The 111827-nt window shown below is 43.6% G+C and carries 134 protein-coding genes, 2 pseudogenes and 1 other annotated feature (2 of these 137 only partly in view); of the genes and pseudogenes, 71 read left to right on the forward strand and 65 right to left on the reverse strand.

Annotated features, from left to right (window positions below; all coding sequences use genetic code 11):
* The 3 genes in view from VJ374_RS07020 to VJ374_RS07030 are tightly spaced (each overlapping or abutting the next) and all read left to right on the forward strand, a layout consistent with a single transcriptional unit that may run on beyond the window.
* Positions 1 to 547 carry the final stretch of a sn-glycerol-1-phosphate dehydrogenase gene (locus tag VJ374_RS07020; RefSeq protein WP_308101405.1) on the forward strand. The gene continues 623 nt to the left of window position 1, outside the view, so only the last 547 of its 1170 coding nucleotides appear in the window; its start codon lies off the left edge, out of view; its stop codon occupies positions 545 to 547.
* Positions 544 to 1491, forward strand: a complete 948-nt coding sequence (locus VJ374_RS07025; protein WP_329470790.1) for a glycoside hydrolase family 43 protein — start codon at positions 544 to 546, stop codon at positions 1489 to 1491. Before VJ374_RS07020 ends, VJ374_RS07025 begins: the two co-directional genes overlap by 4 nt.
* Entirely contained in the window at positions 1488 to 2432 is a 945-nt protein-coding gene (locus tag VJ374_RS07030) for a glycoside hydrolase family 43 protein (RefSeq protein WP_214769672.1), read from the forward strand. The genes VJ374_RS07025 and VJ374_RS07030 overlap by 4 nt, the downstream gene beginning before the upstream one ends.
* A gap of 152 nt (positions 2433 to 2584) precedes the next feature.
* Here VJ374_RS07030 and VJ374_RS07035 read toward each other — a convergent pair.
* A pseudogene (locus VJ374_RS07035) lies at positions 2585 to 2719 on the reverse strand (hypothetical protein); the annotation flags it as partial.
* Between the two features lie 87 nt (positions 2720 to 2806).
* Here VJ374_RS07035 and VJ374_RS07040 point away from each other — a divergent pair.
* From VJ374_RS07040 to VJ374_RS07085, 10 genes and pseudogenes are all read left to right on the forward strand, one after another.
* Positions 2807 to 2992 (forward strand): hypothetical protein, encoded by a 186-nt coding sequence (locus VJ374_RS07040; protein ID WP_313586880.1) that lies wholly within the window; start codon positions 2807 to 2809, stop codon positions 2990 to 2992.
* A 791-nt stretch (positions 2993 to 3783) separates the two neighbouring features.
* Positions 3784 to 5454: a DUF6044 family protein gene (locus VJ374_RS07045; protein WP_329470793.1), complete on the forward strand. Its 1671-nt coding sequence runs from the start codon at positions 3784 to 3786 to the stop codon at positions 5452 to 5454.
* A 24-nt stretch (positions 5455 to 5478) separates the two neighbouring features.
* Positions 5479 to 6435, forward strand: coding sequence for a glycosyltransferase family 2 protein (locus VJ374_RS07050; RefSeq protein WP_231496861.1), 957 nt, complete (start codon positions 5479 to 5481; stop codon positions 6433 to 6435).
* Positions 6435 to 6809 carry a GtrA family protein gene (locus tag VJ374_RS07055; RefSeq protein ID WP_047396116.1) on the forward strand — a complete coding sequence of 125 codons (375 nt, stop codon included), beginning with the start codon at positions 6435 to 6437 and terminating at the stop codon, positions 6807 to 6809. Before VJ374_RS07050 ends, VJ374_RS07055 begins: the two co-directional genes overlap by 1 nt.
* Positions 6810 to 7589: 780 nt before the next feature.
* Positions 7590 to 8825 carry an MDR family MFS transporter gene (locus VJ374_RS07060; protein WP_329470795.1) on the forward strand — a complete coding sequence of 412 codons (1236 nt, stop codon included), beginning with the start codon at positions 7590 to 7592 and terminating at the stop codon, positions 8823 to 8825.
* 396 nt (positions 8826 to 9221) lie between these two features.
* The gene (locus tag VJ374_RS07065) at positions 9222 to 10385 is read left to right on the forward strand and encodes a sensor histidine kinase (protein ID WP_329470796.1); all 1164 of its coding nucleotides are present in this window, start codon (positions 9222 to 9224) and stop codon (positions 10383 to 10385) included.
* Between the two features lie 18 nt (positions 10386 to 10403).
* The gene (locus tag VJ374_RS07070) at positions 10404 to 11060 is read left to right on the forward strand and encodes a response regulator transcription factor (protein WP_329470797.1); all 657 of its coding nucleotides are present in this window, start codon (positions 10404 to 10406) and stop codon (positions 11058 to 11060) included.
* Positions 11061 to 11170: 110 nt separating this feature from the next.
* On the forward strand, positions 11171 to 13369 hold the full coding sequence (locus VJ374_RS07075) for an MMPL family transporter (protein ID WP_329470798.1): 2199 nt from the start codon (positions 11171 to 11173) through the stop codon (positions 13367 to 13369).
* A gap of 163 nt (positions 13370 to 13532) precedes the next feature.
* On the forward strand, positions 13533 to 13946 hold the full coding sequence (locus VJ374_RS07080; RefSeq protein ID WP_329470799.1) for a hypothetical protein: 414 nt from the start codon (positions 13533 to 13535) through the stop codon (positions 13944 to 13946).
* 59 nt (positions 13947 to 14005) lie between these two features.
* Positions 14006 to 14563 (forward strand): annotated as a pseudogene (locus VJ374_RS07085) (sugar O-acetyltransferase).
* Between the two features lie 214 nt (positions 14564 to 14777).
* On the opposite strand, the gene VJ374_RS07090 reads toward VJ374_RS07085, so the two are convergent.
* The 5 genes from VJ374_RS07090 to VJ374_RS07110 all read right to left on the reverse strand — a co-directional run bounded on the left by VJ374_RS07090 (position 14778) and on the right by VJ374_RS07110 (position 18517).
* A complete protein-coding gene (locus VJ374_RS07090; protein WP_329470800.1) occupies positions 14778 to 15155 on the reverse strand; it encodes a VOC family protein in 378 nt (125 codons plus the stop codon).
* 18 nt (positions 15156 to 15173) lie between these two features.
* Entirely contained in the window at positions 15174 to 16337 is a 1164-nt protein-coding gene (locus VJ374_RS07095; RefSeq protein WP_329470801.1) for an MFS transporter, read from the reverse strand.
* Complete coding sequence (locus tag VJ374_RS07100) at positions 16334 to 17317, reverse strand: ROK family protein (protein ID WP_329470802.1); 984 nt, start codon at positions 17315 to 17317, stop codon at positions 16334 to 16336. The genes VJ374_RS07095 and VJ374_RS07100 overlap by 4 nt, the downstream gene beginning before the upstream one ends.
* Before the next feature lie 183 nt (positions 17318 to 17500).
* Entirely contained in the window at positions 17501 to 17671 is a 171-nt protein-coding gene (locus VJ374_RS07105; RefSeq protein WP_329470804.1) for a hypothetical protein, read from the reverse strand.
* A 6-nt stretch (positions 17672 to 17677) separates the two neighbouring features.
* A complete protein-coding gene (locus VJ374_RS07110) occupies positions 17678 to 18517 on the reverse strand; it encodes a helix-turn-helix transcriptional regulator (RefSeq protein WP_329470805.1) in 840 nt (279 codons plus the stop codon).
* A gap of 118 nt (positions 18518 to 18635) precedes the next feature.
* On the opposite strand from VJ374_RS07110, the gene fabF reads away from it, so the two are divergent.
* The gene (fabF, locus tag VJ374_RS07115) at positions 18636 to 19874 is read left to right on the forward strand and encodes a beta-ketoacyl-ACP synthase II (RefSeq protein ID WP_329470807.1); all 1239 of its coding nucleotides are present in this window, start codon (positions 18636 to 18638) and stop codon (positions 19872 to 19874) included.
* 416 nt (positions 19875 to 20290) lie between these two features.
* Here the strand turns inward: fabF and VJ374_RS07120 are convergent, their stop codons facing one another.
* The 4 genes from VJ374_RS07120 to VJ374_RS07135 all read right to left on the reverse strand — a co-directional run bounded on the left by VJ374_RS07120 (position 20291) and on the right by VJ374_RS07135 (position 22860).
* Positions 20291 to 20560: a type II toxin-antitoxin system RelE family toxin gene (locus VJ374_RS07120; RefSeq protein WP_035408288.1), complete on the reverse strand. Its 270-nt coding sequence runs from the start codon at positions 20558 to 20560 to the stop codon at positions 20291 to 20293.
* Complete coding sequence (gene relB / locus VJ374_RS07125) at positions 20557 to 20781, reverse strand: type II toxin-antitoxin system RelB family antitoxin (RefSeq protein WP_026829710.1); 225 nt, start codon at positions 20779 to 20781, stop codon at positions 20557 to 20559. The genes VJ374_RS07120 and relB overlap by 4 nt, the downstream gene beginning before the upstream one ends.
* A gap of 467 nt (positions 20782 to 21248) precedes the next feature.
* On the reverse strand, positions 21249 to 21722 hold the full coding sequence (locus VJ374_RS07130) for a DUF2268 domain-containing putative Zn-dependent protease (protein ID WP_329470813.1): 474 nt from the start codon (positions 21720 to 21722) through the stop codon (positions 21249 to 21251).
* Positions 21723 to 21984: 262 nt separating this feature from the next.
* On the reverse strand, positions 21985 to 22860 hold the full coding sequence (locus VJ374_RS07135) for a LysR family transcriptional regulator (RefSeq protein ID WP_329470815.1): 876 nt from the start codon (positions 22858 to 22860) through the stop codon (positions 21985 to 21987).
* Positions 22861 to 23008: 148 nt separating this feature from the next.
* On the opposite strand from VJ374_RS07135, the gene VJ374_RS07140 reads away from it, so the two are divergent.
* From VJ374_RS07140 to sstT, 9 genes are all read left to right on the forward strand, one after another.
* On the forward strand, positions 23009 to 24142 hold the full coding sequence (locus tag VJ374_RS07140; RefSeq protein WP_290773693.1) for an NADH-dependent flavin oxidoreductase: 1134 nt from the start codon (positions 23009 to 23011) through the stop codon (positions 24140 to 24142).
* Positions 24143 to 24173: 31 nt separating this feature from the next.
* Positions 24174 to 25088, forward strand: coding sequence for a DMT family transporter (locus VJ374_RS07145; RefSeq protein WP_308101415.1), 915 nt, complete (start codon positions 24174 to 24176; stop codon positions 25086 to 25088).
* Positions 25089 to 25469: 381 nt separating this feature from the next.
* Positions 25470 to 25727, forward strand: coding sequence for a hypothetical protein (locus tag VJ374_RS07150; protein WP_290773696.1), 258 nt, complete (start codon positions 25470 to 25472; stop codon positions 25725 to 25727).
* Positions 25728 to 25770: 43 nt separating this feature from the next.
* Entirely contained in the window at positions 25771 to 26415 is a 645-nt protein-coding gene (locus VJ374_RS07155) for a hypothetical protein (RefSeq protein WP_329470819.1), read from the forward strand.
* Positions 26387 to 27067 (forward strand): hypothetical protein, encoded by a 681-nt coding sequence (locus VJ374_RS07160; protein ID WP_290773700.1) that lies wholly within the window; start codon positions 26387 to 26389, stop codon positions 27065 to 27067. Before VJ374_RS07155 ends, VJ374_RS07160 begins: the two co-directional genes overlap by 29 nt.
* Before the next feature lie 106 nt (positions 27068 to 27173).
* Positions 27174 to 27482 carry a hypothetical protein gene (locus VJ374_RS07165; RefSeq protein WP_290773702.1) on the forward strand — a complete coding sequence of 103 codons (309 nt, stop codon included), beginning with the start codon at positions 27174 to 27176 and terminating at the stop codon, positions 27480 to 27482.
* 162 nt (positions 27483 to 27644) lie between these two features.
* Positions 27645 to 27881, forward strand: coding sequence for a hypothetical protein (locus VJ374_RS07170; protein ID WP_329470820.1), 237 nt, complete (start codon positions 27645 to 27647; stop codon positions 27879 to 27881).
* Between the two features lie 217 nt (positions 27882 to 28098).
* Positions 28099 to 29346: an MFS transporter gene (locus VJ374_RS07175; protein ID WP_329470822.1), complete on the forward strand. Its 1248-nt coding sequence runs from the start codon at positions 28099 to 28101 to the stop codon at positions 29344 to 29346.
* 295 nt (positions 29347 to 29641) lie between these two features.
* Positions 29642 to 30913 (forward strand): serine/threonine transporter SstT, encoded by a 1272-nt coding sequence (sstT, locus tag VJ374_RS07180; protein ID WP_035408270.1) that lies wholly within the window; start codon positions 29642 to 29644, stop codon positions 30911 to 30913.
* A 113-nt stretch (positions 30914 to 31026) separates the two neighbouring features.
* Here the strand turns inward: sstT and VJ374_RS07185 are convergent, their stop codons facing one another.
* Together VJ374_RS07185 and VJ374_RS07190 are read right to left on the reverse strand one after the other, a co-directional pair.
* Complete coding sequence (locus VJ374_RS07185) at positions 31027 to 31413, reverse strand: hypothetical protein (protein WP_290749925.1); 387 nt, start codon at positions 31411 to 31413, stop codon at positions 31027 to 31029.
* Positions 31414 to 31783: 370 nt separating this feature from the next.
* Positions 31784 to 32035, reverse strand: coding sequence for a hypothetical protein (locus VJ374_RS07190; protein ID WP_329470824.1), 252 nt, complete (start codon positions 32033 to 32035; stop codon positions 31784 to 31786).
* 77 nt (positions 32036 to 32112) lie between these two features.
* Between VJ374_RS07190 and VJ374_RS07195 the strand changes: the two genes are divergently transcribed.
* The 7 genes from VJ374_RS07195 (at position 32113) to VJ374_RS07225 (ending at position 38619) form a co-directional block, all read left to right on the forward strand.
* Positions 32113 to 33387 carry an alkaline ceramidase gene (locus VJ374_RS07195; RefSeq protein WP_290749927.1) on the forward strand — a complete coding sequence of 425 codons (1275 nt, stop codon included), beginning with the start codon at positions 32113 to 32115 and terminating at the stop codon, positions 33385 to 33387.
* A 627-nt stretch (positions 33388 to 34014) separates the two neighbouring features.
* On the forward strand, positions 34015 to 34494 hold the full coding sequence (locus VJ374_RS07200) for a DUF4825 domain-containing protein (protein WP_329470825.1): 480 nt from the start codon (positions 34015 to 34017) through the stop codon (positions 34492 to 34494).
* A 143-nt stretch (positions 34495 to 34637) separates the two neighbouring features.
* Positions 34638 to 34985, forward strand: coding sequence for a PadR family transcriptional regulator (locus VJ374_RS07205; protein WP_290749936.1), 348 nt, complete (start codon positions 34638 to 34640; stop codon positions 34983 to 34985).
* Entirely contained in the window at positions 34978 to 35694 is a 717-nt protein-coding gene (locus VJ374_RS07210; RefSeq protein WP_329470826.1) for a hypothetical protein, read from the forward strand. The genes VJ374_RS07205 and VJ374_RS07210 overlap by 8 nt, the downstream gene beginning before the upstream one ends.
* A gap of 10 nt (positions 35695 to 35704) precedes the next feature.
* A complete protein-coding gene (locus tag VJ374_RS07215) occupies positions 35705 to 36490 on the forward strand; it encodes an ABC transporter permease (protein ID WP_329470829.1) in 786 nt (261 codons plus the stop codon).
* Entirely contained in the window at positions 36490 to 37968 is a 1479-nt protein-coding gene (locus VJ374_RS07220; protein WP_329470830.1) for a hypothetical protein, read from the forward strand. The genes VJ374_RS07215 and VJ374_RS07220 overlap by 1 nt, the downstream gene beginning before the upstream one ends.
* Positions 37969 to 37986: 18 nt before the next feature.
* Complete coding sequence (locus VJ374_RS07225; RefSeq protein WP_375092144.1) at positions 37987 to 38619, forward strand: ATP-binding cassette domain-containing protein; 633 nt, start codon at positions 37987 to 37989, stop codon at positions 38617 to 38619.
* Positions 38620 to 38670: 51 nt separating this feature from the next.
* Here the strand turns inward: VJ374_RS07225 and VJ374_RS07230 are convergent, their stop codons facing one another.
* Both VJ374_RS07230 and VJ374_RS07235 read right to left on the reverse strand, forming a co-directional pair.
* Entirely contained in the window at positions 38671 to 39576 is a 906-nt protein-coding gene (locus tag VJ374_RS07230) for a TerC family protein (RefSeq protein WP_056061010.1), read from the reverse strand.
* A 256-nt stretch (positions 39577 to 39832) separates the two neighbouring features.
* Positions 39833 to 41035, reverse strand: a complete 1203-nt coding sequence (locus VJ374_RS07235) for an MFS transporter (RefSeq protein WP_035408260.1) — start codon at positions 41033 to 41035, stop codon at positions 39833 to 39835.
* A 310-nt stretch (positions 41036 to 41345) separates the two neighbouring features.
* On the opposite strand from VJ374_RS07235, the gene VJ374_RS07240 reads away from it, so the two are divergent.
* The 6 genes from VJ374_RS07240 to VJ374_RS07265 all read left to right on the forward strand — a co-directional run bounded on the left by VJ374_RS07240 (position 41346) and on the right by VJ374_RS07265 (position 45032).
* The gene (locus VJ374_RS07240; RefSeq protein WP_035408258.1) at positions 41346 to 41675 is read left to right on the forward strand and encodes a winged helix-turn-helix transcriptional regulator; all 330 of its coding nucleotides are present in this window, start codon (positions 41346 to 41348) and stop codon (positions 41673 to 41675) included.
* Between the two features lie 385 nt (positions 41676 to 42060).
* The gene (locus VJ374_RS07245) at positions 42061 to 42279 is read left to right on the forward strand and encodes a hypothetical protein (RefSeq protein WP_035408256.1); all 219 of its coding nucleotides are present in this window, start codon (positions 42061 to 42063) and stop codon (positions 42277 to 42279) included.
* Between the two features lie 55 nt (positions 42280 to 42334).
* Entirely contained in the window at positions 42335 to 43063 is a 729-nt protein-coding gene (locus tag VJ374_RS07250) for an ATP-binding cassette domain-containing protein (protein ID WP_056061018.1), read from the forward strand.
* 58 nt (positions 43064 to 43121) lie between these two features.
* The gene (locus VJ374_RS07255; protein WP_235513999.1) at positions 43122 to 44384 is read left to right on the forward strand and encodes a hypothetical protein; all 1263 of its coding nucleotides are present in this window, start codon (positions 43122 to 43124) and stop codon (positions 44382 to 44384) included.
* Positions 44381 to 44656: a hypothetical protein gene (locus VJ374_RS07260; RefSeq protein ID WP_035408250.1), complete on the forward strand. Its 276-nt coding sequence runs from the start codon at positions 44381 to 44383 to the stop codon at positions 44654 to 44656. Before VJ374_RS07255 ends, VJ374_RS07260 begins: the two co-directional genes overlap by 4 nt.
* Complete coding sequence (locus VJ374_RS07265) at positions 44646 to 45032, forward strand: DUF3267 domain-containing protein (RefSeq protein ID WP_290773723.1); 387 nt, start codon at positions 44646 to 44648, stop codon at positions 45030 to 45032. Before VJ374_RS07260 ends, VJ374_RS07265 begins: the two co-directional genes overlap by 11 nt.
* 101 nt (positions 45033 to 45133) lie before the next feature.
* Here VJ374_RS07265 and VJ374_RS07270 read toward each other — a convergent pair whose 3' ends face one another.
* The gene (locus VJ374_RS07270) at positions 45134 to 45823 is read right to left on the reverse strand and encodes a hypothetical protein (protein WP_329470835.1); all 690 of its coding nucleotides are present in this window, start codon (positions 45821 to 45823) and stop codon (positions 45134 to 45136) included.
* Between the two features lie 246 nt (positions 45824 to 46069).
* Positions 46070 to 46369, reverse strand: coding sequence for a hypothetical protein (locus tag VJ374_RS07275; protein WP_329470836.1), 300 nt, complete (start codon positions 46367 to 46369; stop codon positions 46070 to 46072).
* Between the two features lie 291 nt (positions 46370 to 46660).
* On the opposite strand from VJ374_RS07275, the gene VJ374_RS07280 reads away from it, so the two are divergent.
* Positions 46661 to 46993, forward strand: a complete 333-nt coding sequence (locus VJ374_RS07280; RefSeq protein WP_290773729.1) for a zinc-binding dehydrogenase — start codon at positions 46661 to 46663, stop codon at positions 46991 to 46993.
* Positions 46994 to 47349: 356 nt separating this feature from the next.
* On the opposite strand, the gene VJ374_RS07285 is transcribed toward VJ374_RS07280, so the two are convergent.
* Entirely contained in the window at positions 47350 to 48252 is a 903-nt protein-coding gene (locus VJ374_RS07285) for an NAD(P)/FAD-dependent oxidoreductase (protein WP_329470838.1), read from the reverse strand.
* Between the two features lie 76 nt (positions 48253 to 48328).
* The gene (locus VJ374_RS07290; RefSeq protein WP_329470840.1) at positions 48329 to 48736 is read right to left on the reverse strand and encodes an RrF2 family transcriptional regulator; all 408 of its coding nucleotides are present in this window, start codon (positions 48734 to 48736) and stop codon (positions 48329 to 48331) included.
* A gap of 195 nt (positions 48737 to 48931) precedes the next feature.
* On the opposite strand from VJ374_RS07290, the gene VJ374_RS07295 reads away from it, so the two are divergent.
* A complete protein-coding gene (locus VJ374_RS07295; protein WP_329470841.1) occupies positions 48932 to 49681 on the forward strand; it encodes a hypothetical protein in 750 nt (249 codons plus the stop codon).
* Between the two features lie 381 nt (positions 49682 to 50062).
* Here the strand turns inward: VJ374_RS07295 and VJ374_RS07300 are convergent, their stop codons facing one another.
* The 17 genes from VJ374_RS07300 to VJ374_RS07380 form a co-directional block, all read right to left on the reverse strand.
* Positions 50063 to 50374 carry a hypothetical protein gene (locus tag VJ374_RS07300; protein WP_329470842.1) on the reverse strand — a complete coding sequence of 104 codons (312 nt, stop codon included), beginning with the start codon at positions 50372 to 50374 and terminating at the stop codon, positions 50063 to 50065.
* A gap of 500 nt (positions 50375 to 50874) precedes the next feature.
* A complete protein-coding gene (locus VJ374_RS07305) occupies positions 50875 to 51228 on the reverse strand; it encodes a hypothetical protein (RefSeq protein ID WP_035408232.1) in 354 nt (117 codons plus the stop codon).
* 162 nt (positions 51229 to 51390) lie between these two features.
* Entirely contained in the window at positions 51391 to 51843 is a 453-nt protein-coding gene (locus VJ374_RS07310) for a GNAT family N-acetyltransferase (RefSeq protein ID WP_035408230.1), read from the reverse strand.
* A 210-nt stretch (positions 51844 to 52053) separates the two neighbouring features.
* Positions 52054 to 53229: a hypothetical protein gene (locus tag VJ374_RS07315; protein WP_329470845.1), complete on the reverse strand. Its 1176-nt coding sequence runs from the start codon at positions 53227 to 53229 to the stop codon at positions 52054 to 52056.
* A gap of 37 nt (positions 53230 to 53266) precedes the next feature.
* Positions 53267 to 53605 (reverse strand): hypothetical protein, encoded by a 339-nt coding sequence (locus VJ374_RS07320; protein WP_308101438.1) that lies wholly within the window; start codon positions 53603 to 53605, stop codon positions 53267 to 53269.
* Positions 53606 to 53623: 18 nt separating this feature from the next.
* Entirely contained in the window at positions 53624 to 53905 is a 282-nt protein-coding gene (locus VJ374_RS07325) for a hypothetical protein (RefSeq protein ID WP_308101439.1), read from the reverse strand.
* A 33-nt stretch (positions 53906 to 53938) separates the two neighbouring features.
* Positions 53939 to 54364, reverse strand: coding sequence for a hypothetical protein (locus tag VJ374_RS07330; protein ID WP_308101440.1), 426 nt, complete (start codon positions 54362 to 54364; stop codon positions 53939 to 53941).
* Between the two features lie 234 nt (positions 54365 to 54598).
* The gene (locus VJ374_RS07335; protein WP_050677785.1) at positions 54599 to 55453 is read right to left on the reverse strand and encodes an NmrA family NAD(P)-binding protein; all 855 of its coding nucleotides are present in this window, start codon (positions 55451 to 55453) and stop codon (positions 54599 to 54601) included.
* A gap of 53 nt (positions 55454 to 55506) precedes the next feature.
* Positions 55507 to 55926, reverse strand: coding sequence for an RrF2 family transcriptional regulator (locus VJ374_RS07340; RefSeq protein WP_290750013.1), 420 nt, complete (start codon positions 55924 to 55926; stop codon positions 55507 to 55509).
* 36 nt (positions 55927 to 55962) lie between these two features.
* Positions 55963 to 56256: a hypothetical protein gene (locus VJ374_RS07345; RefSeq protein ID WP_308101442.1), complete on the reverse strand. Its 294-nt coding sequence runs from the start codon at positions 56254 to 56256 to the stop codon at positions 55963 to 55965.
* Complete coding sequence (locus VJ374_RS07350) at positions 56243 to 57121, reverse strand: NmrA family NAD(P)-binding protein (RefSeq protein WP_308101443.1); 879 nt, start codon at positions 57119 to 57121, stop codon at positions 56243 to 56245. The genes VJ374_RS07345 and VJ374_RS07350 overlap by 14 nt, the downstream gene beginning before the upstream one ends.
* Before the next feature lie 233 nt (positions 57122 to 57354).
* Positions 57355 to 57759 (reverse strand): hypothetical protein, encoded by a 405-nt coding sequence (locus VJ374_RS07355; RefSeq protein ID WP_308101444.1) that lies wholly within the window; start codon positions 57757 to 57759, stop codon positions 57355 to 57357.
* 137 nt (positions 57760 to 57896) lie between these two features.
* A complete protein-coding gene (locus VJ374_RS07360) occupies positions 57897 to 58367 on the reverse strand; it encodes a DUF7878 domain-containing protein (RefSeq protein ID WP_308101445.1) in 471 nt (156 codons plus the stop codon).
* Between the two features lie 28 nt (positions 58368 to 58395).
* Positions 58396 to 59289 (reverse strand): DMT family transporter, encoded by an 894-nt coding sequence (locus VJ374_RS07365; protein ID WP_329470851.1) that lies wholly within the window; start codon positions 59287 to 59289, stop codon positions 58396 to 58398.
* 163 nt (positions 59290 to 59452) lie between these two features.
* Positions 59453 to 63181 (reverse strand): ABC transporter permease, encoded by a 3729-nt coding sequence (locus tag VJ374_RS07370; protein WP_329470853.1) that lies wholly within the window; start codon positions 63179 to 63181, stop codon positions 59453 to 59455.
* 194 nt (positions 63182 to 63375) lie between these two features.
* Positions 63376 to 63897: a GNAT family N-acetyltransferase gene (locus tag VJ374_RS07375; protein ID WP_329470855.1), complete on the reverse strand. Its 522-nt coding sequence runs from the start codon at positions 63895 to 63897 to the stop codon at positions 63376 to 63378.
* Between the two features lie 15 nt (positions 63898 to 63912).
* Positions 63913 to 65139, reverse strand: coding sequence for an MFS transporter (locus tag VJ374_RS07380; protein ID WP_329470857.1), 1227 nt, complete (start codon positions 65137 to 65139; stop codon positions 63913 to 63915).
* Positions 65140 to 65204: 65 nt separating this feature from the next.
* Positions 65205 to 65461: a binding site (T-box leader), on the reverse strand.
* Between the two features lie 202 nt (positions 65462 to 65663).
* Between VJ374_RS07380 and VJ374_RS07385 the strand changes: the two genes are divergently transcribed.
* A complete protein-coding gene (locus VJ374_RS07385) occupies positions 65664 to 66143 on the forward strand; it encodes a hypothetical protein (RefSeq protein ID WP_329470859.1) in 480 nt (159 codons plus the stop codon).
* Between the two features lie 46 nt (positions 66144 to 66189).
* Here the strand turns inward: VJ374_RS07385 and VJ374_RS07390 are convergent, their stop codons facing one another.
* Positions 66190 to 66627 carry a hypothetical protein gene (locus VJ374_RS07390; RefSeq protein WP_329470861.1) on the reverse strand — a complete coding sequence of 146 codons (438 nt, stop codon included), beginning with the start codon at positions 66625 to 66627 and terminating at the stop codon, positions 66190 to 66192.
* Between the two features lie 192 nt (positions 66628 to 66819).
* On the opposite strand from VJ374_RS07390, the gene VJ374_RS07395 reads away from it, so the two are divergent.
* A complete protein-coding gene (locus tag VJ374_RS07395; RefSeq protein WP_329470862.1) occupies positions 66820 to 67851 on the forward strand; it encodes a zinc-binding dehydrogenase in 1032 nt (343 codons plus the stop codon).
* Between the two features lie 66 nt (positions 67852 to 67917).
* Here VJ374_RS07395 and VJ374_RS07400 read toward each other — a convergent pair whose 3' ends face one another.
* Positions 67918 to 68412 (reverse strand): hypothetical protein, encoded by a 495-nt coding sequence (locus VJ374_RS07400; RefSeq protein ID WP_329470863.1) that lies wholly within the window; start codon positions 68410 to 68412, stop codon positions 67918 to 67920.
* A gap of 447 nt (positions 68413 to 68859) precedes the next feature.
* Here VJ374_RS07400 and VJ374_RS07405 point away from each other — a divergent pair, with 447 nt between their 5' ends.
* The 4 genes from VJ374_RS07405 to VJ374_RS07420 all read left to right on the forward strand — a co-directional run bounded on the left by VJ374_RS07405 (position 68860) and on the right by VJ374_RS07420 (position 74794).
* Positions 68860 to 69192, forward strand: a complete 333-nt coding sequence (locus tag VJ374_RS07405; protein ID WP_329470865.1) for a potassium channel family protein — start codon at positions 68860 to 68862, stop codon at positions 69190 to 69192.
* Positions 69189 to 70421 (forward strand): chloride channel protein, encoded by a 1233-nt coding sequence (locus tag VJ374_RS07410; protein ID WP_329470867.1) that lies wholly within the window; start codon positions 69189 to 69191, stop codon positions 70419 to 70421. The genes VJ374_RS07405 and VJ374_RS07410 overlap by 4 nt, the downstream gene beginning before the upstream one ends.
* 89 nt (positions 70422 to 70510) lie before the next feature.
* A complete protein-coding gene (locus tag VJ374_RS07415) occupies positions 70511 to 71368 on the forward strand; it encodes a LysR family transcriptional regulator (RefSeq protein ID WP_329470868.1) in 858 nt (285 codons plus the stop codon).
* Positions 71369 to 71569: 201 nt separating this feature from the next.
* Entirely contained in the window at positions 71570 to 74794 is a 3225-nt protein-coding gene (locus tag VJ374_RS07420; RefSeq protein ID WP_329470869.1) for an ABC transporter permease, read from the forward strand.
* Positions 74795 to 74859: 65 nt separating this feature from the next.
* On the opposite strand, the gene VJ374_RS07425 is transcribed toward VJ374_RS07420, so the two are convergent.
* From VJ374_RS07425 to VJ374_RS07440, 4 genes are all read right to left on the reverse strand, one after another.
* Positions 74860 to 75141, reverse strand: a complete 282-nt coding sequence (locus VJ374_RS07425) for a putative quinol monooxygenase (protein ID WP_329470871.1) — start codon at positions 75139 to 75141, stop codon at positions 74860 to 74862.
* Between the two features lie 54 nt (positions 75142 to 75195).
* A complete protein-coding gene (locus tag VJ374_RS07430) occupies positions 75196 to 75858 on the reverse strand; it encodes a type 1 glutamine amidotransferase domain-containing protein (RefSeq protein ID WP_329470873.1) in 663 nt (220 codons plus the stop codon).
* Positions 75859 to 76021: 163 nt separating this feature from the next.
* On the reverse strand, positions 76022 to 76408 hold the full coding sequence (locus VJ374_RS07435; RefSeq protein WP_329470875.1) for a hypothetical protein: 387 nt from the start codon (positions 76406 to 76408) through the stop codon (positions 76022 to 76024).
* A 42-nt stretch (positions 76409 to 76450) separates the two neighbouring features.
* Positions 76451 to 77311 carry an alpha/beta fold hydrolase gene (locus VJ374_RS07440; protein WP_329470878.1) on the reverse strand — a complete coding sequence of 287 codons (861 nt, stop codon included), beginning with the start codon at positions 77309 to 77311 and terminating at the stop codon, positions 76451 to 76453.
* Between the two features lie 241 nt (positions 77312 to 77552).
* Between VJ374_RS07440 and VJ374_RS07445 the strand changes: the two genes are divergently transcribed.
* Positions 77553 to 78236, forward strand: coding sequence for an ABC transporter permease (locus tag VJ374_RS07445; RefSeq protein ID WP_329470880.1), 684 nt, complete (start codon positions 77553 to 77555; stop codon positions 78234 to 78236).
* Between the two features lies 1 nt (position 78237).
* Positions 78238 to 79128 carry an ABC transporter ATP-binding protein gene (locus VJ374_RS07450; RefSeq protein WP_329470882.1) on the forward strand — a complete coding sequence of 297 codons (891 nt, stop codon included), beginning with the start codon at positions 78238 to 78240 and terminating at the stop codon, positions 79126 to 79128.
* Here the strand turns inward: VJ374_RS07450 and VJ374_RS07455 are convergent.
* The 3 genes from VJ374_RS07455 to VJ374_RS07465 all read right to left on the reverse strand — a co-directional run bounded on the left by VJ374_RS07455 (position 79117) and on the right by VJ374_RS07465 (position 81415).
* Positions 79117 to 79728, reverse strand: coding sequence for a YdeI/OmpD-associated family protein (locus tag VJ374_RS07455; protein ID WP_329470883.1), 612 nt, complete (start codon positions 79726 to 79728; stop codon positions 79117 to 79119). The genes VJ374_RS07450 and VJ374_RS07455 overlap by 12 nt on opposite strands.
* A 62-nt stretch (positions 79729 to 79790) precedes the next feature.
* A complete protein-coding gene (locus VJ374_RS07460) occupies positions 79791 to 80876 on the reverse strand; it encodes a GGDEF domain-containing protein (protein ID WP_329470884.1) in 1086 nt (361 codons plus the stop codon).
* 155 nt (positions 80877 to 81031) lie between these two features.
* Entirely contained in the window at positions 81032 to 81415 is a 384-nt protein-coding gene (locus VJ374_RS07465) for a hypothetical protein (RefSeq protein WP_035408203.1), read from the reverse strand.
* Positions 81416 to 81763: 348 nt separating this feature from the next.
* Between VJ374_RS07465 and VJ374_RS07470 the strand changes: the two genes are divergently transcribed.
* Positions 81764 to 82267, forward strand: a complete 504-nt coding sequence (locus VJ374_RS07470) for a hypothetical protein (RefSeq protein ID WP_329470886.1) — start codon at positions 81764 to 81766, stop codon at positions 82265 to 82267.
* Between the two features lie 107 nt (positions 82268 to 82374).
* Here the strand turns inward: VJ374_RS07470 and VJ374_RS07475 are convergent, their stop codons facing one another.
* The 4 genes from VJ374_RS07475 to VJ374_RS07490 form a co-directional block, all read right to left on the reverse strand.
* Positions 82375 to 82797, reverse strand: coding sequence for a MarR family winged helix-turn-helix transcriptional regulator (locus tag VJ374_RS07475; RefSeq protein WP_035408199.1), 423 nt, complete (start codon positions 82795 to 82797; stop codon positions 82375 to 82377).
* A gap of 19 nt (positions 82798 to 82816) precedes the next feature.
* On the reverse strand, positions 82817 to 83236 hold the full coding sequence (locus VJ374_RS07480; RefSeq protein WP_308101462.1) for a MarR family winged helix-turn-helix transcriptional regulator: 420 nt from the start codon (positions 83234 to 83236) through the stop codon (positions 82817 to 82819).
* A gap of 141 nt (positions 83237 to 83377) precedes the next feature.
* On the reverse strand, positions 83378 to 83917 hold the full coding sequence (locus VJ374_RS07485; protein WP_308101463.1) for a hypothetical protein: 540 nt from the start codon (positions 83915 to 83917) through the stop codon (positions 83378 to 83380).
* A 352-nt stretch (positions 83918 to 84269) separates the two neighbouring features.
* Positions 84270 to 84761 carry a YndM family protein gene (locus VJ374_RS07490; RefSeq protein WP_329470889.1) on the reverse strand — a complete coding sequence of 164 codons (492 nt, stop codon included), beginning with the start codon at positions 84759 to 84761 and terminating at the stop codon, positions 84270 to 84272.
* Positions 84762 to 85232: 471 nt separating this feature from the next.
* Between VJ374_RS07490 and arr the strand changes: the two genes are divergently transcribed.
* The 3 genes from arr (at position 85233) to VJ374_RS07505 (ending at position 86451) form a co-directional block, all read left to right on the forward strand.
* Complete coding sequence (arr, locus tag VJ374_RS07495; RefSeq protein WP_329470891.1) at positions 85233 to 85634, forward strand: NAD(+)--rifampin ADP-ribosyltransferase; 402 nt, start codon at positions 85233 to 85235, stop codon at positions 85632 to 85634.
* 18 nt (positions 85635 to 85652) lie between these two features.
* Positions 85653 to 86168 (forward strand): hypothetical protein, encoded by a 516-nt coding sequence (locus VJ374_RS07500; RefSeq protein WP_329470893.1) that lies wholly within the window; start codon positions 85653 to 85655, stop codon positions 86166 to 86168.
* Between the two features lie 106 nt (positions 86169 to 86274).
* Complete coding sequence (locus VJ374_RS07505; protein WP_155960154.1) at positions 86275 to 86451, forward strand: hypothetical protein; 177 nt, start codon at positions 86275 to 86277, stop codon at positions 86449 to 86451.
* A gap of 11 nt (positions 86452 to 86462) precedes the next feature.
* Here VJ374_RS07505 and VJ374_RS07510 read toward each other — a convergent pair whose 3' ends face one another.
* On the reverse strand, positions 86463 to 86900 hold the full coding sequence (locus tag VJ374_RS07510) for an Rrf2 family transcriptional regulator (RefSeq protein WP_329470895.1): 438 nt from the start codon (positions 86898 to 86900) through the stop codon (positions 86463 to 86465).
* A gap of 164 nt (positions 86901 to 87064) precedes the next feature.
* Here VJ374_RS07510 and VJ374_RS07515 point away from each other — a divergent pair, with 164 nt between their 5' ends.
* Both VJ374_RS07515 and VJ374_RS07520 read left to right on the forward strand, forming a co-directional pair.
* Positions 87065 to 87700 carry an NAD(P)-dependent oxidoreductase gene (locus VJ374_RS07515; RefSeq protein WP_308101468.1) on the forward strand — a complete coding sequence of 212 codons (636 nt, stop codon included), beginning with the start codon at positions 87065 to 87067 and terminating at the stop codon, positions 87698 to 87700.
* A 128-nt stretch (positions 87701 to 87828) separates the two neighbouring features.
* Positions 87829 to 88011: a hypothetical protein gene (locus tag VJ374_RS07520; protein WP_035408191.1), complete on the forward strand. Its 183-nt coding sequence runs from the start codon at positions 87829 to 87831 to the stop codon at positions 88009 to 88011.
* A gap of 57 nt (positions 88012 to 88068) precedes the next feature.
* Here VJ374_RS07520 and VJ374_RS07525 read toward each other — a convergent pair whose 3' ends face one another.
* From VJ374_RS07525 to VJ374_RS07540, 4 genes are all read right to left on the reverse strand, one after another.
* Entirely contained in the window at positions 88069 to 88350 is a 282-nt protein-coding gene (locus VJ374_RS07525; protein WP_056061134.1) for a hypothetical protein, read from the reverse strand.
* A 91-nt stretch (positions 88351 to 88441) separates the two neighbouring features.
* Complete coding sequence (locus VJ374_RS07530) at positions 88442 to 88810, reverse strand: hypothetical protein (protein ID WP_308101469.1); 369 nt, start codon at positions 88808 to 88810, stop codon at positions 88442 to 88444.
* Complete coding sequence (locus VJ374_RS07535) at positions 88803 to 89606, reverse strand: hypothetical protein (RefSeq protein WP_308101470.1); 804 nt, start codon at positions 89604 to 89606, stop codon at positions 88803 to 88805. Before VJ374_RS07535 ends, VJ374_RS07530 begins: the two co-directional genes overlap by 8 nt.
* A 25-nt stretch (positions 89607 to 89631) precedes the next feature.
* Positions 89632 to 90174, reverse strand: a complete 543-nt coding sequence (locus VJ374_RS07540; protein ID WP_290787055.1) for a GNAT family N-acetyltransferase — start codon at positions 90172 to 90174, stop codon at positions 89632 to 89634.
* 214 nt (positions 90175 to 90388) lie between these two features.
* Here VJ374_RS07540 and VJ374_RS07545 point away from each other — a divergent pair, with 214 nt between their 5' ends.
* Genes VJ374_RS07545 through VJ374_RS07555 form a run of 3 tightly spaced genes read left to right on the forward strand, consistent with a single transcriptional unit; the run spans position 90389 to position 92903 of the window.
* Positions 90389 to 91018 (forward strand): DedA family protein, encoded by a 630-nt coding sequence (locus VJ374_RS07545; RefSeq protein WP_035408181.1) that lies wholly within the window; start codon positions 90389 to 90391, stop codon positions 91016 to 91018.
* A 54-nt stretch (positions 91019 to 91072) separates the two neighbouring features.
* Positions 91073 to 92200 (forward strand): MGDG synthase family glycosyltransferase, encoded by a 1128-nt coding sequence (locus VJ374_RS07550; RefSeq protein WP_308101471.1) that lies wholly within the window; start codon positions 91073 to 91075, stop codon positions 92198 to 92200.
* 16 nt (positions 92201 to 92216) lie between these two features.
* The gene (locus VJ374_RS07555; RefSeq protein WP_308101472.1) at positions 92217 to 92903 is read left to right on the forward strand and encodes a polysaccharide deacetylase family protein; all 687 of its coding nucleotides are present in this window, start codon (positions 92217 to 92219) and stop codon (positions 92901 to 92903) included.
* A 45-nt stretch (positions 92904 to 92948) separates the two neighbouring features.
* On the opposite strand, the gene VJ374_RS07560 is transcribed toward VJ374_RS07555, so the two are convergent.
* From VJ374_RS07560 to VJ374_RS07570, 3 genes are all read right to left on the reverse strand, one after another.
* Entirely contained in the window at positions 92949 to 93194 is a 246-nt protein-coding gene (locus VJ374_RS07560; RefSeq protein WP_214729928.1) for a hypothetical protein, read from the reverse strand.
* Between the two features lie 172 nt (positions 93195 to 93366).
* Positions 93367 to 93603, reverse strand: coding sequence for a YkvA family protein (locus VJ374_RS15995; protein ID WP_442899603.1), 237 nt, complete (start codon positions 93601 to 93603; stop codon positions 93367 to 93369).
* Between the two features lie 17 nt (positions 93604 to 93620).
* Positions 93621 to 94730 (reverse strand): GGDEF domain-containing protein, encoded by a 1110-nt coding sequence (locus VJ374_RS07570; RefSeq protein ID WP_329470903.1) that lies wholly within the window; start codon positions 94728 to 94730, stop codon positions 93621 to 93623.
* Positions 94731 to 94884: 154 nt separating this feature from the next.
* Between VJ374_RS07570 and VJ374_RS07575 the strand changes: the two genes are divergently transcribed.
* On the forward strand, positions 94885 to 95418 hold the full coding sequence (locus VJ374_RS07575) for a DUF402 domain-containing protein (protein ID WP_056061160.1): 534 nt from the start codon (positions 94885 to 94887) through the stop codon (positions 95416 to 95418).
* Positions 95419 to 95749: 331 nt separating this feature from the next.
* On the opposite strand, the gene VJ374_RS07580 is transcribed toward VJ374_RS07575, so the two are convergent.
* A complete protein-coding gene (locus tag VJ374_RS07580) occupies positions 95750 to 96214 on the reverse strand; it encodes a hypothetical protein (RefSeq protein ID WP_290787046.1) in 465 nt (154 codons plus the stop codon).
* A gap of 213 nt (positions 96215 to 96427) precedes the next feature.
* On the opposite strand from VJ374_RS07580, the gene VJ374_RS07585 reads away from it, so the two are divergent.
* Positions 96428 to 96913, forward strand: a complete 486-nt coding sequence (locus VJ374_RS07585) for an NUDIX hydrolase (protein ID WP_056061164.1) — start codon at positions 96428 to 96430, stop codon at positions 96911 to 96913.
* Positions 96914 to 96953: 40 nt separating this feature from the next.
* Here VJ374_RS07585 and VJ374_RS07590 read toward each other — a convergent pair whose 3' ends face one another.
* Positions 96954 to 97445: a DinB family protein gene (locus tag VJ374_RS07590; RefSeq protein ID WP_308101474.1), complete on the reverse strand. Its 492-nt coding sequence runs from the start codon at positions 97443 to 97445 to the stop codon at positions 96954 to 96956.
* A gap of 91 nt (positions 97446 to 97536) precedes the next feature.
* Here VJ374_RS07590 and VJ374_RS07595 point away from each other — a divergent pair, with 91 nt between their 5' ends.
* The 4 genes from VJ374_RS07595 to VJ374_RS07610 all read left to right on the forward strand — a co-directional run bounded on the left by VJ374_RS07595 (position 97537) and on the right by VJ374_RS07610 (position 100440).
* Positions 97537 to 98292: a helix-turn-helix domain-containing protein gene (locus VJ374_RS07595; protein WP_329470906.1), complete on the forward strand. Its 756-nt coding sequence runs from the start codon at positions 97537 to 97539 to the stop codon at positions 98290 to 98292.
* Positions 98292 to 98927, forward strand: a complete 636-nt coding sequence (locus VJ374_RS07600) for a M15 family metallopeptidase (RefSeq protein ID WP_329470907.1) — start codon at positions 98292 to 98294, stop codon at positions 98925 to 98927. Before VJ374_RS07595 ends, VJ374_RS07600 begins: the two co-directional genes overlap by 1 nt.
* Positions 98924 to 99169, forward strand: a complete 246-nt coding sequence (locus VJ374_RS07605) for a phage holin (protein WP_290750129.1) — start codon at positions 98924 to 98926, stop codon at positions 99167 to 99169. The genes VJ374_RS07600 and VJ374_RS07605 overlap by 4 nt, the downstream gene beginning before the upstream one ends.
* Positions 99170 to 99303: 134 nt before the next feature.
* Complete coding sequence (locus VJ374_RS07610) at positions 99304 to 100440, forward strand: GGDEF domain-containing protein (RefSeq protein WP_290774554.1); 1137 nt, start codon at positions 99304 to 99306, stop codon at positions 100438 to 100440.
* 55 nt (positions 100441 to 100495) lie between these two features.
* On the opposite strand, the gene VJ374_RS07615 is transcribed toward VJ374_RS07610, so the two are convergent.
* Together VJ374_RS07615 and VJ374_RS07620 are read right to left on the reverse strand one after the other, a co-directional pair.
* Positions 100496 to 100789: a hypothetical protein gene (locus VJ374_RS07615; RefSeq protein ID WP_035408158.1), complete on the reverse strand. Its 294-nt coding sequence runs from the start codon at positions 100787 to 100789 to the stop codon at positions 100496 to 100498.
* Positions 100790 to 100993: 204 nt separating this feature from the next.
* Positions 100994 to 101677 carry a hypothetical protein gene (locus tag VJ374_RS07620; RefSeq protein WP_035408156.1) on the reverse strand — a complete coding sequence of 228 codons (684 nt, stop codon included), beginning with the start codon at positions 101675 to 101677 and terminating at the stop codon, positions 100994 to 100996.
* Between the two features lie 124 nt (positions 101678 to 101801).
* Between VJ374_RS07620 and VJ374_RS07625 the strand changes: the two genes are divergently transcribed.
* On the forward strand, positions 101802 to 102875 hold the full coding sequence (locus tag VJ374_RS07625; protein WP_035408153.1) for a threonine aldolase family protein: 1074 nt from the start codon (positions 101802 to 101804) through the stop codon (positions 102873 to 102875).
* Here VJ374_RS07625 and VJ374_RS07630 read toward each other — a convergent pair.
* Positions 102845 to 103252 carry a MerR family transcriptional regulator gene (locus tag VJ374_RS07630; protein ID WP_329470909.1) on the reverse strand — a complete coding sequence of 136 codons (408 nt, stop codon included), beginning with the start codon at positions 103250 to 103252 and terminating at the stop codon, positions 102845 to 102847. The two genes, VJ374_RS07625 and VJ374_RS07630, sit on opposite strands and share 31 nt — an antisense overlap.
* An 82-nt stretch (positions 103253 to 103334) precedes the next feature.
* Between VJ374_RS07630 and VJ374_RS07635 the strand changes: the two genes are divergently transcribed.
* The 3 genes from VJ374_RS07635 to VJ374_RS07645 all read left to right on the forward strand — a co-directional run bounded on the left by VJ374_RS07635 (position 103335) and on the right by VJ374_RS07645 (position 105439).
* Positions 103335 to 104084, forward strand: a complete 750-nt coding sequence (locus tag VJ374_RS07635; protein WP_035408149.1) for an SDR family NAD(P)-dependent oxidoreductase — start codon at positions 103335 to 103337, stop codon at positions 104082 to 104084.
* Positions 104085 to 104598: 514 nt separating this feature from the next.
* Positions 104599 to 104940, forward strand: a complete 342-nt coding sequence (locus VJ374_RS07640; protein WP_035408148.1) for a DUF3139 domain-containing protein — start codon at positions 104599 to 104601, stop codon at positions 104938 to 104940.
* Positions 104941 to 105190: 250 nt separating this feature from the next.
* The gene (locus VJ374_RS07645; RefSeq protein WP_308101482.1) at positions 105191 to 105439 is read left to right on the forward strand and encodes a hypothetical protein; all 249 of its coding nucleotides are present in this window, start codon (positions 105191 to 105193) and stop codon (positions 105437 to 105439) included.
* A 66-nt stretch (positions 105440 to 105505) separates the two neighbouring features.
* Here VJ374_RS07645 and VJ374_RS07650 read toward each other — a convergent pair whose 3' ends face one another.
* Complete coding sequence (locus VJ374_RS07650; RefSeq protein ID WP_308101483.1) at positions 105506 to 105832, reverse strand: hypothetical protein; 327 nt, start codon at positions 105830 to 105832, stop codon at positions 105506 to 105508.
* Positions 105833 to 105903: 71 nt separating this feature from the next.
* A complete protein-coding gene (locus tag VJ374_RS07655) occupies positions 105904 to 106413 on the reverse strand; it encodes a hypothetical protein (protein WP_308101484.1) in 510 nt (169 codons plus the stop codon).
* Positions 106414 to 106550: 137 nt separating this feature from the next.
* Between VJ374_RS07655 and VJ374_RS07660 the strand changes: the two genes are divergently transcribed.
* On the forward strand, positions 106551 to 106955 hold the full coding sequence (locus tag VJ374_RS07660; RefSeq protein WP_329470913.1) for a class I SAM-dependent methyltransferase: 405 nt from the start codon (positions 106551 to 106553) through the stop codon (positions 106953 to 106955).
* A gap of 76 nt (positions 106956 to 107031) precedes the next feature.
* A complete protein-coding gene (locus VJ374_RS07665; protein WP_329470915.1) occupies positions 107032 to 107967 on the forward strand; it encodes a cation diffusion facilitator family transporter in 936 nt (311 codons plus the stop codon).
* A 47-nt stretch (positions 107968 to 108014) separates the two neighbouring features.
* On the opposite strand, the gene VJ374_RS07670 is transcribed toward VJ374_RS07665, so the two are convergent.
* Positions 108015 to 108332: a hypothetical protein gene (locus VJ374_RS07670; RefSeq protein WP_023468204.1), complete on the reverse strand. Its 318-nt coding sequence runs from the start codon at positions 108330 to 108332 to the stop codon at positions 108015 to 108017.
* A 175-nt stretch (positions 108333 to 108507) separates the two neighbouring features.
* Between VJ374_RS07670 and VJ374_RS07675 the strand changes: the two genes are divergently transcribed.
* From VJ374_RS07675 to VJ374_RS07690, 4 genes are all read left to right on the forward strand, one after another.
* On the forward strand, positions 108508 to 109707 hold the full coding sequence (locus VJ374_RS07675; protein WP_329470918.1) for an MFS transporter: 1200 nt from the start codon (positions 108508 to 108510) through the stop codon (positions 109705 to 109707).
* Positions 109708 to 109993: 286 nt separating this feature from the next.
* Entirely contained in the window at positions 109994 to 110164 is a 171-nt protein-coding gene (locus VJ374_RS07680) for a hypothetical protein (RefSeq protein ID WP_329470919.1), read from the forward strand.
* A gap of 75 nt (positions 110165 to 110239) precedes the next feature.
* Positions 110240 to 110632, forward strand: coding sequence for a hypothetical protein (locus VJ374_RS07685; RefSeq protein WP_329470922.1), 393 nt, complete (start codon positions 110240 to 110242; stop codon positions 110630 to 110632).
* Between the two features lie 23 nt (positions 110633 to 110655).
* A complete protein-coding gene (locus VJ374_RS07690) occupies positions 110656 to 111396 on the forward strand; it encodes a sugar nucleotide-binding protein (protein WP_035408136.1) in 741 nt (246 codons plus the stop codon).
* 49 nt (positions 111397 to 111445) lie between these two features.
* Here the strand turns inward: VJ374_RS07690 and VJ374_RS07695 are convergent, their stop codons facing one another.
* Positions 111446 to 111827: the end of a globin domain-containing protein gene (locus tag VJ374_RS07695; RefSeq protein WP_329470924.1), read on the reverse strand. Its footprint extends 758 nt past the window's final position; 382 of the gene's 1140 nt are visible here — the last part of the coding sequence; the start codon falls outside the window, past its right edge; the stop codon is at positions 111446 to 111448.

Consider the following 111827-nt stretch of genomic DNA (forward strand, 5'->3'; position numbering starts at 1 on the left):
ACAAGAACCCTTTTGTCCTGTAGTTGCTCGATTGACCGAAATTGCTTTATCCGATTGTGTAAAAGCTCTACCAGATATCTATGCAGAAAAAGCGGAAGGTTTGGATCAACTGATGGATTCATTGATCTTATCAGGAATTGCGATGTTGATTTTTGGGCATTCACATCCTGCATCTGGTGGAGAACACCACCTCTCTCATTATTGGGAGATGGATTTCTTAACGCATGACCGTCCAGCCGTCTTACACGGTACAAAAGTAGCGATTGCGACGATGGAACTTATCGATACTTATAGAGCGATGATCCAAGAACAACCTGATGTACCAAAGGAGCTAGGTGATTGGGTCACTCAAATGCCAACAAGGCAGAAGTTGGAGTCCATTTTTAATTCGTTACAAGCACCTCTTCAGCCAGAGGAAATCGGTATTTCGTCTCTTCTCCTAGCGAGTAGCAAGAGAGAAGCATATCGTCTTCGAGAGAGACACACGCTGTTAAAACAGATGAGCTTACAGACGAGCCACTTTGAAACAGAGGAGCGTTCATTATGACAGAGACAATCGTAAATCCAATCGTAGAACAACGCGCGGATCCATGGATCATGCGGCATACAGATGGCTATTACTACTTTACGGCGTCCTTACCTGACTTTAGCGGTATTCCGCTGCGTCGTGCTCAGACAATCGGGGAGTTGACTAAAGCAGAAGAGAAAGTCGTATGGCAGAAGCGCTCGACCGGAATCATGAGCGCTAACATTTGGGCACCAGAATTACATCACATTCAAGGGAAATGGTACCTTTATTTCGCGTCGGCACGTGAAGATGCTATTTTTGATCATCGCATGTACGTTCTCGAAAATAGTTCAGCCAATCCGCTGGAAGGTCAATGGACGGAAAAAGGACAAATCAAGACATGGCAAGAATCATTCGCCCTCGATGCGACAACGTTCGAGCATGAAAACCGGTTATATTACATCTGGGCTCAGAAAGATCCAAAAATTGAAGGGAACTCGAATCTCTATATTTCTGAAATGGAGAATCCTTGGACATTGACAGGACCGCAAACGATGATTGCGACACCGGAATATGCTTGGGAAAAAGTCGGCTTTCTTGTAAACGAAGGACCTGCTGTCTTAAAGCGAAATGGCTATATATATGTCACGTTTTCAGCAAGCGCGACGGATCATAATTATTGTGTAGGTTTTCTTCGTATCAATGAAAAAGAGGATGTGTTAGATGCTACTCATTGGGAAAAATACCCGCAACCCGTTCTTACGACGAATGAGTCAATCCGTGAATACGGACCAGGTCATAACAGTTTCACGACACTCGCAGATGGGACCGATATGATTGTTTATCATGCACGGAACTATAGAGAAATCGAAGGGGATCCATTATGGGATCCGAATCGTCATACGTATGTACGACCATTTTCTTGGCAGGGAGATGTGCCTGTTTTTGAAAACAGGATGGTCAACGAGGAGGTCACACGATGAACCAGACAGAGGATCGAAATCTTGTTTTAGAGCAACGGGCAGATCCATGGATGTATCTGCATTCTGACGGTTATTATTATTTTACAGCGTCTGTTCCTGAATACGATCGAATCGAATTGCGTCGTGCTAGATCTCTCCATGAACTAAGGGATGCAGAAGCGGTGACAGCATGGATTAAACCAGAAACTGGCCCTATGAGTGATCTAATTTGGGCACCCGAATTACATCGTATTCATGGGAAATGGTATCTTTATTTTGCGGCTGCGAAGTCACGCGAGATTGTAAACGGACTCTTTGATCATCGGATGTTCGTTTTAGAGAATAGTTCGGATAATCCTCTAGAAGGCGAATGGTTAGAACGCGGACAAATAAAAACGCAGTGGGATTCATTTGCTCTTGACGCGACCGTCTTCGAACATCAAGACGTTCATTACTTAGTGTGGGCACAAAAAGATCCTTCCATTGAAGGAAACTCGAACTTATATATTGCAACTTTAAAGAATCCATGGACCATTCAAAAGCCACAAGTCATGTTGACAAAGCCAGAGCTTGATTGGGAGACAAAGGGTTTTCTGGTGAACGAAGGACCGGCAGTCCTGAAGCGTCATGGACAAATCTTCATTACGTATTCTGCTAGTGCAACGGATGAGAATTATTGCATGGGTATGTTGAGTGCCTCAGAAGACGCAGACCTATTGAATCCGGATGCTTGGGAAAAATCATCGTCACCCGTATTTGCGACGAATGAAGAGGTTGGTCAATATGGACCAGGGCACAATAGCTTTACAGTAGATGAACAGGGACAAGATGTCATTGTGTATCATGCACGGACCTACACTGAAATCGAGGGTGATCCTCTGTACGATCCGAATCGCCATACACGGGCACAGATCTTTACGTGGGGCATGGATAAAAAACCAAACTTTGATAAGCCAATCTGATTGCGAACAGAATCAACTTTTTTTATAAGAAAACGTAATTAATCTTGTACAGTTGATAATTTTTTGTTTAATAAACTTGAGGTCACAAAAAGCATCTCTTATGTAGATTTACTCTACAGAAGGGATGCTTTATCGCAAAAAGACGTTACTCTTCAATCTGGATTTTCACCTTCGTTTTCAGCGACATGCATAGAGGGATTCTTGACATCAGAGGCGACAATGGAAAATCCTTTTTCTTGCTCAGCAGCTCGTGCTGGTTCGATCGCTACATTCAAGACAGGTAGATTGGTTTGTTCAGAATATCATGAATGATAAAATAAGATTGAATTAGATGTAAATTACTTTATAGACAATATTTATTGGGGGTACTTTAAATGGAAAATAAAACTTGCTCATCATGCGGAAGTACTAATTTTCAAGAGGCAACAGATTATATTCCACTAAAGCCATCTAAAGGGTCATTTCATAGTGCTCAAAAAGTATTTTCGTTTTGTATGGATTGCGGTATCGTAGATGCTATTCGTATTGAGAACACAGAAATCTTTCAAAATAAAGAGTAAATATTCAATCTACAAAAAGAGCGTCCGATATGGATGCTTTTTTATAGAGAAAAAATGTAGTCGATCATGAAAAATAATTAGTTTTGTAAATAAGGAGTAATGTAGTGCCTATCTTTTTCTTAAATGGCACTGTAAATGCATATCTAACCAATGCAACCAGTCAGATGCACTTAACCAGCCAAGTTCATCATAATAAATCTTTTTTGAAGCATCTATAGTTTGAATATGCATTTTAACGCACTCCATTTGAGTAATTAATTATTTTGTGCTTTTTAGGAGAATAGCGTAATCCAGGTTACTTTCTAGTTCGATCTTAAAATCATTTTTAAATTTACACGTACCTATGGAACTTCGTCATATAAAAAACAAAGTCTCCAAATCTTGTTCTCCTTTTCGAAGGCTGATGAAGTAAATTTAAGAACCCAAAAGCATCGTATCTTTTCTTAACAGAAATGGTACGATGCTTCTTTGTAGTTCCTCGATAGAATTAAAAAAATCTATAGTTAGTCATTCATAAAAGGGAAAAGTAGAAAAAGAAGAAGAGGTCTGGTCAAGATTGATTAATTCTTCTAATCTCCATTTAACTAATTTATTAATTGAATTAACTTTAATTCTGAAAAGTAAATTTAATAAATGTCACCTATCCTATTGTGATATAAGGTATCATTGGAAATAGTTTCTTAGGGAGTATATACCATAAAGAAAGTTATAAGAGGAAAAGAACAGGCAATTGATTTCTTGAAACTACTAACAAAAGAATTAAATCTTAAAGTAGATGAAGGAGAGGTATGATGAGAGAAAAAACTCGCATATTAATAGGGCTGCTACTAGCTTGCCTCTATATTTTACCGATGGTCTTACTGGGGGAACATGCACATGTCCGTATTCATGATAATCTAGACTCAAACATCACGTGGTATAAAACATTGGTCGATACCAATAGTATTTACGCAAGCCTTCATGCGACTGTTCCTGACTTATTAAGTGGGGTCGTCTCGAGAAATGCTTTCGTCAGTGAGTTTACAGGTATCGTGTGGCTATATCAATGGTTCCCACCATTTACGGCATACGTGATCAGTCAAACGTTGGTCCGAATCTTTGCTTTCTTAGGAATGTACTTGTTACTACGTGATTATGCGAAAGGGGTTATTCCTAAATCATATGCGCTGTGGGTAGCAGTTCTATTTTCTTGGACACCATTCTGGCCATCGGGCATGCTCAGCACGCTTGGGATGCCACTCTTATTGTGGGCTTATTGGAATATCTGGCATGGACGGAAAATAAAATCGAGTGCATTCGTATTGTTAGTGGTTCCGTTCTATTCGAGCTTCGTGCTAGGAATCGTTTTCTTTTTAGCAACGCTTGCCATTTACCATATGGTGAAGGAGATACGCGCACGTAGTTTTCATAGCCGTTTTTGGATCGCCTATGGCCTTCAGGTCCTTTTATACTTATTAATTGAATATCGACTGGTCTTCTCGATGCTGTGGGAAGAAGAGCCTACGAGTCGAAATGACTTCGAAACAGGGAATAACGGATTTTGGGCAAGTATTCGTTTATTTTTTAAGAATTTGGTGTTTGGTCATACACATGATCGCGCAGTACAATCGCCCATCATCCTCCTAACACTTCTGATTGTTGGATTTCTAGTATTTCGTCAAAAAGATCATGCAGCAAGACGAATTCGAACTTTGATGTGGTTTCTATTTGGACTATCGCTGTGGTATGCGTTTTGGTTTTATGAGGGGTGGAATCCGTTAAAGCAACATGTCTCTCTCATTAGAACTTTCAATTTCTCACGATTCCACTTCCTTCAACCGATGTTGTGGTATGCATTGTTTTACTTGATGCTCGACTGGCTATGGCGAACTGCCAAACGAAAATGGGTGACTTGTTTGCTCGTAGCCCAAACCCTTGTCTTGCTTGCATGGAATCCCGAGTTCCTCTATCGTCATCATCCATCCTATGAAGCGTTTTATGCGACTTCTCAGTTTTCTGACATTAAACGCTTTATCAACCAACCAACGAAAGACTATCAGGTCGCTTCTCTCGGATTGCACCCTGCGATCGCACAATACAATGGTATGCAAACCGTGGATGGTTATGTGAACTTTTATCCATTACGCTATAAAGCATCTTTCCGAAAGGTGATTGCTGGAGAATTGGATAAAAGTAAGCTATTACAACGTTATTTTGATACGTGGGGAAATCGAGTCTATGTGTTTTCATCTGAACTCGGTAAGGAATACGAGTACACAAAGGAGCATCAAGTACCGGTTCGACATTTATCTATCAATACAGCACAGTTGAAGCAAATCGGTGCGACATATCTTTTGTCTGCTGTACCAATCAAAAATGCTGCAGCCATTGGATTGCAGTACGAAAAAACGTTTGAAGATCAACATTCTGCTTGGAAGATTAGGTTATACCGTATCCAAGCTACTACAGAGAATACGAAGTAAGTTCATTTAAGGAGGAGTAATGGTATGACGATGACGACAATCCCTACGCTAGGCGTAATTATTCCGTGTTATAACGAGACGGAAGTATTACGCTTGACGGTCCATACGATGCACCGTTTCTTAACAGAGTGGCGAGAACGACACCTCATTTCTGAGGACTCCTTTGTCTTGTTCGTAGATGATGGAAGTCAGGATGATACCTGGTCCCAAATTGAAGATGTACACGCACAAGATGGTCGGTTTAGAGGATTAAAATTAGCACATAACGTAGGACATCAAAATGCTTTGTTCGCAGGTCTTGTCGAAGGACACACCGATGCGGATTGTGTTGTGTCAATGGATGCGGACCTTCAGGATGACGTAAAAGTGATTGAACAGTTTTTAAGTGAATTTGCGAAAGGGAATGATATCGTCTATGGGGTAAGAGAAGATCGTCAGACCGATAGCTGGTTTAAACGGTCGACTGCTCAAGGCTTTTATCGCTTCATCGACTGGTTGGGAGTAGAGACTATCTTCAATCATGCAGACTATCGTCTCATGAGCAAACGAGCTGTCGAAACACTTTGTGCACATCCGGAACGCAATCTCTTTTTGCGGGGGATGGTACCTTCGCTTGGTTTTCAAACAGCAGAAGTGACCTATACACGTCAATCACGTCCAGCAGGCGAATCAAAATATCCATTACGAAAGATGATGGCACTCGCATGGGATGGGGTGACCTCGTTTAGTGTTCGTCCGATTAAGTTGTTATTTTTAGTCTCACTATTCATGCTCATCGTCTCGATCGGTTTTGTCGGATATGCTCTTTATCGTAGATATGAAGGAGAAGCGATGGATGGGTGGACGTCTTTAATGATGTCGATCTGGTTCATCGGCGGACTTCAATTACTAGGTATTGGACTGATAGGAGAATACATCGGTAAAATCTATCAGGAAGTCAAACGACGTCCTCGTTATGTCGTCGAGAAAAAACGAGAATGATGACCTTTCTTCGTTTCTTATTAGTAGGAGTTCTTAATACGCTGGTTGGTCTGACGCTGACACTGATTTGTTTTCATGTCTTGCATACTGGTTATTGGGGAGCGACGGCGATCGGGAATGCATGTGGTGTTTGGGTCAGCTATATGCTAAATCGTCGCTTCACCTTTCGTCAAGAGGCTGGAGGATGGCCCTATTGGATACGTTTTTTGATCGTCGTTTCGATTAGTTATCTCATCGCTTATCGTCTTAGTTTATGGGGAGTGCATTACGTATTGCCAAATCTACAAGAGACTGGAGCGATTCTGATCGGGATGATTATCTATACGGGGTTAAATTATCTAGGTCAGTCTTATTGGGTATTTCGCAAATCATGATGATAAAACAAGCTATCTATAGAGGTAGCTTGTTTTTTTTATCCTCTCAATTGCACTTGCAAAAGCACAGTAGCAAATCAAAAGACTGACAAATGAATTTTCAAATTATAGAAATCAACCACTCAGATTAGAGTGAGGAAAGTCATTTACAATTTGATAAGATGACGCATTCAACGTATGCATCACATAGTTATATGGGTGGATATGCTATTTCTCATGTAATCGACCATGCCTATTCCTTATTCATCGACTCCCTTCAGTCCACCACATTAAATGATCGTTGATGAACGAATCCCAAAAGAAGAATGAAAGTAAAGTATCCGTGAAATCTAATTTACAGACTTAAATTTATTACAAACGACATCAATAAATCGCAATTTCTTCTTGTAGTAAATAATTCTGTTAAAAATAAGAAATTTTTATTTTTTAGTTGGTCCGTTATTACTCCTTCTCGATAAAGTAAAAGTCTATGAACTTAAACGATAAGAAGCAGTTCCTGTCATGTAGAGACAGGAACTGCTTCTTATCAAACCATTATATCGTCGGTAATTCTAAAATTCTTAAGAGATAGAAAAAAGTAAGACAGAAAGATATGTCACTTCGTTTCAAAACAAACATACGTTCGTTTTACGTGACAATTTAAATAAAAGTGTCCTTACTTAATTTTCATAATATTAGTATAATCCATATCAAAATATAAGTCTATATCTTGATAACTATCTTCTCTATAGTAAAGCTACGAAAAGAAGACGCTATTCGTTAACTATGAGAGGAGTTATTATGAACAAAACTACATGGAATCCTAATGTGAAAGTCAGACTGATAGGAGAAGGTCTTTTCAATCTGCTATTTTGGATGTACTTTCCTTTTCTAACGGTCTATTTTGGTAAAGGACTAGGGTTACAGACTGCTGGATTAATAATGGCACTGCCCCCCTTAATAAGTATTGTCGGAAGTTTAACCGGAGGAAGCTTTGCGGATACGTTAGGGAGACGTCCTGTGATGCTGATCGGAACATTTTTGCAAATGACCATGTTTATTCTATTTGCTGTCTCTTCTTCTCCTTGGATTAATTATGTTGCCTTTATCGGAATTAATATAGGCGCAGCATTTTATCGTCCTGCTAGTTCAGCGATGATAGCGGACACAGTTCCAAAAGATGAATTGCGACAAGTGTATGCGACATTTATGACCGTGAACAATATTGGTGCCGTTTTAGGACCAATCATTGGAGCAGTCTTCTTTTTTCAACATCGTCAACTGTTATTGTGGACCTGTGCAATAGTTCTCTTTCTTTACTTCATAACGATCTATTTTATTGTTAGTGAAACCTTACCTGTCCGATCCAAGCAAAAAGATGTAACGACCCCACTTAAATATGCGTTTCAGTCTAAGTGGTCTGGCTATCGACTTATTCTCAAAGATCGTATTTTTCTGCTATACGTAATTGCGGGAACCTGTTCACTCTTCCCAGTGATGCAACTCGATCTCTACTTACCAGTTTACGTGATAGAGAATGTGCCTAAACAACCTCTCGTACCGCACTTGCTGGATTCTTTTCAGCTCACGAGCCAATCCATTTTTGGCTATCTGGTAGGCTTTAATGGTCTTTTGTTTGTCATCTTGATCCTTCCCGTAACGAATCGACTTAAAAATTGGTCAGAAAGACGTCTCTTCGTCGTTTCGACCTTACTTGCAGGAGGAGGTACATTTTTAGTCGGATGGAATAACAACATCTGGTTTTTGTTTGGTTGTACGCTCATCTTCACGTTAGGTGAGATCATGCGTACACCAGTCACGCAGAGTTTCATCGGTCATTATGCTCCAGAGGAGGCAAGAGGTCAGTATCTAGCTGCTGATAGTCTTCAAAACACACTTGGTAAGACGCTAGCACCTCTCGCTATCTACGCATCAGGATGGATCGCCCCGCTTGGTATCTTCACTATCATTCTCCTTTTTGCTATCATTGGAGCTTGTTTATATCTGCAATTATTTAGACTGTATTCTCCCACTTGACAATCAGGTTGATAATACAAAGTGTACGATTACAAATAAAATATTAATTTAGGCTTTAGAATGATTTCACAAAAATAATAATTACTATAGATAATTAATATCAGATAAATGCTATCTAAAATATCTTAAATCAGCATGAACGAGATGATTTCGATTTCAACATTTCGCGACAATGAGTAAGAAATCGTCCCCGAGAGTTGATTAACTCATGACCAGAAATGCTGATTTTTTACTGTTGCCTTGGTTATGTATTCCGCTAACAATAAAGGAATAGTTGGAATTAGTAAAATAGGATAAGCTAGCAAAAGGACGGATCAGTTATTTTAGAGCTCGATAGAAATTTGTTCTTAATATCAAACAAGGAAGGATTTGAAAATGAGTAATCGTTCCAACACTATGAATAAAACAGATGATCTTTTAACCATTTCTCGAGTTCCCATAATATTTTGGATTCTTCTTGTTTATGTAGTAGCTTTACTTCTACAGTTTGTTAATCAAATTAAATTCTTAGAAAGTCTATTTTTTACATCTATTTTTTCACTACATGCGTTTATGCATTGGTTCTCGTACAAATTTAAAGAAAAGGCTGTCTGGTATTATCTAGCGTTGCAGGGATTCTTGGTTTTTACAGCTGCTATTATACTTCCTAAAGGTGCACCTGTCGTATTAATCGGATTGCTAACGCTTTTGATAGCGCAGAGTATTGTAAAACTGCAGAGTATTTTCAAAGTTTTTCTCACCTTTATTCTTTACTATGGTGTTTATTGCTTATTTATTGTGCGTGTTTATGGATTAAGTGAACTACCATTGTTCATTTTGATTTTGTTTTTCATACTCGTCATTGTTATTTTTTATTCCGTCATATATTCCAGAGAAGTAAAGACACGTATACGGATGGAGTATTATTTAAAGGAATTAGAGCTAGCTTATGAAAGAGTGGAAGAGTTAACGTTATTAAATGAAAGGCAACGGATGGCACGTGATCTTCACGATACTTTAGCCCAAGGCGTTGCAGGTTTAGTGATGCAAATGGAAGCACTGGATGCCTATTTAATTAAAAATGACATTGAAAAATCACGACACATCGTTCAGATGTCGATGCAACAGGCGCGGAATACGTTGAAAGAAGCAAGGCAATCTATTGATAGTTTACGATCTTACTCTCAAGAAAATAAAGATTTCTCTCAAGCAGTACTGAAGATGATAGATGAATTTAAAAATTTCTCCACTCTTGAGGTAAGCGAACAAGTTGAAGATAAAATCTATATTCCTAGCATAGTCTCTACACACTGTTTGTTTATTTTGAGTGAATGTCTAACTAATATAGTGAAGCATGCTAACGCGCAAACGGTATTTGTCACACTAATGATTACCGATAATAGACTGATTTTAAAAATAAAAGATGATGGCATAGGATTTAATGTCGAAAGGAAGAGTCAACTTATAAAAAACTATGGTATTTTGGGTTTACAGGAACGAGTACGTTTATTGAATGGAGACCTTGAAATAAAGAGTACCATCGCTCTTGGGACAGAAGTCATTATTCGAATTCCGATTTAAAGTGAAGAAGGTGTATGAATGAAGAACAAAGTCATGATCGTCGACGACCACTTTGTAGTACGAGAAGGATTAAAGCTCATTTTAGAAAGTGATGATTCTTTTCAGATCATCGGAGAAGCTGAAAATGGAAAAGTCGCTCTTGAATTGTTAACAGGAATTCAACCGGATGTCATTCTGATGGATTTAAATATGCCGATACGAAGCGGCTTGGAAACAATTAAAGCATTGAACGATCAAAATAATTCGATTCCGATTATCATACTGACAACCTATAACGAAGACGAATTAATGGTTGAAGGAATCGGATTAGGGGCTAAAGGATATTTGCTTAAAGATGCAAGTCGAGATCATTTATTTAGAACAATAAATGCGGCCATTCGAGGAGAGACTCTTCTTCAGCCTGAAATAATGAATAGGTTACTTGCTTTTAATAAAAAGAGTGTGGCAAAAACGAGTCAACCGAACAAAGCAATGCTCACACCAAAGGAGCTTATAATTTTGCATGCATTGGCTAGAGGTACTAAAACCAAAAATATCGCTTCAGACATGAACATTGCAGAAAGGACAGTAAAAGCCCATTTAACTACTATCTATAATAAATTAGGGGTAAATAGTAGAACTGAAGCCGTTGTCATTGCCCTGACCGAAGGATATATAGAATTTGGAATAGAATAACTTGCCCTTTCGTACATTCGTTTGCTACCCGAATGTACGATTTTTTTATGAGCTATTCCTGATAACCTAAAGTCTATGAAAAGATTTTATTTGGTGGAGGGACATATTGAATGGCAAAAAAGTTATACAGATTAGGATATTGGGCAGCAGAGCATAGAAAAAAAGTGTTTGGAGGAACACTCTGTCTGTTGGTACTGACTATTGTACTCACATTGAGTTTCGGAATTTCTTTCAAGGAAGAAATGACAATCCCTGGTACGAAGTCAGAACAAGCAGGGAAACTATTAGCAAAAGAATTTCCACCTGTTTCTTCAGGCGGTCAAATTCAAATAGTCATGAAAGCACCTCGTAATGAACGCTTAGATGATCAGCGAAATAGTCATATAATCGAGAAAATGGTAAAAGAAATTCAGAAGGATTCAGAAGTTGTTACTGTGGCACTTCCAATTGAACTGGGCAATTTGAATAAAGAGAAAACAATTGGTTATGCAACAGTGACATATAAACAACCTTCAAACAAAGTAACAGAAGCATCCAAAGAAAAAGTATTGAAAAGCATCAAAATAACTAAAGCAAAAGGGATTCAAACTGAATTAGCTGGAGACGTTGCCTTTTCAGAACTTGAAATCGGTGGGATTACAGAAGCTCTTGGTGTCGCAGTAGCATATATGATTTTAGCTTTGACATTCACTTCATTTCTTGCAGCGGGAATGCCTATTTTAAGTGCTGTCGTTGGGCTCGGTATTGGTATTCTATTGATATTAGCCGGAACCAATTTCTTAGACATTCCTTCTTTCGCTCTTTCCCTAGCTGCTATGTTAGGATTAGCCGTCGGAATCGATTATGCCCTATTCATCATTTCTCGCTATCGACAACAAATAGCGGGTGGAGATACAGTCAAAGAGGCTGTGGCAATTGCTACGGGAACTGCTGGAAGTGCAGTAGTTTTCGCAGGTGCTACTGTAATCATTGCTCTTTTAGGCTTATCTACGACAGGAATCCCGTTTTTAACTATGATGGGTATTTCAGCATCACTATGTGTATTCGTAGCTATTCTTATTGCGATCATACTTGTTCCTGCAATTTTAGGCGCATTAGGTCATAAAATGGATCCAACAAGACAGAATACGTTGTTACGCAGTATTAGTCGCTTCTCGAATAAAAAAGAAAGTGGCTATGAAAAATGGGGGAAGTTTATTCTGAAACGTCCTTTGTTCATTAGTATGCTTGCAGTAAGTTTACTATTGATCATCTCTATCCCATTTTTCCATATGCAATTGGGCTTGCCTAACAATGGAACAAAATCGGAAGAGACAACGGAAAGAAGGGCCTATGATTTATTAGCTGAAGCATATGGACCCGGGTACCATGCCCCGTTAATACTCGTTGCCGAGAAAAACCAATCGGATATTGATGTAAATAAAGCGCTATCTACACTTACGAAGAAACTAAAGCATGTAAATGGAGTCGAAAATGTAAGTCCGGCAGTCCCGAACAAAACTTCAAATGTATTCATGTTGTCGGTGACACCTTCAACAGGTCCAGATGATCCTAAAACGAGTTATTTGGTTAAGGCGTTAAGAGGAGACATAAAAAAAATCGCCAATCAAAATGGATTAAACTTAATGCTCACCGGAAGTACAGCCGTGAATATCGATATTTCTGACAAACTACAAAACGCACTACCGATTTTTGCAATGTTAATTGTTGGTTTTGCATTTATTTTGTTAATGTTAGTCTTCCGTTCGATTTTAGTTCCGCTTAAAGCAGTATTAGGGTTTTTATTATCACTTGGTGCGACGTTAGGTTTTGTGGTATTCGTCATACAGGATGGTCATTTTATTGATTTGTTTGGCTTTCCTACAGCTAGTCCTGTATTGAGTTTCTTACCAGTCATCGTAATTGGTATTCTTTTTGGACTTGCTATGGACTATGAAGTTTTCTTGGTTTCTCGAATGCGAGAAGAATTCACACGTACTGCCAATGCAAAACAAGCTATTTTAACGGGCATAAAAGAGAGTGGTGGTGTAGTGACAGCTGCAGGACTCATTATGATGGCCGTGTTTGTAGGCTTTATGATGGCACCTGATCCTATCATCAAGTCCATGGGTTTTGCCTTAACGTTTGGCGTCCTTTTTGATGCCTTTATTATCCGGATGACGCTTGTTCCGGCAATCATGTTTCTGTTAGGAGACAAGGCGTGGTATCTACCTAAATGGCTAGATCGTATCTTGCCAAACATAGATATTGAAGGTCATACGATTTCTGATAAAGGAAAAATGAGACAAAAACAAGTAGTGAATAAGTAATTGAAGAGTAAACAGTAAGAATCCGCATTTACAAAACAGTGATGCGGATTTTTCTATCTCTCGAAAACCCATTAAAACGGATTGTACACCGCTTTATTTAAATCAAAGTATAAAGTTAGAAACTTCAGATGAGCATGTATTTCCTGAAAACCATAAGCGGCTGATGATTTTACACGATAAAACAGAAGCGGAGTTGTATCTAGACGTTAACAATGAAGATAAAATTTATTTTCTAGACAAAATCGAAGATGGAAATAAGAAGCTAAAATATTTAGAAAAAGTTTATTATGATGTCAGAACATCCGAAAGATTGGGCTTAAAGCTAGAGGTCGGTCTCCTTTCAGAAAATCTTATTCAAAAAGTAGAAGAAACAATCAGCTACACAGACGTATATATATATTTTGAAACAATAAGTGATCCAGAGGCGACACAGCTTAACCAACTTCATGACCCATCAGCCTTATGTATTGACACTGTGTATTATTCAAAGGATGGTCAACTATTTGGGTTTTCAAGAAAAATATACCCGCGCGGTGATGACTGTTTTTTAATACAAACCAATAAAAGAAATACCTAAATCATCCTGTGATCGTATATGGCGATTTATTACCAATAGCAAAATGGGGGTTAATAAGGATGATCACTGAAAAAGAAAAAATGCTTGCTGGTGACTTATATGTACCGAATGATCCGGAACTTTTAAAAGATCGTAGTACTGCTAGAATGAGAACGTATGCATACAATCGAACAACAGATGTTGAGAAAGACCGAAGAACTCAATTGTTAAAGGAGTTATTCGGAAGTACAGGTGAAAATGTATATATGGAACCTAATATTCGGGTTGATTATGGATACAATATTCATGTAGGGAACAATTTTTTTGCGAACTTTGATTGCACAATCTTAGATGTTTGTGAAGTTCATTTTGGATCAGATTGCATGCTAGGACCTGGAGTACAGATTTATACAGCAACTCATCCAATGGATCCTACTGAGAGAAACTCAGGAAAAGAATATGCAAAGCCCATCCACGTTGGAAGCAGTGTTTAGGTCGGAGGAAGCGTTATAATAAATCCAGGCATAACGATTGGAGACAATGCGATCATAGCATCCGGATCCGTCGTGACCAAAGATGTACCTCCAAATGTCATAGTGGGGGGAAATCCTGCAAAGACCATTAAGAAACTTGTTTGATATGCGAAGGTTTATGTCTCCTCAAATCATGAATGCAGCTGACATTATGTGATGCATGATCTTGTGTTGATATGTACATACATTCTAATTCAATGTTTTGAGTCTAATAAAAAACAGGTAGGGCAATAAATTTGCTCCTGCCTGTTTTTACGTTTTTACGTAGACAATCAAGTAGTGTGATGAACGTTACTATGCTTTGAGAAAATGCCTTTTGTCATAGTGTCAATTCGATTACGTTTCCTTCCGGATCCGCGACCGTACTCTCATAATAACCGTCTCCCGTCGTCCGCGGACCATCGAGATGTGTTACACCTGCATCCCGTAACCGAGCCGTCCAGTCATCGACCGCTTGTTTACTGCCGAGCGAAAAGGCGAAGTGGGCGTAACCAAGGGCGTTCGATGTCCGTTCCGTGATGTCTGTCCGTTGCATCAACTCAAGACGCGCTCCACTTGAGAACGTCAAGAAGTACGAACTGAAACCTTTAACGGCATTTTCATAACGATTATTTGATTTAGCATCAAAATGCGCTTCATAAAATTGGCGCATTCCTTCAAGGTCTGCCACCCATAGTGCGATATGTTCAATCTTCATTAATTATCTTCCTTTCTTTTATGACGCTTTCGCTAATCGTTTTCTGATTAACATGCGGTTCAAGCCTTCCGTTGCGATCAACATCAAGAAAATGAGACTGATCGTGAACCAATGGAACAACGACAAGGAGTAAGAGGTTGCAAGCCAACCGAACAGTGGTGGCATGAACGTACTACCGGTATAGGCGAATGCCATCTGCATGCCCATTAACCGTTGCGCCGCAGCTTCTCCGAATCGAACCGGTGTCTCATGGAGCATTGCCGGATAAATCGGAGCGAGACCGAGCCCGACGAGTACGAAACCGAGTGGCATCCAAGCAGCAGGTGCAAGAATGAAGCAGATTGCACCGATCAAGGCCGTCCATTGACCGACGCGAATCAAGCGACGGTTCGACCAGCGGAGGGATAGAAAACCACTAATGAAGCGACCTGCCGTGATGCTACCGTAGTAGACGGAAACCCAAGTTGCAGCAGACGTCACCGAAAACGACCGGACTTGGACGAGGTAACTACTTCCCCAAAGACCGACGACAGCTTCGACACCACTATAAAAGCAAAATGCAGCGAGCGCAGCCATCAGTCCACGAGGTTTTCCAGACGACATACTAGCAGTTTGGACTTGTTCGGAAACGTGTTTTGGAGCCCGTTTCCAGAGCGGCAAACTAATGATCAAGATAATCATCAATACGAGTTGCAGTGCTCCAACGATGAGATATCCAGTGCGCCATCCGGAATCAAGCAACACGCCAGCCATGATGAGTGGACCAGCTGTCGCGCCGATGCCCCAGAAGCAATGGAGCCAGTTCATATGATGGGCTTGATAATGCGTTGCAACAAAATGATTGAGTGCCGCGTCGACGACACCGCCACCGAGTCCAAGCGGAATCGCAAGAACAAAGAGCCAAATCAGCGAAGGGGCAATGAAAAAGCCGAGCAATGCAAGTGCTGTCAGACCAGCAGAAACTGCCGTAATTGGTCCCGTCGAATATCGCGCGATCAATCGACCGCTAAACAGACTAGAAACGATTGTTCCGGCAGCAATCGTCATGAAGAGCCAACCTGCCATATCGAGCGGGGCGTCGAGGTCGAGCCGCATCACCGGCCAGGCCGTACCGAGCAAGGCGTCCGGAAGTCCGAGACTGATGAAAGCCAGATAAATCAGAGGTAACAGTAAACGAGTCATCGGGTAAGTCCTCCTAACGGAATCTCTTTAATGAAGGATTGGACGCCGAGTTGGACCAGACCATCCAAATAATCGGTTTCCCAGTCACTTTGGCGCAACTGTGGTAATTTGTCGAGTGGAAATCGTTTGGCGCATCGATCTGTCACATGTGTCAACACATCATCGGTGACATCAGATGCTGCAAACAAGATGACGTCCGGGTTTAAGGTGATGGTAAATGAAAGGATGATCCGACTCAATGCTTCATACCAGTCGTCAGAGTATGATGAAGTCGTCGCGAGAACTTGGCCGACATTTCGAGTTTCGTCAAACGGGATGAACGAGATTTCCCCAGCAAAGTGATGCGCTCCGCGGACGACGCTGCCGGATACGGCGACACCAGCTCCAGGTCCGTTCGTTCCGAGATAAACGTAGACAGTCGTTTCGTTTTCCTGAGTTGGAGCGATGACAGCCGCGTTCATGTCATTCTCGACGACGACCGGTCGAGCGAACCGTTCAGTCAGTTCTTGTTGCAACGGGCGACCGTCAAGCGTCGGATAATCCGGAGCGAACAGGATGGATCCTGAGGCATCAATGGCACCTGCGACACCAATTATTAGTGTCTGAATACGTGGATAGTCCTTCAGTAAAATGGTTAATGTTCTCAATAAGATCGACATATGGTTCGATGAATTAATTAATATGCGATCAGTCGCGATCAGGTTACCACCTACATCATGAATCCGGTATTGCAGATACGTACGTTCGATGAATAAAGCGAGCCCATGAAAGCGATCCGTACGATACCGGTAACGTTTTGCAGGACGTCCCCCACGGATCAACTCGAGCGGCGTTTCTTCGATTTCCTGAGCGGCGAGTAACAGATCGATTTGTTTACTCGTTGTTGGAAAACTGACGTCTAATACTTGTCGAATGGCAGGGATCGTGTCGAGATGCGCCATCAGAAAAGCATGACGAGTCCGTGAAATAAGTTCAGACAAAATAATGCCCCCTATACAAGTAACTTATTAAAATAATTTAATAAGTATTGGTTTTAGTATAGCAGATCTTAAGAAGACAATGATAAAAAAATTGTGAAAAATTATACTCTGAACTAGAAGGGGGATGATGAAAAAGTTCTTTCGTGTGTTTTTATATTTAAATGGGAATAATCGCAAAGCCAATTAGATGATTTGACTGTCTAAATGCGACAATTCAATAAAATGTCCGCACCTATACCGATTCAATTTATCAATCAGTAAGTCATACGATGATGACTGATTTGAGTAGAACAATCCTGACAATGAAAGCGTCTCGTCGATTGTTTTCAAGTTTTCACCAGTTTTTGAATTCATTCAAATTCACTGAGCTGAAATCAATCGTTTCAGTTTTTCTTCTGTACCTGACTCCTCGACAGGTGTATAGATGCTACATCGCAAGTCGTCTACGCCCTGCACTTGAAGGGAGGTCAGGTCGAATAGCATCTTGCCGACTTTTCCATGACGGAATTCAATCAGGATTTCCGGAGCCTTACTGACCTGACTTTCCATCCATAGCGATTTGAATTCAGGATACGTATTACTCATCTCCTGTATGAAGGACGTATACCATTCATCACCAGAGTATTGACCGTAGTATGCACGGAAAATGGACAAGAACCCTTTGGCGAAGTGTTCCCAGTTCCCGGCAAGTACTTTAAATTCTTTCTGTGAGAACAAGAGGCGAATGAGGTTACGTTGTGATTCTGGAATGGTCGCAAAATCTACAAACACATGGGCCGCTGCAGGATTCCAGCCGACGATATGGCAGTAACGATCCGTAATGATCGTCGGACACGTCGTCAAGGCAGAGAGAATTTTTTCGAGTGACGGACTAATAGTCATAGGGGAAGCTTGAATTTTCATACTGACGACCTGCGTCCCTAATGCTAAATCGTTCAAATATTCGTGTTCATCCCTGTTCAGACATAACGCCTGGGCGATACAGTCTAAGACGCTTCTAGATACCTTAATATCTCTTCCTTGTTCTAACCAGGTGTACCATGTCGTACTGACTCCTGCTAATTGAGCAACTTCCTCTCTTCTCAAGCCAGGCGTTCTCCTTCTTGATCCAGGCGGTAGCCCCACTGATTCCGGTTTGAGCTGTGCTCTTTTCGTCTTCAAAAAATAGGATAGAGCTTCTAATCGATTCGAGTCGTCCATATACGTTCCTCCTGATTTCTCTCCATCCAAGTATCAATTATAATAGGATAAATGAACACTTGTAATAGGATACATGACACGTATGATTATCTCATACTATTACAAGGAGTGAAGAAAAATGGAGCGCGTAGTGATTACAGGAATGGGTGTCGTCTCACCAATCGGAAACGATGTGGAGTCCTTTTGGAATAATATGATTGCTGGAAATTCAGGCATCACGGAAATCGATACGTTTGATACGACTGATTTCAAAGTAAAGATTGCAGGGAGTGTAAAAAACTTTGATGCGGAAAAGGCGATTGGTAAAAAAGCCTCTCGTAACCTGGATCGCTTCGTCCAGTTCGCATTAGCGGCTGCTGATCAAGCCTGGAACGATTCTAAGCTAGGAGAATCTGATCTGGATCGGGAAAGACTTGCTGTATATGTGGGTTCAGGTGTAGGAGGGATTGAAACGTTAATTGACGGTGTTCATGCTTTATACCAAAAAGGTCCGAGAAGGGTCAGTCCAAGTCTCGTACCTTCCATGATGTCTAACGCAGCAGCCGCTCAAATTAGCATCAAGTGGCAAGCGATGGGACCTTCCATGTCACCTGTATCCGCTTGTGCAATCGGAAACACGGCTATTGGTGAAGCATATCGACTCATTCGAATGGGAGAGGCTGATGCTGCATTCGCTGGTGGAACAGAAGCGGGTATCACTGAATTGTCTATAGCAAGCTTCGGTAATGCGACGGCATTGTCTACAAGAAACGAATCACCCGCTAAAGCGAGTCGTCCTTTTGACGGGACACGTGATGGTTTCGTGATGTCGGAAGGAGCAGGCATCTTGATCCTAGAATCGTTATCGCACGCAAAGCAACGAGGTGCGTCCATCTATGCGGAAGTCGTCGGATACGGAGCAAGTTCCGATGCCTATCATATAGTAGCGACTCATCCAGAAGGTCAGGGAGCATACCTCGCTATGAAGCGGGCCGTTCAACAGGCAGGGATTGAGACGAATGACATCGATGTGATCAGTGCCCATGCGACGAGTACGATCGTCGGCGATCAGTCCGAGACACGTGCGATTAAAAAATTGTTTGCAGAACATGCGAACACACTCCCGGTGACGGCGAACAAATCAATGCTAGGTCACATGCTCGGTGCTGCCGGTGGAGCGGAAGCGATCGCGCTTGCGAAATGTTTACAGGAAGGAATCATTCCACCGACGATTAATCTTGAAGTCGATGATCCAACGTGTGACCTGGATTATGTAGCAGGAGGGGCTCGTTCGCTGGAGATGCAGTACGGACTATCCAATTCTTTCGGATTCGGTGGTCATAACGCCGCCATCGTCTTGAAAAAATATATGGATTAAGCATCAGAGTTTGGGTTCGGACAAGAGGACTCAATGAGTAAGTACTCGCTGAAAATGGATTGTATACATTTCGACGTCGAAATGTATACAATCTTTTTTGTGTATCCAATTCTTATTAAATGTTAGTGATTCGGAAACCTTCACTATTGCTGTGTCGTCATTCATCCAACGATTCATGACACGTTCTATCTATTTTACATAAAACGCGAATCATCAGTTCTAGTCAGAGTTTGCCTTAACTAGGACATCATGATCTTTATTTTAGTAATCCACCCTCTGAAGGGAGTTTTGAATCCACACCTAAAAAAATAACTGTATATGTTGTCATTCTAATTCTAGCTTTTTCATCATATCGTCAAAAGAGAAGGCTTTTGATTGATTATCATGTACTTCCTAAGATATGAGTTTTGGATGCTTTATTTATAGATATCCCGACGATGTCCAATCTCAAGAATCAATATCACGACTTTCTCATCCTGGATGTCAGCAATCAGACGATAGTCGCCGATGCGATACCGCCATTCGCCAGAGCGATTCGAGACGAGTCCTTTCCCATGACGACGCGGATCATCCGTCCCGACAAGGTTCTTCTTGATCCAGGACATGATGATCCGCGCTTGTTGTGGGTCCATCTTCTTGAGAGATTTTTGAGCCCCGCGCTCGAATTCTACATTATAAGCTGTCATTCTAAATCAAGTTCCTTCATCATGTCGTCGAAAGATATCGCTTCTGATTTTTTACGGTGTGCTGCCATGGAATCATGATAGAGTTGCAAATCGATTTCGTCTTCGATACGGTCGAGGACGGCATCGCGAACGAGTGTAGAAATCGTGATGTTCTTTGCCTTTGCATATTCCTTGATAAGTCGTGTATCCTGATCATCCAGACGTACGGAAATGGTACTCATGATTATCAGCTCCTTTGTAATACATTGTAATACATATTAAGGTTTTAGTACATAGGATTGAGAGCGGAAACCCTGAACGAATATTCTTTGAAGTGCTGAAATTCGGCTTTTAAATATCGTGGATGAGTACGATTAGATTAAAAAAGTGGATTAAATCATGGTCAAATTGAAGTAAACATAGTCATTCATTTTTATTTTGACCATTTTTGGGAAGGCGATGATCTTTTATTCTACTCGTTTCCGACAATAGGATATGCATCTAAACGACGCCACGTATCGATTACAGAATATAAAAAAAGGTATGGATTTGTTTAAAGCATTTGTACCTTGATCTGTTTTTGTCATATGTATTGGTTTATTTCAAGATGTCATTGAGTTTGATAGAGAAAATCTCCCTACAACACGTAAACGATTATTGTAATCCATCTATCTGTTTTTTTATGGAATGCAACAAAGATATAATTCTCTCACTGAAGTAACTTTTGGTATTTATATCCTTTTAAAAGGTCAGCATCACCTTTAAAAGACCATTCCTCTATTTTAGAATCTGGATGTAATTTAAAATAATGGTCGAGGATATCGTGCCCTAAATTATAGTTACTCCAGCGGGGAATGTCTTTTTTGGGACTACCGCCCACAAGGTCCTCGTATGTAGCTTCACCAGATTGAATCAATTTTGCGACATGTTTTTTCGTCTTTTCATCCATTGGAGTACCCCATGGGGCCTTCACATCTTTGAGGACTCGGTCAGCAAAAGCATCCGCTTTTCCCTCGATAATGACCGAATCGAGTAATTTGTTCATCTGATATTTATTTCTGTCATGGAGAATCAAATGATGGTATTCATGCGCAACCGTATAAGCTAAAGCATCCTTATCGAAATTCGAATCCATATATAGAACAACCGCATCTTTATATGACCCTGCTGCTACTCCGCCCATAGGTTGGATAACTCACGAATCCTCCACCTCTAAGCAACGCGTAGGTGGAGGTAGATCAACTATGTCTCTACTCGATATAGCGTATCAAATCCACTATATATACTCACTGCGTGATAAGGAGGCGAATCGTGTGCTACCTATCTGCAGAATGTTATCTTATCTTACCAACTCTTCGAAAGGAGTACATGGACAAAGCGCTTGTTCCTGAATCTGTGCTATCCGTAAGTGAATGTATCTGTACGCACTATCCTAATATCAACAATTAGATTTCATGACTATCGAAATGTGCTTTCACGATCTTGAGAAATTCTTTGGAAAGAGGCGTCATTTTGTCTGATGATTTGACAATTAATCCGAGATGTCTAACCACAGGAGGATGTAAGGGTAATAGATGAACATGAGTCTCCCGTTTAGGAACTGCCAAGTTTGGCATAATACTAATACCTAATTTTCCTTTCACCATAGACAGTACAGTTTCATTCTCCTTACTATTATATGAGGTACGTAATGAAAGACTAGCTTTACGACATTCCTCCTCGATAAGGACTTCACATCCAGATCGTAACATGATGAATGATTCCTCTTCGAAATCAGCTATCGTAACAACATCTTTTTCTATAAAAGGGTGTCCATCATATACGACAACAGATAAAGGATCTTGCGTCAGTGCTATACTCTCGAAACCTTTAACTGGTAATGCTGTAAAACCGAGATCCACCGTACCTTCTTCCACCCACTTTTCAATATCATCATAGCCACCCTCATACAACACCAATTCAACATTCTGGAAACGTTCTTTGAATATAGAAAACAAAATCGGTATAAAGGTAGCTGTAAAACTTGGGAAACTCCCGACAGCAATCTTTCCTAATTCTAATCCTTGCAAAGAAGAAACTTTTTGCTCTATATGAGCCATGTTTGTCACAATATTGCGTATGTGTGGAATAATATATTCCCCTGCAGTAGTTAACGATGTCCCACCTCGTCCTCGATTCAAAAGTGTTACTCCTAGTTCAGATTCCAGTGTTGTAATGTTATGACTTACTCCAGATTGTGTCAGTCCAATCTTTTGACCTGCTTTCGTAAAACTACCACTTTCCACAACGTTTAAAAGCACTTCTAATTGAAATAAATTCAATGTACTTCACATCCTTTTCTGTATTATACATGAGAGATGCAAATGATTAGAATGAAAAACATTCATTTTACTTATTTTATTTTTACAAATACACTAAAAACAGACAGATTGAATCAAAAAATAAAAGAATTGGAGAGTGGATGTATTGATGAATCAGAAGTATGAAAAAATCCTTTCACCTTATACCTTATCGAATGGAGTAACTTTGGCGAATCGAGTCGTTGTTGCACCGATGACCACCTATTCAGGAAATATAGATGGAAGCGTCTCTTCCGGAGAGTTGGATTACTATAGCAGAAGAGCACAAGGACCAGCTATGTTTATTACCGCGGCTGCGACCATTTCATCACTCGGGACTAGTTTTCCTCGTCAAATGAAAGCATATGGAGAACACAATATACCAGGTCTTTCGCAGTTGGCTAATAAAATAAAAGAAAAGGGAGCAAGAGCAATCCTTCAGCTTCATCATGGAGGTAGCGAGAGTCTAATCGGATATATAAGTGAAAGGCGAATGGTTAGCCCGAGTGGTATCGTGGCGAGCCTTTACAAGGATTCAAGTGATGATTACGTTCCACGTGCGTTAGAACACGAAGAAATTCTATCTACTATTCAGGATTTTGGACGAGCAACAGAGATAGCTATACGTGCAGGGTTTGATGGTGTGGAAATTCATGGAGCCAACGGATATCTGATTCAACAATTTTTTTCGAGATATTCAAATCTTCGAACAGATATGTGGGGAGGAACACTAGAAAAACGGATGTCCTTTCCATTAGCTGTTATTGAAGAAGTAAAACGAGTCCGAGATCAATATGCGAACAATAATTTTATTATTGGTTATCGCTTCTCACCAGAAGAACCAGAAAAGAATGGTTTGAACATGGAGGAAACAATCGCCTTTGTAGATCGATTGTCTAATCAAGGCTTGTCGTACCTCCATCTTTCAGTCAAAAACGTTTGGTCCATGCCTCGAAGTGGTTCAAATCAAACAAAAACAAGATCAGAGATTTTTCGGGATGTGATTGCGGATAGAACAAGTTTTCTGTCACTCGGTTCTATACACACACCAGATGATGCCTTGAACGTATTAGAACAAGGAATTCCATTATTCGGATTAGGAAGAGAGTTATTAATGGAACCAGATTGGGTTCGAAAACTAATAGCAGGAAGAGAAGAAGAAATTCGTACGACCTTGTCACGCGATGATCAACAAACGCTCTCCATTCCGGATGAAATGTGGAAAAATATTCTTACGCGTGATGGATTGCCTGCACAACGATGAATAAATGTGTAAGCAAAAAGGGGAGATAGACATGAACAAGAATGCTTTGTTTCAACTAAGTATAGCTATGACTATCTTTGGATCAATTGGCTTTTTTTCAACTTTTACAGGTCTTCCGGCAATTGAATTAGTGTGGGTTCGATGTATTTGTGCTGCTGTATTTCTTATAATGGCATGGATCGTATCTGGACGCTTTAAAAGGGAAAAATGGAATAGGAAAGAACTCATATACATTGCTTGTTGTGGTATGACGAATGTTTGTAATTGGGTGTTTCTTTTTAAAGCATTTGAAAGAACGTCCATTACAATTGCCATAACCTTATATCACTTAGCTCCTATTATTGTTCTTGTGATGGGTAGTCTTTTCTTTAAAGAAAAAAAGACGAAACTCATGTATGTATCTATGTTAGTTTGTTTTATTGGAACATTGAGTATTATAGGTACCGATGGTGTGCGGTTTGCTTCAGAAAGCTGGAGGGGGATCGTGTACAGCATCATCGCAGCATGTTTCTATGCAGCAACAATGCTGCTAGGAAAGAGTATTACAAAAACTAGTGTATATGCGACCACTTTTATTCAAATGGTGATCGGTCTGATTGTGTTACTTCCATTCATTCATTTTAATAACTATCAAGCAATTGATACTTCTCAGTGGATGTACGTCACTGTAACCGGAGTTATTCATACAGGTATAGTTTATTTTCTGTTTTTCAATAGCATTCGTCATTTACCAACGACAGTTGTCTCTTCTATGGTTTTTGTCGACCCTACAGTGGCTATTTTATTAGACGTTTTTTTCGGAAATGTGTATCTAAGGTGGCTACAGCTATTCGGTATATTGTGTATCTTTATCGGATTGTTTTATTCGCTTAAAGCAAGCAGTCATATTGCTAGTATCACTGAAGAAAACTATATTACTCGAACAGGAAAAGTAAGAAGGCAGTAATCTATATTCTTTTAAGAACCATTCTTTCTTTTTGATGTAAATAATCCTAAGAGACCTATGAATGTATGCAGAAAATCTATTCCACAAAATTAGGAATAGATTTTTTGTTTATTTCTACAAACTTGACGTCATGTTGAAACAAGATCCCTCATCTTATCACTAAAGAGATAGTTTTCAATTTTATATGGTAGTCATCTGATTAATTTATTATTTTAGGCAAAAAGATACATATGAAACCGAAAATACATTATCCATTTAATAGAAAAGTTAGTGATTGAAACTTAATAAAAAAAATATCGTATGTATTAGTTGTATAATAACTTTTATGAAAACATAATGACTTACTAAACGAAACAAATACATTTGCCGGAGGGAACATCTATGGTATTAGCTTTCCTTGGCCTTGGTATCGGATTCTTTTTATTAACGTTAGGCATCTATTTCATTCGGTCGAAGCATGCGTTGAAGACGCCTTTAGCAGGACACGGAGATAGCGTCGACACGGTGGATTCATTCGTACTCAGTATTATTTTGTCGATTGGTGTTATCCTATTTTGTTCATTGACTGTCAGACACTACGGTTACGTCTGTGTCTTAGGTGGTCTGTTCATTTTATACGCCGTCAGTGCAGCTTGGTGAGACCTAAAAGAAGTTAGAAAGCAAGATAAAGGGAGCTCAAATCATGATTCAATTACTGAAACAAGTCGACGATCATGTGTATCACATCGTCTTTCACCAAGAAGGGCGTACTTTATTCTGCCGGGAAGGGGTTGCTCGAAGAGAGCAGGCGATCGATAGCGAAGATATGATGGAAACAAACGAAGAGTCCGCGACGAAGCGGATTGTCTTCAAGAATCCGTTTCTCGCGTATCGTCAGAAAAAAGCATGGGTACGTGAAAAATTAGACGATGGATACAGGCGATCACCTTTTGCTCTGTCTGAAGTGATGGATTTTCGAGCCGACCGACGCATCATAAAGTTACGTATTTTAAGCGCTCTACTGATCTTGTTCAGTGGATTACTGACGCTGACTGATATCTTGCCAATTCCGGGATACATAACACTCATCGTTCTGATGATTTTCTGGCCGATGCATCTCGAAGAAAAATCTTTACGTTCTCGCATGTATCGCTGGTCAGGAGCACTTTTCATGTTCGCGATAGCGGGCTCATCAAAAAACTATTTATCACCAATCAATCTCTCAATTAACGGAACGATCTGTCTCATCTCAGGATTCATTCTCCTGTTGTATGCGTCAGAACAACTAAAGGAACTTGCGACGAAAGGAATCACATATCATGACGAATCAACAAGCCAAGGTGATTGAGCTTAAACGCAATAATGGACAAACGACCGAGTACTGGGTCAGTTACCGGATGGGGCGCACGCTGTATCAGGTATCCGTACAAGAACAAGCGGATGGTCAAACGGATGAAGGGGAGGTTGTCAAAGAACGTTTTCCGTTCTATTTCGGAATGAAAAAGCGGATGCTCGACTTAGCAGAAGAGAGAGAAGCAATTGGTTTTCGACCGTTGACCGAAGAGGAGAAAGCAACGCCTGTCATTGAGGAAGAAGAACCGACGCTCGATCCTGCTTTCTTCAAGCCAGTTATTCGATACGCCTGGTTGATGCTTAGTCTTGGAATCCTCCTGTTTCTCCTGCCTTCACCAATCCTAAACGGACTCGCGTTCGGACTCGGCTTATTCGTCTGGTATGAGACGTTTGGACAAGCCGGAATGCCGCGCAACTACCAGAGATATTTCCACGGGATGTTAGCTGGATTGACGATTTTACAGGTGTTATCTGCGATTGAGTTGGAACGATTTGCTCAACCGTATTATGCGACGATTTGTGTGATATCAGCAATTGTGTTGGTTCTTCTCGTCGTACAGCACCGTTTGGAAGAAACTGATCACATCGGTCAGGAGAAAAGTGTTCGGGTTAGGAAAATGAAGGACCATTCTGACATAGATCTTTAAAAACGTATTCACTTAACTTTCGGAAGACTGGAAGACTTTTTGATGCTGTAAAATATAGGTATCACTTAAATCATTTTAGTCAGTCTGCTGAAAAGGAGAATAGGGAATGGATGTCATACCAAATGATCAATATATTTTAGAACTGATCTTACTTGTCTGGGCGATTGGTGCACTCGTCATCATCATTACGCAAGCGCGAAACACACAAAGTCTAAAAAAAAGTTTGTTACGAAGTACAGTCGTAAATCTCGCGTATACAGTCATTATTTCTTTGAAATGGTTTTACGTAGTAGCCATAGATGGATTCAGTCAGGTATTTGGTCTTTATTTCTTTGTAGGGATATTTTTGATTCTTGAGGTGATATTATTCGTTGTTCTCTGGATTGTTAAACGTAAAAAATCAACTATCTCTTGAGGAGTAGAATTTCATTATGAACCGATACACTTGGATTACCCATGCTGCTGTTGGGTTAGCAATATTTGATATGAGACGACGTGCGATTGATTTATTGTCGAGGCATGTCGAGCGGTTAGACGAACCACGAGCAAGATCAAGTACGATTCTTTATATCGGGATGTGCATCTTGAACTCGGTGAAGAGAAAGAAGCAAGTCGGTGTTTCTTAGAAGGGTTGACGATCGTCGAGTCGATGGAGCTTGCGTATGCATCGGAATTTTTAACGATGTTACGAGTGATGAAGCGATATGAAGCTTCGGATGTTATAGAACACTGGATTCAAAACTTCACCAATCGGATTGATGATCATCCGAAATTCAAGCGAATGATAAGAGGGATAGAAGCGATAACTGATTGAACTAAATTAGCTTTCAGCGTTATCAGTAAATTTCGCAATTCTAGAACGCCATCTCTAATATAAAAGTGCTTTATCGTAAAGACTCTATTTACGAGAAGCACTTTTTTTTATACTTTGAGTTAAATAAAATTGAACTTTTCACTTTACATTTTTCTTCCAGTCCTTTACTCTACAATAAAGTTCAATTAAATTTAACTGTTGAAGAGGAGGAAGTTGGTTGAATAAACAACTATCAGCTTTGTTGCTCGGTAGGATTTTGATGAATATATCAGACAGTTTTTATATGATTGCGATCGTTTGGTTCGTCAAGACAACGACGAATTCGCCATTCCTGGTTGGATTAACGAGCACGATTGCTGTGTTACCGGTAACGATTCAATTTTTGTATGGTCCGATTATCGATCGCTATTCAAAAAAGAAGATCCTGTTTTTCTCAGGCATTGGACAAGCGATTTTAGTCGGATTCATCACTTTACTCTATTTTAACGAGACGCTCTGGATTCCATTGCTGTTCATCATGTTGTTTTTAGCGTTAACACTAGCGGAAATCTCGTATCCAACCGAAAATACACTCATCGAACGCCTGGCATCGAAAGATCAATTGACGAAGGTCAATTCGGTGTTTGCCTTTTCTTATCAAACGCTTGATTTGATTGCCGACGCGTTAGCAGGCATTGTGATTCTATTTGTCGGTGTCGGAATCGTATTCGCTGCGAATAGTATCGTATTGCTAGGGATCGGGTTCTTATTCTTGCTCGTACTCAAAATACCATCTTCAAAAAGAGAACAACCCATTTCCTCACGAAACTTTTGGAAACAGTATAAGCATGACTTCAAAGAAGGATACTATGTTGTCAAGCAACAAAAGAAATTATTGACCATCATTTATGGCATCATCGGAATGAATTTTCTTGCGACGATGGGACTTGCGGTGTTACCAATCATTTCTGAGACGTCAGCAGAGTATGGATTTTGGTTAGCAGCGATTTCACTTGGAACGATGATTGGAACATTGCTATCAAGTCACTTGGAGACGTTTGCTCTCAATCGTGTCATGCCGATTGCTGCGCTCTTGTCCGGACTGTTTTGGATTAGTTCGTTTTTAATGAAAGATGCTGGTCTGTTATCAATCGTCTTATTCGGAATCGCTTGGATCGGTATTGGGGTGAACAGTATATATTTATATACACTCATTCAGGTCAATCTTCCGTCTGATTATTTAGGAACAGGTTTTTCGTTTCTCTCTTCACTGTTAGGGTCGTTAAGTCCGCTTGGATATTTTGCGGGAGGGATTTTCGGAGAATGGTTTTCTAGTACAGCAATCTTATTGATCTCTGGTATCGGCTATTTTGGCTTTGCCGGTTATTTCTTAATTCATCCGACACTTAAAGCGTTAACGATACCTGTCAATACTAAATTCGAGAAGACTGCTGAAGAGAGAATAAAGGTCAATCAACATCTGTGAAACATTTTAGTTTACATAATGAAGTAGGAGAAGGAACGCATCTTCTTCTACTTTTTTTGTAATTATGCAATCGATTGCATTCGTATTCTTATTTAACATCCAGGAAAAGGAATTATATTTCTTGCGAAAAACTAGTTTTTATTTCTTAGGATTTATGTAAAAATAGAAAACAATAAACTGAGAGAATTTTTTGAAAAGTGAGCGACCAGATCATTCATCGTTTTGGAATGAGAGAGAGAAGTCCTCATTTTTCGAATTCTAATATCTTATTTTTTGAAAGCCTGGAGGGGAATGTATGAAATTGTTGAAGATGTGGAACCAAATCAGTTTAGTGAAACAAATCGCGATCGGCTTAGTCATTGGTATTATTTTAGCCGTCACGATTCCTGAAGTAGCGAGTTCATTGACCATCTTTGGAACATTATTTGTCTCCTCACTAAAGGCAGTCGCGCCGATTTTGGTCTTTTTCCTAGTCATGGCTTCGATTGTGCAACATAAAAAGGGACAGCAAACGAACATGAAATCAATCATCTTCTTATACCTGCTCGGTACTTTTTTAGCGGGTGCGATTGCGGTCATCGTTAGTTTCTTGTTCCCGGTTTCGATAACATTGACAGAGAGCACAGAAAAGCTGACAGCTCCTGGGAATGCCATCGAAGTCCTGAAGACGCTTGTCTTGAACATGGTCGATAACCCCGTCAATGCATTAGTCCAAGCGAACTACATCGGCATTCTGACGTGGGCGATCATCTTAGGATTAGCGCTTAAAAATGCGTCGGATTCTACAAAAACGTTCATCTCGAACTTCTCAGATGCACTTGCGAAAATGGTTGGATGGATCATTAAGCTTGCGCCACTCGGTATCATGGGGCTTGTCATCGGTTCAATTACAGAGAACGGACTCTCGTCACTTCTTGACTACGTGAGCCTGCTAGGGTTACTGATCGGAACGATGCTTGTCGTTGCACTCATCGTTAATCCATTGATCGTCTATATCAACGTCCGTCAAAATCCGTATCCGCTCGTTTTCAAATGTTTACGCGAAAGTGGCATCACGGCATTCTTTACACGCAGTTCAGCTGCGAACATTCCGGTCAACATGGAACTATCGAAAAAGCTTGGACTTGATAAAGAGACGTACGGCATCTCGATTCCGCTTGGTGCAACAATTAACATGGCAGGGGCTGCAATCACGATTTCCGTCTTGACGCTTGCTGCGGTAAACACACTCGGTATTCAAGTTGATCTTCCAACAGCCATCATTTTAAGTGTCCTCGCTGCCGTCTGTGCGTGTGGTGCCTCTGGTGTTGCTGGGGGATCGCTTCTCTTGATTCCACTCGCGTGTAGCTTATTCGGGATTCCGAATGACGTTGCGATGCAAGTCGTTGCTGTCGGATTTGTCATCGGTGTGTTGCAAGATTCATTTGAGACAGCATTAAACTCGTCGACAGATGTCTTGTTCACTGCGACAGCTGAATATCGAAAACGGTTGAAAGAAGGCGAACACCTCTCGATTAATCGTCAATCGATGAATGAGGAAGTAGCAGAAAAAGTCGTTAACGGCTGATCAGATTCGCTATTATCTTAATAAGAAAAGGCATCCCAGTTGAGGATGCCTTTTCTTATAGACAACCCTCGTTTCGTGATTGAAATAAGGGGTTTCTACAAGTTGTAATCCATTTAACCTTCTCCTAAAGCAACGTATTTTTTTAATTTCCCTTTAAAACTCACCAAAAGAATTTCATTCCTTTCTTTCGTAGAGTATATGACGGTACCCTTTGAGAGCTTCGTAGCAGTTCCATTATCAAAATCGTATTGATCAGAACTCATTTTCTTGATTTCTCCGACTTTTTTACTCTTAGTGACTTCTGTTTTCTCTGCCCATTTTACATCTGATTTGTAGATCGTATCATTTAGTTGAAAAATGTCAGCAGTAGAATCTTCTCCTAATACGTCTAGTGCTGTCGGTTTTTCACTTGTATGTTGCATTTTCACTTCATTACTACAAGCAGCTAACGGCCATACAGTTATAATTGAGAGAGCGCATAACAAAACGATTCTTTTCATGACATAACCTCTTTCCCGTTTTTGTATGTTACTCCATGTCGATACATGTAACGTAAATTACTCGCGGTTGCCGTCACATTTGATTCGGACATGGTGCGTATCAGTATCTTTAAAGATTTGTAAGACGGCACTCGTCTCAACGGTTGCACCATCTCTTTCGATTCCGATTAAGCATTGGACATGGCTAAATTGTTTAGCATGTCGACCATTTAACAGCGGACTATCGGCAAATCAGGTCACAGGTTTCTGTTGTTGTTCCATTCGTTTTAAATCCTGTCCGATGTATGCCCATCTGCTCACGAAACAGTCAAAGTGGGGTTCACCTGTAGCGCGAGCGTTTCAGGAAATCGTCTTGGAACAATTCATGAAGTCAGAGTGAATCAATTATCTCGACCCAGACTTGATAATAGATCTCTTGATCGAGGTGGACCGTTGCCGAACGTACACGATAATCTGAGTTTTCCGCTAGATAAAAAGCAAGAATTGATGCGACTTTAAAGTCAGGGGGGCAATAACCGGTGATTGAACGACCATGGATCTCATTCGTGATCGACTCCGCCCAGACTTCGGCTTCACAGAATGTCTCGAACTGAAGCATCTCTTCCTTCCAACGAATCGACATCTTCATGTCCTCCTCTACTGCAGTTAATGTTATTATATGGAATAAATGGTATGTTGTTCAAAGGGGGGACGTCAGACATGAGTCGTTTTGGAATGCATCGGGAAGTAATCAATCCGCCGCTCGGTACTGCCTTCATCGGTTATCACCGAGAAGTCGGTATTGCAAGCATACACGATCCGCTATATGTCACAGCGAGTATCTTTGAAAGCGAGCAGACGACATCGGTCTTCGTCAGCATCGATAACATCGGCATGCTCGTCGCCGATACGGATGTCATCCGTGAAGGAATCGCGGGTCAGCTAGACGTGTCGAAGGAACAGATCACAGTCGTTTACACGCATACGCATTCGGGACCAGCGACAGCAGGAAACGAACCGTTGACCGTCGCCTATAAAACGATCTTGACGCAACAAGCGATTGTATCTGCGGTCAAAGCAAGCGAAGTGATGCAGTTGGTCGAGATTGGTTGGGGTGTGACGACCGGAAAACTCGGCGTCAACCGACGGGAGAAAATAAATGGACAAGCGGTGATGGGAACAGATCCGTCTGGGGTGGCGGATGACCGAATTGGAACATTGTTAATTCGTCGGACCGGTGATGCGGGTCTCGTCGGAGCTTTTGTCTTTTGTACGGCGCATCCGAACGTCTTGAAATCAGACAGTGTCGTCTTATCCGGTGATTATCCGGGAGTCACTCGAACGATACTCGAACAGGCACTCGGCTGCCCGGTCGTGATTGTTCAAGGCGCGACGGGGAACATCAATGCGAAATATCGTGGTGACATAGAGAGTCTTCAAAAAATGGCGTTTACTTTAAGTGGTCATGTCTTGACGACGATTCCAGCTGTGTCGTTTCAACCGTTAACGCACCACCGGATTCAGTCATGCATTCATCCGATGCGTTTAACAGAAGTACCGGCTATGAACGTATTACGAGACATGGCGGATTACGCTGAACAGACATGGGGCGTCAGTGCAGCACGCTGGTTAGCATACGTTCAGGAACGATCGGGAGCAACACTCACCATCCCGCTCGAAGTTCAATTGTTTGAACTAAACGAAGGGTCGTTCTCAGGCATTCCGATGGAGCCGTTCTGTGAGACAGCGCTACAGATAAAGCAAATCCGTCAAACGGAACTCGCTTTTTTCGGGGGCTATACGAACGGTTACATCGGTTATTTGCCAACTGCGGAAGAACATCCGTATGGGGGTTACGAAGTGGCAATCAATCCCGTCGTCTACGGTCCAGTGACAGGGCTTTGGATGCCACCTGTACCGGGAACGGCGAACGACATCGTGCATCGTATCCAACAACTCTATGAAACGAACAACAACCCGGCTTCTCTCCTTTGAGAGACCGGGTTGTCGTGATTAAGATTTGATTTTTTTGATGATCCAAAATAAAGAAAAAACGAGTCCGGTTGTCAGTAAAACGAATAAAAGAAGCAGAATGAGTAAGTTAGACAGTTGTAGCATCTAAGACCTCCATAAATAGGTACAGATAGATTTTCGAACTTTTCGAATAGTAATAGAGTAACATAGTAATTAACAAAATATAGGTAAATAGGTTGTTGTTTTAGATATTTCTTAATCTATTTACTTATTATATAAAAATAAGTTATTTTATTACATTTAGAAAAAGAGGGAATAACATGATCATCAAAAGATTTATTCTTAGTTTTGTCATCACTTATTTATTCCTCAGTTTGCTTTTATCCTTTAGCATCGGATATACGATCGATTGGATTCCCGAAGCAACTTTGACTCAAAAGATAAAAGGGTACGTCATTGAAGGGTTCACTCGTTTTAAAATTATAAAGTTTTTGATTGCTACAGGTGGAGGTACTGGGTACAGCCTACTCTACTTAAAACAAAGGGCATCGAGTTTATCAAAGCGTTGATTTCCTTTATTTTGAAACTTTTCTTTACTTGATTCGTTTATTAGGATGAGAACGAGTCAACGTATTGGGGGAAATAAAAATGAAAAAGACAGTTGGTGCAATCATTTTAGCGAGCGGCATGCTAATACTCGGTGGTTGTGGAACAGCAGCGACACAAACCGATTTATTTAAGCAACAAGGTACATATCTAGGAGATAACAGTAGCGTACGAGACATCGTTCAACAGTTACCACATGGCGATCAGTTAAAGAAAATGGAACTTGCGACGAAAGAAAAGCCGTATCAACTAACGTTACGTTATGCTGGATACGAAGAAGGACAGGTCGAACAAAAAAGCAATCGTACGGCAATCTACAATGCAACAGCACTGTTCACATTGATTCCGAATGTCGACCGTGTCAACATGACGATCGAGGATGCTTCGTATCACTTTAAGAAACAACAGCTGCGCGATTGGTATGGAAAAGACTTTACGACGTACGATAATGAGAAAGCACTGAAGGCGTTCACGAAGCCATATATTGAAGATTCGAAGAAAGTAAACGACTTATTGAACTGAACCGACCGAGCACGCTCTTGAAAAGGAGTGTGCTTTTTTGTTGATTCATTCCCATAAGTTTTAAAAAGTACTTTGCATTACAGAGTAATTCAGTTTATCGTTAAGGAACTGAGACATCCAGAATAAGGAAGGGGTTGTACGAGATGGAAATCGATAAAGAATTATTAAAGGGGCACGTCGACACGATCATCTTGTCGTTGCTGAACGAACAAGACCGATACGGGTATGAAATCGCGAAGACGATCCGGCAAACGTCAGACGAGCAGTTCGAACTGAAAGAGGCAACACTCTATTTGTCACTCAAACGCCTCGAGAAAAAAGGATTCGTCATATCCTATTGGAGTGACGAAGCAGCGGGCGGCGGACGACGTAAATATTATGCGCTGACGACTGAAGGGAAAATCCTTCTTGCGAAAAAACGACTTGAATGGCGTTTTCTAAAGCAGCTACTACCGAAGTTTCTTGAAGAGGGAGACGGCGCGCTTGAATAAACTCGATCATTTTGTCCATGACTTGTATCAAGATGCGGATGTGACGGATCCGGAAATCATCGACGTCATGGAAGAGACGCGAAGTCATCTTGAACAATCGGTGCGAGACTTGATGATTCAAGGTTATTCGGAAGAAGAAGCGACGAAGCTTGCCATGTATCGTTACGGTAGTAAGGAGCATGTCGATCAGCTCTTGACGTGGGTCTATCGAAAAGAGCGGATTTTCGCTTCGTGGTTGCTCCGCATCGGAATCAGCATCGCCGCTGCAACGATAGTGTTCTTTATCGGCACGATGATGTTGAGCCAGCATCAGTCGCTCGCCTATGCGGATGCCTTTTATGGCAATGAACGTTCGATTGAATCTTACGAACGCATTTTAGAAGAGCATCTGTTACTAATATCGATTTCCGGACAAGACGTTTCGTCCTCGCGTGACTTCACGGTTCACCGATCGATTTGGTTACCGGAGCTGTTCACTTCGCATGGCATGTATCTGATTGACGAACAGCACCTGACAACGACAGAAAGTTTCGATGTTACGAAATTCGGTGCTGTGCTTGCGCTAGTCGGCTTGACGATTTATCTCGTGACATCAATCATTTGGAGCGTCATCAAGCTTTATCATGCAGGACGATTGCATCTATTAAGTATCGTCTCAGTCGTATTCTTTAATGTACTGGGTTATTGGTTTTGGGCATTACGAAAATAGGAGGGGTCATATGTCGCAACAAATTAAGCTGATTTGGTCACAAGCATTCACGGTGAAGCAATGTGTACTCTATCTTTTGATCATCATCGGTTTACCAACTCTTCAGTTCAGTTTCATTTATAAGAGTTACCAGTTCTTCCTACCGACAGAAGTATTCGAAGAGACGCTGTCAGGAACGATCCCGATGCTGTTTCCGATACTTGCAGTCTTGATTTTCTTGCCGATCTTCATCGCTGAATACAAGGATAACTATCTGACATACGTTCGAACGCGTGCCAGTCTAAAGGATTATCTATTTGCGGTCGGTTTCGTCAATGTGATGCTGACAGGATTTGTGTTCTTTTTAATGACAATCGTCACGTTCGTCCTCATTCGTTATGTCGAACCGTTTTTCGGTCTAGTCAATTACACGCCGCTAAGCGAAAAGACGCATGACGTAACGAATGCATTTTCATTCTTGGTGGACATTCACCCGTTACTCTATGCCGTTCTTTACGCCGCTTGGATTGGACTCAACGGAGCAGTGTACGCGACACTTGCTTACCTGTTGATCTTATCGCTCGAACAAGTCTATCTCGCAATTTCATTACCGTTCGTCGCCTACCATATCTTTAACTTCGTCGCTGGTATGATGCAAGCTCCACAATTCTCACCTATCAGTACGGTCTTTCCGTTTAACATCACGGAGCAGCCGCTTTGGACAGTGTTCGTACCGTTTACTGTTTTAATCGTTGTTAACTTCACGCTCTACCTGACGATGATTCGACCGAAACCGGAGTGGAGCTTTCAGTCATGATGAAGACACGGAATATTTTGATTGTACTGAAGAGTTTATTCATCCTCGTGATCAGTTACGTCGCATGGTATAGACGGCAAGAAGTATTGACGAAGGCGCAGGAGTTCGGCAGAAACGTCAACGCGTGGGACATCACGTTTGCGATTCAAAATGATATGTACCTGTTACTCTTTTTCCTGATGCCGTTACTCTTGTTCCTCTCGTTTCGAATGATTGAACAGCAATATGAACCGTCGATTTTGATTCGGGTCGGCTCATTTCGGAACTGGCTATACTACTCGACAAAATGGTATTTACGTGCCGTCCTACCCTTGTTCGGATGCGTCTTGCTACTGAGTCTTCTTAGTGCCAGCGATCAATCGTTTACGTTGCAATGGAGTACATACAGTCAAATCTCGACCAGTGGCAACATAAGTCATCATCTCAGCGCGACTTTTCGCTCACCACTGTCAGTGATTTTTTTACAACCGATTCTTTGGTTGCTTGCGAGCATTATGTTACATGGGTTCATGTGTCTTGCGTTTCTATTGCATGAAAAGCATAAGGGCTTGTTGCTACAGGCGGCAGTGGTAGTGATTTGGTGTATCTTCAGTTTTAAATCATCGTTTGGAGTAGGAGAGTTCTTTTCAGCCGCCGCGTATTTCTCTGTCGGGGCTGTATCCAATAGAATGCATCCTTGGATGGCACTCATCGTCCTCAGTATTGCGATTGCGCTGATCTATCTATCGGTCCAATGGATGCGACCGCTTCGTCAGCTACTGACTTCACGAAAGGAGTTCGTACCGTATCTCACCTATGCGATGATTGCCAGTCTGTATATCTTCCTCAGTAGTAACCGAGCGTCGACTGAGCTACAAACGATCGGTGATCTCTTCGTCGTCGCATTTTACGGTGTCAATGCAATGGACAGTTCGTTTCTTCAACTCATGTCGTATCTGATTCTTTTTTTCGGACTTGCTTATTTAAGTCAATTGCGTCTGCAAAATCAAATGACGGCAATCGGACCATACACGTGGATGCGTTACCAACGGCTCGAGAAATGGGCGTTTCATGTCTTCGTTAGGGAAGGACGTTTCTATCTACTTGCCCTCGCGTTTCTAATCATCGGAACAACAGGTATCGGAATATTGCAAGGGTTATCGTTGTCACTTTCGACTAGTCTCTTATCGATTTCGTCGATGCAATTGCTTCTACAACTGATCGGTATCTCGATGCTTCAACTGATGCTTTATTCGCTTTTGAGCTTCATCTTACTGTGGCAATTTCCGGACGGTTACGCGATGCTCGGGTTGTTTGGTGTCTTATCCGTCTTCTTGTTGCCAAACTTCAATCAATACGGAATCTTTCCGTCCGGACTGAACGGATTCGCTCAGCTTCAGTCGTTCAGTCTGACACATCTATTGTTCGTCTTGCTGATCTATCTTGCGCTTTCACTTGTCTGGTTATACTTTCTGTTTCAAAAAAGCATTCGTATATAAGGAGGACATTTCGTGGAAATGATTAAACTAGAGCAGGTCACGAAAGGGTATCAAGGCAACCCCTTGTTCGAAGATATCGATTTGACGATTCAAAAAGGAGATATCGTCGGCATCACTGGACCAAACGGTTCAGGGAAATCGGTCTTGTTCAAGATGATTTGCGGCTTCATTCATCCGGACGCAGGAACGATCACAGTTCGAAATGAACAGCTCGGTCAGACGCGACGCTTTCCGGAAAACGTCGGTGTCATCATCGATCGACCGGGCTATATCGCCCATAAATCAGGATTTGAGAACTTAAAACAACTCGCAGCAATCCGGAAAGTGGTCACCGATGCCGAGATTGAACAGGCGATGCGGACCGTCGGCTTACAGCCCGGTAATCGGCAGAAGGTCAAACAGTATTCGCTCGGGATGAAACAAAAGCTCGCGATTGCCCAAGCCATTATGGAAAAGCAGGACATCTTGATTTTGGATGAGGCATTCAATGGGCTCGATCACGATAGTGTCCTGCGTCTGCGAGAACTATTATTGTCCTTCAAAAAAGAAGGGAAGACGATCATCTTGACGAGTCATAATCAACAAGACATCGATGCGCTTTGCGACTCCGTCTACCGCATCAATCAAGGTCGGATTGAACAGGTCGGCTAACATAAACAGGGAGTGGATCAACGGATCCACTCCCTGTTGCTGTACGATTGATTATTTTCCCGGCTTCGTCTTGTAGAAGCTGTAGAAGACGCTGATCAGGATGACGAGGACGATCGTACCGAGCGACATCCAGATTGGCATTTTGTAGACGTCACTGAAAATCATCTTCGCTCCGATGAAGACGAGCATGAAGCTTAAACCGTGTTTCAAGTAGTAGAAACGATCAATCAAGTTCGCGAGGACGAAGTAGAGACTACGAAGTCCAAGGATGGCCATGATGTTCGCATAGAAGATGATGAACGGATCACGTGAGTACGCGAAGCTTGCAGCGACTGAGTCGACGGCGAAAACGATATCTGATACTTCGATGAAGAGTAGGGTGATCAAGAGAGGCGTGAAGAACAACTTCCCATCAATTCGTTTTGCGAACTTACCAGACGAGATGTCTTGTGTGATCGGTAAACGTTTCTCTAACCAACGAATCGTTCTGTTGTCTTCGAGCGACGTCTCTTGACCGATGTTCTTGTACATCATCCAACCTGTGTAGACGAGGAACGCTCCGAAGATGTAGTACACCCAAGCGAAGTTCTCAAGTAGCGAGACACCAGCGACGATGAAGATGACGCGGAAGAAGATTGCACCGAGAATACCCCAGAACAAGACTTTGTGCTGGTACTTCAATGGAATTGCGAAGTACGCGAAGACGAGTGAGAAGACGAAGACGTTATCGATCGCGAGAGCCTTCTCAATGAAGTACACGCTCGTATATTCGACAGCAGCGGCGCTACCTTGATCAATATAGAGCCAGCCTCCGAAGGCGACAGCAATCGCGATCCAGACGAACGTCCACGTCCAAGCCTCCCGAAGCGAAACTTCATGTGCCTTGCGATGAAAGACTCCAAGGTCAAGGGCGAGCATGATGAAAACGATGGCTAGAAAAGCAATGAGTAGTGTCAACAGCGCTTCCTCCTTTGAAGTAATTTGTTATCATGAATTTATTATAAGTTCATAAGAACTCAAAAGTAAAGAGGTAAGTGTGTTCTTTTTTAAAATTGTGAACAAAATCCGCCAAAGGCACTGCTCATGCGAACAGTGCCTTTGGCGGATTACGTGAGTGGTAGAGAATGCAGTTCAACATACAGAGCGAGCGTATCGATGATTGTAGCCGAGCTCATCGTACACTCATGCGATCGTTAAACATGAAAATCTTCTTTTACTGCTGTTCGAGACGACGTGAGAAACCAGTCAAGATGACGGCAAGAATGACCATGATAGCGCCGACCCATGGCGTGTGGACGAGTCCGATCGTATCGGTGACGAGACCACCGATCGTTGCTCCGAGTGCGATGCCGATATTGAAGGCTGCAATATTTAAGGCAGAGGCGACATCAACTGCTGCTGGGACATATTTTTCAGCTAACTGGACGATATAGAGCTGAAGTCCCGGTACGTTCATGAAGGCAAGAAGTCCCATTAAGATGATCCCTATGATGCCAGCGACCTTGAATGGAATCATGAACGAGAGGGCGATCATGACGATGGCATGGATGATGAACATATAGAACAATGCTTTAATCGGGTTACCATTCGCGAGTTTTCCGCCAACCGTATTCCCGATTGCGACGGCGATTCCGTAGACGAGCAGAATGATACTGATTAAGCTCGGACTGATTTTCGTGACGTCCTGCATGATCGGTGTCAAGTACGTAAAGGCGACGAACGTTCCACCGTAACCGAGGGCAGTGATCAAGAAGCCGAGCATCAATCGTCCGTTCGTCAACAATTTGAACATGTCGGAGAACTTAGCAGGTGGTGATTGTTTCAAGTCTTTTGGAATCAAGAAGAAGCTTGCGATGATCGCAATGATTCCGAGTGCAGCAACCGCGAAGAACGTCGCGCGCCAGCCGAACGATTGACCAATGAATGTACCAAGCGGGACACCCGTGACGGTCGCGACCGTCAGACCGGTAAACATCAAGGCGATGGCACTTGCTTTTTTATGCTCCGGTACGAGCTGGACAGCAATCGTCGCACCAATCGAGAAGAAGACACCGTGCGAGAACGCCGTGATGAAACGGGCGACGATCAACAATTCAAATGTCGGTGAGATCGCGGAGATCAGGTTACCGGCGATGAAGACGACCATCAACGCCATCAGTAACGTCTTCCGATTCATCCGGTTCGTCAGTGCCGTCAAAATCGGTGCTCCGACGGCGACACCGATTGCATAACCAGAGATGATGAGACCAGCGAGTGTGATACCGATATTTAAGTCACCAGCGATTGCTGCGAGCAGTCCAACGGGAACGAATTCCGTCGTACCGATCCCAAAGGCGCTGATTGCTAGAGCGAGCAGGGCAAGTCCGCCGTTTCTTGGAGCCTGTTCCTCCTGTACCTGTTGATTTAATTGATTCATGGGGATTCCTCCTAAAATGATTTCAGTAGGGATCGTATTCAGTGGGCCCGACCAAACATGATCCGTTTGACATGACCCCAGCATAACGGGGGTTGTTCCTTTCGGGAAGTACGTACTTTAAAGTGCGATAGGCACTAAAAAGTACCCTACTCGTTCTTTTGGATGCAAGGTCTAAAAGGAGATTGTACTTTCCGTTGACAATTGCTATCATATAGCCAGCCAATCCGCTTGGGAAGTACGCACTTTCAAGTACGATAGGCACTAAAAAGTGCCTATGTTCTCAACGGAATCTCGAAAGGATGGATCATATATGGCATACAATATCCCGGTCGAAGCAACACTAGAAGTCATCGGTGGAAAGTGGAAGGTCGTCATCATGTGTCATTTGATCAAAGGTGAGCGTCGGACGAGTGAGCTCCGTAAGCTGATGCCGACGATTACGCAAAAGATGCTGACGCAACAATTACGGGAGTTAGAAGAAGACGGTATCATCATCCGGACGGTCTTTGAACAAGTCCCACCGAAAGTCGTCTACTCGTTATCCGAGTACGGCTGGTCGCTGAAGCCGATTCTTGACGCGATGTGCGCATGGGGTGAAGGACATATCAATTTGACAGGCGGAGAGGTTGTTTCGTCTTAATCGCCAGAAAAAAGGTTCGACATTATGGTCGATCCTTTTTTTGCGCTCAAATTTTCTGGAAATAAATAAGTTGTACAGTAAGTAATCATTAGAAAAATCTTTTATTATATTTACTCCATCAACTGTGAAAAATCCTTAAATTTTTTGGGCGGTTTTTATCAGATATCAATAAAACAAGTCAATAAAGTACTAGTATTGAGAAATCCCTTGATAAGAAAGTCATGAATACAACATGATTGATTTGAGTCTATAGGGCGGGTTCCTGATTTTGGAATATTTGTTACGATCAAGTGGAAGAAAGTTTTAATTTTCTCTTTCAAGAACTAATGCCATGTTTCATCAGAGTGAATGACTTTCTATCTTGACAGAGAAAGGAGGAGTTCGGATGTCTGCTATGTTCGTGTCGTATCAATTATCTTTGGAAGAAAAGTTCTTCAACATGATCGAAAACAAATGGTTCTGGATGGTTTTCGCTCTTGTCATTTTAGTAGGAGTATTTGCATATGCGTTCTATTGCACAAGTCGAGGTTACAGCTTTAATGGAAACGTGAAATTAAACTGGCCAAAGTTCTGGCAAATGGGAATTGGCTGTAAAGCCTCGTAACGTACTTAACTGGCGGGGGCTCGTAGAGCTCCCGCTTCTTTCAGGAGGTAGAAACATGATTGAAATCGATGATTTGACAAAATCATTTAAAAAGAATCGCGTTATCGATGCGTTATCAGCATCATTTTCTTCAACGGGTGTCTCTGTCATAGTTGGAACAAATGGCAGTGGAAAGACGACACTATTGAATATGTTGACGAATTTGCTAGAAGCTGACGGTGGCGGCATTCGAATTGATGGTATTCCACCTGGTAGTCAGGCATACAAATCTAAATTTTTCTATCTTCCTTCTGACTTTTATTTACCAGGCTACATGACTGGTAAGGAATATGTACAGTTCGTTTTAAGTCGATATGAGACAAGTGAAGAGGGTAAAGCTCCTCTTTTAATGGACTTACTCGATTTGGCGGACGGTCAAAATAAAACCATTGAGTCGTATTCCTTTGGTATGAAGAAAAAAATTCAAATTGTCGCAGCCATTGCTGCCAATACTGACTATATAATTGCTGATGAAATTTTCGGCGGACTTGATTTTGATACGTCTTTGCTCGTTCAGGAACTGTTTGCAGCAGTCAGCACGACGAAAAAAGTGATTATCGTCTCTCATGAACGAAATACGATTGATCGTTTTCCAGAAGATATACGACTTATGAGACAAGGTTCACTTGTCAATTTTGAAGGAACTCCAGAGGAATTGACGGATGTTATTAAACAAGAGGAGGTCTTACGTGAAAAGCTCGACATCGTCAGCAAACATTTTATGTCTACTGAAATTCTTCTTTAATGATACGTTTCATGGACTTTTCAATCGTCCTTTTTTTAAAAGTCGGATGAATCGGTACGTGTTAGGTATTCTTCTAATTGGCATCTATCTTGGATACTTTTATCTAAACATGGTTCAGCTCTCCACCCTATCGAATAATGCAGTGGAAGCAGATGAGACAACACGCTTGCTGGCAGGTAAGATGACACTCAGTAGTTATTTTAATGTCGTCTTTATTTTAGGTACCTTTATGTTCGTTTTAATTAATGGAACCGTCTCATTGAATCGGAACTCTTTATTTTTTGCGAAGACACTTCCATTCTCAGAAAGAGAAGTCAATATCAGCCAGCGATTATTTAAACTCTCTGTTGCCCTAGTCTTTTTCGAATTACTGATGATCATCGTTGCACCAGCACTGAAACTAATTCCTATGCGCTTGGGAACGGCACTGCTTGTTTTAATAACACTTCATACTGTATTCATCAGTAGCTTTTGGTTATTGGATTGTCTCCATGCAGCAGTATTGCATCGTTTATCAGGTATGAAGCGTACTATTTTCAGTTTCATTCTTGATCTAGTATTAGTGGGTCTCGTGACACTTCATTTATTAAAAACACGATTTCAGGTTGATGTATGGGTTAGTACGTTACCGTATTCGATTTTAACGATCACGCTAGTTATGTTGATGACGAGTCTTGTCGTTGGCACGATTGCCTATACTCTTCATGCAGTTTTCTTTGCTCGAAACCATTTGTATGTCCGGCAGAATTACTTCAAGTTAGGATTGCCTGCTTTCAATATTGGTTTAGCGACTACTATGCCTGCAATCATCCGAAGTAAAAACTTTCTGTACTTTTGGGCATTACTTGGTGTGATGTCAATCGGAGCATGGTACCAAGTCGGGTGGGGGGGAACTTTTCAACTCTGGTTGTTCTTATTGCCGATACTTGGAGTAGTGACGATTACATATGCAGACGCAACATTAGCAGTTAGAAAGTTGTACGGACTGTACCGGATCCATCCCTTGATGGAACTCATGTCACTCCTTGCTGTCGCCATCATCTTGATGGCACCGGCACTATATGTCGGTATCATTGAGACAAACAGTTTGAATCCATATATGTATGGAATCAATATCTTTTTCGCGGCTACAATTGCAGGATTTTTATTTCCGAAATCTCAAAGTAATATCAATGAGACGATTGCATCCGTGTTGACGATCATTTTAATTGTCTTACTGTCTGTCCTCGTCAGTATCGATGGGGCATTGTATCCGACATTAGCGATCTTACTTGGTGTTTTATATCTCATTTTAAAGAAAGAATACGAGGTGGCAAAATGAAAATCACGAAATTAATTGGTGTTGGTACTGTTTTGTGGGCAATTATTTTTTTAGTCGATTATATTTATGAATTGTTTCAAATCAATGAAACGAGTGTCGTGACGACGATGACAGGATTAAAAATTACAACGGTAATGACAAAAGAAGAATTGAATACACACTTCGCGTTGACACTTCAAGCGCTTGTTCTCTATTTGGTATTTATCGTTTTATTCACATTGTTTGGTGTCTTCTTACAGAAGCGGCGAACGTTAGCGCGTCATGACAGCTGAGACAGTTCTGCATCTTATCAGCTATATTCTTCTGATTTTCATTGTCGTAGCGATACACGAAATGATCCATTTATTGTTCGCATGGGTGTTTCGACGGCGACCGACAGTGAAACTCGATCGATTTTTAACGCCAATCGTCCGCTATGAGAATAATCAGAATGACTGGCAAAATTTAATCATTGCTGCTTCTGCACCTGCGATTTTATTTTCGTTCGGTATTTGGATAGAAGGAGATGGCGGTGGATGGGTCTTAGTTAAAATTTTATGTTTATCAAATGTATTTAATTTTTTCCCGGTGACAACAGACGGCCAGATGATCCTGTTATCTTGCTTAAGAATGATTAGAAAAGAACAGCGCAGAAATGACGCTCTGTAATATTTGTGCATTTCTATGCAAATAACCCCTCATTCCTCGAGCGGAATGAGGGGTTATTTACATGGAAAAGATTCTAGCGAAGATAAATTTGGTATCCGGCGTTATTTTTGAGCGATATACCTCTTTTGATCGAAATCATATTTAAATGCAACGATCATTAATGCATCACCCGTTGGATTTCGATACGAGTAGAGAAGCGTCCCCTGTTTTTCTCGGTACACGACTGTGCCTTCAGCATAGACTTCTCCAATCGTAGAGTAATCTTCTGTATGATGAAGCGTCATGACACCAAGTCCTATACCTGAAAGAACACGATCGACGTCAGCTAGCGTCATGCCGGGCTTGATCTTCTTTCCAGGTAAGAGTCGTTTCTTTGACGGTGTTTTAGGGATGTATTCCTTCTCTGCAAGGTATAAGGTGTGACCGTTTTGTTTCGTCTTGAAAATCAGATGCATTCTTTGCTTAAACCAATGATCGTCTGTTACTTCATAGGGATAAAAGGCAAAAGCGTACAAAGCATAGTCATCTTCAATTTCTCGTAATGCAGCTTTTTGTTTGAGTGTTGTGACGCCGTGTTCTTTCTTTATGTATTTCCTATACGATTTTCCGTAGAGCGATTTTGCAACGTTTGTCGCGGTCATGCCGAGTTTTAGCTTCTTGTAAGATGCATACTCCTTTGTTGCTGCGTCGACAGAATGAGGTGCGAAAACAGCACCAATCATCGAAAGTGTGAACAGAAGCGCGAAGAGTACTTTCAACTGAACACGGTGTGACTTTTTCGGACGTATCATCATAATTGTGTCTCCTTTGATGAGCTTATTAAAAACCGTGCGATTCTTTTCGTTTGAGATACCAGAGTAGTCCTGTGGTAATGCAAAGACCCATCGCACCTAGTATTCCGATGTACAAGAAACCAATGAGATCATTTCCGATATTCTTTTGAAAAAAATAGGATGAACCAAAAATCGCAGTGGCAAGCATGAAAATATTGCGTAGATGGCGAAGTATTTGGAGCATTGTGGACAATCCCTTCTGATTCAGTTGTCTGCTCGACGGATTTCAATCGCGACAGCCGAGTCCTTTGCAAACGTCACTTGAATCGTGTCACCCGTCTGAATGTCAGCCGTGTTATCTGTTTTGCCATACACGATCGTATCCGTTGTGACGCGAATCTTTGTCAAAGCATACTGTTCGTCCGGTTTTTGTTCACTCGGAGCAACAAACAGCGTGTCACCAACAATCTGTTCGACGATGCGTGCATCATCCTGATGTGTACAGGCACCAAGCGGCATACAAAGGAATAGAATAAAAGCGAAAAGCCAACGACGCGTCGGCATGAACCAGGCACCTACTTTCGTCAGTTAATAGGGTTAGATGAAATCGTATTATTATATAAATTTTACCAGTTGTGATACCGATTGATGCAAATCAGAAAAATCTTTCTTGCTTTGAAATGAAAGGAATTCAGGCATAAACTACGTATGATTGATAAAATACCCTCATCTCGATCAGAGGAGGAATTACGATAAAGCTAGCCATCTGTACCTGCTACGAACCACTGGATGTCTTGCATATTAGAGTGATACCTCGTTTGGCTCCGAAATCAACTGTAGTACTCATCAAAGTGTATGCATCTGTCGTCCACTCCAATCTTAATTTACGTTGCATCGTGCGCTGCCGGAACGGCTGCTGTTCGAATCGCAAAAGCAAAAGGGCTTCAGGTGACGGCTGTCTGTAATGGACAAAATGCGGAGCGGGTCAAAGCGCTCGGTGCCGATCACGTCATCGATTATACAAGGGACGGCTACGATGGATTGTTGCTGGAGTACGATGCCGTCTTCGATGCGTCTGGAAAGATTAATAAGACGAAAGAGAAACGGCACGTCAAACAAAACGAGTCTTTGCATCCGTCGCGGGGTAAGGTGTGGCGAGAGAACGGAAAGAAGATATACACTATTTGAATAAACTGTTTGAAGCGGGACGATTTAGAGCCGCCATGACCATATCTGTTCATTTGATGAGATCGTCGAAGCGCACCGTTATGTCGACACCGGGCGAAAATTCGGTAACGTCGTCGTGATGATTGCAGAAGAAATAAAATGATTCAGTAGCTTGGAAGTCATTGTTTTTGAGTGTTCATTGCTTGAGAAGAGTGTATAAATTACAAAGAAAACGAATGGAACATGACATCGTGTAGTATAGATAATATCATTCAAAAAAGACCTTCTCGATTGTATCAAGAAGGTGTTTGCTTTAGTTTTGCTTTGGCAAACTGATCGTCATATTCATTTACTGCCTGTATCATCTTGTTGAAGTCTTAAAATCGTTTAGAAGATAAATTGAAATTGATGCTTGCAGCTGCACGGGAGCCATCAGCGGCTGCTATCAATAAAGAAGAAGAACCGCTTTTTTCAGTCTCTCCGGCAACGTATACCCCTTCGACGGATGTATGACCAGTTCCATCCGTTACGATGGCTCCACTCTCATCAAATGTACATCGTAATTGTTGAGCCAAATCGTTTGAACGATAGAATTTAGGAACGACGAATCCACCTTGTCTTGCAACCATTGTTCCATCTTCTAATTCAATATGTTCTAGAATACCTACCTTTCCGTGTAAGCGTTTAATTTTTGTTGTGTATGCTTGAATGTGGTTACGATCTAAATCGTTCCGAACGTCTTCAGATAGTTCAAAACCATTTGTAAAAACAACTAAATCGTTCGACCAATTGAAAACGAGCTTTGCTAAATGGTGAGCAAAGGCTGGATCTTCGGCAATGACAGCTAAGGGTAAGTCTCGCATCTCCCAGCCATCGCAATAGGGACAACTAAACAAACTTCGCCCATAATACTCCTTGATCGCCTCCAGGGGAAATTCTTCTTGAATTCCGGTTGCGAGTAGTAGCGTTTCAGTTATATAACGATGCTGACCGGTTGAAACTTCAAACAGATGATTCTGATTATCTTGTTTTACTTCGATGACTTTTTCGTTGCAAATCGTAATGGACGGATATGCTTGTAGTTCTTTTAATCCGATCTCTCTAAACTCTGACGGTGTAATTCCATCTCGAGTGAGATAACCATGTGATTCTTGTGTGACACGATTTCGATTTGTAGCATCATCGAAAATCACAATATTTCTTCGAGCTCTTCCTAATGTTAGGGCAGCAGCTGATCCGGCGGCACCTCCGCCAATCACGATGCAATCATATACGTTCATGAACATTTCCTCCTTTTATATAACAGATATTAAAGAGTCGTAGTGTCTGTAATTAAAGCAAAAGACATCACTTGTTTCAAATGGATGATGTCTCATTAACTTGATTAGATAAGTCACTAATAAGCGTGTGTCTTAATGAATCTAAAAATTTGTGTTCAGCAGTTTCGATTGATTTCTGAATCAAGCAGTTCGGATTGTTATTGAGACAAGCGTCAGACATGGATGGTACGCCTTCAATTGCAATGATGACATCAAGCAATGAAATCTCTTCCCAACTTGGTTTTAATTTGTATCCACCTGTAGCTCCAGTAGTCGAGATCACCATACCCGTTTTGACTAGCTTAGTTAAAATCTTCGAGAGGTATGTGGGTGAAACGCCTTGTTGCTTGGCTAACGAGGCTACACCAATATGATCATGAGAATGATTTACAGCTAAAAATAACATCGTATGGAGTGCATAATTGGTTGCTTTTGATAATTTCATATTCTCACCTTAATTACAGACTTAATATGTCTATAATACCGTTATTCGTACGAACATCCAAATGTTATGACTTAAACTAACGAAAGAAGGGTTTATCTGCAATCCACGACCACCTGCAGAAGGTAGTTTTTTAGTCGTTATCCAATATATGTTAAAATGAAATCGTATATTTTTTGATGAAGGGTGATAGAGAACATGAAACAACTGTTTGCGTTTGAGACAAAAACCGACTATGACAAATACGAAGCGGTCACGCATCGCTTTCAAGCACGGTTAGACGAGTATCAAACGATCTTACAAGAGAAGTATCAACTGATCGCCGTGCCGAAAGGAATCGTTTGGACGTCAGCGGAACTCGCGACGACCGTCTTCTCGGACATTCCGATTCCGGCATTTACGAATAAGGACTTGATTTACATATCACCAGACGTTGCAGAATGGCGAACGTTATTTTTGTCTCAACTCGACGGGAAGGACGTATCGCATATTCGAGCGTTCTACGAAACGCTTGCGGAAGATCACGTCCTGACGATTGCTGCTCATGAACTGACGCATCACTTGGATTTGTTCGTTGATGAATTCGACGATGAGAGAGAAGACGGAATCTGGTTCGAAGAGGGAATGTGTGAGCACCTACCCCGGAAGCATTTGTTGTCGGACGAAGCATTCAAGCGAATTACGACAATTGAGACAGAGCTGGTCGAGCTCTTTCAGGAGGAGTATGGAGCGCGCTCGATTGATCAATTTGGGAGTGCCTCCTATGCTGGTAGTCTGTCGAGTATCATGTTTGATTATTGGCGGAGCTTTCTCGCAATCCACCATCTCATCGAGGAACGATATGACGGGGACGTCTTACGCGTTTTCGAAGCATATCGGAACTGGCATGAGCAGGGGCGGATCGTGCCGCTCTCGACATACTTTAATCTTCAGTCGGTAAATCGCTAAGTTGTATTTGTAGTGGAGGAGGGCTTGTGAATCGTTACAGTATTCTTTCGTTATCTGCATTCATCTGTTTTTGTTTCTTATTTTTCTTGATGAAGAGCGGAGTCAGTCTGAAAGGGTTTGGAACTGTCTATATCCTGCTTCTGTTTATCGTTCCGTTAGTCGGCGTATACACAGGGTACAAAACGAAGCATCGAGTACTTAGATGGCTATTCGTTGGTATCCATCTTATTACGTTCTGTATGATGTCCTATTTGCTGTTACTGGCTTACGGTATTTCTGAGCCTTAAAAAGGTTAAACAAAAAGGTCAGTTGATTCCGAGTAAAAAAGAATCTTCTGACCTTTCATGATATGTAGTGTGAAATAAGAAAGCATCTCGTGACTTAGTTTCGCTTGGGCAAACTGGTCGTCGTGCCCATCTCGACGACGTGATCATCTTGAAGACGATACAAGAAATATTCCTCTTTTTGAAGTCCTTGCCCCTGTACTTTTACGGCAATCTTATAGCGTTTCTCTTTATCGCGGTGTTTGTCGTCATAAGCAGAGTGGAGTGAGACGACATGAGCTGGACCGTATTTTTTCTCGACATAGATTTCGACTTTTGTGCTGACGTGCTGCTCGAATCGTTCATCGTATCGGACGTTTAAGTAAAACAGCAGTCCACCTAATAGGAGAAAGACAACCAAAACGTTCATTCCGACTTTTTTCAATTCATCACTTCCGATCGTTCCATAGCATTAAACCTAGAAAAGCTGTTACAGATGATCGAAAGACGATGCATCATAACAGCGATTGAATCATTAATTTGAAAATCTACATCATTTGAGTGATTGCTTTAGAGATCGACTCCAACTAATTTAAGAATGATGACGATCGTGATAGCTGAGAGCGCAAAAGAACCGGCAAAAGCAAGCTGTTTTTTCAAAAGTATCTCCTCCTCATGAAAAGGTTACCATTATTATGCCATTAAGTAATGTATCTGTAAAATTAATTCCAATTAGAACCGTGGATTTTCATCACAATGTTTCAGAAAGGAATAAAAACATCCTTTTGTTTCGTCAAGAAAGTGAGAAGATTAGTTGGAGACTTAAAAATAGTGATAGCGTGTCTTTAAAATCATGTAGTGATAGATATAATGTATTAAAAAGCATATGTGAACGTTCTGAACGCGTCATATAAATGAATTTTATTAGTTTTACACCAAGTTTAGTAATAGTTGAGGCTGTTGGGAGAGTAAGTAATCGTTTGCGACGTAGTGATGATAGGACAATGACGAATCGTTCATATGAAAGAGCGTCAACTGCCGACTCTCGAAGTCGACTTCTTCTATGTAGACAAGTTCTGCAGCGCCACCGGAGTGATGGAGAGGAAGCAGTTTTAAGGATAATCTCTCCCGTAAAGCGATGAATAACATGACTTCCATTTTATAAGTCGTCGAAACGGGAGAATCATTGTGAAGAATAACGGATGAATCGATGGAGAGATAAATAAGCGGATTCATAGTAGATAACGATACCGGATGAGTCATTTCTTTTTGAAGGTGTTGCATGGTGGACCTCCTTATAATAAGAACGTATGTTCATATTATGGAGTATGAATCCATTTTTTGCAATCCTATATAACGCTTATAGCCTAATGATGTTTTATCCATAATCGTTCGAGTTTTACTATGAAGTAGCGGAATATGCTTTTCGAAAAAATGCTGAAATTCTTATATATCTTGCGATAACCGAATCATATCCGTGCACCGGATCCCGTTTTCGATGATCACCTCTTCATAGTGTCTCAAGAAGAAGTTTAAATCGACTCCAACGATTCTGAATCCACATTTTTGGTAAAGTGCTAGCTGTCCAATGCTTGAATTGCCCGTCCCGATTTCAACGGTCGTATACCCCAGTGTTTTCGCTGTGCGAATCGCATGTCGTAAAAGATTTTTTCCGATACCTTGTCCTTGATGCGACTCATCTACTGCGATATTTACGATTTCTATCGTTTGAGGTCTTGTCGGGAGAAGTACATATACACCAATCCATTGGTCATTCCTTTCAGCGACAAAACAATAACCTCTTTTTGCATAGCTTTCGACTAACTTTTGAGACGGGTCCGCTGCTAGCAAGAGGTCCATCGGTGGATTTTCATGGACGGATAATTGTCGGATGTTCATATTCATTCTCCTCACGGATCGATTGATATATGTTTGTCTTAGGCTTCAGTTTCACTCTGCTGCCACAATAGCTGATGTAGAAGCGTTACGAAAGAACCTGTGAACTTCTGTCCTTCTTAAGAATACAAAATAGCATGTAAGAAAAAAAGTCGTCATCCGTATCGAGTAACGGAAAACGACTTTCTTTTGTTAGATTAAGATCATGATCGTTTAGTTAGACGGGAGAAGCTTTACGACATGCAAGGTGGATTTTTTCCCGTTCGTGATGGAGTAAGTGAGTTTCCCATCTTGCAGTAGAGGAAACGATACCAGCTCTTCAAAGTCCGTCAGAGGAGCGACGGTCTTCGCTTTTAAGTCCGCATATATCAACTGATGGATGCCTTCTCGGAAGACGATTTGTGTGTTCGAAAGGAATTGAATGCCGTTAATCAACGTCTGGGCACTGGAAGCAGAATAGTTCAGCGTCTGTTCGTCTAATCCGATGGGTTGGAATATGGCGTCGCCTTCTGTGCCGAGAGCGAAATAGGTGCCACTACGATTGAAATCAATTAATCCGGACATCTCTTTTTTGTAGGCACCATCCAGAGTTTCAAGCACACGGACGTTCTTTCCGTTGTTAAAGTGAGACGTGTATAAGGTCACGCCGTCATCGCTATCGCGGTGCTCGTATGTGAATAGACCGTCTTGTACCTTTCCTGTTTTTAAGATGAAGGACTGGAGTGGTGTGATCTTTCCGGTTTTTAACGAATACGACTTTAACGTGGAAACCGTTTTTTGTGTAGTCGCTTCTTGCGTGATCCAGGACGCACGAGTTGACGTGACATCGATTCTCGGAGGGGATGTATCGAAGCGACTTTCGCCTGTATCAAGTGTTTTCACTTGATTCGTCGTGATATTTAGTTGACGAATCGACCATTTCACACCGGTCTTTGTCGGCTGTTCCGTTTCGACCCATAGTAAAAACGCACCTGTACCCGTCATCATCGGGATTGCATTCTTCGTCGCATGAACAATTTTGTTATGCTGTCGTTTCGTATCGTATGTATAGATGACACTCTTGTTTTCTTGTAGGTCAAAGTAGAAGATCTGGTTTTGGTAGAAATACTGTGGATCGATCGAGACACGGTGTTTGCTCAGTAATGAAGAAAGGTCGTACGTTTTCGTTTGACCTAACGTGACGCGCTCCGTTTGCTTTTCTAATTCGATTGCTTGTTGGTTATTGGAGTCGGTCGTTGCTTTCTTGGATGAAACGTTCACTTGTTCAGATGGCGCGACATTTTTTTGTGCTACACGCGGTGTTGCTTGTTCTTCTATTATGGAACAACCCGCTATCGTCCAAACGACGGTCGAGAGACAAAAAACGGTTGCGAATCGATGTGATTTCATATCGGATAGCTCCTTCAAAGGTTTTCGGAAACGTAAGTCATTGCTGTACATCATGTGGAGAGAGAGTCGGACGACGGGTGTGATGAAACACGAGATACCACCACTTTAATGTGTAGGCGAACAAGAAGACACACATCCATGCCCACGGTCGAAGTGTCGTCAATCCTTCGTAAAAATGTCTGAATTCTGTAATGTCAAGTCGGTACATGGAGTTCCAAATGAATAATGCATACATGAAAAGCATTGCTAACATCGCTCGAATCGATGCTTTTCTCAAGGCTGGATGCTTGATCGCGACGAAGATTGCACTGATAAGCGTGATGAAAAAGAAAGCATAGGACAATACCCACACCCACAAATCGTTGGTTGGTCCCATATGTATTTTCCTCCTCAGTTAATCATGGATGCGTCTAGAAGATCGTCTAAACAAAACAGAAAGAATGACATCGATCAGTAACCCGATCAAGAACCAACTGATCAAAGTCAGGATGTAGATCAGGAACAGCGGGATATGGAAGGAATCCAGCCAAGTTCCGAGGAAGGAACGTGACTCAAGTAGCCAGAAAACAGGGCTTGTGAGAAACAACAAGATGTTTTTGTCATCGTAACCGAAAGCATTAAATAAACAGACAGCAAGTGAGAGCAAGGGTAGCCAGAGTCGAAAACCTTTACGCATTATTATTCATCTCCTGTTTGAGTGAGGTTGGTTTTATCGGACCTGAATCAAAAAGGCGGATAGACCGTCACCATGTTCGTTCCATCCGGCAACGACCTCATAGGTATACGTACCTTGAGCAGACGGTGCGCTAAGAATGTCGTTTTTTAATGAAACCTGTTCACTTTTCGTTTTCGAATCCCAGCGTACGACTTCGAGCGAATCGGGTTTACGATCAAACGAGAGATGAATTTTGTCAGAGGGTGAGACGATGACGGGTTTACTTTTTTCAGTCATGTGTAAAGCATCCACATAGATCATGTCCGCACATTGAGCACTGAACAAACTGGACCAGCAATAAGAACCTTGGACAGTTGGAATCGCTTTACCGTTTACTTCGACGTTTGGGTCATAGGGTTCGATCCGAAATGGCTCAAAATAGATAAAAAAAGCAATCACGGCAAGTAGTGAGCCAATCAAAATGAATTTAAGGATACCAGCTCCTCCTTTATTGAATAATTAATAGTGTTAAATCGGAAATTAAAATCAATCAAGTCATATATCATGCAAAAGAATCTTCATATAGAATCATTTTCCACAATAAACTATCAAATCCCTTCAAATGGATGAAGGGATTATGAATGAGGCACACGTGTCTCTTTGAGATGACTAGGTTTTGGGGAAGTCATTTTCCTTTTACGAAGAATAGAGGAATCAATGCTTCTCCCAGTGGGCTTGATAATCGAGAATATATTGACTTAGGGGAATCGGCTCAGTACCAGTCACCTCGCGGAACTGACGGTTCGTTCGTTTCGTGAGTCCAAGACTAATCGGGAGGTGTAACATGATGACTTCATTGACGTAGCTTTTCGGATATCCTTTTTGAACCATCTTCATTTGGAAGAATGGAATCGAAGGGTTCGTGTAACGGATCGTCTTTCCTAAGAGTAGCGTCATCAGACTTGCGATTTCATGGAAGCCGAAAACTTCCTCGCCATGCAACGTATAGACACGATTGAAATGGGGGGCAGGATGTTCGAGGCAATGGATGACGAACGTCGCGATATCCCGGATGTCAATCATGCTTGTCTTCCCAAGACCAGCGGGCGTAACGATCTGCTCGTGAAAACGGATGTCATCACGCATGAAGAGATTCAAATTTTGCATGTAGTATCCGGGACGGATGATCGTAAACGGGATACCGGTCTCTTGAATGATCTTTTCGATCGTATGGTGAGGTGTCAGCGGAAAGACTGGAACATCCTTGAACGAGAGATAAACAATGTGCCGGACTGAGGTGAAGCGCAAATAGCGCAGAAAGAGATGGAACTGTCGTGTTGATACTTGGGACGGATACATCAAAAAGAGTTGATCGACGCCTTTTAACGCTTGTGAAAACGTTGAGATATCGGCGTAGTCCAGGTGACGATAGTGAAAAGCATTGCCGAATTTCTCTGAAGCAGCTGCTGGGTCGATGACAGCCGCATGAAAGGGAATATGTCGCTTCATCATTGCATGACCGACGGCTAGTCCAACGTTTCCTGTGAATCCTGTTACTAAAATCGTCATGTGTAACGTCCTTCCTGTACACTTGACTGAACTGCTGTTTGATGAGAAGTAAATCATGATATGTCTAAGAAAAAGTGAGGTGGTAAATCGTCCGCTAATTGCTTTATCGTAACTTGATTGAGCGTATTAAAGAATGAAATCAATGCAACATCTAATAGTTGATCTAACGCACATACCTGATAACGCGTTCCCGGAAAAAGCGGACGTTCGAATAACGCGACGACATCTCCGACCCGGACAGTATGACTCAATGGGAGGAGTTGAACACCGCCTTCTCGTCCAGCATGGGTTCGTAAAAGACCTGCTCTTCCTAAAATTGAAATGATTTTCGTGAGATGCTCGTACGAGATGTTACATTGAAGCGAAATGTCTCTCGTCTTTACGTATTCTCCTCTTCGTGTCATCGATTTTGAGGTGTGTGCCAAAAAAAGTAATGTCAGTAAGCCATGTTCCGTAGCACGTTTCAACCGCACGACCGCATCTCCTTTCATTTTTGACTGACGATGATATCAGACAATCAAGAGACAATATCGCGTAATGGAGGAAAAGGGCGCTTTCGTCATGTAAACATGCGTGTAGGAATCATCGAATGTGATCAAAGCAGAAATGAGGTGTGCGCGAATGTACCGACAGGAGAGGCTTCGCCGTTGAGGCGTAATCAGTTCATCTCTTCGAGAATCGAAGTCGAGCAACAATTGCAATGGGTACTCTGTGAATATCGTCACCTGACAATGAATGCCGAGCCGGTGATAATAATCGACGATGCATTGACGAACGAACAGTGCTCGTTCATGAGTAATCATATGCTTTGCCCTCCTCTTCATTTACCCAATCGGATAGGTGGTCTTTTATATATTGCCGAAGGGTGATCGGTCGTTCACCAATTAGTTCTAGAAAGTGGTTATCCGTCTCATCCGCTAGACCTAATAAGATCGGCACATGAAGTTTGATGATTTCATTGGTTTCTTCATAAGACAATCCATGTTGCATCATAAAGGACCGGAAAAAATCAATAGGCGGGTTCGTATACATGATCTCTGTTTCAAGTTCTTCTCCGAGAAGCCGGGCGACTTCGTAAAAATTGTAAGCCGCTTCACCGCTGATCGTATAGATTTTATTGAAGTGAGTGGCTGGGTTTTCAAGACACGTCATCACGACGGTCGCTACGTCACGGGCATCAATCATGCACGTCTTACCAATTCCTGCCGGTGCGAAGAGGTGTGCATGATCTCGTAACATATCTCGCATGAACATGTTTAAATGCTGCATGTAGTAGCTAGGACGAATGATCGTGTAGGGAATGTCGGTTTGGCGAATGACGACTTCAATACGATGATGTGGCGTGAATGGGAGGGATAGAGCGTCTTTGGCTGAGAGGTAGACGATGTGTTGCAGGGCAGTCTGTCTGAGATAATGAATAAAATATTCGAATGTCTCCAAGTCCGCGTTTGCAGGAAATTCGAGAAAGATTTGATCGCATCCTGCGAGTGCTTCTACGAACGTCGAGGCATCCTGGACATCGAATCGACGAAAGTCAAAATGCTCTCCATATAATTCGGAAGCGGCTTGTGGATCGGATACCCCGATGCAAAAAGGCTGTTCTTCCGTGCGCATACGTTGGCTGACGAGCTGCCCGATCGGTGAAGAAAAGTCCGTAATGAAAATCATGGGAAAATTCCTTTCCTCTCTTAGATGAACGAGGCATCACTCATGTTGTAAAGTGGTAAATGAAATACTTGTATTAGTTATATAATACCCTAATTATCCTTCAAATACCGGATAGATGATAGTTCCTGCTAAAAACATAATTAAGTATTCCATTTATTCAATATATGAACCTTAATATTCAAAAAAATTAATTATTAATACTTATGTTTACATATCTAGGTTTATTATGAATATTACTCGACGTATTTTTCGTGAAAGCTATTGTAAAGTTCCGCGTACGTTTCCTTGAGTGTCCTAATCGCATTCACGTCTGTTCCGATGACATCCACTACATCAGTCGACACATACAAAAGGAAATCCGAGTCAAAGAAGACGATGTAAGCTGGTGTGTGCCCTCGATAGACGTTTAAGCAGTAGGAGATGATTTCATCTAGCTTTATATGTTTCACATGTGCATATACGACACCTGTATGAGCTCCTTCATCTTCCACGATATACTCTTTCCAATTTCGAATCGTAATCGACGAGCCTACTCGTGCCTTTGCTAAGTAGCGCCGATGATAATGGATGTATGCAGCAACGAATAGAAGGTGGATGGATCTGTCTTCTTGAAAAATCGTCTGAAGAATTTCTTTCAATTACGAGGCATTTAGGTCTTCCATTAAAAAGCGGATACGGCGTTCTGGTGTTGACTGAAAATAGGGTGTTGGTTTCTTGATATCAAGCTCGATCTGGAACCGAGATAAATCAAGCATATAGAAGTCTCCTCACTCTATTAAAGTTTTGATGACGAATAGGGAATGTGACGGATGAAGGCATCCAGCTGAATGTCGAAGTACGCTTCAAGATCGAATCGAAGTTGCCTTTCTAAATCAGACAAGCATGTCACTAAGGTGTCGAGAGGAAAAACAGTGTTCATCCGTTCATCGCCCCAAATCGATTGAATGCGACCTTGATCCGTGAAAGGGACCATCGATACGATTGCCCCTTCTTCATCATGGTCAAACTCCACCGAATAATAATAAAAGGCAGGAATGAATGAAGGCGTCACCTGTCTTTTCCACCGATACAAGGATTTATAAAACTCGAAGATGGATAACGATGTTTCGAGATATAGTGCATGATCAATGATGATTTTGACATTCGCTTCAATCGACAGAATCGTGGGGATATCCTTTGCTGAAGCATTTGAAATAGCATTCGGTGAATTTAAAAAATCATACCTACAAATGATTTGAGAAGACATGTTCATCACTCCGGTTTATGAATTGACATTAGCTGAATACTTTATTTCGTTGCCGAAACGGACGAATCCCTAGAGCAATCGAAGCCCCGATGCAACTAAATAGACACCCGATGATTAAAGGAAGAGATAGCGTCGATTCACCGATCAATACTGAAGCAACACCGCCGATCAACGGGAATAGTGCTACCATATAGCCGCTCTTCGCACCACCGATCCGTTCGACGAGTTTCAAATAAAACAGCCAGGCAAGAAACGATGCAATCACGGTTAAATACAGTAAGGCAGAAAGATAGGTAACGGTTGTCGGGAGCGTAAGCGGTGTTCCTTGAATCATGACGATTGCGCCCATCAATAGACTCGCGACAGTGAATCCGATCGCATTGGCATGAACCGGGTTGATCCGTTGCTTGGCGTTCCGCGCTGAACTGGCGTCACCCACTGCTGTTAATAGCGTGCCGACCAAGGCAATCAAGACCCCTTTTAAATCGGTCAGTCCATCGATGCTGCCTAGACTCGGAACAATCAGGACACCGACGCCGATGATACCAAAACATCCGCCAATCCAAACGCGCGCATGGAGGGTCTCTTTTAAAAACAAGCGCAGAGCGATTGGTGTCAGAATGACCTTGAGTGAGAAAATCAACGTCACGATGGCGGCAGAGCTTAACATCGTCGCGTAATAGAGACATAAGTAACTCAGAGCGAAGTTACAGACACCGAATACGACGATGAAAGGCATATCCGTCGCGGTAGGTTTGTTCGTTCGTTTAACGAATAACGCAAATAGGATGAAAAGAACAGCGGTCATCGCTAATCGATAGGTCAGGGATACTTCCAAGGCGACAGGTGTTCCTTGGATTTTGACAGCAATGAAATTCAGTCCCCAGACGATCAAACAAAATAGATACATGAAATATGTCATAGTTGATCCTCGTTTATGTATTTTTATTTCCAAATCTTTTCCTGTCTATCATCTTAACAAATATGAACATGTAGAAAGCAGATTCCGTGAAAATCTTATTCTGGTACAAAAAAATCACTGACCATCATATGACAGCCAGTGATTGAATAGATGAAAGCGTCAATCATAATTTGATTTTGACGGTGTAGAGATAACCAGTAAATCCGCCATATGCGTTCATAACGAAAGTGTTCTCATTTTTTGGAACGATGTAGATGACGTCGATTTTTGAGTGTAAAGGAGCGAGATATCCTAAATTATCTGAATAGGCTTTTTTATTGTGATTGATTGTTTTTTCAGGGGTATAACTTTTCTTATGACTATCTATCAATGGGAATGTAAATGGTTTGTAGTCGATGTAAGAGTCGGCTGTAGCTTCACCTTCTACTCGTAATTCAAGCGTGACAGAAACAGCCTGTTTGGATGATGGTAAATCAGGAAGTTGAACTCGTTTAGCAGAACTAACCTTGAACCCATGGTACTTCATTACATTAGGATCACCTGGGTAAGTTTGCTTTCCACCTTCATCCATCAATTTCTTGATGACATCTGTATTTGTTTTTTTCGACTGCTTTTTTTGTCCGGTCTTCACGGTGGTTGAAGTAGCATTCACAGCATCGACTTCAATTTTGACGGTCGTCGGTTTGGCAATCGCTTCACTTGTCGCGAAAAGAACATAGGTGTTTTTTTCACGTGGAACACGGAAGACAAGATCGACGCGTGAAACGGAAGGTGGATAATAACGATAGCCATCCTTCCATACATCTGGATTCCGGTTCTCATAATCGACAGCTTCGTATACGTTTCCGTTTGTATCCTCTAACGTGAATAGATTTGGCTTATAAATAGCATATCCGTCATCTGCGTCTTTATCCTTGTAGTTTTCAAGGATGACGGGAACGGTGACATATTGTTCATTATCAAGAGTTGGTAATTTCAACTCTTTTGGAGGGGATGAGAGAAGTTTATTAACATGAAAAATATTACCTTGTGTTTTAGGATCTCCCGGATAAGTTTGAACGACACCACGATTCATCAGTTTATCGAGATTACTCGAATTGACTTTCTTCGAGGATGATTTTTTCTTTTTAGACTCATTTACATCTGCCAATTTCGTACCTGTCGTCTTGATTGATGGTGAAGCTGTTTGCGCGGGTTTTGTTGGTGTCGGTCCTTCTTCGGTCGTAGCAAAGAAGAATAGGGAAGCGACACCGACGACAAGGGCACCACCGACTGCGGATAAGGCGATTCGGAAACGTCGTTCGGTCGCTTTCGTATTCGTCGCGACACTTCCAATCGCAGCATTTGGTGTAATGCTGACGGCGCGTTGTGCGGGTAAAAGGGCACCGAGAACTCCCGTGATGGCAGGAATCAACAACATGACACTCAAGAAACCAAGCTCACCTGTTGGGAACTGGTTATAGACGAAGCCGATCATCGCAAGAGCGATTAGTAAGCCGATGATTCCGGCGAACAGTCCCGTCATCAATCCTTCACTTAAGACGAGTGTCCGGATTTGTCCGTTACGCCAGCCGGTTGCTTTTAAGACAGCGAGCTGACTCTTTCGCTCGTTGACGTTTTGCCACATGATCTCCGTCGTCGTCAAGATGGCGATGAGTAAAGCGACACCCATGGCAACATAGTGCATCGTGCCGACTTCAAGGGCAACGTATTCACCGAGCCATGTTGCATACAGGACACCTTTCAGTCGGAAGGTGATGAACAGGAAGAAGATGAATAGACTCGTTGGCAAGGCGATCGCGATCGTCGAGAGGATCGTCCGTTGCCAATACGTTGCAAGTTGGTTGATGCTCATCCCAAGGACACTTTGTGCCCGGACGAAGCGACGACCTTTTGAGACTTCACCAGAACGCATACTTTCGAATGGTTGAATCCGGCGGATGAGCGTCATCGGGACGAGCGTACCGCCCCAGTAAATCAATAGACCAGCAAGTCCGATCAAGATGATCCGTGATAAGGCAATCGGATGATCCGTCGTTAGCCAGAACGAACCAAGGATCGTCCAAGAAATCAAGGCGACGAGTGTGCCGAGTAAAGTTGCTTCTAGGAACAGAAGCTTCGAGAGCTGACGTGGACGCCAACCGAGCGACAGTAAAATTGCGAACTCTTTTTTTCGCGCATAAAGTAAGATGATGTTCGAACTAAAGACATAAACGAGCGCGACAGCGATGACGCTCAAGATAATACCACTCATCCCGACTTTCGCTTCCTGGAAAATTGCCATCGATGAACCAAGTTTGATCCACGGTTGCTGGACCCAGCCGAGTGCTGATTCACCTTTTAATCCAGGGAGGTATGTCAGCGCGAGTTGTGGTGAGGAGCCGAGCGTAACATCCGTAATCAAACCGGTCTTATCCTCGATCTCTTGAGCGACAGCTTTCAACTTTTTCTCACTCGTTGCGTTCATCGTCTCAACACCTTTGACGTTGACACGAATGGCTGAAATTGCTTTATCACCACGTAACTTAAAGGCGGCGTCAAGCGTCGTCAGCATCGATGGTGGTTTTGTCAAGAAATCATACGGGTCATTCGTCGGCTTAACTTCCCGAACCGGATTGACCGGTTTTTCATTCTTATCCATGACCCATTGGGCTTTCGCCGGGAAATAGGTCTCCATCGGCAGTTCTGTCAACGGATCCTTCGAGATGTTCAATTTTTTTGGATCAAAGACACCAATAAAGTTCAAATGCATTTTCGGAACGTTTTCTAGGCTACCTGTGCCGTCACCGAAGATACGAGCTTTTCGATACATCGATCGTTTCGAAATCAGGACTTCTTTTGCAACCTCTTGAGGCGTCACTTGATAAGTAAATGGCCAACGTTTTGCAAACGGACTCGCAATTGTTTGATACTCGACGGCTGATGGTTTTAGATACATCCAGTCAAAGCTACCAGCAGCATTTTCTGGAACCTTATCTTCAAGAATATTCTTTACGAGTTGTTTTGACGCTTGCTTTGTCGAAATATAGTATTCTTTCGTATCTTTGACAGGAAGCGTTTTGAGATAGGATTCGCCACCTTTTTTCATGATACTGCGAACCGTTTCAGTCATTGAGTCTTTAACGAGCGGGATATCGACTTTCTCATAGCGATAAGTCCGCGAAGCATTCACGTACTCGTGGCTGTTCATGATTAGTGGGATGTCCCATACACCGTCACCATAATCGTTGACAATATCTTCTTTCGTGAAATAACGACTATGTGTTGCCTTCTTAGTTGCTTGATCGAGTCCGACTAGTTGTGCTTCTGCTTCCGGATCAATCCCGGCAAGCATAACCGAACTCCCGTAACCGTAAATAGGAAACTCGCCTAATTCTTGTGGTGAAATATCTCGATTCAATCCGTCACTCTCAGGAGGGAACCATCCGGCTCCAGCAAAGAAGGAGTGAGACTCTGTTTCTTTTTTTAGTCCAGTATCTTGCATATCTTTGAATGAAATCTTATAAATGCCTGGCTCTTTGAAGTTATACGTATCCTTCACAGCATCTGTATTGTAGTTTCCGATCATCGCAATCGGTGCGGCGACTTCGACGTCTGCGATTTGCTTGATCGTCTCGTACTGCTTGCGGGTGATCCCGCCGTCGAGCCCACTCATGTAATTTGGCTCGAGCAGGTTCAAGTCTTCCGTCACGCTCCGACTGCCTTCCGGTCGAACGACGATATCGTAGGACGATCCCCAGCGTTTTTGCAGTTCATCGACGACCGTTCCATTGTTCGCTTGCGTCGTACCGATTAAATAACTGAGTCCTGTACTGACGATCAGGACACCGACGAGTAGCAGGATGAACCGCTCCTTGTTACGCCACCAGGAATTCCAGATGAATCTCAGCATGTACTATCCCTCGCTTTCGTTTGGTTTAAGGAAAATCTTATAATGGTTACATATATCCATATATTTCTTGTTATTTTTCCATTATATACAAATAATAGTGAATTGACTAAAAAATCTGTTAATTAGGTATGTTCGTTTTTAATCGATTAGAAAAAGCACCTCACGAAGGAGGTGCTACATCAGGAGTGATTCTTTTAAGCATAGAGTGGGCTACATTTCCGCATGATGATTTCGTCGAACGAACGCCCTTCATAGGATACAGCATCAGGAATCGTTTCTACGATGTCAAAGCCAACTTTTTTATACGCAGCGATGGCTCGTTCATTATGCGAAAACACTTCAAGTTCAAGTTGATGAAGTCGAAGTTCCTCGAAACAAAACCGGATGATACACGCGATCGCTTCTGTCCCGTACCCTTGACCGGTCCAGGGGAGGGCACGCATCGAAATACGAAAGCCTGCTTGTTTCAACTCTGCATCGATGTCTAAAATCGAACACTCGCCGATTATTTCACCGGAGTTCAAACAGATGGCGAAATCAAAGCGCGTTGGATCAGCTTGAATCGAAAGAATATGTCGTTCGATCTGTTCGAGCGAAAACGTCACCGTCGTATCAGTCAGGTAACGTAATGTCTCATCCTGGGTTTGTTCGAATAAGACGTGTGCATCCGTCACGTCAAGCGGGCGTAGGAAAATTCGTTTTGCGGTCAGGTGCATGAATACCTTCCTTTCTCATGACGAAAGTTTGATCGTTTCGTCCGTTTCCGTCGCGAAATAATGGCGTTTCGTTCGATCCTGGACGATCCAAACGATCAATCCACTGATGAACAGGAAGCTGACTGCAGCGACGGTATACGTCAAGCGGATCGAGGTCTCGGCATATAGACCGATCAAGGCAGTCAGTAGAATGACACCAGTCGATTGTACAACGTGGATGCTACTGAGGAACCGTCCCATCAATTCGACCGGAATGTGTGTTTGAGCAAACGTCATGAAGCCAGTGTTTGCGAATGCAAGGGCAAAACTTAGCAAGAAAAAGCCGATCGCTGCAATCAAGAATGACGTCGCCGAGGCAAAGATCAAGTAACCGACAGGCGTCATCAGTGCCCCAAACTGGATCAAGAACCGGAGCGACAAGCGATGCGTAAAGGTTGCATTGACCGCGGAACCACAGATGATGCCGATTCCGGCGATACTGACGAGGAATCCATACGTACTCTCGTCCATCTGCAAAACGATCGTCGCAAACGAGGCTTCAAGCGAATCGAGTCCGCTCATCAAGACGATCATCAGCGCATAGAAGGCGTAGACGAGCGTGATGTAGCGCCGAGTCCGTGCAAACTGAAAGGTTTCTTTCCAGTCCTTAAGAATCACTCGGAGTGAGAAGGGGACTGCTATAGTCGCCGCCAAGCGGACGTCAGGCAAGACGGACAATAAAGTGGCAGAACACAACAGTGCTCCCGCGTTGAGGACAATCGCCGTCTCAGGAGAACCGATTAAAAATAAAAAGCCGGCAATCGATGGTCCGAGAATGAAACCGGCCGACTGAATGAAATTCTTTAATGCATTGAACCGTTGGCGACTAGTCTCTGGCACGAGCTTCGTCATGTAGATCAATGAGGATGTCTCAAATAGCGTGTTACCGATGTTCAAGATGAAGACGAGCGCATAAAGAACATACAATGAATCGATCAATGTCAACGAAAAGACGAGCGCGGCGCGCCCGACGTCAAGCATGACGAGCAAGCGACGTTGATTGATTCGATCGACGACACTGCCGGACCAAAGACTCGTCAACAGCGCGGAGATCGGTAACAGGATATAGAGAACGGAGACGGCGAACGCCGATCCCGTTCGTTCGAGGACGATTAAATTCAAAGCGATGAAGTAGACCCAAGCTCCAATGTTCGAGACACCGACACCAAGTAACAGCAATCCAGGGTATTTCCAATTCGACATATGACACACTCCTTTTTTAATTGTGTTTTAAGCCAATAAAAAAATCCCACCTCCAAGACGTTGGTCTTGGGGACGAGACTGTGCGTGTCGTGGTGCCACCCCTGTTCGCGAAACCGTCACCGGTACCGCCTTCATCGGTACGACCGCTTTTAAACGGCAAATACCTGAGCTCGATAACGGGAGCACCCGTCACGATATCCCCGATTCGGTTCCACCGTGCTGCTCAGAGGCTTGGTTCGGTCAATGACTTTTGCTCCTTCCCACCAATCGGAGCTCTCTAGGAAAAATCGAAATGACGTACTGTTCTCTTCAATGCGTTTGATTCATATGATTTGTCTCATCCTAGCATATGCCAAATGAAACCGTAAAGAATTTTTATCATTTTTTTACAATTGTTGAAAAAAGTACATAGGTATCAAAATTTGAAAAAAGATAAAAGTGGTAAAATATGTAACGTGCTATATGTTACATTGTCTTAGTTATGTGTTCACTTTCAAGAAAGGTGTATGAAAGGTGGGAAAAAAGTGAAACGTTTGATTTATTTCATATCTCCACTCCTGGTTCTTACCGGAGCTGTCTTTTTTACGACGTTCCGTCCGATCGAGCAAGCAATCTATTTCTTAATCTTATTTTTACTGACCTGTCTGTCAGCGATGACAGTAGTGGAGCGTCTCGTCAAACATCATGATGTGATCCGGCGACTGAACACGATCCATCCACTCATCGGGATCGTACTGGGTACCGTCATACTTGCTATTATCATTGGTAGTCTATTTTGGATAGCACCTTCGCTAACGCACCCCGGTCCAGTCGGTCTTCTCGAAATATTCCTCTTCATGTATGTCGTGATATTGGTCCTCGGTTTTATTGTCAGTTGTTTCTTCGAAGGCATCACGCGTCAACCGAAGGATCAATTGATTCGCCCAGTCTTTCTGTTCATCGGAACCGGCTATCTCATCTTGACCGTCTTCGGAATCTTGCAACTGTATCGTCAAACCGGATGACAGCAAACCCCACTGACGCAATAAGACGACAGTGGGGATATTGTGTTTACTGAACTTTTAACGAGAATCCGAATTGTCCGTCGCCTTGTTTCCAGCGCGAGTTCAATTCATATACATAGACACCAGGTTCTGTTGGTGCATTGAACTGATCATCTTTTAATACAACACGAGATTTCTTTTTCTGTTCGTGCCATTGTGTTAGCTTAACTTGTTCTGGATTGCCGGATAATTCGACACGGACGATTGATCCGGAAGAGACATTAACCGGTTTTTGTTCTTTTGCCATATCGAGTCCATCACGATAAACTTTATCACCACATTGACTGCGGAGTAAGCTGTCCCAGCAATAAGACCCTTGAACGGTCGGAACATCCTTTCCGTTCGCCTTAACTTCAGGGTTCGGTGGTGCGCCACGGAATGGTTCGAAAACGATGATGCACACGACTAGAATCAATAGGACGACCAATACTAAGCCACGTTTCATGAGGGACCTCCTTGGTATTTTCTTTATTTTACCAAAATATAAAAATTAAATAGAAGAGCTTTTAAATGAAAAGATATTCAGTTTTTAATTTTTTGTGAGTTTGATCATTTATTTGACGTGGTGTGTATGTAAAACAAAAGGGTAAAGGATAAAAGAATCTATATCTAGACCAAAAGAAAGTGAGGCAAAAACATGAAGGCAGTCACGGTCACAGGACATGGTGGGCTAGATCATCTGAAGTACATTGATATGCAAACACCTCAACCGAAACAAGGCGAGGTGCTGATTGAAATCAAAGCCTGTGCCTTGAACAATACAGAAATCTGGATGCGGGAAGGCGCTTATGGTGCGGAGAATGAGTCGGGCTGGAAAGCGGAAGGTGTGCAATTCCCCCGAGTTCCCGGTTCAGACATTAGCGGACGGATCGTCGCGGTTGGAGGCGGTGTCGCGGAATCAGAAATCGGACGAGACGTCGTCTTGTTCCCGTTCACGGCGAGTGGAGAAATCGCTGACGAACAAAGTGCCGAGGACTTATCGTTTATCGGTTCCGAGTACGACGGCGGATACGCGGAGTATGTCTGCTGGCCGCTCGAACTCTGTTACGACATGCCGCTTGCTTCCTATACGGACAGTGCGGTCTTCTCGGTCAGTGGATTGACGGCGTGGCACATGGTCGAACAACTTAACTTACAACAAGGACAGACGTTACTTGTAACAGGTGCCAGTGGTGGTGTCGGCTCACTCAACGTCCAGATTGCGAAACGTGTCTTCGGTGCCCGTGTCGTCGCACTCGTCGGTGACTTGAAGCTGACGGATCAATTGCAAGAACTCGGGGCGGACCTGGTCGTTTCCTACCGTGAGGCGGACTGGGATCAGCAGGTCATGCAAGAAGTTGGTCCGGTCGATGCGATTCTCGACGTCGTCGGCGATGCGGTGTTTAAACAAGGACTGGATCTGCTGAAGCGCGGCGGAACGTACTGTATTTCCGGATCGTCCGGGGGACAGGTGACGTCGCTCGATTTTCGGACACTTTACTTGAAACATATCCGTCTACAAGGATCCGTCCTTGGAAATCGCCATGATTATGAGAAATTACTCGAGGCGGTTCGGGCGCAGACGATTCAGCCCGTCATCGACCGGACGTTCTCGCTCGCTGAAGCGCGAGAAGCCCAAGCGTACTTTAAACAAGCTGGCAAATTCGGCAAGGTCGTCTTGCTACCATAAGAAAAACCGAACAAAACGAGCTATCCTCTTCCTGTGTTGGAAAGGATAGCTCGTTTTCGTGTCAATTTAAGGGCTAGGCAAGATGTAAAAAAGCGTGACGGTCGAGCTAAAAGGCTCCTCTTCCGTGTAATCGATGAATTCCTCCCGTGATTCATGAATCGTATACCGGTTGCTCGGAAAGAGTTCCGTTACCCAGGTCGGAACGCGTGAAGCGAGAGGGAACGACTGAATCCGCTCAAGTGGGAATAGGGTTCCGTCCGGATTCGTCGTGTGGACATGTAGTGCGTCTTGTGAAGCATCCTCGAGGACAATCGTTATGTAAAGCTGATGTTCAATCTGTTTTTCCTCTAGTTTTTGTTGCATGTCCTGCATAGCGCTCAATGCGATCCGAAGATGTGCTTTACGAATACGCAGACTCGCGTTGCCATGTCCATAAAAGTCAGGATGCTCGTGCCATTCGTTAAACCAGACGTCTGTATCAATATAGGAGGGAGAAGAAAAACTTTTGTATTCAAGTTCGAGATTTTTAAAATAACGGCGTTTGCCGCGGAATTTTTTCATGAGCAATGTACCTTTCAGTAAAGGGATTTTTTCATAAGGGAAATAAGGCGAAGACACTAAAAATGGGTAAATAAAAACCAATGACTTAAATGGTGTGACTCGTTTCTGAGTGACGAACTGATTGCGCGGACGTTCCCGGTGTCATAATCGCCACCGTCTTGCTACTATCGTCGATAACGCCATTGCGAATCAGAACATGACCTACGCGCTCGATGCAGATATCTGTTCCTGATCAACTGTAGTTTTATTTTGATCGCGACGTTGCTAGGTGTCAAATAGCTCCTACGGACGGATAAAAGCTTACAAATCCAGTCATCAAAACGAATCGATTGTTTCCTGATCTCTGACTTGAATCAACTTGATCCTGACCAACTAGAGAAATTGTTCAATGAACGTGTGCCGTGATGACGGAACTGAGGAGGAGAGAGCACGCTGGCGTTCTTTATCTTGATCCAAAATTTTTTTCATGTCATCCGTATCTTATTCAAGCAAGAAGAACAGAAAGCATTGATGATCATGGTCGGGGCACTTTTCTTGATTGGGACGGTCTTCTATCACAATGTCGAACAGTTCAGTATTCTAGATGCCTTTTATTTCTCCGTCATGACACTCGCGACTGTCGGATACGGGGATCTCGTCCCACAGACAGCGTTCGGTAAATTGTTTTCGATCGGTTACGTCATGCTTGGTGTCGGTGTTCTCAGTGCCGTCATCGTGAACTTTAATATGGCATTAAAACAATATCACCAGGACAAGAAGAAGAAGGAGGAGCAGAAATGAAACCACATCTGACGCACTTCTTGCATTGTCTGATCCTCGGAGCAATCGTCGGATTGACGGCTGCCTTGTTTTTAAGTGGTGTGAACGCATCGATTCATTATGTATGGGAGTGGTTACCGTCTGTACTCGATGTATCTTTCTATGGACTTGGCGTCGGTCTACTCGGTGGTATCGGTGTTGGTCTTATTCAAAAGTCGGTAGGTGATTACCCGAAGACGATGCATGAGACGCTTGCTAACTTCAAGCAAGAAGGTCGTGTACCTTATCGCGGTGCTCTCTGGAAAAACGCCGTTGCCGCATGGATCGTGCTGACGTGTGGAGCGAGTTTAGGACCGGAAGCTGCGTTGATCAGCATCTTAGGGGGAATGGTGACGTGGATCGGTGATCGGTTACGGTTGACGGAGCCGGAGCGGCAAAGTTTCTTGCAGACGGGATACGCTGCGATGTTAGCGACGATTTTTCATGCCCCGTTCGTCAGTGTCTCTGAAGCGATCGAGGAGGAACCGATGCAGCAAGCAACGTCACGCTGGCAAAAGGTACAACGCATCTTTTATTACGGCATTTGTACGCTCGTCGCTTTTGCCTGTTTTCGTTTCATCATGCACCTCGTACCCCATGACCGCGTGTTCGCTATTAAGATACCACCGATTACGTGGAATGCGACTGTCATGTGGTTCATCCTTCCGGCGATTCTCCTCGGGATCGCGTTTGGACTTTTCTTCATATGGACGGAGCGGGTGACGAACTGGATGGTTTCCCGCGTCGGAAATCCAATCCTTCTCGCACTCATCGCGGGAATCGCGATTGGTCTTGCATCCATGATTTCCTCTTACTTATTGTTTTCTGGTGAACATGACATCTTCGATTTTACGAAAGAGGGATCCTCCTGGACAATCGGTGCCTTATTGTTGCTTGCGATCGGAAAGGTGGGGTTGACGCATCTTTGTTTTTCCTGCGGCTGGAAAGGCGGAAAGATATTCCCGTTAATTTTTTCGAGCACAGTCATGGCATTCTGTCTCAGCCAATTAAGTCCGTTCATGCCTGGATTGATCGTGACACTTGTCGTTACGGCAAGTTGTACTGTCGTCTTGCGTCAGCCACTCGTGACCGCTACGCTTCTCCTCTTTCTATTCCCGTTGCAGTTCTTTCCATTGATCCTACTTGTCTGCCTTGGCGTTCAACAATTCATGAACTACTACGGAAACCGTCTTGCATTATCCGATAAATAAATTTATGACTTACTAAATTATTCGTTATTTGTCTTATAGATTGAATGGAACTATACTTTATAGGAAGACCAAGCAAAAGGAGAACATACATGATCGATTTTGAATGGTACCGGAGTTTCATTCACGTTTATCAACAGCGTTCCGTCTCGGCGGCGGCAAAATTTCGTTTTTTGACGCAACCGGCGGTCAGCCAGCATATCGCGGCACTGGAAGCAGAACTTGAGACGACCTTGTTCATCCGTGCGCCACGGCAAATGATTCCGACGGACGCGGGAACAGCCCTCTATACACAAGTCGTCGGATTGATCGACCGGCTCGAGGAGTTATCGCTTGAGATGAAGTACGAAGCAGGGGAGCAATCTCGTCCGGTCTTGAAGTTCGGGGGACCGACGGAATTCGTGACGCATGGGATCGTACCAAAGCTACCGCTCGACGTCGCACAGTTCACGGTAGTCTTTGATTTGACGGTTCCCTTGTTGCAACGCTTGCTTGCGAATGAGCTCGACTTCATCATCGCAACGAAGCGGATCGATGAACCGGGAGTCCAGTATGTCCCGATCGCTGACGAACGCTTTCATTTGATCGCTCCAATCGGATACGATGCTCCGGAAACGGATCTAAAGGAATGGATGGACCGACAACGCTGGATTAGCTATGGACTCGAGTTACCAATCATTCGTCGGTACTATCAGACGCAGTTCGGAGAACGACCTGGGATTCGTCCGGAAATGATCTTACCGAACGTCGATGCGATACTAAAGGCGATCGAAGTAGGACACGGGATTAGCATCTTGCCCGATTATCTCGTCGAAGCAGCGGTCAGCGCTGGACGGGTACAACGGATTGCGCCGGAACGATTCGCGACGAATCAGTTATATGTCGCTTATCGAACGGACTCGCGCCACGATCCGGTTTTGCAACAGGTGATTGTTGTCTTACAATCGTAATGAAAGAGGCTAATTAAAAAAAGAATGGCAGATCATCATTTTGCATCACTTCCCTTATGTAGAGACTGACTTTTGAGTCAGCCTCTTTTTCTGTTCAAAAAGAAAGACTATTCCGATAATTTGCAATGTGATAAATTGTAAATATAACATAATTTATCCAAAATAAGAGTGGTTCTTTTAAATCCTTCAAGGAGGCATCAAATGCTGAAGTTCATCTGGAACGCATGGTGGCGAAACAAAGAACGATTTATCCTGTTGCTAGTTGGTGTGCTGATCGTCAGTACGGGACTGAGTTACCTCATCGGTACCTCTCAAGCGAATAAAGGAACGGTCGTCGATGCATTGCAACAGCGCTGGCACTCTTCCTACGATATCGTTGTTCGACCAGTGGGGAGTCGAAGTGTCACGGAAGACTTGAAGTTACTCGAGCCGAATTACATGAGTGGTCTTGATGGCGGTATCACCCGTAAACAATATGAGACAATCAAACAGATGACCGACGTCGAGGTCGCGGCACCGATCGCAATGATTGGTGGAACGTATATCGGAACACCCATCGGTACGCATACGATTAAGAAACAAGGCATCTATCGGTTGCGAATTAACAGTCAACAAGATACTGGTCTGAAAACGGAGCAATATATCACCGATCATTATTTAGGCGCTGGTTGGGAGCCTTTAAAAGATGCTACAAAAACGGGTCTTTCTCCGTTAGGCGTCGGGAAGGTGCCGTTGTATGAGCAAGGTACATACGAGATGATTGCCGGTGTGGATCCGGAAGCAGAAGCGAGACTCGTCGGTCTGAAGGATGCGGTCCATACGACTGCGCACAGCCGCTATTTTGATCCGAACACGAAAATCACGAAGCGCGGAGACGGTGTCATACAAATTCCGGTTCTCTTGAATGAACAGGAATATTCGACCGTCAAGACATCGTATACCTATGAAGATGTCCTGCTACCGCTACAAGATGATTCGATGAATGCGACTGTCAATATGATTGAACAAAAAGGGGGAAAACAGTTCCTCAAAACATTAAAGACGGATCATCCGAAAACATACACGATTACAAGCCGTCAAATCCGAAAACAACTTGTCACGGATATCTTGAACGGAAATCATGAACCAAACGGTGCGAGTGAGTTCGACTGGGTCAGTCAAAAGCCGTCCCCTGTCAGGTATCAACCGCTGAAGAGTCCGTTCGGGAACCGCTGGCCGTATACGTATCAAGTCGAACCACAACGGGTCGAAGCAGAGTCGCTGCTGGCAAAACGAGCGATGTATCGAAAACCGAATCCGTTCGGGAAGACAAGTGACGATTGGATCAAACTAGACATGAACTACATCGGCGTTTTTAATGCGAAAAAATTGAAGCTGTCCAAAGATCCATTGACCGAACTGCCGATGGAGACATACTTCCCGGCAAAGGCACAGTGGGTCATGGATGCACAAGAACGACCGGTCAATCCACCGCGTGACGTCGAAGCGATGGACGATCCATTCGATTTCCTGACGAAACCACCGTCTGTCTTGACGACACTCGATGCTGCGTTTGCGATCCGGGGAGATAAAGCGATCTCTGCGATCCGAATTCACGTCAAGGGAGTCGAGACGTTGAACGAACAAAGCGAAGCGAAACTGCAAGCGGTCGCGCGAGAAATCGAAGATAAGACGGGACTGATCACCGACGTCACACTTGGATCATCGCCGCAACTGGCCTTGACCTACTTACCGGGACTTGACGGGAAAAAAGCTCTCGGTTGGATTCAACAACCATGGATCAAGCTTGGCTCTTCCATCTCAATTTTCGAAGAAGCAAAAGTCGGAATGGGTGGTGTTATCGCCAGTGTCATCGCTGTCGCCATCGTCTATGTTTTCAGTTCGAACATCATTTTACTCTATGCACGGAAAAAAGAGTTCTCGATTTTACTGTCGCTTGGTTGGCGACCGCGTCAACTGTCAACATTACTCTTGCTCGAGGCGACCTTACTCGGAACACTCGTCACGTTGATTGCCTGGCTGATTCTCGGCGGATTTTCATTAATCGGGAACGGTGGGACGAGTCCTGAACGCGTTCTTTTGATCGGTCTTGCTGGTCTTTTGATCTACTGGGGCGGTACGCTCGTTCCGATGGCATTGATTCGTTGGATTCGACCGTATGAGACGATGCGAGCCGGAGAGGCGACAAGTGGACGACGGTTCGTCCGTTCGACAGGTGTACTTGGCATGAGTCTCAATCAATTACTGACCTATTGGCAACGGACCGTTTTATCGATCATCGCGATCGCTTTACCGACGAGTCTGTTCATGTTCTTCCTGTTCGTCACGTTCCGTCTCAAAGGCGTTCTGTATGCGACATGGCTCGGTGAGTTTGTCGCCCTTGAGGTCGGCACGATGCATTACATCGCAATGGGTGTGGCTTTGCTGATAGCGATTTTGACGACAACGGAAATCCTCTGGCAAAACGTCAATGAACGGAAAAGTCAGCTCGCCGTCTTGAAGGTCACGGGGTGGCATGATCGCCGGATTCGATTACTCGTTCTGATTGAAGGCGGTTTGACGGGATTATTAGCTGGAATGATTGGTCTCGCCGTTGCACTTGTCTTGATTTGGCAGACGTATCATACGTTCCCGACAGCAGACATCGGCTTTCTTTGCCTGACATTAATGATTCCACTCGCAACGGGTGTCGTCGGTGCGCTCCTACCGGCAACACGAGCTGTCCGCATTACACCGAGTGCTGCCATTAACCAGACCGTCGTCAACAGTAAAGCAACAGAAAAACGGTTCAAGATTGCCCTTGGAACGATTGGAGGTGGTTTAGTCGCAAGCATCTTGATCCTCGGCTTCTTCGTGGTTGCGAAGATACCACCTGCTCCGGCTAAACCTGTCGCCAAACCGACGAAAGTGATCCAGACGACAGGGACGAAACTTCACGATCAACAGTCACAAAAGGAGCGCGTCTTGCCTAAGAAAAAGTCGGTCAAGGAGAGCAATGAAACACTCGAAGCCGTCTTACAAAAGGCAAGCTTCCGGACGTATCCGGGAGATACGAACGTCAAACGGTACAACGATCTGGAAGTGAAGGAAGCGCGGACGTTGACGAATCTTAAGTCACCTGCTGGACAAAAAGCAATCATGATACGGATTGAGATGCAGGATTCAGACGAGATGGTGGTAGGCAGTTTCTATACGTATGAACCACAGTTCTTCACATTGACGAACGATCAATCGGGAACACATGATCCAATCGACGTCATTAATCGAAATCCAAAAGCCTGGATTGAGCAGTCGAAGTATTTGCCGCCATATAAGTCCCGCGTCGACTTGATCTATCATGTTCCAAAAGCAGCAAAAAAAGCCGTCTTATTCTTAAATGGTGAATGGACAGCACAGACCTACGCCTTTGAAATGAAAATAAAGTAAGTAGGGTGAACGGAAAAATCCCAAGATTGTCCTCAAGTGAGGGGATAATCTTGGGATTTTTTCATTCAGATGTCACGTAAGAACGCCACGTTTCGATCAGCGACGAGATGGGCGATGTCCGCACGATACGTATGATAGTGCGGTGAGGCGACATGCTGATCGAAAGCGTCTTGATCACGCCATTGTTCGTAAAAGTAGAAGACGTTCGGATCATCGATAGCGTGGTGTGCCTGATAGGTCAGGCACCCTGCCTCGGCACGCGAAGGGGCGATCACACCTTCGATGATGGAAGCGAGCTGTTCGCCTTGATTCGGACGCGCTTCGATCCGGGCAATCAGTTGAATCATCGATAGAACCTCCTATGAAAAGAGATCCTTCATCCAAAGGATCTCTTGAATTGATTAGTTGAGTGTGGTGATGACAGCTTTCGCAACAGCGATCGTGGACTGTGGATTTTGACCTGTGACGAGGTTTCCGTCGACTTGGACGTTCTTTGTGAAGTTGTCAGCCGTGATGATGTTTGCGCCAAGTTCACGAAGACGCGTCTCGAGCAAGAATGGCATGTAGACGTCAAGTCCTGTCGCGCGTTCTTCTTCATCCGTGAACGTTGCGATCGTTTTTCCTGCGACGAGCGGTGTTCCGTCTGAGAGTGTCGCACTAACGAGTCCAGCTGGTCCGTGGCACACTGCAGCGACTGTCTTGTTCGCTTCAAACAATGTACGAAGGGCGTTGTTCAAAGCATCACTTTGTGGCAAGTCGAACATCGTACCGTGTCCGCCTGGCATGAAGATCGCATCGAATGCCGAGAAGTCTTGGATTGATTTTAAATCAAGTGTCTCTTTCAAGAGTGGAGCTGTTGCTTGAATCTCAGCTGGGACTTCGTCTTCCAGGCTCCGAGCGTCGATTGGTGATTCACCGCCGTTCGGACTTGCGACCGTTACGGTATATCCTGCGTTCTTGAATTCGATGTATGCTTCCGCGAACTCAGACAACCAAAGTCCTGTCGCGTGACCTTCCTTCATTTCTTTTGCGTTTGTGACGACCATTAAGATGTGTTTACTCATGATATGTTCCTACTTTTTCGTTTGCCGATTGGCTACGTGATTAGAATACGCCCAACTTTAACGAAAAACAAATTAATAAAAATGAGCTTATCGATAAATAAATTTATACATAAAAATAAAAGCTGCTTCCTACCATGATGGCGGAAGCAGTTTGAAAGATAGATTAACGTACGTCAGAAGAATAGTTAGCTAAAATCGAGTGACTTCGCACTGTCACGATGACACTGGTAAGACTCGCGACTGTTCCGAGGACCGCTACAATAAGCGTTGATGAGCCGTCTGGAATTAAGAAACCGACTGGAATCAGTCCGACGAAACTGAAGACGATCAAGGATTGATAAATGACATTGACGATCTTCAGTACAGGGTTTTCGAAAAACGATAGGATGAATGGTGGTAGGAATAAGACGACAATTAGTCCAATCGCAATATAGAGCGATAACGGCTCCTTAAACGAGATGGTATTGCCTGTTGAATGGCGTGCTGCGACGAGCACGGCGACGATCGCGACGCATAAGGTTACACAAACGAACGTTAACCGTTTTAACATACGAACCCCTCCTTTTTACTTTAATTCCATAATAAACCAATTTCAAAATGGAATACAATCTTTTTCCGGGCAACCAATGATGACGAATCGCCTTAACGATGACATCGGGACGATCCCAGTGTAATAGATGTCCTGTCTCGGAACGAGATGGACCGTCGCTTGTGTTATCTCATGTAATAGGTTCGTCGCCTGCTGACGGATCGATGCTTGATCTGTCGGTAACGTAGCGACGTACAACTGAATGTCCGCTGGTGGAACGTCCGGTAGAAAATCAAGAACATCCTCGTGATGAAGCGCGCGTACGATTGCAGCAGCCGTCTCTCCTCGCGCATGCCAGTGGAATCGTCCTTCCTCCATCCGAAGAAGATCGACTCCGGCTTGATCAAGGGAGTGCGAGCGACGGGCATTCGGGGCATAGACGGCAACGTCTAAAAATTCCTCCCATGTCGAAACGGAATCCTCGAAGTCTTGTTCATAAAAGGCGACTTCTTCCTCTATGGAACGACCGTAGAGTCGTTTACTGTGATAGCCGCCGTCAATCAGAATCGTGCCAAGCACACGGTCCGCATGTTCAATCAAATAATAGAGCGAGAGGACACTTCCCCATGAGTGCGACAAGGCATAGAACCGCTTGATATCAAGGATGTGTAAGATCTCGTCGATCCAGTCCGTAAAGGGTTTCATGCGATAATGTAGGGGATCTAAGAAAGCTGGTGTTTTGCCGTGACCGGGTAAATCAATCGCAATCAGACGGAATTCGTCCGCGAGCGCTTCAGCGATTTCAATGAAGCTGAGACTCGTACTGCCGAGTCCATGGAAGCAGACGATCGTCGGAAGCTGTTCGTTTCCCCATTCCGTAATGTGGACGGATTGTTGCTGACAGGTGATTGTGTAACGTTTCATTTGCTGCCTCCTTTTTTCTTTTACTGTACCATGAGGAGAATGTTGGAAATTGAAAAATAAGGAAACTTTCTTTAAGAAGTAGCGTAGAGTAAGATGACACGTCATTTACATAGAGGAGAATTCACATGGAAACCATCATCACGATGTTCTTAACAGCCGTTACCTTATATGGACTCGGTGTCTTTGTCACGAAAGCAAAAGAACGCTTGCGTTAATCAAAATAAGTTCAAAGGAGTCCGTCATGTTTCCAATCGTAAAACAAGAATTCACGAGCAGCTTCAAAAGCATCAAAGCGATTCTATTGATTCTTTTTCTGACGATCACGTCTGTCTTCACAGCATCGTATTTGACGAGGCATCCGGAACTGCTTGCTGGTGTTAATCAACCGTCTGCTTATACTTCAAGCATTAAGTTCTTCATCCTGTTCTTCGGTTTTCTATTCGTGGCTGCATTATCACACGATATCATCAATCGTGAAATCGAGACGCGGACGATTCGTTTTCTGGTCACGAAGACGTCGCGTCTGCGAATCGTTTTGGAGAAGTTTCTCGGTTCATTGTTGTTCTGGTGCGCGACGCTAACGATCAATTTCCTCATTGTCTCGCTCTACGCGCAGCAATGGTTCTGGATCGATTATCTGACAGTTCTGATAGTCATCCTATATATCACGAGTTTCAATATCTTTTTATCAACAATAATTGCGAAGCCTGGTTTGACGATGTTCCTCGGTATTTTTCTCGGAATCGTCGTACCGATCATCGGTCTGTGGTCAGCTTTCTCAGAGAAATGGTATCTCGTACCGTTTCAATACATCTTGCCGTACCATGCCGTCATCATGTCTGGAATGTCATTACTGTTACCTGTTTTATGGAGTGGGGTATTTTTGATGGTCGCCTACCTGACGTTAAAACGAAAGGATCTATAATATGAATGCGATTGAAGTAAGAGGATTAAAGAAATCGTTCGGCACAAAAGAAGTCTTACGAGAGGTGGATTTGACGGTCGAACGAGGAGAAATTTTTGGTTTTTTAGGTCGTAATGGGGCCGGTAAATCGACGTTTATTCAGATTATGAGCGGGATCACACACTCGACAGGCGGAACTGTCGCACTTCTCGGTGAACCCGCTGATCGACTGGATGCCATCAAACAACGGATTGGAGTTATGCCGGATACATCGAATCTCTATCATGACATGACGGCACGTGCGTTTCTTGAATATATGGCGGGATTATCCGGAGTTCGTATCAGTAAACAAGAGGTTTTAAGGTTACTTGAGCAGGTCGGATTAAGCGGAACGGAGCGACAAAAGATTAGGAGCTTCTCGTTTGGGATGAAGAAAAAGATCAGTATCGCTCAAGCGCTCACCGGAAATCCGGAACTACTCTTTTTAGATGAACCGACATCCGGTCTTGATCCAGAATCGGCGATCGATATCCAGCGCTTATTGCTCACATTGAAAGCGGAAGGGAAAACGATTTTCTTGACCTCGCATAACTTGAATGAGATGGAAAAGATGTGTGACCGTGTTGCCATTATGGCGGATGGTCGAATCGTCCGTTGCGGAACCGTTGCGTCATTACAAGAAGCGATGAGGCAGGAAATTCAAATCCATATTCGGACTGTTCCACGGTTAGAGGCATCACATCTGCCAGAATACGCTCGACTCTTGTCGCAAACAGATGAATGTACACGACTTGAGTTAACGTCAAAAGAAGATATTCCGAATTTACTCATCTCGCTTGCGAAACAATATGTCAAAGTCTACGAGGTGCAAATCGCACGCCAATCGTTAGAAGAGATTTTCTTAGCGGTCTGACCAATCAGCAACGGATTGTGTCTCCGGAAGCTCTTCGAGTAAGAGACGACCTCCGTCATTCCATTGACCGTACATCTGATTCAGTTTCGTTTTTTCAATCAACGTTTGCAGACGTTTTTCATAGAGAGCGGGATCCTTACGTACACTTTGAATCGTATCAATCCGAATGCGTCGATAGAGTTCCGGGAAGTGTTTAAACTGTTCATGAACGACCGGGTCTTCTTGTAGACGCGTCTTTATTACGTCATCGATGACGAACGCATCAGGTCGCATATCCGGGAGAACCTGTCGTCCGGACGGTTGCATCAAACCGAGCCGTTCTAAGCGACGAACCCGTTCCTTATTTAGTTCGGTCCAGTTACTGTTCTTTCGGCGCGGTGTGAATCGTTGCGCTAGTTCACCGTCTTCGGTCTTCTTCACAATTCCATCAATCCAGCCGAAACAAAGTGCCTCCTCGACGGCATCAAGATAGAGTAAACCTTCTCCTGTCTGTTTTCGACTGAGGATTACCCAACAAAACGACTTATGTTCCGCGTGTTCTGATAACCACTGTCTAAAGTCCTCGCGATTAGTGAACCGTAAGACGTCCGTGATCTCCATGCTCGTTCCTCCTTTTCACATCGAAATCCCCCTTCGCGTTACACAAGGGGGATTTCACTTTTTTATCGTAACGGGTCATGATGAAAGACACAATTCCGACCACTCTTTTTCGCTTGATAGAGAGCGGCGTCTGCCTGCTGGATTGTCTGCAGAAAATTATAGCTCTCAGACGGTTGATGGGTTTGGCGAGACACACCAATCGATAACGTCACTTGTAGCGGTTCCGTCGCTGATAACTCATACGTTCGCGTGGCACTAGCTATACAAATTTGTTCCGCGATTCGACGCGTCTCAGGCAATGAATATTCCGGTAACAGCATCATGAATTCTTCACCGCCGAATCGCCCGAGCACACAAGAAGGGGGACAATAGGACGTAAGCAAGGCACTGATTTGTCGTAAGATATGATCCCCTCGATCATGACCGTATGTATCATTGACCTGTTTGAAATGATCGACATCGATGATCATGATTGAAAAGTTCATCTGTTGTGATTTATATCGTTGGACTGTCTCTTCTAAATGGCGCCGATTATCAAGTCCCGTCAACATATCCGTCAAGGCGAGACGCCGATGCATCCGGACTTGATGGAAGTGCCAGCGGACTTGATGCAGAATACTGTGTAGCAGGAGACCGGCACAGCCGTTTCCGACGAGAAATACCGTCATCGCCGTCACGTCATTCGGACGAACATGTTGAACGAATGGTAAACAAAGAATGAGTGCGATTGAAAAAATGATCGGAAACGAGATAAAGCGATCCGGTGCTTCATTTTGTAAGTATAAGACAACGATGCTGACGATTAGATACGTACCGACAAGCCAGAATGGATGATTGGAATGAAAAATAAACGTTTGAAGGGAAGCGAAGACGAGCGTCGTAATGAAGCCGCTACTGATGCCTCCATAGATGAAGGCGATGACGATTAAAGTAATCGACAAATCGAAACGAAATCCTTCATAGGTGATGGCATTGTGAATGACCCAGTAGCCGGCACCGGTTGCAAGAATTAGCACTAACAGATTTTTTTTCAGCCAACTGTCGAGCGTATTTCGGAATTGAAACCGCTTAAAAAAGAATAGAGAGATGAGCACGAAGAAAAAGGTTAAAGCGACGTTGAGGATGAGATGATTCAATGTATTCCACATGTTCGTGTTCCTCTCGAATGATTTCTGAAAGATAATTACAATAAAATGATTTATTTAGTAAATATTTATTCTATACAACCAACCATACCCTAAAGGTGTATTAAAGTATCGTAATTACCTTATCTTTAAAAAAAGATAACAGGTTCTCTTCTAAATCAATAATACTCTGAGATTTTCTCGCGTGAAGACTCGATTAGATAATCAAGTGAGACGAAATTATGAATGAATGCAAACGAGCCAATTTCCTTGATGGATACCCCTAATCTCTCTGCATCTTGATTGCGGACATCTTCATTCGAGTGCAGAATTTCAAAACCTGCTGCTTGCATTCTCTCCCCGTCGAATTCGAGGGTGACGATATCTCCATCTTGCCACTCACTCTTTAATTGATGAAAGTGCATTTGGTACGCTTCGCTTGGAGGATCGACTTCAAACGCGATCCAGCCTTTTGGTGCGTCGACTTGGAATGCCGGCGATAATCCTCCGCGTGACACGATGGATTTCATATGATGCCGATGTGTCATATGACGTAATAGCATGGTCAGACCACTCCTTTTCATCTATTATTACGCGACGGCGTCAGAATATCGAGAAAAATTTACAAAAGAGAAGGAAGAATCTTGAATTTTTCTGATAGACAACGTTCGATTAGTCTGCACTTACTATTTGCTTCGCTCGTTTACGTCCCGGTTTCGATTTATGCGGGAGAGATCGATGCGAGCGGTATCCTGCAAGCATGATTGATTGAAAAATGAAATCGATAGATAATCAAAATCGGATAACACATTTCCTTGATTCCTGAAAAAGGAAATTTTGAATATCTCCTTTTTGTATAATGAGTGTAATCATATTGATCACGAACATTTTTTAAAGGAGGGAACGATTGGATGAGAATCGTGAAGATAGACCGATTGATAGTAGCATTGAGCATCTTTAGTGGACTTCTTGTATCCTTGGGTCGCTCGACGCAAATATATCCACAACAAATCAGCGGCAATGGGAATCTAGGGTTTCTTCCGCTTCTGTTACTTCTGTTACTTTTTCCGATTGGGATCGTTCTGATGTTGAAATGGATAAGAGAAGCGCAGTTACGTTTTTTATCCTTGATTGGTCTATCCACCAGCACGACAATCTATCTTGTGTGTGGCATCCTTTATCAAATCGAACAGTTCAGCCAGTATCAAGTGTTGGTCAAACAACAAGTCATTGCAGATCGTGGAACGATTGATGGGGACTATTTAACGAGTATTACGTCGATGCCTTCGCCCTATATGAACAGTCAATACTTTAACGGCAATACCTTCTTGATTTACTGGGCAAGCATCTTATTAATGGCGAGTTTGATCGCATGGTGGACTCGAGAGGAATGGCAAATATCTGAGTCAGATTAAAAAATCGCACGACATGATGTTACCAATGAACAACAAAAAGAGTCCTTCTCTCTCCTGTACCATGCAGAAGAGAGAAGGACTTGCAAAGTTTTAGCGACTAGAAGCATTTAAAAATGATCGCTCTGCATCTTATGCAGCAATTGATCAAACGTTTCGTGGTCCTTTGATGTAAAGGCGCGGAAATAACGATCATCGATTTCCTCGATTTCAGGAGCGGACGTTTGGATCAACTTCGTTCCCTGTTCTGTCAACAAAACCCGCTTTTCTCGATTGATCCGTTTCCGGATGACGAGATGTTCAGCAAGTAATTTCTTGACCGTTTGTGAAATGGCGCCACTTGAGAGTTCAAGCGTTCGTTCAAGTGATTTTTGCGTCGCACTTTCTTGGTGATACAAGGTCATCAATAAATCGAATTGGGACTTCGAGAGTCCTTTTGGTTTCAACACATCGTTGACTTCTTTCGAATAACGGCCATGGAGTCGCTGAATGGCGTTCCAGTGCTGCATCGAGGATTCGAATGTGAAGGTCATATTTTTTCCTCCTCTTTCGTCACGCAGGGTTGAGCTTATCGAAGAAACGGATCAATTCTTCTTGTTGTCGAGCCGTCAAAGCGGCGAATTGTTCTTGTTGAAAACGTTCGTAGGCGGGCACCACTTCTTGTAGGATGGCTGTTCCTTTTTCCGTCAGCAGAAGATAGTTCGTCTTCCATTTCCGTTGACGCGTGATTAATTGCCGGTCGAACAGTCGTTTGATTCCGTGTGAAATCGTGCCCTCGGTCACTTGGATCCGTTCGGCGATTTCCTTCTGACTCGTGCATGAGGTCGTGTGTAAGCAACGTAATACTTCCAGATTCGTATGGGAGAGATCCCAGTGTTTTAAGAAAGCGTTGACGCGCTTGATTTGTTGATTATGATAGGTCGCAATTGTATGCCAGCATGCCATTGGATATGTCTCTGTAGTTGTTGTCATGGAGAACCTCTTAAATATAGAATGTACTGCTGTTGAACTAGTTTCACCATACCATATTAAAAATATCTCGTGCTACTAGTTTGAGCGAAAAACCATCACTTTCCATTATTTCGATATACCTATAAAAAAATCCTGATCGAATCAAATCCGATCAGGAAGTATACCGCTTGATAACGTGAGATACGAATCCTTCAATTGGAATCCATATTTCGTAAAGCACATCTCAGAGACGCGTCCTTGTAAGGTGATCGTCGCATAGTCGCCACGAATGACAAAAGACTTAAATTTTTTCATAATGTCTTGAATCAAGGCCTCGAGCAACAAACCGCGTTCGCCAAGACCTTCTTCTCTGACATTGATTTCAATTAAAGAAAACGTACCATATTCTGTATTTTCCGTCTGTTTCGTACCTTCATAAAGAACGGTCAAATAGGATCGTTTCGAGACAAGCGATCGACTATTCGGTGGTTCAAGAATCGTGACGTAATAGCTTAGTGAAGGGAGACGTAAGTTTCGAGTGACCTCAACAATCTGGCGTTGATTATTATATGCAAGCCCAACGATTTGTTCTTGTGGATGATTCGGCACTGTCAATCCTTCTTGCTTACAAACGGTTTGCCACTCGGCTTCTGGAATCCACATGACCTCATTATTTTTCGTTGATGATTTAAATAATTTCACGTAGTACGGATGACCTCCCTATTTGTTCGTTAACTGCCATCAATTTACTATATTCTTTTATTCATTATAATCGTTTAATTGTATAATCCAACCTTTAAGGTATATTTTCTAGAAAGGGAACACTATCATTTCAGGATTTAAAATATGAAACCACTATATTTTAACATATAAAATTAGTACATGTTTAGATTTTGAAGGAAGAAAAATATAATTTTTTCTCAAAAAGAATTTAATATAGTAAATGAGAAAAGGTCAATCAAAAAAAGGATTGAATAAAGAGAAACCCCTGATCCTAGTTTACACCAGGATCAAGGGTTTGGAATCCACTCATTATTGAATTTATTTGGGGCAATTAATGGTGTGAGTTGTTTGTTACAGCATGACCATCTTTTTCAGGGAATACGTTCTTATCCAAATACTTATGGAAAAACCATTCTCCGACTCCAATGATTAATGCAGAGATAAGAGCAGCTTGAATGATATCTTCTCCTGGATTTTTAATCATAGATTCACCCATTACCCAAATGACAAAGAATGAAAGGAGAATATCTGCAATAGTAGCCATCATATTTCTTTTTTTATGGTCTTCATGGGGATCACGAGCATCTGCATGTTTATTGCTTACATAATTTTTAGAGTCACGAGTGGCACTTTGTTTGTTAGATGCTCCATCACCCGCTCTTCTAAAGATCATTAAATCACCTAATACGTAAGCGATTAATGTCAGCGCCAGGCTAATCAAAAGAGTCTTTTCGATTTCAACATCATAGATGACGGTTAAGATAAGGAGAAGAACGACTGCAATCATTAAAAATTTCATGATCAACGCTTTAAGATGATTCATTTTATTTCCTCCTTTATTTTTGTGTACTATAGCTACTTACCCGTACCTTAGTAAGTTAATCCGTTGCAGCTTTATTTAACTAAAAATATATAAAAAATACATGTTATTTAACAATTACCCTTTTTAAAAATATTCATTCAGTAATTGCAAAAATTATAGTAAAAAGGTCTCCCGTTATCTAAAGACTAATTTTAGAAAAATCATATGGATATGCGTAACTATGATATTAGAGTTACTACCAAAAAAAATTGTGGTTAAAATAATAAAAAAATCGAGGTCGATTAATCATCGCACTCGAATGTCCTTTGTATTGAATAATTATTTATTTAGTTTGTTTGAAAAAACAAGTTTAATCGAAAAATTATTCGTCCCTCAGATTAAGTATACCGAGAACTTATCTTGTGAAATAGACTATTCCTTCTCCTATTTCCTTACTATACTAAGTACATTATTCCATCAGGAGGCGAGTACATGAATACAGTCGAAGGACCATTTTTTCACGGCACGAAAGTGACTCTTCAAATCGGTGACGAATTAAAGCCGGGACATACATCGAATTTTCGAGAACAACCGCTCCAGCACGTCTATTTCACGGCAACACTCGATGCAGCGAAGTGGGGAGCAGAACTCCCTCGATCAGACGATCCGGAACACATCTATCTCGTCGAGCCGCTCGGAGCGTATGAAGATGATCCGAACTTGACGAACAAGCGTTTTCCCGGCAATCCGACCCGGTCGTATCGCTCGACTGAACCTGTAAAAATCATCGCTGAACTCGGAACGTGGGAACGTCATACGGACGAAGAAATAGAAGCGATGAAAGCATCCCTGCGGCGGCTACGCGCAGAAGGGAAGGATACGATCATCGACTAAAAGAACGGAGGAGAAGACTTGCCTGTACATGATTTCAAATCGATTCAACCGACGAACGTGAACGTCATTCATCAAATATTAGTCAATCACTTGCATGCCATCCGTCTGAATCAAGAGGACGAGCGATTGATCACGATCATGGAAGATCCATTCGTTCCACCTGTTGAAACGATCTTTGGAGTGTATTGTGTCTACCTGAAATCAATTCTTGATCTGTTGCAAGGTAGGATTTCCTCCATCGATTCGTATGACTTTCAGAAAGCATCTGCGAAAGACAAGCTCCTGACAGCAGAAGATTTCGAAGTAGTGCTTGATATGGCGACATTCGTCATCATTGCCTCAGAAGACAAGGCGTATATGTCCCACTATTTCATCGGTGGTGACACAGAGAAACTCAATTCGATATTGAATGTATGCTTTGGTCACCCGAATTTATTAGCGGACCAAGCATCGAAACGTTCAATCAAACGTTTTGAGCAAGATGTTCTGATCGTTGAAAAGATCGGGTGCATGAAATTGCTTCGAAATGAATAATGAAACTAATTAAATTTAAGATAAGCAATACCGCGTATTCTTTTTGGCATAATGCACTACAAAGTGAGTATGGAATGGTACAATATGTAAAAAAGGGGTTATTCGATTGTCTCGCTACAAACAAGAAAAGAAACAAACACTCGATCATCTACGCGATGGTGTTGATCAAGGTCTTGGTAGTGCCGTACCTCGTGGACAAAACGACGGAATGCGCGGACTTGAGATGCTTGCAGTCGTCGTAATCCTTGGTGGAGGATATTTGCTATACCAATGGTTTTTCTAAAGTAAGAAGCATCATCCTTTCGAGGACGATGCTTCTTTTTGTTCGATTTCATTGACGATATCATCAAGCGTGACATGAGCCAGCACTTTCTCAAGGGCGGATTGCGCGAGCTCGAAGATTGGCGTGACCGCCGATTGGATGTTTCGTCCGACCGGGCAGTCTAGATTCGGTGCTGCATGGACGCCGAACAATTCCTTGTCCGGTACGACAGCGACAGCGTGATAAACGTCAAGCAGCGTGATGCTAGACAATGGACGGGCGAGCCGTGCACCGGCAACACCCGGACGAACTTCAATCAAATCGGCTTTTTTGAGCATGCTCATGATTTTACGGATGACAACCGGATTCGTATTGACGCTGCCGGCAATCAAGTCGGATGTCATTTTCTCGTCGGTCGCAATCAACGAGAGAATGTGGATGCCGACGGAAAAACGTGTACTGATGGCCAACGGATGACCCCTCCTTCTTAAAAACAGTGTTCTCTCATTATACGTCGTATTGTTCATTTGGCAAGAAACGGGGAATAGAGACAATAATGTTGACAAACACTTCAATTGTAACTATATTGGTTACATGTAATCGAAGTAGTTACATATCAAAAGGAGGAATCATCATGAACATTGGAGTTATCGGTGCAACAGGAAAAGCAGGGCAATTGATTCTACAAGAAGCAATCGAGCGCGGTCATGACGTCACAGCAATCGTCCGTAATGCGGCAAAAGTGACGGCTAACGTCACGATTCTCGAGCGCGATGTCCTCGCACTGACGAAAGACGACTTGAACGAGTTTGACGCAATCGTCAATGCGTTTAACGCAGCACCCGGTGAGGAGACGAAACATATCGAAGTCGGGCGTCACTTGATCAATCTGTTAGCAGGTAGTACGACGCGCCTATTCGTCGTCGGTGGTGCTGGTAGTCTATTCGTTGACGAGAGTCATTCGACACGCGTCATGGAAACACCTGATTTCCCGGAAGCGTATTATCCGACAGCCTCGAACATGGGGAAAAATCTGATCGAACTACAAGGACAGCAAGACGTGACGTGGACGTATCTCAGCCCCGCTGGATTCTTTGATCCGAGCGGTCAACGAACAGGAACGTATTCGGTCGGCGGTGAGCAGATGATTCTAAATGCAAAAGGGGAGAGCTACATCAGTTACGCGGATTATGCCATTGCTGTAGTGGATGAGCTTGAGAACGGACAACACCTCAACGAACGGTTTTCCGTCGTTGGCGAACAAGGATGATGATGTCAGACCGACTCGTGGAGTCGGTCTTTTATGATGGGCGGAGTACGAGATACAGCGGAGGACGGATGGCGAAGTGGCGCGGTTTGCTTAAAATGAGAAGAGAAACGACAAAAGGAGCATACATCATGATGCGACGATATTTTAGTATCATCAGTCTGTTAGCTGTCTTGATCGTCTGTACGACGTCAACGCAACCGTCTCGGTTCGAACGTTCCGAACCAGTCGCGACGATTGAGGATCATTACGCAGGACAAATCAATTGGCCGAGTGACACCGATCCGTTGCTAGAGCTTCATGCCAAACCGTGATCTACATATGACCGATCAAAACCCGTCTCCTTAAAGAAGACGGGCTTTTTGGTGACGTTAAATGACAGTCATTGCGCTCAAGAAGACGAAGAAGAACGTGATGCCGCTCGTCAAAATCAAAAAGGGGAGGACGATCAGTAATTCGAGATGCGGACGAAGACCGTAGTAAAGCAGAAAGAACAGTGTCAAACAGGCGGTCGTGATCGTCAACGCAAGAGAAGTCATCAAAAGATGAAGGGGTTCGACGAACGGAACGAGAGACGATCCTGTGATCGTATCGAAAGCTAAACCAAAGGACAGAAAAATGAGTAAATACAGAAGCGATTTTTGACGAAACATGTGGCATGTCTCCTTTTACTAAACGATACATTTAGTATAAAGTGTAGGTCTTCTTGTTTTACCTAACAAAAATGTAAGAAAGTGGCTGATTTCAAACAGCTGAATCTTTCTTGTATAACAATGTCAAACGCGTCATCAAAAAGTAGAGGAAAGCGGCGCTACTCGCGATTGCCTGAAAATAGATCGGTTGAAACAGACCATTGAACACCATTAATAAGATTCCACCGATTAGGAAGGCGATGCCTTGATTCAGGAGGAGGTGTGTTATCCAAGGTAGTGGACGTGAGCGAAAGCGGAAGTAACGAATCGCGTCGGTCAGGATGCCACCGACCGTGATGACGATCACAAACGACAGCAAGGTCTCAAAGACACCTGGATAATAGCCGACGTCCGGATCGGGCATGAGACGTGGTGATGACGGAAGGTGTTGATAAACCATCAGAAAAATCCAGTTACTCATCAGTAGTCGAAATGACAGACGGATCATGGTACTCCTCCTTTCCAGTCTTCATGAGGATGAATAGACGGGTGATCATTACATATAAACAGGTAGCGACTACGTTTCCGATGAAAAATAGCGCGGGAAGTGAACTGAACAAGATGAACGCACCGGCAAACACGAAGACTGTGCCTTGATGAACGAGGAGATGCGTCGTCCACGGTAGCGAACGCTTCTTGAAACGGACAGCTAACAGAGCGTCAGCAATCACGGTACCGCTGAAGAATAATAGCATGACAGCATCCAACTGTTCATTGACGAGCTGCACCGCGTAAGACAAAAACGGAACCATCATCGTCATCGAGCCAAACAAGTTAAGAAATAAAAAGAAGCTGAAGACGGTCCGACCGAGCCACCCGAACAGATAGGGGAGGAATGACGGATACTTTCGCGCCGACTCGGAGACGATGTAATAAATCAACGCTACACCAGAACAGAATAAGATGAGAACGAGCGAAAACGAATTTGGTTGCATGAGCAGATAGAGGACGATGCTTGCGAATAACGCGACGATTTGATTGAGGATGACCCGTTGTGCAAATGAAATATCCGAACGAAATAACAGGCGCGGAAGCCCTTCTGTTAAGAGTGCACCGATCAGAATGGCGGGACCGGCAAACAATAGACCAATCATAAAAAAGTCAGTGAAGGAAGTGCCGTATATTGCTGGGTCACCCATCTCAAACCCAGCAATGAGTGCATACAAGAAAGCGAACAATATCGCGGAAATGAAACTGTTCTTTACGATAGATAACATGAGATAAGCCCTTTCCGACTGACGTTCAAAATAGTTTATACCAATACAATGTCAGGTCAATATGTGGATTGGCGAATTGTTTTAAACTATCGACACCGCCGAGCACGAAACCTTCTCGTTCGTAAAAACGGCAAGCAATCAAGTTATCGTCCTGTGCTTCGAGTGACAGACCACTCAACTCCCGTTGCTGTGCCCATTTTGACGCAGCGACAAGCAATTGGTGTCCGACGCCTAGTTTACGAAACGCTTGTTTGACCGCGATGTTTTCGATGTAGGCGAAACGGTTCCAGTCACGAACAAGACGAATCTGTCCGACACAAGAAGTGCCGGAAAAGGCGAGGAGGACGATTCGATTCTCGTTTTCGATATACGTCGCCCAATCGAGTCGATCGTCAGGAAAACGGGTTTCAGTAGCGGTTTCATAGAGTTCTTCCGTATAAGACCATGCGGTACCAGAAAACTGCGGAACGATGCGTCCGATGATCGGGAATGAATCGTTGGCATGATTGACGAATGGAATGCTCTCGAACGATAGCGGTTGAATCGTCAGCTTTTCAGTCTCTTTCATTGTCATCCTCCTTCTGTCTATAGAGATCTACTTCACTCTATTCATCATCTCCTACAGACTTAGCATTGTCACGAGGAGAGATGCGAGAACAGGTCAATTTTCGAATGAACCAGGTTTTAATTTTTCTAAAAAAGGAATTGCTTCAACAGGAACGAATACATAGTCAGAAGACGTTGAAACAGTACAGAAAGACAGCAGTAGAGGACGTGACAACATGAACATGGATACGGTCAATCAGTATCTCGATGCCTATGGATATGGCGTTATTTTCATTTTTTTATTTTTTGGCATCGTCGGGATTCCAGCACCGGAAGAATCCTTACTCGTCCTGATCGGCATCTTAAGTGGTCAAAATGAAGAACGTTTAATCTATTCGATCTTGACTGCGTATGCTGGGACGTTCGTCGGTATGCTGACGGCATATGGAGCGGGGCGCTTCTTCGGACCGACCGTCCTACGGTACGGTCGATTCCTCGGATTGACGAAGGAACGCTGGGAGCGGGTGTCAAACGGCTACATGGAACGAATCAATCGAACGATCATCGGCGGTCTTTACATTCCGGGTGTGCGGCAGATCAATCCGTATTTTGCGGGCATGAAGCGGATTTCGTTCGGTCGGTACTTCTTTGTGTCAGCAATCGGTTCCGCGCTGTGGGTCGTCCCCTTTGTCTTACTCGGTCACTTTGCAGGAAAGACATTTCATATCAAGCCGGAAGTCGTACCGTATTTCGGACTTGCCTTACTCGTATTGTTCCTGCTCGGAGTGCTCGTGAAATGGCTCAAGCGGAAGCGACTTGAGAAACGCGTCGTTTCAGGGAAAAACGAAGCGGGAAAAGAAGACTAAACGTTACTTTTTTGTTGAAGGAACGTCGGAACAGTTTGAAGGAGTGGACAAACGATGCAAAAAATAGTGATCTTTCCTTTTTTAAGGATGCGATCCGGTCATCATCTGGTTGCCGAAGCGATCGCCGAACGACTGCAAGGTCCAGGGGTTGAAGTCAAGGAAGTAGAATTGCTCAGTACGATCAGCCCGTTTGCGGAATGGGTGACATCGAAGTTTTACCTGAACTGGATCCGACACTTCTCAAACGGCTATAGCCGTTTTTATCATCAGCATATTGCCGGACGTTCGAGCAATGCCCGGTCGACAGGGTGGACGTCGCATTATTTCCAACAACAGATGTTACGGATCATCCGGACGGAACAACCGGACGTCATCATCTGTACACATGCGTTTCCCTCCTATCTCTTGAATCAATTAAAAGAACGAAACCTTTGTGACGTACCGGTCATCAATGCCTATACGGATTTATTCGTCAGCCGCGTCTGGGGAAAGACGCATATCGAGTATCATCTGTTGCCGAATCGTGAGGCAAGGCAAGAATTGCACGAGCATCATGCTGTACCCATTGAGCGCTTGTTCGTGACGGGTATCCCCGTCCATCCAGCAATCGCTGGCGGTTCCATTTTTCGCTCGACGCAGTCACGCAAACAAATTCTTGTCGCAGGCGGAAACGGTGGACTAGGTCAACTCGAGACCTTACTGACGCAGATCGAACAGTGTCCAGAAGCAGATTTCCATGTCTTATGTGGGAAGAACCAAACATTGTATAAACGACTAGCTTCGCGACGTCATCCACATATCCATCCGCTCACCTATATCGATTCACGGGATGAGATGAATCAGCTGTATGAACGAATGGATGCGATTGTTACGAAACCGGGTGGCGTGACGGTCAGTGAAGCATTCGAAAAACGTGTACCGTTGTTCATTCAGCACGTCCTACCGGGACAAGAAGAGATCAATCGTACGTATTTGATGGAGAAAGGACTTGCGTTCGCATTTCATCAAACGGACACACTCGCGGACGTCATCCGTCGGACGCTTGAGAACCCAGACGTCATGCATGCTTGGCAACAAGCAGTCACGCAGTATCAAAATGATCGCGTCACGGCCGATCAGCGGTTCTTCGCGGAACGGATTGCGGGTTGCCTGCAAGACCGTCGCCGAAAAGTAAATGAATAAAAGGGAGTTAGTTTCTATGCGTTCACGTCTTATCACAGCAGGAATTCTCGCGACACTCGCTTATACGGTCGTCCCGTACGTGGCGTCACGCGTCTTTGGGTGGCGCGTGACAAAATCACTGAACTCACGATATGTCGCCTTGACGTTCGATGATGGTCCAGATCCCGTCTATACGGCAGAACTGCTCGATCTCTTAAAACAAGAAGGCATTCAGGCGACGTTTTTTGTCGTTGGTCATAAAGCAGAAGCACATCCGGACCTCATTCGCCGGATACACGACGAAGGGCATCAACTCGGTATCCACAATTACGTCCATCGACCGAACTGGTCGATGCAACCGTCGACGGTCCGGGCAGGAATCGAGCGGACGGCTATGATCATTGAACGGATCATCGGTGAACGTCCGACGGTCTATCGTCCACCGTGGGGTGCACTCAATGCCGGAGATGTCCTCTGTCCAACCGCTTACAAGATGATTCTCTGGTCGAAGATGGCGGAAGACTGGAAGGTAGAAGGCGGGACAACAAAAATCAAGAGGCTACTATCGAATGTGTCAGAAGGAGATATCATCTTGCTCCACGATAACGGGGATACGTTTGGTGCGGACCCACAAGCACCCGTGCAGACGATTGAAGCGCTTCGTGAACTCTTGCCGAACTGGAAAGCACGCGGCTTACAGTTTCGTCGCATCGATCAAACGTAAAAAAGAGGAGCTATCCGGTGCCGGATAGCTCCTCTTTTGCATGGATTATGCTTCGCGTGACAAGTCCTCATCTTCTTGACTATGATGGAGAATCAAGCGCCGCACGACGAACGAGCGTAAGAATAGGATGAAGGTGATGACCGGAAGTAGTAACCACCAAGATTGCGTCAAAAATAAGTCGTCGAACGTCGTGATCATGACGAAATGACGACCAATGTAAAGCCACATGAAAAAGGAACTGACGAATAGAATTGCTTCCGATGTCGTCATGAACTCAAACTCAGTTTTCATTGAACTACTCCTTATGGGTGGATTTGTCTGATTTTACACTATCCACCATATCACAAGACCGATACCAATACCCCAACAAATTAATACGAAAGCTAGACCATAACGTCGGAGCAATGGAAAGGAACGCGTTCCTTGTTGTTCAAGTCGTCGTTGTGCTTGTGTCAAGATCTCTTTAGGAATCGAACGGATGATGAAGTAGATACCGAGTGGAACGAGTAAAGAGATCGTCGAGAAGACCAATAACAGGCAGAAAATCTGGTATCAAGTCGATTGGACTGACAGTATAGGCGATTAAGGCGATGATTCCCCATTTAATATGACGAGGTAAACGAGGATGTTCGATGGCATAAGAGAGGACTGATAATTGTTGCTTCATCCGTCTAGCGATCTGTTTCATTCGCTCTAACATAAGCGAGTACTCCTTTCTTATGAGCGAACCGGTTCCCGTTCGTTTGTCGTGACGGCTGCCTCGCCATCCGCTTCATACAGAATGACACGATTTCGTCCTTGTTCCTTTGAGGCATATAATGCGTCGTCCGCAAGAATATTCATTCGTTGAATGGCGATATGTTTCCCGTGAGCGATCCCGACGGATGCCGTGATGGCAATCGACGGGGATCCGTCGAGCTGAAAGTGTGTGTTCGCGATCCGTTCTCGAATCCGGTTAGCGACTTTCGTGACTTTTGGAGGCGTGAGATCATAGATGAGGACCATGAATTCTTCGCCGCCAATTCGAGCAGTGATATCATGCGGACGTGTCTCTTCCTGCAAGATCCGTGCAAACTGTTGCAAGACGAGATCACCGTTCGCATGACCGTACGTATCGTTGACATGCTTGAAATGATCGATATCGAGCGCGAGCACATTGTAGACGCGTCCTTCTGCTTCAAGCAATGTCGTCCGTTCGTCCCAGACACGCCGATTGTACAGTCCTGTCAAGTGATCGAGTTCTGCTGATTGTTTATAACGCTGGACCTGTTCGTTGAGCAACTGAAAGTCGATCGTCAAGAGACTCGATAACAGTCCAATCGCAAGTCCGATCGTCCACGTTGAAGCAAGTAAACGAAGAGCGGCGTCACTGAAGCCGAGATTGATCGAGACAGCGATCGAGATCATGAACAATGACCAGACGTTCATGATCAGGTTTTGCAAGAGCGGTCGATGGAGTAACCGCTTATGAATGAAGTACATCCCGGTGCTGATGCCGAGGACTGCGAGAAAGGCGACGATTGATTGCGGGGTCCAGCCGAAGTAAAATCGAGAACAACCGATGATCAGTGTCGCGATGATGAGAGGCGAACGAACGCCATAAAAAGCGAGCAGGACGAGCGGTAAATGACGTAAGTCCATCCGTAACGATTCATTGACTGCAATTCCTTTAAACATCAATAGCACACCGAGTAGTCCGGTCGCAAGACCAACGATGAGGGACTTCATTCTGCTCGATGCGAGGCGTTGACTATAGATGATTTTAGCGATTAAATAAAAGCCGGTGAAGGCGATACAGGCATTCAATAACAACTCGGCAATGAACATGAGTTCCACATCCTTGAGTATGATACTTTCACGATAGCAGTTTGATAAGGGATGTCAACGAGAGAGACTCAAAATTTTAAAGATTCAGGAAAAGTCTTGCTCGATTGAAAGTATTTGGTAAAATAAGAGAGCTTCAGGAAAAGGGAGGGATGAAGTGAAATTAAAACGTCTTATGATTGAGGCACGGAAACTTGACGGACGTCCGCACTATTCGTGGGACGGATATGTCCTAAAGCAGACAAAAGACTATCTACTCGTCGCGAATATTCCAGGGCGGACGCTTCATCATCATCGTCGCGCAACCGTTTATACATACGACAACTATAGTCTCGAATTCTATCCGTTTGAAGCTGATTTCACGGTTGGTCTCGATATAGAACGGACGGGAGAGATGAGCTATTACTGCAATATCTGTCTTCCGTCAGTCCTTCAAGATGAAACATTATCGTTCATCGATCTGGATCTTGATCTCGTCTATCGAAACGGAGTGTGGCAAGTCGTCGACGAGGACGAATTTATGGAGAACCAACGGCTCTATCACTATCCGGTCGAATTGATTGAACGAACCCGTGCGTCATTGCTGAACCTTCAAGAACGGATCGCGCAGCAACAGTTTCCGTTTGACGGCTATTTAGATGCTTTCATCCCGACCGTCATGAACATGAATGATGGAAAGGATACCCAATAAAAAAACCACGATATCACGCATTTAGTCTGTTCGCTTTTTGTCGCAAGACGTTTGAGTCAGTCTATACGTTGACTCTCTTGATTCTATCATTAAAGCTAGGGGTCTTCCTGTATGTCTCGTCTTAGTAGAGTAATCCGATGTAGTTCAATGAAACATCCTGTAGTGAGATTAACGTCGTCTACTTAATAATATGGAAGTCGCTGAACCTTCGTTTGTGATCCAAGCGTACTTTAAACAGCGTACTTTAAACAACGAACAAACGGCTTGAGTCCGGTAAAGTACCGAATTCAAGCCGTTTTAAGGGACATTCGTTCATCTGTTAACGATTCATTCATGAAGTAACAATATGTTTCTTCATCATGTATTGCATGCAATTAAAAAAGGCACTGATGGCTAGTGGGATGATGACGATACTTATTCCTACAAGCACTAATCCAGGAGCATCATCTATCTGACCTATATAAAAGAATACGGGAAGAATAGAAATCGCTAAAACAGCAATCACGAGGAATGCCTTTTTAATGCTATTCGACGATGAAGAAATACGAATAGCCGCGTCCTGACTTTTTGTAAAGGCGCTTAAAATACGGAAACCGTGAAAAATAGAAGCCAATAGCGGTATAAGAGCAATATAAGCAACGATCAATACGACATATCCTGGTTTTTCAAAAATGATTGAACTCTTGATTCCGTTCAGCAACGTAGGGATTGCATAGCCCGCTAAACCCAGTAGACCAAGAGATAGTACAAATAGGCATGACTTTAGTAAAAAAACACTTAACTTTGGGGGATTCATGGTAGTAATCCTTCTTTCCATATGACTTTTCATTTAATGATATATGTAAAGTGTATGATGAAATACGAACTATTACGTAAGCCTTTAGACTGATTTTGTAACGATTAATATAAAGCTAACCGCATTACCGCGTTCTTTAGATATCAATATGTTTAAGTGTCATTGTGATAAAAAATAAAAAATGTAAAAGAAAAGTAAAGGGAGGTATGATGAATGAAAACGATTCGTTGTCATCGTGCATTTGGAGTCTATGGCTTATTAATGAAAGAGGATGCTTTACTCGTCATCGATAAAAATGGTGGACCGTACATCAATCGCTATGATTTACCAGGGGGTAGCCTAGAAGAAGGGGAGACGCTCGCTACGGCGATGCGCCGTGAGTTTACGGAAGAGACAGGGCTTGAGGTAGAGCTCGAACGACAGATCGGCGTCGCTGACTTCAAGCTCCCGTGGGACTGGCGGGAGTTCGATGAAGTCCATCATATCGCCGTCTTTTATCTCGTTCGACAGACCGGTGGAACGCTTGGCATTCCCGAGCAATTCGTCGGACAAGACTCACTCGGTGCGCGTTGGGTCAAGGCGAGTGAAGTTTCAATCGACAATGCGTCACCGCTCGTACTTGAAGCATTCCGCTGGATTGAGGAACAACAACTCGATCTTGAGGCACGACACTTTTCGAATTGGGATGTCTTAAAATGAATCGAAGCGCTCTTCGCATGCGGAGAGCGCTTTTTCATGTTCAATTGGCTAGCGCAGCGTCGAGTCGTCGTTTTTGATGCCGGTGATGCGCGAGATGGTACGAGACGAGGGCATACCACTCGGCAGCGTTCAACCAGCCCATCCCACCGTGTTGCGTCTTTTGATCAACGGGTGTCGCCTGAGCAATCGTTGCGAGCGTTACGTGACGATCAATCAGTTGCAACCAACGTGTCCGTATTTGTTCAACCTGATCCGTCTCATCCGGTGGGGCGTTCATCGCATCCGGTAACCGGATCGGTGTCGACGGAAATGCACCAGCAGCAAATAACTGTTCGCCGAACGGTGACTTCCCGGACGTGGTCACGGGTGCGAACCGGCACGACTCGACTTCATCCAAATACTCATGACTGACGACGATCAAATGATCATACATTTGACTAATCGACCACGTGTCATGGTCGAGATGATGAATCAACGCCTCCGGCTCATAGCGATCAAGTTCTTGTAGATAATAGGTGAATAGTTCGTTCATCCTGTCACTCCTCTCAAAAAATATCTTCTTCACTCTTTTCGAACAATCTTCGACTTCTTCCTGTCATATTTCCTAGAAAGGAGGAATCACCATGCAAGCTCCATATCTTCCGGTTCCCCATACGCTCTTACGGAGCGGGACGGCATTCGCGTCCGTCCATGAAAAAATGATCTACCTGATCCTTGAAAGCTTCAGTGGTCAAGATGGTCAAGCATTTCCGTCCTATCAGACGATCGCCGATGCTGTTCCGTGCAGTAAATCGACAGTCAAGTCGTGTATCCAGTCCTTGATCGCAAGTGGTCGGATCGAGAAAGTCGAACGGTTCACGAAACACGGAGGACAGACCTCGAATGCTTATCGTGTCCTGCCCCATGTCGATACGCCATCCCCGGCGAGTCACGAGACGACTGCCCCCGAGACTTCTGCTGACTCCGAAGAAGAAGTCTTGAAGAAGACATCTTTAAAAAAGGAACTGGTGCAGCAGTATGAGTCGAATCTCGGAAAGGTGTCACCACGAATCGAACAAGAGTTGCTGTTACTTGCGAACGAACATCCAATCGAGCGAATCCAGTACGCCATCGAAGAAGCGGGACGAGCGAACAGTCGTCATTTCGGTTACATCGAACAGGTCGTTAAGCGCCTTGCAACCGGATCCGCGTCAGAACGTCCGAAACAAGTAACCAAACGTTCGAGAAGGAACAATTCATTATTTCAATTACCGAATTGGATAGAACGTGAAAAAGAAGCACAACGCGCTTACGAGGCAAAACAACAGGAACGACAAGTCATTCCTGACGATGACGAGATTGCTGCTTTATTACATACATTGACCAGGGAGGGAGCCTGATGCAACTAGAAGAATTACTGCGACGCGCGAATCAAAAACTAACCGTTCCCGGCATGCATCCGTCGGTCGTCCGGATTGCCCGTGACGTGATTCAAGAGCTTTATCCGCATGGAATCAAACTCGGTATAGCCCAAAGTTTTCGGAGCATCGCGGAACAGAACGCGTTATACGCAAAAGGACGGACGACCCAAGGAACGATCGTGACGCAAGCCCGTGGTGGACAATCAAACCATAATTTTGGTGTTGCAATTGACGTCTTCCTTTACGAGGATGGTGCATTATTTCTTTCTCCACCGGACGCGCGACTTCGTCGAATCGTTGCGGCAATGAAACGGCGCGGAATGGACTGGGGAGGCGATTGGTCCCGTTTTCGCGATTATCCACATTTTGAATTGTACGATCATGTCAGTCTTGCGCGGCATCACGTGCCAAAACCAGGACACTATCTACGCGAACGAATTCAAGCACCGGAACTCGTCCGAGCGATTGAGAAGCGATTGGGTCTGATGGTGACAGGAATCTTTGATATACGTTTGACGCGAGCCATCCAAGCGTTCCAGCAGACATCTCGACTTGTGGTTGACGGGATTGTTGGACCGCAAACATGGCGTCGTCTCTTTCCGGTGTCACCATGATTCGTTTTCAAGCATGGCTCCGCCTCATGATACCGCTCTATGTCTTTCTAGAGTTATTTTTACCGACGCTCGGATTTACCGCTTTACCGGTGTCATCGAATGACGTCGAACGATTCGTGACCGGTCTGGTTGGGGTAATCGGTTTGTTCGTCGCTTGGTGGAAGAATAACGACGTGACCGAGCGGGCATTAAGACGACGTCAGTCGCAAGAACAGCTGGAAAACACATCCTTAACCGATTGAACGGTCGGGAAGCGTTTGGATTGTGTCAGCAACGGGCATTATTTCATACAAATGACTAATTGTTTGACTTCAAGATACTGATAGAAGAAATTGACTTTAGTCAAGTAGATAGAGAAAGAAAGGTCGGTCTTCTTGTGAAATGGTCAACGTTGCAACGGTATTTGTTTTTGGCACTCTGTGCGCTTTTATTTACAAGTGTTTGGAGCTATCAAGCTTTCCTAAAAATCGAACGAGAAAACGCCCGTATCTTAAAAGAAGCTATTCCGATCTCGACGGAAGCAGCAGAACTGTTTCCAGCGTTGTTGAATCTAGAACTCAGTGTCCGGAGTTACATCCTTTCACCGAACAAAACGGATCTAGCACAGTATGAACGGACGATTAATCAGCTGGATCAAACGATCACGCGGCTGAACCGGCTCGATGCGAACCATCCCATCATGCGAAAACTCGTTCGGACGGAGGCAATTCCCCGTATCGAGACGGCGACGCAGTTTTACGACACGCAATTTGAACTCGTCAAGGACGGTGACAGAGCTTCAGCAGAGGCAAGACGATATCAAGGAATGCAGTTCATCGAAACGTTCCGACCGATTGATGCCCGTTTGCGAACAGACGTCAACCGAATCATTGCGGAAGCAACACAACGCTCCGAGCAAGCATCGAGTGCTGCGAAATGGGTTATCGTTGTCGTCGCGAGCATCGCTGTTCTTGTTTTGATTGCCTTCATCCAGACGTTTCGAATGGAACGCAGCAAACAAGTCTTGATTCATCGTTCCTTGCATGATGCATTGACCGGCATCCCGAATCGGCGAGCGTTCGATGAACGATTAGAGAAGCTTCTCGAAGAAGCCAAACAAGAGCAGACACCGCTCTCCTTAATACTGATTGATGTCGATGCCTTCAAGTCCTACAATGACACGTATGGTCACTTAAAAGGGGATGAATGTTTGAAGGAAGTGGCTCGCGTCTTAAAACGGCAGGCTCGGCATGGACAAGTCGCACGATACGGAGGAGAGGAGTTCACGGTTTTACTGACGCGTGGCATAGAAGAAACCCGTCATATCGCAGAACGGATTCGACAGGACATTCTTGATTTGAACATCACACACGAGCAGTACGAACCCCTTTGCCGGGTCAGCGTCAGTCTTGGCTTGACGTCACTTGTACCCGAAGAACAGACGACAGAGAAGGAAATCATCGACCAAGCCGATCAAGCACTGTATCGAGCGAAAGAGAACGGACGGAATCAGATTGGGGACTTGGCAGGGTGAATACGATAAAATCCCCCGCGTGAGTGTTTGCTTCTCACACGGGGGATTTTTCATTTCATTGTAAGATGACGCAATACGATCGATCGGAAATGAGAGGCGCCGATATGACATAAACCGTCCTGACAGGTTCACCACCGACACGCGCATTAAGTTGTGTGAGCTGGGAACGAATCTTACGGCTTAAGCCATATCGTAATTCAGTACTGAGCTCATCAACATCTTCCTGTACGTGCAAGAGAAGTTGGAACGGTTCAAGCGAAAAGATTGAAAAATCACAGGAAATCCGCGGATCCTCGAATTTTTCATTCAATTCCTTCTTAATGTAATAGGCTTCTTGTGCACTAATCAACTTTTCTCACCTCACTCTCCTGATAAATCAGCTCTTTCTCTACTATAGTCTATATTACCCATTTTTCTGGCAAATAATCGTCTGATTTTGAAAAAAAGTCAATCCGAATTTTGAAATCATCCAAAATCTATTTTCAAGAAATCCTCTTAAACTCCGCCAAAAAAACGCCAAGCTTCAATGAGCAAGGCGGAAGGAGAGAAAAATTCAAGATATCGAAGACTGGACATGGCATTTCTTTAAATATTGTTCCATAGCTTGGACGAAAAAGGTCAGTTGATGAGTGGAGATGACGGGTACCTTTCCGTACCGCACTTCAAAATAAAGCGGATCAACAGGTGACGGAAAAGCGATTCGCTCGAACCATTCCGTCACGGTCTCATGTGTCCTGCGCTGTAATGAAAACGGAAGTTGCTCATTAAAACGAACGAGTTGTTTTCGAATCGAGTCAGCAGGTAGGTCTTTTGTCTCGTAAACGAAAATCGGGAAGCGTGGTGGAAGTACATGACCCGATTCATCTAGTCGCGGACGACGCAACCACTGGAGATAGTGCCATAAAAACCAGCTACAAAACAGGAGAACGAGACATAAGATGAGAAGATAAGGAGGTGTCGTCACCGAAGAGTCAAAACCGGTCCGGAACCAAGGAGTAGGAGGATCGGCTTCACTAATCGTGACAGTACTTCCGTCTCCGCCGTATGAGGTTCCTTCCTCGACTGCACTAAACATCGATGCTTTCGGACCACAGCGATCAATGCAGTATGTATTTGTTGCTGGATCGATTCGTCCAAGTAGTGACGTGTAGAATGACGGGACGAATTGTTGGATGGCAAGCAGTAGAAGACAGACGATTGGAATAAGAAGCAACAGGCGAGTGCGGAGCGTTTGCACGATAGGGACACCTCCTTTGACGAGTACGTTTAACAGACGTTCGCTACACAGTATAGCAAAAGTGGAGATAGAATATTTTGATTTTTTCAAAAAATAGTCATTGATTTAGAAAGGAATGAATAGTATGGATTTACGATTGAGTTACCAAAAAACGACAAAACGATTGGATGGACACGGAAGTCGAACCATCGGAATATTACAAGAAGCGTTGCAAACCGTTTCTGCCGATCAACCAAGCGATATGTATGGAAACGGCGAATTGATTAAAACGTTCGAACGTAAGATAGCAGACTTACTCGGGCACGACGATGCGATCTTTTTTCCGAGCGGTACGATGGCGCAACAAATTGCGTTACGGATCTGGTCTGATGAACGGAATAATCGTAAGGTTGCCTACCATCCCCTTTGTCACCTCGAGATTCATGAGCAGGATGGGTTGAAGGAATTACACGGGATTAAACCAGTACTAGTCGGAGAAGTCGATCGCTTAATGACGATAGACGACGTCAAAGCCTTGCCGGACGTCAGCTGCCTGTTACTCGAACTGCCACAACGCGAACTCGGCGGACTGCTTCCGTCGCGTGAGGAACTTGAAATCATTTGCGCATATGCACGGGAACAAGGAATTCGTTTGCACTTGGATGGGGCACGCCTACTTGAAATCTTACCGTACTATGAGGCATCGGCAAAAGAAATCGCAGAGTTATTTGACAGTGTCTATATCTCTTTTTATAAAGGTCTTGGCGGCGTCGCAGGAGCGATCTTAGCCGGACCGGAAGCATTTTGTCGCGAGGCTCGCATCTGGAAACGTCGCTATGGCGGTGATTTGATTAGTCTCTATCCGTATATTCTATCCGCGGATCATTATTATGAACAACGAAAAGACCGGATGGCGGAGTACTATGTAGCCGCAAAAGCACTAGCGAGCAGCTTGAATGCGATACCAGGCATCTCGACTCGTCCCCTTGAGCCGGTCTCAAACATGTTTCATCTTTACTTTGAGGCAGATAAAGCAGTCGTCGAGGAAAAATTGATTGAAATCCAGTTGCACGGAAAAGTTGGTATCGCCGGCTATCTTGTCAAGAAAGAAAAAGGCTGCGCAACGGAAATCAATATCGGCGATAGTTTTCTTGCATTGACGACTGACGAACGCGAAAGCGTCTTTCGTCAATTGACGGAGGCGTTCTCAGAGGATTGAATGACATCAGGAGCGGGAATCGTAGGATGGAGGCGACGATAGGTGTCGACTTTTTCTGCGATCATTCGCTCCGTTTCTTGTAATGCTGCCAGTTGAGCTAAGACGTTTGCATGGTGTGCTTCAAACAACGCAAGGCGTTCGCGGGTCGTATCCTGCTCGCCGTGAGCAAGAAACAGTGACACATACGTACGGATTTGCTCGATCGGCATATGCGTTTCACGTAAGCGGAGGACAAATCGAAGCCACGTCACGTCTTGGTCGTCATAACGTCGTTGACCATTCTGGCGCTTCGGAAAGAGTAATCCTTCTTTCTCATAATAGCGAATCGTATGGGCACTCGTCATCGTCAGTCGACTGATTTCAGAAATCGTATACATGAATCTCACCTTTCTGCTTGACTTAGAGTTCACTCTAAGGATTAGACTCTGACTATACCAAATCGAAAAGGGGATATGCTAGATGAAGTACACGGTCATTACAGGAGCAAGTTCAGGAATTGGGTATGAGACGGCAAAACTACTCGCAGGAAAAGGAAAGTCACTCGTCCTCGTCGCGCGCCGGACGTCAGAGCTCGAAAAACTTCGGGATGAAGTCAAACAGATTTCACCAGACAGTGATGTCATCCTCAAGTCGATCGACCTTTCTGATAACCAAAACGTTCATGATCTTTATGAAGGCTTAAAAGAACTTGAAATTGAAACATGGATCAATAATGCTGGGTTTGGTGATTTTGATCTCGTCCAGGATATCGATCTCGGGAAAATCGAAAAGATGCTCCGCTTGAACATCGAGGCGCTGACGATTCTGTCGAGCCTGTTCGTCCGCGACCATCATGATGTCGAAGGAACGACGCTCGTCAATATCTCGTCAGCTGGCGGCTACCGGATCGTACCGAATGCCGTCACGTACTGCGCGACGAAGTTCTATGTCAGTGCCTATACGGAAGGACTCGCGCAAGAACTGCAAAAAGGCGGCGCAAAACTCCGGGCGAAAGTGCTCGCACCAGCTGCGACTGAGACAGAGTTCGCCGATCGTTCGCGTGGCGAAGTAGGGTTCGACTACAGCAAGAACGTCAAGAAATATCATACGGCAGCAGAAATGGCAGGCTTCCTGCATCAGTTAATCGAAAGTGATGCAATCGTCGGGATTGTCGACGGTGAGACGTATGAATTCGAATTGCGTGGTCCATTGTTCAATTACGCAGGATAAAAACTAAGTAAGGTCCCTTTTTCAAATGAAAAAGGGACCTTATTTATGTAAGCATAATTTATACGAATTTCATGAATGCATCAAAAAAAGACATCAATTACTTATTTTTTTAAAGATTTTTTTCGCTAACTTCCATACGACATAGACGACTGCGCCGATGATCAAAAGATTTATCAGAGCGCCGAAAATCATGAATTGTTCCACGATTCAACCAACTTTCTACACTTTTTTAGAGGCGTAAGCATCTTATTTACGTGAGAACCTCAAGCCTATAAAGAATAACGCCATTAGAACTATTGCAATGTTCACGGCTAATGTTAATCGCTCATTATCAATCACTCGACCATTTAAGAAGTTCAAAGTAAGAACAATCAACATAAATAACAATAAAAAGTATTTTATGGATTTTTTTATCATAAATGACTTCCTTTTTTTGTGTTCTTCTATTAGTTTATACATATCGACATTTTAAAAACAGGGGGAATATCTAAAAACGAACCGTTGGAGTGATGAAATGAAACGAACCTTTATATCGATTACGTTATTGATGATTCTAGGAGTCGGCATCATCGGTGCTTCAGCCTATAAGTCGTTGTACTATGATGAAAAACAAGAGGTCACTCAGTCAATCAATCACTATCTGACGCGACAGAATTATATGACACACGTGAAGAACAAAGAAATTCGCTATGATACGAGCACAGGTGAATTCTTCGCACGCGTCGTGTTCGAAGATGAACCGAATAATGAATATGAGATTTATCAATCGGGATCGAGTCATATTGACGTCACGGGATATAAAGACGGCGTACAGATTACGAACAAACAAGAAGGACGGTATATTTCAAAGGATTGACAACACGTTAAATCCATTGAAGAAACGAGGTGATAGAATGAAAAACATGATCTTTTTAGGAAGCGTCGTTGCGCTACTAACGGTACTTTTTTCACTTCATTACGGAGTACACCTTATCGATGATACAACGCTTAAAATATCTTTGTTGATTTCGCTAATCGTTGTGTTGATTGCGCGGAAGAAATGGAAGATTACGTTTACTACAGCGGAATGATCTTGAGAGTGTATGAAGGATTGGGAGAGATAAAGGATGAATGAGAATGAATTCTTTGACTGGAAAATCAGTTTGGATGATGAACTATATGCCGTCATTGATGAGAAGGCGAGAAAAATGGTAGTCATGGGAAACTTCATCGAACTAACTGCAGTCTTGTGGTTGGATCAAAAAGACACACTGCAATTAAAGCCGACGTGGGATTGTGTCATATCCATCGATGATGCTGCAAAACAGATTACGATCCGCTCGGCAGAATCATTGAACATGAAAGAAGAATGTTAAGTTACCAAAAACGAGTCCATTCACGAAATTCGTGGAGAGGCCTCGTTTTTGATTTGAAAAGACAAGTTACTTTAATTCATGTTGACCAGGGACAGTCACTTCAACATTATGCTGGTCGTATACGGTCGTCAGTACATGCCCCTCAATGATTTCATAGTAGTATGTATGATCCAGTTCATTCGTATATGTGATTTTCATCTCATATCTTCCAGTTTTTGAATCATAGACCGTTTCTTTTTTAGAGATATCCTGATCGTATCCTGTTTCAGCCAACAAACGTTCAATCTTGATTTCCGTAATCACCTTAGATCCTAATCGATATGTTGGATAGGCGACAATTAGCATGACGAGAACGACAAGGGTATAGACTAGTGGACGTACTTCTTTTTTCATGCGATCACATCCCGTCAATTTGATGGTATAGATATAAAAGTCGTTCGAAAAAGGTCGCTCGTCTGCGTCATTTAACGAAATCGAATTATTTGTATCAAACGAATCATGGTAGAAAGAAGAAGATACAAAGCGGACGCGGTCATTAATACCAAACAGATATATATCAGAAATGTGTTCAGATTAAAAAATTGTGAGTTTAGATAAATGGAGAATCCGACTAAAACATCATCGATGTAATCTAAAGCTAATCTGGCATCAATCATTTGTTGTCTTTTGAGATGCTGATATGTAACGTAGCTTTCCCGCTGATGAAAATAACCGATGTAAGTATAGATAGCGGCTAAAATGATCGTAGTCATCAAAGAGAGGGGACGAGCGTCAATCAAATAAAAAAGAACGATGATTCCTAATACGATAAGTGGAAACAGGAAAACGATGATGTAAGCAAATAAAATTCCTGGATTGCCGTTTCCGCTGATCTGATGAGAACTTACTTCAAATCCATGTCCTGCCCAGAAGAAAAAAGCACAAATCGTTATTAACACTAACAAGACAATCTGTAACTGTTTCAAACGGTTCATTTGCTGACTCCCTCCATAAAAAAACGTCTATGTATAGTATTACATGTTTCTCTGATTTCATAGTGTTAGGTTTCAGTGATAAGGGATATCGGAAATTTACTTTTCAATCATTCTCCTTTCGCAAACGGACGCAACGCATGTTACGGGACTTGATCTCTTCGAAAACAATGGTTCGTTCTGCGACGCTTCGTAATCGACAAGCCATTCAAGCAAACCGAGCGACGATTCAGCGAGCCAATCTGAATCACTTGAAGTTAGTGCATGAGACGGTCAATGGTATTTATAGTATTTATACGATCTATTTTTGGAAATCCGTCGATCGAACGCTTCAAGAAATGTATCGAGCCTTACGACCAGACGGACGATTCGTTTTAACATACTGTGATGGAAAAGCAGGGGAAGAGGGGGAAGAACTACATGAGCGGATCGAACGGGAATTCATCCCGCTTGCAAACAAAATGGGATTCGAATCAGTCATTTTGAAACGTGGACCAGTCATTCGTTCGTTTCATACGGTAGCGCTTGTGGGATATAAAGGATGAGCCCGTTGACCAAAGAACAGTGGCACGTTATAATTCAAATAGACGTTTGAATGAAAGGTAAAAGGGGGGCAATGTCATGGCACATGATCATCATCATCACCATCATCATACGGACAATAAAAAGGTACTCGGCCTGTCGTTCCTGATCATTACTGTGTTCATGATCGTCGAGGTCATCGGCGGGATTTGGACGAACAGTTTGGCATTGTTATCAGACGCCGGGCACATGTTAAGTGATTCGATTTCACTTGCGATTGCCCTGTTAGCCTTCCAGTTCTCGAGTCAAGCACCGGATGCGAACAAGACGTTCGGTTCAAAACGCTTTGAAATCTTAGCCGCAATCCTAAATGGCGTGACGCTGATTGTCATCGCTCTCTATATTTTCATTGAAGCCATTCAACGCTTCATCGATCCACCCGCTGTCGCAACGACGGGGATGCTGATCATTAGTGTCCTCGGGTTGCTCGTCAACATTTTAGTTGCCTGGATCATGACACGCGGCGGTGGGCACGAACATAACCTCAACATGCGCGGTGCGTATCTGCACGTCTTAAGCGACATGCTCGGATCGGTCGGTGCGATTGTAGCCGCCTTGCTGATCCTATTCTTCGGTTGGGGATGGGCGGATCCACTTGCGAGTATCATCGTAGCGATCCTCGTCTTACGGAGCGGTTATTACGTGACGAAGGCGTCCGTTCACGTCTTGATGGAAGGAACGCCGAGTGATGTCGACATTGATGAGGTCGTTTCGACGATTCAGACGAACGAAGCCGTTCTCGGACTACATGATCTACACATCTGGTCGATCACGAGTGGTTATAATGCGTTATCGTGTCACGTCGTCGTCAAGGAGAACATGACCGTCCGGGAGTCGGAGTCGATTCGCGAACAGATTGATCACGACTTAAAACATGTCGGCATTACCCACGCGACCATCCAGGTCGAGACGGATCAACACGCACATGGCAATACGTTGTATTGTGACGGCAAACACGAATCGCATACGCATTAAAAAACGAGCACTCGTCCAAAGTCGGACATGTGCTCGTTTGCTTATGCTCAAATGATCGGCACCGTTGGTAGAAACAGCGTCGCGAACAGACTGATACTCAAGAACATCGAGTATCCGAAAAAGGTCGTTTTGGCATTTCCAGCAGCTCGGTTACCTAAGTACATGAAAAAGACGATGGATAAGAACGTCAAACCCGTCAATACGGACGAGTGGTGTTGATCCGGCGAAGGAGCAAGCGACTGGACAAGATGCGCGAGACCAAGCGGCAGGACAATCAAAAGAAAGTAGTAGCCTAGACGTGCCTCAGACGGGACGTCGACCTGTTCCTGTTCGGTTTCATAGTCATAACGCGTTTGCGTTTTCATGGATCTTCACCTCCCTATGCGTTTTAGTATAGCGAATGAACATGTCGGCTCTGTTACAGACGGGTAAGAATGCCTTAACAGACGATGACGATGTGATGACGAAAAAAGAATGGGCAGCAATTGAGAAAAATTGTAAGATGAACAAGAAGTCGTTTTAGGAAAGGAATAAAGCATCATGTCACGTGCGTTTCGTTTTATGTATGTCTCCGATTTGTTATCGACTGTCGGGACGAGTTTTGTTTATATTGCGATTTACTGGTTGAGCGCGGAACAGATTAGTGCTTCAGGTGTCGCCTTGCTTGCAACAGGTGTGTTTTTGATTCGTTTTCTCGTCTCAACGTTCGTTGGACCGTGGATTGACCGTTTCGTCAGCGCATCGTTGTATCAAACGTCCTTACTCATTCGCTTGCTAGCGCTTGGTATTACGTTAGTGGGAATCGGTCTGACAGACGTCGTCTTACCGTGGTTACTCGGCTTGCTCGTCGTTCAGACGATCTTACAAATCGTCGGCGGTAATGCTGTCTTCACGTGGGTCGTTGATTTAGTCGAAGATGACCAATTGCCGCAAGCGAATGCTTATCTCGCAACAATCGAACGGATCGGGACGTTAAGTGGATTCTTACTTGGTGGGATGATGATTGCCCACTTCTCGATTGCGAGTATCTTGTGGCTCGATCTAGGACTGCATCTCGTTGCTTGGTTACTCGTCCGACACATGACGGGACAAGTCGCAGAAGGAGCGCGTGTCGGATCGTACCGCGAAGCGTTGCTCGAAGGGGTTCATTACGTCGCGCGTGACGGTCGCTTAAAATGGATCCTTGGTTGTGCGATCCTTGCGAACTGGATGATCACACCGATGAATACCTTACTTGCGCCATATGCCAAGAACGTCTTATCGGGGAATGCCCAAACATTTTCCGCACTTGAGCTAGCGACGGTGATCGGGGGGATCACGATGTCGCTCCTTTACGGGAAGTGGGTCGTCTCGATCAGACAGGATAAGCTGTTTCGGATCGCAGTCGTGCTGCAAGGACTCGCGATTGCAATCGTTGCTTATATGTCGTCCGTGCCCCTTGCGATTGGCGGATTCGTTTTACTCGGCATGGCGCTGACATTGTTCGGGATTCCGTTTGCGACCTTGTTACAACGCTCGACGCCTGCGCACTTGCTCGGACGGGTTCGAACAGCGATGGTCGCAGCATCAACGGCGTGTTCTGCACTCTGTTACGGATTATCATCGTACTTGACGTCGCTCTTTAACATCTCGTTTGTTTTCCTACTGTTTTCCTTAAGTGGTCTCGTGTTGACAGCTATCTGGTTACTCATTCATCGTAACGTTTCCTTTACCGAGGCACGACAGGACAAGGTCGGATGAAATATCCGCCTTGAGGTGGAGGTAAGCGGTTTCGCGCTTATGTACACTAGAGATAGAAATGAACGATGAGGAGTGGAGTCGATGGAGAGTTTATGGATCACGGCATTATTGTTTTTGATTCCGATCAGTGGGATGACGGTCTTCTTGAATGTACTGTGGCGCCGAATGGCAACGGAAGGTGTTTCGGAGTAAAATTAGGATGAAAGTAACAAGAACTTGAACACCTTGTTCAGGTTCTTTTTTTAGTGAAGTGAGTATGATGTCTTGATTATGGGGAATGAACAACATGAAGAAAATGAGTCCGCTACAAATCGATCAATTGGATATCTTCTTTTATTGGATCGTCGAACAAAGAAGAGAAACAATCGAGCAATTTTACATACGTAGCAACGAAAACTTTTTAGAACACGAATTACTGAAAGAGCGTTTACCGGATAAGGTAGTATTTCGTGCCTGAACGGCTGACAAAACCATGTTTCGCTCGTTTGATTTTGTCTGGAGTCACTGGGATACAAACTATGAGTATTTTTTCATGCTGAGACAAAATTGGCAGATCATTTGGGAATGGTTTTACCAGAAGCATTTATATGACGAAACCCCTTTTCAAGTGTATCCTTCCTCGATTGACGAGACACGAAATCGATATGGTGAAGCGAGTGAACAATTCCAGACCGAAATGAGGCAGTTGCCTGCCGTCAAAGAAGAAGAATATCTGTATTGGGAAGTAAACGATTTTTCAAGCAATCACTATGATTTGATGAGTCTTGTCTTAGATTTTGAGGAGGATCGTCATAACACTGAGGAAGTCATGCGAAACGATGGATTATACTATGAAGAGGTACTGAATACATGGATCGATCTCGCTTATTCGTTACCAGCGATAGGTCGAGCGATTCAAAGTTTAGACATCAATCAAAATGAGTAGATGACAAGAGAGGATGGATCATCATGAAAGCGATTATTACAGGCATGAATGGTACGGTAGCGCCTGTCGTTGCGGACGTCTTAGCAAAGCACGATATCGAGACAGTCGCGTGGGATCGGACGAAAGTCTCAACGACTGACGAGTCTCAGATGCGGACGTTTTTAGAAACGGAACGACCGGATTATTTCCTACATATTGGGATGGGGTCCGTCAGTTGGACGGAAGCGCTCGTCCGTTTGTGCCAGGAATATCAGATTCCGTTCTTTTTCACGAGTACAGTATCTGTTTTTTCGGACGACGTACCAGCACCGATTGAAAAGGACGCTGTACCGGATGCGACCGATGAGTATGGTGCCTATAAGATTGCTTGCGAGCAAGCGATTCAAGCAATTGATCCTCAAGCAAAAATCGTCCGAATCGGCTGGCAGATCGGGACGGAGGCAGGTTCGAACAACATGGTCGACTTCTTCACGAACGAGATGAAGCAACACGGTGTCATTCAAGCAAGTCGAAACTGGTATCCGTCGAGTTCGTTGCTTGAAGATACAGCAGAAGCGCTCGTTACGATTTTACTTGAACGCGAAGCGGGGCTTTATCAGTTGAACGGAAACGATCGTTATTCGATGTACGATTTAGCACATGCCTTAAATACACTCCACGCGAAAAACTGGACGATTGAACCAGTCGATGAACCGCGCCGGGATAACCGGATGGCGACAGATGTCGTTTTGGTCCGTTCGTTGTCAGAACGATTGCCACTCTAATCAAACATCCCGCTCTCCTTGACGTGTATCAAAGAGAGCGGGATGTTTTTTACTGCGTGACTGGCGTTTCCGCGGCAAAAGCGAGTGCCGGTCCAAAGATTTCGTAATGCAGTTTGTCCGAAGACGCCGTGAAGTGTTTAATGACGTATTGAATCATCGCTTCCGGCCCACAGACGTATGTCGGATCCGTGATGCCTGCGATAACGTCTTTCGGCAGGCGACCTACTTGATCCGTCGCCTGATGCTCTGCGTAGCGAATGACGCGTGCGCCACGCTGCTCAAGCAAGGCAAGTTGCTCGTTAAATGGACGATTGCGTTCGTCTTGGACGGCGTGATGTAACGTTACCTGTCGACCAGCAGCTAAAGATTCGTCTGCCATCGCAAGCATCGGTGTGATGCCGATTCCACCAGCAATCAGAACGACGGGTTCA

The organism is Exiguobacterium sp. 9-2 (assembly GCF_036287235.1).
GTDB lineage: Bacteria > Bacillota > Bacilli > Exiguobacteriales > Exiguobacteriaceae > Exiguobacterium_A.

Bases quoted from the DNA above. Each gene is read 5' to 3' on its own strand.
- VJ374_RS07025 (WP_329470790.1), top strand. From the start codon at position 544: ATGACAGAGACAATCGTAAATCCAATCGTAGAACAACGCGCGGATCCA.
- VJ374_RS07030 (WP_214769672.1), top strand. From the start codon at position 1,488: ATGAACCAGACAGAGGATCGAAATCTTGTTTTAGAGCAACGGGCAGAT.
- VJ374_RS07040 (WP_313586880.1), top strand. From the start codon at position 2,807: ATGGAAAATAAAACTTGCTCATCATGCGGAAGTACTAATTTTCAAGAG.
- VJ374_RS07045 (WP_329470793.1), top strand. From the start codon at position 3,784: ATGAGAGAAAAAACTCGCATATTAATAGGGCTGCTACTAGCTTGCCTC.
- VJ374_RS07050 (WP_231496861.1), top strand. From the start codon at position 5,479: ATGACGATGACGACAATCCCTACGCTAGGCGTAATTATTCCGTGTTAT.
- VJ374_RS07055 (WP_047396116.1), top strand. From the start codon at position 6,435: ATGACCTTTCTTCGTTTCTTATTAGTAGGAGTTCTTAATACGCTGGTT.
- VJ374_RS07060 (WP_329470795.1), top strand. From the start codon at position 7,590: ATGAACAAAACTACATGGAATCCTAATGTGAAAGTCAGACTGATAGGA.
- VJ374_RS07065 (WP_329470796.1), top strand. From the start codon at position 9,222: ATGAATAAAACAGATGATCTTTTAACCATTTCTCGAGTTCCCATAATA.
- VJ374_RS07070 (WP_329470797.1), top strand. From the start codon at position 10,404: ATGAAGAACAAAGTCATGATCGTCGACGACCACTTTGTAGTACGAGAA.
- VJ374_RS07075 (WP_329470798.1), top strand. From the start codon at position 11,171: ATGGCAAAAAAGTTATACAGATTAGGATATTGGGCAGCAGAGCATAGA.
- VJ374_RS07080 (WP_329470799.1), top strand. From the start codon at position 13,533: ATGATTTTACACGATAAAACAGAAGCGGAGTTGTATCTAGACGTTAAC.
- VJ374_RS07090 (WP_329470800.1), bottom strand. From the start codon at position 15,155: ATGAAGATTGAACATATCGCACTATGGGTGGCAGACCTTGAAGGAATG.
- VJ374_RS07095 (WP_329470801.1), bottom strand. From the start codon at position 16,337: ATGACTCGTTTACTGTTACCTCTGATTTATCTGGCTTTCATCAGTCTC.
- VJ374_RS07105 (WP_329470804.1), bottom strand. From the start codon at position 17,671: ATGAATTCAAAAACTGGTGAAAACTTGAAAACAATCGACGAGACGCTT.
- VJ374_RS07110 (WP_329470805.1), bottom strand. From the start codon at position 18,517: ATGGACGACTCGAATCGATTAGAAGCTCTATCCTATTTTTTGAAGACG.
- fabF (WP_329470807.1), top strand. From the start codon at position 18,636: ATGGAGCGCGTAGTGATTACAGGAATGGGTGTCGTCTCACCAATCGGA.
- VJ374_RS07120 (WP_035408288.1), bottom strand. From the start codon at position 20,560: ATGACAGCTTATAATGTAGAATTCGAGCGCGGGGCTCAAAAATCTCTC.
- relB (WP_026829710.1), bottom strand. From the start codon at position 20,781: ATGAGTACCATTTCCGTACGTCTGGATGATCAGGATACACGACTTATC.
- VJ374_RS07130 (WP_329470813.1), bottom strand. From the start codon at position 21,722: ATGGGCGGAGTAGCAGCAGGGTCATATAAAGATGCGGTTGTTCTATAT.
- VJ374_RS07140 (WP_290773693.1), top strand. From the start codon at position 23,009: ATGAATCAGAAGTATGAAAAAATCCTTTCACCTTATACCTTATCGAAT.
- VJ374_RS07145 (WP_308101415.1), top strand. From the start codon at position 24,174: ATGAACAAGAATGCTTTGTTTCAACTAAGTATAGCTATGACTATCTTT.
- VJ374_RS07150 (WP_290773696.1), top strand. From the start codon at position 25,470: ATGGTATTAGCTTTCCTTGGCCTTGGTATCGGATTCTTTTTATTAACG.
- VJ374_RS07155 (WP_329470819.1), top strand. From the start codon at position 25,771: ATGATTCAATTACTGAAACAAGTCGACGATCATGTGTATCACATCGTC.
- VJ374_RS07160 (WP_290773700.1), top strand. From the start codon at position 26,387: ATGACGAATCAACAAGCCAAGGTGATTGAGCTTAAACGCAATAATGGA.
- VJ374_RS07165 (WP_290773702.1), top strand. From the start codon at position 27,174: ATGGATGTCATACCAAATGATCAATATATTTTAGAACTGATCTTACTT.
- sstT (WP_035408270.1), top strand. From the start codon at position 29,642: ATGAAATTGTTGAAGATGTGGAACCAAATCAGTTTAGTGAAACAAATC.
- VJ374_RS07185 (WP_290749925.1), bottom strand. From the start codon at position 31,413: ATGAAAAGAATCGTTTTGTTATGCGCTCTCTCAATTATAACTGTATGG.
- VJ374_RS07190 (WP_329470824.1), bottom strand. From the start codon at position 32,035: ATGTCGATTCGTTGGAAGGAAGAGATGCTTCAGTTCGAGACATTCTGT.
- VJ374_RS07195 (WP_290749927.1), top strand. From the start codon at position 32,113: ATGAGTCGTTTTGGAATGCATCGGGAAGTAATCAATCCGCCGCTCGGT.
- VJ374_RS07200 (WP_329470825.1), top strand. From the start codon at position 34,015: ATGAAAAAGACAGTTGGTGCAATCATTTTAGCGAGCGGCATGCTAATA.
- VJ374_RS07205 (WP_290749936.1), top strand. From the start codon at position 34,638: ATGGAAATCGATAAAGAATTATTAAAGGGGCACGTCGACACGATCATC.
- VJ374_RS07215 (WP_329470829.1), top strand. From the start codon at position 35,705: ATGTCGCAACAAATTAAGCTGATTTGGTCACAAGCATTCACGGTGAAG.
- VJ374_RS07220 (WP_329470830.1), top strand. From the start codon at position 36,490: ATGAAGACACGGAATATTTTGATTGTACTGAAGAGTTTATTCATCCTC.
- VJ374_RS07225 (WP_375092144.1), top strand. From the start codon at position 37,987: ATGATTAAACTAGAGCAGGTCACGAAAGGGTATCAAGGCAACCCCTTG.
- VJ374_RS07235 (WP_035408260.1), bottom strand. From the start codon at position 41,035: ATGAATCAATTAAATCAACAGGTACAGGAGGAACAGGCTCCAAGAAAC.
- VJ374_RS07240 (WP_035408258.1), top strand. From the start codon at position 41,346: ATGGCATACAATATCCCGGTCGAAGCAACACTAGAAGTCATCGGTGGA.
- VJ374_RS07245 (WP_035408256.1), top strand. From the start codon at position 42,061: ATGTCTGCTATGTTCGTGTCGTATCAATTATCTTTGGAAGAAAAGTTC.
- VJ374_RS07250 (WP_056061018.1), top strand. From the start codon at position 42,335: ATGATTGAAATCGATGATTTGACAAAATCATTTAAAAAGAATCGCGTT.
- VJ374_RS07260 (WP_035408250.1), top strand. From the start codon at position 44,381: ATGAAAATCACGAAATTAATTGGTGTTGGTACTGTTTTGTGGGCAATT.
- VJ374_RS07265 (WP_290773723.1), top strand. From the start codon at position 44,646: ATGACAGCTGAGACAGTTCTGCATCTTATCAGCTATATTCTTCTGATT.
- VJ374_RS07270 (WP_329470835.1), bottom strand. From the start codon at position 45,823: ATGATACGTCCGAAAAAGTCACACCGTGTTCAGTTGAAAGTACTCTTC.
- VJ374_RS07275 (WP_329470836.1), bottom strand. From the start codon at position 46,369: ATGCCGACGCGTCGTTGGCTTTTCGCTTTTATTCTATTCCTTTGTATG.
- VJ374_RS07280 (WP_290773729.1), top strand. From the start codon at position 46,661: ATGCATCTGTCGTCCACTCCAATCTTAATTTACGTTGCATCGTGCGCT.
- VJ374_RS07285 (WP_329470838.1), bottom strand. From the start codon at position 48,252: ATGAACGTATATGATTGCATCGTGATTGGCGGAGGTGCCGCCGGATCA.
- VJ374_RS07290 (WP_329470840.1), bottom strand. From the start codon at position 48,736: ATGAAATTATCAAAAGCAACCAATTATGCACTCCATACGATGTTATTT.
- VJ374_RS07295 (WP_329470841.1), top strand. From the start codon at position 48,932: ATGAAACAACTGTTTGCGTTTGAGACAAAAACCGACTATGACAAATAC.
- VJ374_RS07300 (WP_329470842.1), bottom strand. From the start codon at position 50,374: ATGAACGTTTTGGTTGTCTTTCTCCTATTAGGTGGACTGCTGTTTTAC.
- VJ374_RS07305 (WP_035408232.1), bottom strand. From the start codon at position 51,228: ATGCAACACCTTCAAAAAGAAATGACTCATCCGGTATCGTTATCTACT.
- VJ374_RS07310 (WP_035408230.1), bottom strand. From the start codon at position 51,843: ATGAACATCCGACAATTATCCGTCCATGAAAATCCACCGATGGACCTC.
- VJ374_RS07315 (WP_329470845.1), bottom strand. From the start codon at position 53,229: ATGAAATCACATCGATTCGCAACCGTTTTTTGTCTCTCGACCGTCGTT.
- VJ374_RS07320 (WP_308101438.1), bottom strand. From the start codon at position 53,605: ATGGGACCAACCAACGATTTGTGGGTGTGGGTATTGTCCTATGCTTTC.
- VJ374_RS07325 (WP_308101439.1), bottom strand. From the start codon at position 53,905: ATGCGTAAAGGTTTTCGACTCTGGCTACCCTTGCTCTCACTTGCTGTC.
- VJ374_RS07335 (WP_050677785.1), bottom strand. From the start codon at position 55,453: ATGACGATTTTAGTAACAGGATTCACAGGAAACGTTGGACTAGCCGTC.
- VJ374_RS07345 (WP_308101442.1), bottom strand. From the start codon at position 56,256: ATGATTACTCATGAACGAGCACTGTTCGTTCGTCAATGCATCGTCGAT.
- VJ374_RS07350 (WP_308101443.1), bottom strand. From the start codon at position 57,121: ATGATTTTCATTACGGACTTTTCTTCACCGATCGGGCAGCTCGTCAGC.
- VJ374_RS07360 (WP_308101445.1), bottom strand. From the start codon at position 58,367: ATGTCTTCTCAAATCATTTGTAGGTATGATTTTTTAAATTCACCGAAT.
- VJ374_RS07365 (WP_329470851.1), bottom strand. From the start codon at position 59,289: ATGACATATTTCATGTATCTATTTTGTTTGATCGTCTGGGGACTGAAT.
- VJ374_RS07370 (WP_329470853.1), bottom strand. From the start codon at position 63,181: ATGCTGAGATTCATCTGGAATTCCTGGTGGCGTAACAAGGAGCGGTTC.
- VJ374_RS07375 (WP_329470855.1), bottom strand. From the start codon at position 63,897: ATGCACCTGACCGCAAAACGAATTTTCCTACGCCCGCTTGACGTGACG.
- VJ374_RS07380 (WP_329470857.1), bottom strand. From the start codon at position 65,139: ATGTCGAATTGGAAATACCCTGGATTGCTGTTACTTGGTGTCGGTGTC.
- VJ374_RS07390 (WP_329470861.1), bottom strand. From the start codon at position 66,627: ATGAAACGTGGCTTAGTATTGGTCGTCCTATTGATTCTAGTCGTGTGC.
- VJ374_RS07395 (WP_329470862.1), top strand. From the start codon at position 66,820: ATGAAGGCAGTCACGGTCACAGGACATGGTGGGCTAGATCATCTGAAG.
- VJ374_RS07400 (WP_329470863.1), bottom strand. From the start codon at position 68,412: ATGAAAAAATTCCGCGGCAAACGCCGTTATTTTAAAAATCTCGAACTT.
- VJ374_RS07410 (WP_329470867.1), top strand. From the start codon at position 69,189: ATGAAACCACATCTGACGCACTTCTTGCATTGTCTGATCCTCGGAGCA.
- VJ374_RS07415 (WP_329470868.1), top strand. From the start codon at position 70,511: ATGATCGATTTTGAATGGTACCGGAGTTTCATTCACGTTTATCAACAG.
- VJ374_RS07420 (WP_329470869.1), top strand. From the start codon at position 71,570: ATGCTGAAGTTCATCTGGAACGCATGGTGGCGAAACAAAGAACGATTT.
- VJ374_RS07425 (WP_329470871.1), bottom strand. From the start codon at position 75,141: ATGATTCAACTGATTGCCCGGATCGAAGCGCGTCCGAATCAAGGCGAA.
- VJ374_RS07430 (WP_329470873.1), bottom strand. From the start codon at position 75,858: ATGAGTAAACACATCTTAATGGTCGTCACAAACGCAAAAGAAATGAAG.
- VJ374_RS07435 (WP_329470875.1), bottom strand. From the start codon at position 76,408: ATGTTAAAACGGTTAACGTTCGTTTGTGTAACCTTATGCGTCGCGATC.
- VJ374_RS07440 (WP_329470878.1), bottom strand. From the start codon at position 77,311: ATGAAACGTTACACAATCACCTGTCAGCAACAATCCGTCCACATTACG.
- VJ374_RS07445 (WP_329470880.1), top strand. From the start codon at position 77,553: ATGTTTCCAATCGTAAAACAAGAATTCACGAGCAGCTTCAAAAGCATC.
- VJ374_RS07450 (WP_329470882.1), top strand. From the start codon at position 78,238: ATGAATGCGATTGAAGTAAGAGGATTAAAGAAATCGTTCGGCACAAAA.
- VJ374_RS07455 (WP_329470883.1), bottom strand. From the start codon at position 79,728: ATGGAGATCACGGACGTCTTACGGTTCACTAATCGCGAGGACTTTAGA.
- VJ374_RS07460 (WP_329470884.1), bottom strand. From the start codon at position 80,876: ATGTGGAATACATTGAATCATCTCATCCTCAACGTCGCTTTAACCTTT.
- VJ374_RS07465 (WP_035408203.1), bottom strand. From the start codon at position 81,415: ATGCTATTACGTCATATGACACATCGGCATCATATGAAATCCATCGTG.
- VJ374_RS07470 (WP_329470886.1), top strand. From the start codon at position 81,764: ATGAGAATCGTGAAGATAGACCGATTGATAGTAGCATTGAGCATCTTT.
- VJ374_RS07475 (WP_035408199.1), bottom strand. From the start codon at position 82,797: ATGACCTTCACATTCGAATCCTCGATGCAGCACTGGAACGCCATTCAG.
- VJ374_RS07480 (WP_308101462.1), bottom strand. From the start codon at position 83,236: ATGACAACAACTACAGAGACATATCCAATGGCATGCTGGCATACAATT.
- VJ374_RS07490 (WP_329470889.1), bottom strand. From the start codon at position 84,761: ATGAATCATCTTAAAGCGTTGATCATGAAATTTTTAATGATTGCAGTC.
- arr (WP_329470891.1), top strand. From the start codon at position 85,233: ATGAATACAGTCGAAGGACCATTTTTTCACGGCACGAAAGTGACTCTT.
- VJ374_RS07515 (WP_308101468.1), top strand. From the start codon at position 87,065: ATGAACATTGGAGTTATCGGTGCAACAGGAAAAGCAGGGCAATTGATT.
- VJ374_RS07520 (WP_035408191.1), top strand. From the start codon at position 87,829: ATGATGCGACGATATTTTAGTATCATCAGTCTGTTAGCTGTCTTGATC.
- VJ374_RS07525 (WP_056061134.1), bottom strand. From the start codon at position 88,350: ATGTTTCGTCAAAAATCGCTTCTGTATTTACTCATTTTTCTGTCCTTT.
- VJ374_RS07530 (WP_308101469.1), bottom strand. From the start codon at position 88,810: ATGAGTAACTGGATTTTTCTGATGGTTTATCAACACCTTCCGTCATCA.
- VJ374_RS07535 (WP_308101470.1), bottom strand. From the start codon at position 89,606: ATGTTATCTATCGTAAAGAACAGTTTCATTTCCGCGATATTGTTCGCT.
- VJ374_RS07540 (WP_290787055.1), bottom strand. From the start codon at position 90,174: ATGAAAGAGACTGAAAAGCTGACGATTCAACCGCTATCGTTCGAGAGC.
- VJ374_RS07545 (WP_035408181.1), top strand. From the start codon at position 90,389: ATGAACATGGATACGGTCAATCAGTATCTCGATGCCTATGGATATGGC.
- VJ374_RS07550 (WP_308101471.1), top strand. From the start codon at position 91,073: ATGCAAAAAATAGTGATCTTTCCTTTTTTAAGGATGCGATCCGGTCAT.
- VJ374_RS07555 (WP_308101472.1), top strand. From the start codon at position 92,217: ATGCGTTCACGTCTTATCACAGCAGGAATTCTCGCGACACTCGCTTAT.
- VJ374_RS07560 (WP_214729928.1), bottom strand. From the start codon at position 93,194: ATGAAAACTGAGTTTGAGTTCATGACGACATCGGAAGCAATTCTATTC.
- VJ374_RS15995 (WP_442899603.1), bottom strand. From the start codon at position 93,603: ATGTTAGAGCGAATGAAACAGATCGCTAGACGGATGAAGCAACAATTA.
- VJ374_RS07570 (WP_329470903.1), bottom strand. From the start codon at position 94,730: ATGTTCATTGCCGAGTTGTTATTGAATGCCTGTATCGCCTTCACCGGC.
- VJ374_RS07580 (WP_290787046.1), bottom strand. From the start codon at position 96,214: ATGAATCCCCCAAAGTTAAGTGTTTTTTTACTAAAGTCATGCCTATTT.
- VJ374_RS07585 (WP_056061164.1), top strand. From the start codon at position 96,428: ATGAAAACGATTCGTTGTCATCGTGCATTTGGAGTCTATGGCTTATTA.
- VJ374_RS07590 (WP_308101474.1), bottom strand. From the start codon at position 97,445: ATGAACGAACTATTCACCTATTATCTACAAGAACTTGATCGCTATGAG.
- VJ374_RS07595 (WP_329470906.1), top strand. From the start codon at position 97,537: ATGCAAGCTCCATATCTTCCGGTTCCCCATACGCTCTTACGGAGCGGG.
- VJ374_RS07600 (WP_329470907.1), top strand. From the start codon at position 98,292: ATGCAACTAGAAGAATTACTGCGACGCGCGAATCAAAAACTAACCGTT.
- VJ374_RS07605 (WP_290750129.1), top strand. From the start codon at position 98,924: ATGATTCGTTTTCAAGCATGGCTCCGCCTCATGATACCGCTCTATGTC.
- VJ374_RS07625 (WP_035408153.1), top strand. From the start codon at position 101,802: ATGGATTTACGATTGAGTTACCAAAAAACGACAAAACGATTGGATGGA.
- VJ374_RS07630 (WP_329470909.1), bottom strand. From the start codon at position 103,252: ATGTATACGATTTCTGAAATCAGTCGACTGACGATGACGAGTGCCCAT.
- VJ374_RS07635 (WP_035408149.1), top strand. From the start codon at position 103,335: ATGAAGTACACGGTCATTACAGGAGCAAGTTCAGGAATTGGGTATGAG.
- VJ374_RS07640 (WP_035408148.1), top strand. From the start codon at position 104,599: ATGAAACGAACCTTTATATCGATTACGTTATTGATGATTCTAGGAGTC.
- VJ374_RS07645 (WP_308101482.1), top strand. From the start codon at position 105,191: ATGAATGAGAATGAATTCTTTGACTGGAAAATCAGTTTGGATGATGAA.
- VJ374_RS07650 (WP_308101483.1), bottom strand. From the start codon at position 105,832: ATGAAAAAAGAAGTACGTCCACTAGTCTATACCCTTGTCGTTCTCGTC.
- VJ374_RS07655 (WP_308101484.1), bottom strand. From the start codon at position 106,413: ATGAACCGTTTGAAACAGTTACAGATTGTCTTGTTAGTGTTAATAACG.
- VJ374_RS07660 (WP_329470913.1), top strand. From the start codon at position 106,551: ATGTTACGGGACTTGATCTCTTCGAAAACAATGGTTCGTTCTGCGACG.
- VJ374_RS07665 (WP_329470915.1), top strand. From the start codon at position 107,032: ATGGCACATGATCATCATCATCACCATCATCATACGGACAATAAAAAG.
- VJ374_RS07670 (WP_023468204.1), bottom strand. From the start codon at position 108,332: ATGAAAACGCAAACGCGTTATGACTATGAAACCGAACAGGAACAGGTC.
- VJ374_RS07675 (WP_329470918.1), top strand. From the start codon at position 108,508: ATGTCACGTGCGTTTCGTTTTATGTATGTCTCCGATTTGTTATCGACT.
- VJ374_RS07680 (WP_329470919.1), top strand. From the start codon at position 109,994: ATGAAGAAAATGAGTCCGCTACAAATCGATCAATTGGATATCTTCTTT.
- VJ374_RS07685 (WP_329470922.1), top strand. From the start codon at position 110,240: ATGCTGAGACAAAATTGGCAGATCATTTGGGAATGGTTTTACCAGAAG.
- VJ374_RS07690 (WP_035408136.1), top strand. From the start codon at position 110,656: ATGAAAGCGATTATTACAGGCATGAATGGTACGGTAGCGCCTGTCGTT.